Here is a 91,177-nt window from a genome sequence, read left to right on the forward strand (position 1 = left end):
GCGGCTTGCGCATCGTCGCGCTCGGCGGGTTGGGGGAGATCGGCAGGAACATGGCCGTCTTCGAATACGACGGTCGCCTGCTGGTGGTCGACTGCGGGGTGCTGTTCCCCGAGCCCGATCAGCCAGGCGTCGACCTCATCCTGCCCGACTTCGAATACATCAGGGACCGGCTCGACGACGTCGAAGCCGTGGTGTTGACGCACGCGCACGAAGACCACATCGGGGCGGTGCCGTACCTGCTGCGCGAGCGGCGCGATATCCCGCTCATCGGGTCCAAGCTCACGCTTGCGCTGATTGAGGCCAAGCTCACCGAGCACAGGATCCAGCCCACCAAACTCGAGGTCGTCGAGGGCGAACGGCACATCTTCGGGCCGTTTGACTGCGAGTTCCTCGCGGTCAACCACTCGATCCCCGACGCGCTGGCCGTCGCCATCAGGACGCCTGCGGGCATAGTCCTGCACACTGGCGACTTCCGCATGGACCAGCTGCCGAGCGACGGCCGTCTCACCGACCTGGGCGGCTTCGCCAGGCTCGGCACCGAGGGCGTCGACTTGCTCATGTCCGACTCGACCAACGCCGAGGTGCCAGGATTCGTCACCAGCGAGCGCGAGATCGGGCCGGTCATCGATGAAGTGATCCGCACCTCCGAGCAGCGGGTCATCGTCGCGAGCTTCGCCTCGCACGTGCACCGCATCCAGCAGGTGATGGACGCCGCCGCCAAGCACGGTCGCAAGGTCGCGCTGGTCGGCCGTTCGATGGTGCGCAACATGGGCGTGGCCCGCGACCTGGGGTATCTCAAGGTGCCGCCAGAGCTGATCGTCGACTCGCGCGACATCGAGGCGTGGCCACCGGAGGACGTGGTGCTGATCTGCACCGGCTCCCAGGGCGAGCCCATGGCGGCGCTGTCCAGGATGGCCAACCGCGATCATCCGATCCGCATCGCCGAAGGCGACACCGTGCTCCTGGCCTCGTCGCTGGTGCCAGGGAACGAGACCGCGGTCAACAAGGTGATCAACGGGCTGACCAGGTGGGGCGCCCGCGTCGTACACAAGGGCAACGCCAAGGTGCACGTCTCCGGCCACGCGGCCGCCGGCGAGCTCCTGTACGTGCTGAACCTGACACGCCCGTCGAACTTCATGCCCGTACACGGCGAATGGCGCCACCTGCGCGCACACGCCAAGCTGGCCGCGCTCACCGGCGTGCCCGGGGACCACATCGTGATCGCCGAGGACGGGGTCGTGGTGGACCTGGTCGACGGCCGGGCGAAGATCGTCGGTGCGGTTCACGCCGGGTACGTCTACGTCGACGGCTCGTCCGTCGGCGAGATCACCGACACCTCGTTGAAGGACCGCAGGATCCTCGGCGACGAGGGGTTCATCTCCGTGGTCGTCGTGGTTGACTCCAACACGGGCAAGCTGACCGCGGGCCCCGAGATCCATGCGCGTGGTTCCGGCATTGATCCCCTCCAGTTCGAGGAGTTCATCCCGCAGATCGAGCGTGCCCTCGAGGAGAAGGCCGCGGACGGGGTGGTCGACATGCAGGAGATCCGCCGGGTGGTCCGCCGCACGGTGGGGCGCTGGGTCAGCGACACCTACCGTCGCCGACCTATGATCATCCCCGTGGTGCTCGAGGTCTGAGTCTCCGGATGGTACGGCAGGACGACGTCTCGCCTGCCGTACCTCTGGGAGGCGCAGCCGTGCGCCGCCCACCCGACCGCGGCAGCTGTTTCTCCGGGCAGGTGCTGGCAGGGTGAGCGATTTGATGTCCTCGCCTGTGAGCGGGTGCTGGCAGGGCGAGTGACTTGGTGCCCTCGACCTGTGAGCGGGTGTTGACCAGTGGCTCACTTGTTGTCCTCGGCCCTGTGAGTGGGGGCTGGCGCGGGGGCAGTTGGTGTCGTCGGCCCGTTGGGCGGGCGTCAATGGGTCGGGGTGACATGGACGTCTCAGGCGTCCCTTCGGCGTACCAGACAGCCTGCGGCCGCCAGGGGAAGTGCCGCGTAGGCGACGAGGACCGCGATGGCCACTGCGGGCGGCAAGAGGTAGCCATATACCGACGTAGTGATGATGTCGCCGGTGATTTCGCGGGGAAGTGCGCCAATCATCAGCGAGCCGAGACGATCACTCCATGGCTCCGGGATGTTGCCGATGATCATGGGGATCACGTACACGAGACCGACCATGATGGCGGTGGCTGCGGCGGTGGAGCGCAAGAGCGCCCCCAGGCCCAGGCCGAGTAGTGCGAACGTGGGCACGGTGAGGCTGAGGGTGGTCAGGAGCGGCAGCCTGTCCAGGAAGGCACTGGAGTAGGCGCCGGAGAAGCGATCGCCGAGAATCCATCGGGTGACGAAGTAGGTGCCGAAAACCGTCACTGAGCCGACGAACAGGCCCAATGTGCCCACGACCGTGGATTTGGCGACCAGTATGGGCCACCGGCGGGGGACGATGGCCAAGCTCGTCCTGATCAAGCCGGTCACGTATTCGGAGGTGATGGCGAGCGTGCCCAGAATGCCCATGCACAGCTGAGGCACGATCACGACCACTTCCTCCAGGTCCGCGATCCGGGCGCTTGGCCGTTTGGCAGCTGGAGCGCTGTCGTACATGTGAGCGGCCATTACGGCGAGTGCGAGCCCCAGGAGGACCGCGCCGAGGCTGAGGCCGACGATCAGATACGTCGAGCGGACAGAGCGGACCTTAAGCCATTCCGAGGAGAGAACGCTCATGGTCGCGTCCGTTCGGAGCAGAGATCGCGAATATGGGTATTCGCTGCTGGGATGAGGGCGTTCATACGGGTGTCCGTTCGTGTAGCGGAACGATGCTCGAGGTTCCGCCCGTTCCCATGGGCTGGGCTGGCGTTGGTACGCCGCCGGGGCGCGCATTCGTTCCTTCGATGAGGGATGGGACTCTCGCGTGGATGTCCGTTCCAGTGACGTCAGGGTTGGTGACGTCAGGGTTGGTGACGTCAGGGTTGGTGACGTCAGGGTCGGTGACGTCAGGGTTGGTGGTGCCGGGGCCACTGGTGCTGGGGCCAGTGGCGTTAGGGTCCGTGGTGCCGTCGAATTCTGGCCATCAGTGGCAGGTGGCGAGGCTTGTGCGGGCGTATGTTCGGGTGACGAGGGTCTTCGATCTGGGCTTGCCTGTTCATTTCCTCAAGGCCCCTGAGGCCGTTCGCTATCGGGAGCTGGCGTGCTCGTGCGGGCTTTTCCTGCAGGTGGGAGGCTGGGCAGGGTTGACGTTGTAGCGCTCGTATAGGTGGGCGTTCTGGGAGTGAGCGCTCATGCGTCTCTTCGGCTGAGCCGGTAGTGGCCGATGGCTAGGGCGACGAGCGGGTAAGCGCTGAGTATGGCGACTGCGGCCCAGGGAGGCAGGAAGCCGTCACCCAGGTGCGAGGAGAGGCGCTGGCCCGCTATTTGGGGGACGAGGTTCGGCAGAAGTAGCGTGGCCACGCGGGTGTTCCAGGGCGGAGGCAGGTAATTGACCACGCCCGGGAGTATGAACAGCAGCGCCACGACCGAGACGATCGCTCCTGCCGTTGAGCGGAGGGCGGTGCCGAGGCCGAGACCCACCAGTGCCAGTGCGGTCACCGAAAGGCCGGAGGCGAGCAGCGTCACTAGATCGTCGGCGAACGAAGTGTCGTTGAAGCCCAGCTCGTGACCGTTTGCTATCAGGCGGCTCGTCGAATAGGTGACCAGAAGGATCGTGTTTGCGGCTATGAACGTGGTCAGGCCGACGATCCCGGCCTTCGCCAAGAGTAATGTGCTCCGTTTCGGGATGGCGGTCAGGCTGGTGCGGATCGACCCTGTGGCGTACTCCGAAGTGATCGCGAGCACTCCGAGCACCGCCAGGCTGATCTGAATGAGCGGGAGGAAGCCCTGCTCAGGGGCCGCAGCACGTAGTGACCCCCGCTCGTCGGCCAGGCCGCTCACATAGAGGGTCCACGCCACACCGAGAAGCACCGTCAGGGTCGCCGTTCCCAGCGTGTGATAGGTGGAGGTTACAGACCGTAGCTTCAGCCATTCGGAGGAGATGACTGCCTTCATCGAATCGCTCCGTACTGCACGCTGTCAGCGGTCATGGCCATGTAGGCGTCTTCCAGTGAGGGGTAGCGCGCGGTCAGCTCTCTGACGGTGGCTTCGGCGATCAGCTTGCCGCGGCCAACGATGACGATGCGCTCGGCCGTGAGGGCCATCTCGCTCATCAGGTGGCTCGAGAGCAGGACCGTCCGGCCTTCTGCGGCCAGCGAACGCATGAGGTCGCGGATCCAGCGCACGCCGTCGGGGTCCAGGCCGTTCACCGGCTCGTCGAACATCAACACGCCTGGATCGCCGAGCAGCGCCGATGCGATGCCCAGCCGCTGTTTCATGCCGAGCGAGAACCCGCCCACCCGCTTGCGCGCCACCCCTGCCAGCCCGACTTGCTCGAGCACCTCCGCCACCCGCATCGGGCCGATGTCGTTGGTGCGGGCCAGGGAGAGCAGGTGGTTGTAGGCGCTGCGGCCGCCGTGGACGGCGCTCGCGTCGAGGAGCGCGCCCACCTCGTGCATCGGCTTGCTGAGCGAGGTGTAGCGGCGGCCGTTGACCAGCGCTTGGCCAGAGGTCGGGGCATCGAGGCCGAGGATCAGACGCATGGTGGTGGATTTGCCGGCGCCGTTGGGGCCGAGGAAGCCGGTCACATGGCCCGGCTCGACCTTGAACGACAGGTCGTCCACAGCGAGCGTGTCGCCGTAGCGCTTCGTGAGGTGCTGGAGTTCGATCACGGCGTAAAGGATGCTGGACGGCGGGGCGCCGGCGCGTCGGACCACGGTTCGAATCTCAAGGTCAGACCCTGGGTTGACGTGCGGAGGCCGCTGAAGCGGCTACGGTTCGACGCGTGGACGACACCCATCCCTTCTTCGCCAGGCGGCTGAGCCGTCGCCAGCTCGTCATGCTCGATCTGGCGGCGGGGATGTGCTTCGCGTTCACATCATTCACGGCGTCGGTGAACGCCACCGCTCTGCCGCCCTGGATGAGGATCGCCATCCCTCTCGGGCTGGGGCTGCCACTGGCCCTGCGAAGGCTGTGGCCCCTGCCCGTCTTCTGCTTCACGCTGGTGCTCGCCGTCTTCGCGGCGCTGGTCGACGCCGTGGCGTTCGCCTACCTCGCGCCCGCGTACGCGCTCTATGTCGTCACCTTCTCGAACAGGCGCGGCGTCGCGGTCCCGACGTCGGCCATCGGCGCGTTGAGCCTGGTCACGGTCTTCGCCCTCGCTGTAGCAGGGGTGCCGAGGGGCAGCGCGCCAGGATGGATGTTGCATCTCGACGTGCCGCTCCTGGGCATCGCGGCGCTGGGCGGCGCATGGACAGTAGGCCGAGCGGTGCACGAGCGGAGGCTCTACGCGGCCCGTGACGCCGAGCGGCTTGCGGCGCAGGCGGTGGCGGAGGAGCGGTTACGGATCGCTCGCGAATTGCACGACGTGGTCACGCACAGCGTCGGTTTGATCGCGGTCAAAGCCGGGGTGGCCAATCACGTACTGGCGACCAAGCCAGACGAGGCGCATGACGCACTGCGCGTGATCGAGACAGCGAGCAGGAGCGCGCTGGTCGAAATGCGCCATCTGCTCGGTGTGCTGAGGTCCACGTCCGAGCCTGATCTCGTGCCCGCACCCGGTCTGGCGGGGATCGACGGGTTGGTTGAGCAGGCTCGGCTGGCGGGCATCGAGGTCGAGCTCGACGTGCGGATCGGAGCGGGCGGAGACGGCCGAGGGAGGGAGGCTGGGGAGCGAGGGCGGCTGCCTGAAGGTGTGGAGTTGTCGGTCTATCGCATCGTGCAGGAAGCGCTCACCAACGTTGCCAAACATGCCGCGCCTGCCCGTTGCCGGGTTTCCGTGGTCGTTGATGCCAAGAATGTACGGATCGAGGTGGTGGATGACGGGCCTGGAAGGCGTACGTTGCCGTCCGTGGGCACCGGGAACGGCCTGATCGGGATGCGCGAGCGGGCAGCGATGTACGGCGGGGTGTTCGAAGCCGGGAGGCTTCCTGGGCGAGGGTTTCGGGTGTTCGTCCGGCTGCCTTATGAGGAGGTCTCTTGATCCGCGTGGTTATCGCCGACGATCAGGCGCTGCTCAGGGGGAGTTTCAGAGTGCTGGTCGACTCGGAGCCTGATCTGACTGTGGTGGGGGAGGCGGCCACCGGTGTGGAGGCCGTTTCGGTGGCTTTGGAGGAGCGGGCGGATGTGGTGCTTATGGACGTAAGGATGCCGGAAATGGATGGGATTGAGGCTACTCGGAGGATTAAGGATGTTTCTCGGGTTCTTGTTGTGACGATGTTTGATCTTGATGCTTATGTTTATGATGCGCTTCGGGCTGGGGCTAGCGGATTTCTGCTGAAGGATACGCCGCCGGCGGATTTGCTTGCCGCTATTCGGGTGGTGGCAGGTGGGGAGGCTCTGCTGGCTCCTACGGTTACGCGCAGGTTGATTGAGGAGTTTACGCGCACGCCTGTCTTGCCTCGGGTGAAGGGTTTGGAGGGCGTCACGGAGCGGGAGCGAGAGGTGCTGATGCTGATCGCGCGAGGGCTGTCCAATGGAGAGATCGCAGAATATCTGCAGGTGAGCTTGGCCACGGTGAAGACTCATATCACCCGGTTGCTGGCCAAGTTGGAGGCTCGGGATCGGGCGCAGCTTGTTATCGCGGCTTATGAGAGTGGATTGGTTTCTGCTGCAGGCTGAGTCTGGTGCGAGACGGCTCTACTGATGGTTATTCGGCGGCTTGGTTGGCAGGGAATTGCTCTTCTGATGCAGCAGCGCCGCCGCCTGCGATTTAATGGTGTCGGTGTCGGTGTCGGTGTCGGTGTCGGTGTCGGTGTCGGTGTCGGTGTGGTCTGAGTCCTGGCATTGGGAAATGGGATTTGGGCTGGACGTCTGTTTTGGTGTACGGCTTTATTTGATTGGGCTGGCGGATTGTCTGGACGCTGGCGAGTGGCGGCTGTTGTGGATGTAATTTTGGCTGGTGTAGTGGTTCGTGAATTGCTTAATTGCTATTAGCTGAGCTGTTCAACTTGTCATTGCCAGCCACTCGAGGTGTGCGCCGCCGAAGGGTTCCTTCCTGTGGCCTACCGCGTCCATCAGCCAGTGGGCGGTGGCTTCCGCTTTGGTGATCAGTTCGGGTGGGTAGCCAAGGAGAGCCTGATGTTCGGCGAACTCGTCTTCGTCGTCGAGGATGAGGCGTCCGTCCCGCATTCTGATGACGTCGAGGTCGAGATCCAGCATCGTCACCTCGCCATCCCTCCACACCGGGACGGTGGTGACGTCGACATAGATTTCGCTCCGGTGCGGTGGCGAGTTGAAGGAAGCTGTCCACCAGGCGTCTCGGGGGAAGAGCATGATCGCGGTGGCCTCCCATGTGATGGGTGGGCCTTCGCCCTTGCGGGCGACCGTTCCGCCGGGTACGTCCACCCAAATGCCGTGCTCGTCCTCACCTAGCAGCCGGCCGGGGTGGTTCCAGTGCAATGCTCCGCCGTACTTTCGGTACACGATTCGCACATCGGTCACATGTGGAAACTTATCCGTGTTTGAGAGCCCGCACGCGAAGCGGGGGACGATGGCAGCTTGGCCGACGGCAGCTTGGCCGACTTGGCCGACGGCAGGCACCGCCTCCGTAAGCACAACTCCCCTCTCGCAGACAGCGCATCGGTTGACGGCTTCTGCGGAGCGATGACCCGCGCCGCCGACGTGATCGCGGTCGAGGACCTGCGCATCGCGAAGGCCCGTGCGGCACTGAGAAGGGCAGGCGAGACATTCAGCGGTCTCGGCATGCTCGGTTTCGCCCAGCAGGCGGGCCGGGAGCTTGGCCCAGTGGGCGGGCCGGGAGCTTCGCGCAGCCGGCGGGACCGACGCCCGTCGGCCCGGCAGTGGCCCGGAAGGCCTGACCCCGCATGAACTCCAGATCGCCTGTCTGGCCGGCGAAGGCCTGTCCAACCGCCAGATCGCCGTGTCGCCCTGGACCGTCGGATCGCATCTGTACCACGCATTCCCCAGGCTCCGCGTCACCGCTCGAGGAGATCTGAGCAGCGCCCTGGCATCACCTCAGGCTCATGGCCCGGCTTGATGGCGGTCGTATCGTCGCGCAGGAAATTCCGGTGAATCGGGCAGTTCGCCTTGTTAGGGTGCCCGCATGCGTTCTCAGCCGGCCTTGCTACCGCGCTCGACACCGGCGGCTTCGGGGGTCTCGTCCCGTTCGATCGCCGCGTTGCTGGACCGGCTCGAAGCACAATCCGTCGAGCTCCACTCCATCATGGTCGTACGCCACGGTCACGTCGTGGCCGAAGGCTGGTGGGCGCCGTACTCGGCCGGGCGCCCGCATCTGCTCTATTCGCTGACCAAGTCGTTCACCTCGGTCGCGGTGGGGCTCGCGATCGCCGACGGGCGGCTCTCGCTGGACGACCGGGTGGTGGACGTGTTGCCCGACCACGTTCCGGCCGACATCTCCGAGCAGGGACGCCGCATCACCGTCCACCACCTGCTGTCCATGACGGCCGGGCACAGCACGGACAGCCTCGCCGAGGCCTGGCAGCTGGAACCGGACGACCTGGTGAAGGGCTTCATGCGCGTACCGTTCTCCGAGCCTGAGGGAACCCGGCACACCTACGACAATGCGACCACTTTCGTCCTGGCCCGGATGGTGGAACGGGTCACCGGCCGCGGCCTGCCGGAGCTGCTCGACGAGCGCCTGTTCCAGCCGATGGGCGTCGACCACGCCGAATGGGATCGGGTGGCGAGCGGTGCCGCCTTCGGATTCCACGGGCTGCACCTCAGGACCGAGGCCGTCGCCGCTTTCGGCGAGTTACTGCTGCGTGGAGGCGTCTGGGGCGGCCGCCAGCTCGTCCCGCGCGAATGGGTGGAGCTCGCGACCAGACGGCACATCGAGACCCTGCCAGCCGAGGACGGCTCGTCTAACCCCGACTTTCATTGCGGGTACGGCTACCAGTTCTGGATGTCGCGTCACGGTTACCACGGCAACGGCGCCTTCGGCCAGCAATGCGTGGTCGTCCCGTCCCACGATCTCGTGGTCGTCGTGACCGCCGCCGTCGAGCAGACACACGCACTGCCCGGCCTCTTTTGGGACTGCCTGCTGCCCGGCCTGGATGACGCGGGAAGCGCCCGGGACGACGAGATCCTCGCCGATCGGCTGCGGCGGCTGTCACTTGCGCCGGTGCCGGGTTCGGCGGCCCGTTCCCGTTCCGGTGCGGCGAGGATCGACGCCTCCGCCGAGGATTCGGCCCTGCCCGACGCAACCGCGGTGGCCGTCGAGCCGGTGGACGGCGGATGGCACCTGCAACTCGGGTCGTCACTCAAGGTCGCCGTCGGCCACGGCGACTGGCGGGAAAGCTCGCCGCTCGGCCGCCCTGTCGTCGCCGCCGGCGCCTGGCAGGGCAACACGTTCGTCGCCGACCTCTACGTCATCACCACCCCGCACCGGGTCCGGCTGGTGCTCGACGCCGACGCGGGGACAGCGGTGGCGAAGTGGAGCACCGTGCCCCTCACCGGCCCCAGCCTGGAGTTGCATCTGCGGTCGCCGCTGATGACCCGGCCCGACGTCGCCTAGGTGGTGGTGACCGGGGCATCCCGTAATGCCCGGCGCCGGGCTGGCTGAGACCGCGCCTCATTCAGGGTCGTTGCTGGGCAGGAGGGTGAGGCGGGCGGCGCGGCGGTAGCAGATCAGAGCGCAGGCCAGGCGCAGGAATGCGAGGAAGTGGGAAGCCTTACGGTCCTGACGGCGGGCGAGGTGCCGAAACCGGCTCCTCACCCATTCCAGGCACCGCTCGATGATTTATCGGTGCCGGCCGAGGTGAGTGCCGGATTCGATGCCTTACGCGCGATCCGGGAGATCATGCCACGGCGTCTGACCAGCTCACGGCAGGCCCAGTAGTCGTAGCCCTGGTCAGCGTGCAGCTTGCCCGGCCACCGGCGGGGGCGTCCGAGCGGTCGCCGGATCGCACGCAGGCTGTCGAGCACGTCCTTGAGCATGGTGCTGTCGTTGACGTCTGCACGGCCCCGCGCTCGGCCAGCCACGCTTGGCAGCAGACACCACAACGGTCAGCGGCAGCCCGTTGCGGTCGCTGACCGCGTGGCTCTTGAGATGCGGTCCAAGCAGGTCAGGAACTTCCCCCCACAGCGACAGGCAAGGTGGATCACCAGATACTGGACCACCTCGCGGGCGATCCCGTGCACGGCCACGACACCTGACGAGATGCGGGAAGATCGGGAACATGCCGATATCCATGCCATCCGCGGACCGGTGCCCCTTCTGCGACTACCTCGCCGGGCTGCACCCCGCCACCATCCTGGAACAGGGGGAGCAGGTCGCCATCCTGGTCACCCGTTGGCAGCGTGGGCAGGGGCACGTGCTGGTGATACCGGTCGCTCACCGCCCGACGGTCATGGACGTGGCCTCGGCGGAGGAGCAGCAATTGATGAACGCCGTGCGGCGGGCGGCCCGGGCCATCGCAGCCGCCTACGACCCCGGGGGCATCGCCGTCTGGCAGAACAACGGAGTGCCCGCGCACCAGACCGTCCCCCATGTTCACTTCCATGTCGCCGGCACTCTGCCCGACGGCGGCACTCGAGCGGGCGAGGTCCCTCGTCTCGACCTCGATGAGACCGACGGGATCGCCAAGCGCCTCAGCCCTTATCTCTGAGCGGGCCCGCAAGGTGCTCCCGGTAAGCCCATGGCAGTGGAACTCCGAGCTTCCTGCGATCCATGGTCATTTCACCGGCGGCGACTTCACCTCCTGTACGAGTTTCCCCTTCAAGCACATTTCAAATGCGGCCCGGGCAGGGCTGCAGCGTGGCTTGCGGAGGATCTTCCAGCTCTGCCAAGACGACGCCGAGGTGCCGGGCTGTGGTTCGTGCCCGGCACCGGGCGGCTCCAGCGCGTATTGCGTTGGGGTCAGGCGTGGTGGCGGAGGGCCTCGGAGAGGGCTGACAGGCGCTGGGGCGAGGCAAGGCCCGCGTGGTACAGGTGGAACTCGGTCGCCCCTGCCTTGGCGTACGTGCTGAGCTGGTCGGCCAGGACCGCGGCGTCGGCGGGGCGAGGCGGCAGGGTGAGGACGTAGGCGCCTATTCGCTGGCCGGCGGTGGACAGGTCCTTGAGGTGGGTGAGGCGGGTGGCGTCTGTGGCCGGGTCGCCCCAGCAGCTGGCCACCAGGACGTCCGCTTCCGGTTCGCCCGTGGGGAGTGCGGCGAAGGCGCCTGCCGCCCAGGGGTCCGGGTTGGCGTGCAGGGTGATGGGGACGTTCGGGGCGGTTCTTCTGGCCACGGCGATCAGGCGCCGGCGTAGGGAGGCGGACAGTTCCACGCGGAGGGCTCGCACGTCGTCGGTCAGCTCGCCGAGGGCCTGATCGATGGTGACTGGGTGAGTGTCGGCCGTTGTGGTTTGGCCTGAGGGCTGGGCGCGGTCTATGGCGGCGCGGACTCTGTCTCTGGTGGCCGGTGGGTAGCGGTCGGCGCAGGACGAGCAGAAGCACAGTGAGAGCAGGTCGGCGTCGGCGGGCGTCCAGTCCGCGCCGGAGGTCTTCTCGTGCACGCTCTGGTGGCCGAAGCCCATCGGGCCGCAGGCTTCCAGGATGAGGCCGTCCGGCTCGCCTACCGTGAGGATCTCCTGGACCAGGCGCTCGCAGTAGTCGAGCACGTCCTCGTGAGCCGGGCAGAGCGCGTACGGGTACGGGTCGCCGAAGGCGTTGCGTACGACCAGGTCGGGGTTGGCCGTGCCCAGGTGGGAGTTGTGGGTGAGGACGGTCCAGGCGTGCACCTGGAGGCCTACCGCCTTCAGTGCGTCCCTGGCCTGGAGGTAGGCGTCCTCCGCGGTCCAGGTGGGGGCCGCAGGGACCAGGCGGGACCAGGACGACGGGCGGATCGGGAGGTAGAAGGCCGGATAGGGAACGTCCAGCACACGATGGGACGGGTGATAGGGCGTGGCGGCTCTCGTTGAGTGATAGCTCGCTGCCAGCGCCACCGCGTCCACGCCCAGGCCGGCCAGGCGGTCTGGGGCCGAAGGGTCGCCGACGATGTCCCAGGGGTAGACATAGGCCACGTTCACCAGCGTGGTCTCCTCGCGGAAAAGGTGGGCTCGAAACGTTGCAGGTAACTCGTGTCGTCGCGGGCGGAGATCCCGCACTTCTCGTACTGCTCGTTCATGACGGCCAGCGCGTCGCGGTCGAGTTCGACGCCGAGGCCGGGGCCGGTGGGCACGGGGACGGCGCCGTGCTCGAAGCGCAGGGCGCCGGGCGCGACCACGTCCTGACCGTCCTGCCAGGGGGTGTGCGTGTCGCAGGCGAACGTGAGGTTCGGGGTGGCGGCGGCGAGATGGGTCATGGCGGCCAGGCTGATCCCGAGGTGGGAGTTGGAGTGCATGGACAGCGCCAGGCCGAACGTGTCGCACAGGGTGGCGACGTGGGCGGAACGTACGAGTCCGCCCCAGTAGTGGTGGTCCAGGAGGAGCACGCCGATCGCGCGGGATGCGATGGCGGGAGGGAGATGTTCAGGGGTGACCACGCACATGTTCGTGGCGAGGGGCATGGGGACGGCGGCGGCCACCTCCGCCATGCCGGAAATGTCGGGTGTGGGGTCCTCCAGGTACTGGAGGGTTCCTTCGAGTTCCTGGCCCACGCGGATCGAGGTCTCGACCGTCCAGGCGGCGTTCGGGTCCAGGCGGAGCGGCACTCCGGGGAACGCCTCGTGGAGGGCGCGGATCGCGGCTATTTCCCGATCCGGGGGGAGGACGCCGCCTTTGAGCTTGATGGACTGGAAGCCGTATTCCTTGATGAGGAGGGCTGCTTGCTCGACAACGCCCGCTTCGTCCAGGGCCGCGCCGAACCGGTCGGGCTCCTCGCCGGGGTGACCCGCCCACTTGTAGAAGAGGTACGCGCTGTACGGCACCGCGTCCCTGACGCGACCGCCCAGGAGGTCCGATACCGGCACTCCGGCCGCCTTGCCGCGAATGTCGAGACAAGCCACCTCAAAGGGGGAGAAGACCCGGTCGATGCTCTTCTCCTTGGTGGCGGCGCCGGTCAATCCGTGCAGGTCGCCCACCGTTTCGCCGATTATCGCGCCGATCCGGGCGTACATCGTGTTCGTGGCGTGCACGTCGAGGCCGATCAGGGCCTGCGCGCACTCGCGTACCTTGCCCAGGTGATCGAGGTCCCCGTAGGTCTCGCCCAGCCCGGTCAGGCCCTCGTCCGTGACGACCTCGACAATGGTACGGAGGGCCCACGGCTCGTGGACTCCGGCGGCGTTCAGGAGGGGCGGATCCCGGAAGGCGACAGGAGTGACGTGGATCTGCCTGATGATCATTTAGCTCGCCGTCCAGATATGTGAACAATGGCCAGATTTGTGGACAAGTTGCCGCAACTGTAAGAATCAGGCTGAAGAAGTGTCAAGCTCGGAAGGGCCTTTCGATGATCTACGGACACGACCCCAGGACCGGCGAGACTGTTGGCGCCGCGCTGCCCGAAACCGACAGTGCCGGGGTCGACACGATCGTTTCCGCTGCGGCCGCCGCAGGCACGGCCTGGCGGGCGACCCCGGCCGCTGAGCGGGCGCTCGCGCTCGAGGCCGTGGCCGACGCGCTCGCCGCGCACGTGGACGAGCTGTGGCAGCTCGCCGACCAGGAGACCGCGCTCGGCGAGGTACGGCTGCGCGGCGAGGTCGCGCGTACGGCGGGGCAGTTCCGGCTCTTCGCCCAGGTCCTCAGGGACGGCGGTTATGTCGAGGCCATCATCGATCACGCGGATGCCTCGCTCACGCCGCCCCGGCCCGACGTGCGGCGGATGAAGCACCCGCTGCCGGGCGTGGTCGCCGTCTTCGCGGCCAGCAACTTCCCGTTCGCGTTCTCGGTGGCCGGTGGCGACACGGCGTCCGCGCTGGCGGCGGGGTGTCCGGTGGTGGTCAAGGCGCATCCAGGGCATCCGAACACCTCCGAGCAGGTGGCGAAGATCGTCCGTGCGGCGCTGCCGAACCCTGACCTGCTGGGCCTGGTGCAGGGCATGCAGGCCGGTGCCGACCTGGTGCAGCACCCCGGGGTGGTCGCGGCCGGGTTCACCGGGTCCGTGGCCGGGGGCAAGGCGATCCAGCGGCTGATCGACGAGCGCGAGGTGCCGATCCCGTTCTACGGTGAGCTGGGCAGCGTCAACCCCGTCGTCGTGCTGCCGTCCGCGCCGGCCAAGGAGGTGGCCGCGGGATTCGCCGGGTCGCTGACGCTGGGAGTCGGGCAGTTCTGCACGAACCCGGGGCTCATGTTCGTGCCCGAGAGCGACGAGCTGCGGGATGCTCTCGTCGATGCGGTCGAGGGCACCAGCGGCGGTCCCATGCTGGCCGAGCGGATCAGGGACGGGTACCTCGGCGGCGTCGAGCGGCTGGGCGAGCTGCGGCTGCTGGCCGAGGGCAAGCCGGGCGAGGGAAGCTATGCGGTCACGCCCAAGGTGTTCACCGCCGATCTCGACACGTTCGAGGAGAAGCTGCCGCGTATCGCCGAGGAGTGCTTCGGGCCGGCGTCGATCGTGGTGACGTATCGGGAAATTTCCGACCTGGGGCCCGTGCTTGAGCGGCTGGAGGGATCGCTGACCGCGACCGTCCACGGCGCCGATCCGGGTGAGGCCGGCGAGGTCGTCGAGGTGCTGGGGAGGAAGGCCGGTCGGCTCATCTGGAACGGGTGGCCGACTGGGGTGGCTGTGTGCTGGGCGATGCAGCACGGTGGTCCTTGGCCGGCCGCGACCACGACGTCCACGTCTGTCGGGGCCACGGCGATCGAACGGTGGCTGGCGCCCACGGCGTACCAGGACTGGCCGGAGGCGCTGCTGCCCGACGAGCTGAAGGACGGCAACCCGCTGTCCATTCCGCGGAGGGTCGACGGTCGTCTGGAGGCGTGAACGGGTTCGCCCTGGGCGCCGCCGGGCTTCCCAGGGCGGAACCGACGATGGTCTTGGAGTGCCGAGAAGTGAGGGTCAGGCGCCGGCGATCTCCAGGCCTTGCGCAATGATCCGTTCCAGCGACTCCAGGTGCTCGGGCGCCGGGTCCACCAGCGGCGCCCGCACACCACCCGCCTCCAACCCCCGTAACCGCACCCCCGCCTTGACCAGCGAGACCGCGTACCCGGGCACCAGATCCCGCAGGTCCACCAGCGGCAGGTAGAACCCGGTCAGCAGCCTTTGGGTCAGCACCTCGTCCCCGCCCGTGACCGCCTTGTAGAAGGCGAGCGCGATCTCGGGCGCGAACGCGAACACGGCGCTGGAGTACAGGCTCACCCCGAGCCCTCGGTAGGCGGGGACGGTCAGCTCGGCGGTGGGCAGGCCGTTGAAGAACGTGAAGTCCTGCCCGGTCGATCGCCGCACGGTCAGGATGATCCGCTGCAGCAGGTCGAAGTCCCCCAGCCCGTCCTTGAAGCCGATGACGTTGGGCAGCCCGGCCAGGTCGGCGACGGCAGCGGGGGAGAAGCGGGCGGTGCCGCGTTGGTAGATGACGACCGGCAGGTCGACGGTCGCGGCCACCTCGCGCACGTACCGTACCAAGCCGGTGGGAGGGCCGCTGACCAGGTAGGGAGGCATCAGCAACAGCCCGTCGGCGCCCTGCGCGGCGGCGGCGCGCGCGATGGCCTTGGCAGCCGGCAGCGGGCCGCCCGCGCCGGCGAAGACGGGGACGCGGCCCGCGGTGGCCGCGACTGAAATGGACACCACGCGGGTGTATTCGTCGAGATCGAGGGCGTTGAACTCACCGGTGCCGCACGCGGTGAACACTCCTCCCGCCCCCGCCGCGACCCCGTCGGCGACGTGCCGGGCCAGAGCGGGTTCGGCGAGGTCGCCATCGGCGTCGAAGGGAGTCACCGGAAAGAAGAGAACACCATCCAGCCGCATCGACAGTCCTTTCTAGCGGATGCCCTCCCTGCGGAGAGTGGCAGCCAGCTTGCGGGTGTGTTTGATCACTGCCTCGGTGATCTGCTCGACCTCGGCGGACCCGAGGCCCGCGGGCATCGCGCAGCTGATCGCGTCCGTGGCCGGGATGCGGTAGTCGACCGCCACGGCCACGCAGGCCAGGCCGGGCGTGCCCTGCTCGCGTTCGTACGCCCAGCCCCGGGTGCGGACCTGGTCGAGCTCGCCGGTCAGCTTGTTCAGATCGGTGATCGAGTGCTCGGTCAACCCCTCCAGCGGGTCGGGCAGCAGTGCCGCCACCTCGTCGTCCGTGAGCTGGGCGAGCAGCACCTGCCCGAGCGCCGTGACGTGGGCGGGCAGTCGCCGGCCCACCCTGGGGATCACGTGGTCGGCCTCGCGCGACTCGCGGGTGGCCAGGTAGAGGACGTGTGCGCCGTCCCGGCGGGCGAAGTGGGTCGTCTGCCCGATCTCTGCCCGCAGGTCCTCAAGGGTCTCCTGCGCGAACGGCAGCGCGGGATCCTTGTCGAGGTACGCGGTGCCGGTCAGCAGGGCGTGCGGCCCGATGCCGAACGCCGACCTCGCCGAGTCGGTCTCCACCCAGTTGAGCTCGACCAGCGTCCGCATCAGGGCGTGCAGGCTGCTCCGCGGGAACCCGGTGCGCTGCTGGAGCTCCGACAGCGTCAGGTTGTTGTGCGACTCGGCCAGGGCCTCCAGGATGCGTACCGTCCGCTCCGCGGACTTGACCAGTTGAGGCTCCATACTCATCCCATCTCGACTGCGGCTACGGAGATCCAGAATATTGGCTCTCGTCCAGGTACATGGACGCCTAACCCTTGACGGCCCCGCTTGTCAGACCGCGCATGAACTGCCGCTGGAAGGCCAGGAACGCGATGATCGACGGCAGCAGTGCCAGCAGCGAGGCCGCCAGCAGGACGCCGATCCCCACCTCCTCGTCGGAGCGGAGCGAACGCAGCGCGATGGGCAGCGTCCACATGCTCGACTCCGGCGCGACGATCAGGGGCAGCAGATACTGGTCCCAGATCATGGTGAAGCCGAAGACTCCGATCACGCCGAGCGCCGGACGGCACAGCGGCACGATGATGGTGGCGAAGATGCGCAGCTCGCTGGCGCCGTCGATGCGGGCCGCCTCCTCCAGCTCGACCGGCACTTCCTTCATGAACTCGGTCATGACGAGGATGGAGAAGCCCCAGGCGCCGACCGGCAGGATCATGCCCGCGTACGTGCCGATGAGGTTGACGTGCAGCAGCGGCATGTCGGCCAGGACGAGCGAGAGGGGGATCGCGATGATCTCCTCCGGCAGCATCATCGTGGTGAGCATGAGCAGCAGCACGACGGTCATCCCGCGGAACCTCTTGCGTGCCAGCGAGTACGCGGCGAAGACGCTCACGAGCATCTGCAGCAGCAGGCCGAAGCCCACGACGATGAAGGAGTTCAGGAGATAGAGATAGACGTTCTTCTCCTTGGCCTGGACGAAGTTCTCCAGGGTGAAGCCGTCCGGCCAGAGGGAGAAGGAGGTGGGGTCCAGGGTCTTGCTGAACGCGCTCATCAGCAGTCCAACCAGCGGCCCGGTGAAAACCACCACCATAAAGCCATAAATCAGGACCTTTCCGGCAACGGCCATGGGGCCCTTGCGCGACTCCAGCCCCAGCGCGCTGTCGAACCTCATCTCGCCTGCCTCCTGCGCAGCATCTGTGCGATCAGGGTGAGCGTCAGCGTGGCCAGGAACAGCACGATCCCGCCCGCCGAGGCCACGCCCAGATCGTTCTTCTGGAACCCGAGCTTGTAGATCAGCGTCATCAGCACCTCGGAGGAGCCGTTCGGACCGCCGTTCGTCAGGACGTACACCTCGACGAAGACCCGCAGCCCGCGGATGGCCGCCAGCGTGAACAGGATCCAGAACACCGGCCGCAGGGCGGGCAGCGTGATGTGCCGCAGCCGGTGCCAGATGGAGGCGCCGTCCACGGCCGCCGCCTCGTAGAGCGTGCGGTCGACGCCGACCAGTCCCGCCAGGAAGATCATCATGTCGTACGGCGTGCCGCGCCAGATGCTCATCAGCATGATCGACCAGAGCGAGGAGTGCTCGCTGGCCAGCCACGGCTGGGGATCGATGCCGGCCCAGCCGATGATCGTGTTGAGCATCCCGCTGTCGGCCGGGTGGAACATGATCCGCCACACCTCGGCCACGGCCGCCATCGTGGTGACGACCGGCAGGAAGGCGGCAGTCCGTACGAACCACAGATAGCGGGCAGGACCCTCGATGAGCAGCGCGAACCCGAGGCCCAGCACGACCGAGCCGATCGTGGTGCCCAGCGCCAGCACGATGCTGTGCCAGATGGCCGCGGCGAAGTCGGCGTTGCTGATGATCGTCTTGTAGTTCTCGAGGCCGAGCCACTCGTCCCCGAGGAACGTCTGGACCTTGAAGAAGCTCTTCCACAGGCCCACGAACATCGGGATGAACTTGAAGTACAGGAACAGCAGGAGAGCGGGTGCCAGGAACAGCCAGGCCATCAGCGGCCCCTGCCACCGCACCCGCTTGGTGCGGCGATGGGGGGTCGCTGTGCGGCCGGGAGCCCGCGTGAGTGTGGAGGTCATGACGCTTTCTGGCTCTGGAGTTCCTGCGTGAGCTTGGTGTTCAGCTGGTCCATCGCCGTCTTGACGTTCGCGGAGCAGTCGGCCCAGACCGCGTTGATGGAGTCGGCGGAGTCCTGGCGGATCGGCGCCCAGTTCGGGACGGGCGGGGCGTAGACGGCGTTGGCATAGGCGTCCTGGAACACCTTCCAGCGCGGGTCCTCCCGCTCGCCGGCCATGTCGACCTGGGTGTTGATGGGCAGGCGGACGATGGCGCCGTTGGCGTCCTTGTTCATGCCGACCTTCTGGCCATCAGGGGAGATCGCGAACTCGGCGAACTTCTTCTGCGCGTCCTGCTGGTCGGAGCCGGCCATCAGGTAGACGTTCTCGCCCTCGCCGAGCGTGCCGGGGCCGCCGGAGGGGCCCTTGGGCAGGGGCAGCACCTCGATCTTGTCGGTGCCGATGCTCTTGACGAACCTCGCGAGCACGTACGGGCCGACCATGTAGATGCCGCCCTGGCCCTTCTCGAAGACCTCGTGCGTGACGGTCGTGTCGTTGCTGACCGCGCCCGGATTGACGGTCTTGGCCTTGCAGAACTGGTCCTGCAGGTACTGGACGGCCTCGACCGTCCTCGGGTCGTTGACCGTGGACTGGAAGTGGCCGCCGCCGGTGTTCTTGATGAAGTCGCCGCCGTTGCCGTAGATGTAGGAGGAGGCGTACCAGGAGGCGTAGCCGCGCTTGGTGCCCGCGGGGATGACGAAGCCCGCCGTGTCGGCCTTGCCGTTGCCGTCGGGGTCCTTCTCGGTGAACGCCTGAGCCAGCTTGGTCAGGTCGTCCCAGCTCTTGGGCGGCTCCATGCCGACCTTCTCGCGCCAGTCCTTCCGTACGATGAGCGCGAACGCCTGGGCGGAGAACGGGGCGGCATAGAACTTGCCGTTCGCCCCCGTCGCGGCCTGCCAGGCACGGTCGGACAGCTTGTCGCCGCCGGCGAGCGAGGCTTTGTCGACCTCGCGGAGCCAGCCCTGCGACTGCATGTTGCCGAGCTGGGCGGTGTCGTTGATGACGATGTCGGGGAGCTTCTTCTGGGCGGCCTGCTGGTTCAGCTTGGTCTCGAAGTCGTCGAAGAGCGCGACGACTTTCGTCTTCACCCCGCTGGCCTTGGTGAATGCGTCAGCGAGTTTCGCCGCCGTCTTGGCGGAGTCGGAATCGGGCGCCTGCCTGATCCAGATCTCCAGAGCGTTGTCTGAACCTGACCCCCCGGAGCCGCAGCCTGTCAGCGTTACGGCCAGGGTCGCCGTGATCGCGACCCCCAGCAGACGACGTGACATAAGACCGCCTTCCGTTCACATACGTGGACTTGAGTCGTGGACTTGAACTGGTGCCTGAGAACGTAACTATCTGCACGGTTCGGGGTCAATATCCAAGTATGTGAATTTTGGTCAGGATCGCATGCATCATGGAGACATGCGCATTCTCATGACCGGAGCCGCGGGAAAAGTCGGCACGCTGCTCCGCCCACGGCTCGCCCGCGAGGGCCGCACGCTGCGGCTTTCCGACATCCACCCGGTCGAGCCCGGCCCCGGTGAGGAGTGGGTGACGGCCGACCTCGCCGACCCGGCCCAGGTGGCGGAGGCGATGAAGGGCGTGGACGCGGTGATCCACCTCGGCGGCGAGAGCCGGGAGGCTCCCTGGGCCGACATAGTGCAGGCCAACATCAATGGGATGCAAGTGCTGATGGAGGCTGCCCGCCAGGAGGGCGTCCGGCACCTGGTGCTCATGGGCAGCCACCACGCGGCCGGCTTCCACACCCGCCCCGCCGACGGCTCCGACCTGCCCGACTACGCCTTTCCCCGGCCCGACACCTTTTATGGAGTGAGCAAGGTCGTCATGGAGGCGCTCGGGAGCCTCTATCACGACCGGTTCGGCATGAACGTCACCGTGGTCCGCCTCGGCACCTGCAACGAGGCCTCCGGCGACACGCGTGGGCTGGCCACCTGGATCTCGCCTGACGACCTGACCGGCCTGATCGAGGCGGCGCTGACCGCGCCCGGCTACCACGTGGTCTGGGGCGTCTCGGACAACGCGCGGCGGTGGTGGTCGCTGGAGGAGGCCAGGTCCATCGGGTACGTCTCCCGCGACTCCTCCGAACCCCAGGCCGCGGCGCTCATCGCCGAGCAGGGGGAGCCGGATCTTTCCGAGCCGCTGCACAACCGCGCCGGAGGCGTGTTCACCCTGAACGAGCTGGGCGAGCGCTGGTAACGCCGCACCGCTGATCGCACTGCGGCCGCCCTTCGCAGGGACGGGGCGGGCGGTGCCTCAACGAGGCCGCTGAAGCAACCGGTTGCAGAAACCTTGACGGCGATAGGGGTAAAGGTCAAGGTTTAGTCTGGCAACCGTTTGCAAGGGAGGACGGCGATGGCGGCGACGATCAAGGACGTGGCGCGCGCCTGCGGCGTGCACGTGTCCACCGTGTCCCGCACTTTCTCCGCGCCGCATCTGGTCAATCCTGCCACCAGGAGCCGCGTGCTGGCCGCCGCCGACGGCCTCGGCTACCGTCCCAACCGCGCGGCCAGGGCGCTCACCACCGGGCGCACGTTCAACATGGGCCTGATCGTGGCGGACATCTCCAACCCGTTCTTCCCGCCGCTCATCAAGGCGGCCCAGGCGCAGGCCAGGGGCCGCGACTACCACGTGTTCGTGGCCGACACCGACGAGGACCCGCGGGTGGAGGAGGAGCTGATCAGGACGTTCACCAAGCAGGTGGACGGCGTCCTGCTGTGCAGCCCCCGCCTGTCGAACAAGATGATCGAGCGCCTGGCGGAGGACGTGCCGTTCGTGGTGATCAACCGGCGGATCAAGGGCATGCCCGCCGTGCTGATGAACGTCGCACAGGGCGCCAAGCTCGCGCTGGAGCACCTGGCCGGGCTCGGCCACCGCAGGATCGCGCTCGTGTCGGGTCCGATCGGCTCGTGGACCAGCAACGAGATGCAGGGCGCCGCCGCCGAGACCCCTGGGCTCGACCTCGTCTTCTTCGGACCCAACCAGCCCACGGAGGCGGGCGGCCTGGCCGTGGCCGCGGACGTGGCGGCCTGCGGGGCGACCGCGGTGCTCGCGTACAACGATCTCGTGGCGCTCGGCCTCATCGAGGGGCTGGCGGCGATGGAAATAGGGGTACCAGAGAAGATAAGCGTGATCGGGTTCGACGACATCCTCCCGGGGCGGCTCAACCGGCCCAAGCTGACCACTGTGGCCATGCCGGCCGTGGCTGCCGGGAGGATGGCCGTCGACCTGCTCCTCCAGTCGGGGGGTGAGGGCGCGACAGTGACCCTCGACACCGCCCTCATAGTCCGCGAGTCCACGGGAAGGGCCCAAACATGATCTTCGGAACGCTGCCGTCGGGGGAGAACGTCGAGCAGGTGGAGCTGTCGTCGGGACGGCTGCGCGCCGAGGTGCTCACGTACGGCGCTATCGTGCGCTCGCTGGAGGTGTCGGGCCGCAACGTCGTGCTCGGGCTTGAGACGCTGGAGGACTACCAGACCCGCAGCCGCTACTTCGGCGCGGTCGTCGGCCGGTACGGCAACCGCATCGCGAACGGCCGCTTCACCCTGGACGGTGCCGAGTACCGGCTTCCGCTCAACAACGGCGCCGCCAGCCTGCACGGCGGCATCGAGGGCTTCGACAAGAAGGTGTGGACCGTCGAGGAGCGCACCGGCGGCTCGCTGACGCTGAAGCTGATCAGCCCCGACGGCGACCAGGGCTACCCGGGCACCCTGACGGCCTGGGTCACGTACACGCTCGAGGACGACGCGCTCCGCATCGACTACGCGATGGAGACCGACGCCCCGACCGTGGTCAACCTGACCAACCACTCCTACTTCAACCTCAAGGGCGAAGGCGACGTACGGGACCACGTCGTGCAGCTGGACGCCGAGCACTACCTGCCGGTGGACGAGCACAAGATCCCCACGGGGGAGCTCGCGCCGGTCAAGGGCACGCCGTTCGACTTCACCGAGCCGCACGCCGTGGCGGAGCGGTACGACGGTCAATATGACCACTGCTTCGTGCTCAACGGCGAACACTGCAAGGTGACGGCAGGCGGTCTGACCATGGAGGTCACCACGACCGAGCCGGGCGTGCAGTTCTACACGGGGAGCATGCTGGACGGGGAGACGACGCCGTACGGACCCTTCGCCGGGCTGTGCCTGGAGACGCAGCACTTCCCCGACTCGCCCAACAAGCCGCACTTCCCCTCCACGGTGCTGCGGCCGGGCGAGCGCCGCACCTCGACGACGACCTACAAGTTCACGTCCTGAGGGCGGCGGCGGCCTTGATCACCATCAGGGCCACGTCGTCCTGCGAGGGCTCTTCGGCGAACGTGTCAACCGCGTGCCGCACGCGTTCCGCCACCGCGTGGGCGCTGAGCCCCACGCAGCCGGACAGCAGCGCCGCCAGCCCGTCGCCGTCGTCGAGCAGTCGGTCGCCGTCGCGCCGCTCGGTCACCCCGTCGGTGACGCACAGCAGCACCTCCTCCGGCGCCAGCTCGAACGTCTCGACGTAGAACCTGGCGCCGGCCTCGATGCCCAGCAGCAGCTGCGGGGTCGCCATCGCCTCGACCCTGCCGTCCGTCCGCAGCAGGAGAGGAGGGGGGTGGCCGGCCGAGGCGATCGTGCACAGCGCGCCGCCCTGGGGGAGCGGGGTCAGCTCGCCGCACAGCAGGCTGAGAAACCTGCCCTCCTCGCCCTCCTCAAGCAGCGCGTGGTTGAGCCGGTCGAAGATGTCGGCCACCGTGTAGTGCTCCTTGGCCAGCAGGCGTACGGCGTGGCGGGCCAGCCCGGTGACCGCGGCCGCCTCCGGGCCGCAGCCGCACACGTCGCCCAGCGCGAAGCACCAGTGGTCGGCCACCGTGAACAGGTCGTAGAAGTCGCCCCCGACGTCCGCGCCCTCCCCGGCGGGCTCGTAGACGACGGCGGACTCAAGGCCCGGCATGGGCGCCACGCGCATGGGCAGCAGGCTGCGCTGCAGCACCCGCGAGGTGGTGGCCTGCCTGGCGTACAGCATGGCGGTGTGCAGGTTGAGCGCCACCAGGCGGCACAGGTCCGCCAGCAGGTCGGCCACCTCCAGCGGCAGCGTCGGCTCGGCGCGGCCGATCACCAGCGCGCCGTACGACCTGCCCTGGGTGAGCAGCGGGAACGACAGCACGGTCTCGGGCCCCACCGGCCAGCTCAACTCGTCGAGCGCGGTGCGCGGGATGGCGGGCAGCGACTTGCGCAGGTCGGAGTTGTGGCGCTCCTCGCTGTGCCAGACGTGCGCGAGCCTGGTCATGCCGGCGAGGTCGGTCAGGTAGACGGCCGCCCAGGTGGCGATCTTGGGCACGACGAGCTGCGCGGTCAGCGCGGCGATCAGCTCCTCGTCGTGCACGCCCGCCAGCAGCTCGCCCGCCTCGGCCAGGAACGACAGCCGCCCCCGGTGCGCGCGGTCCTGCTCGGCCAGCCGCTCGCGCTGCACCGGGACGGCCACCTGGCCGGCGATGTGCTGGAGGCTGACCGTGAGCTCCTCGTCGAAGCGGTCCGGCTGCGCGGCCGTCACCACGATGTAGCCGGCCAGCTCGCCGTTCACGAGCAGTGGCGCGCACGCCAGCGACCGGGCATGCAGCTGCTGGGCCAGCTCGACGTCCACGGCGAGCAGGTCCTCGATCATCATGGGCGTCCTGCGCTCCGCGCCGAAGACGCCGGGGGCCAGCACTCCCACCAGCCCCGCCGTCGCGCCGGCGCCCGCCGCCACCCCGAACCTGTTGCCGCCGTCCGCGGCCAGCAGCACGTACGCCGCGTCACCGCCGCTGGACATCTGCACGATCTGGGCGATCGTGTCGAGCAGCTCCGCGAACGGCATGTCCTGGTCGAGCAGGTCCATGATGCGCCGGCCGGCCTCCCGGCGCAGCGGCGGCGTCAGCAGATAGCCGTGCTCGCGCGCCACCACCATCCAGATCGAGCATCGCTGTCCCCTGGTGCGCAGGTGGGAGACGTAGACAGGGAGCAGGCCGTCGTCCCTGTGCTGCATGCGCGCCTCGCCCCGCCAGCGGCCCAGGTTGAGCGTGTCGGCCAGCGACAGCGCGTACGGTCCGTGGCCCGGCCAGTCCACCAGCTTCTCCAGCGGCCGGCCGATCGCCTGGTCGGCCCGCCAGCCGAGCAGCTGCTCCGCCTCCGGGTTCCACGACTGCACCAGCCCGTCGCGGTCGGCGACGATGACGCCGACGTGCAGCGTCTCGACGGGGGCGGTGCTGGGCAGCGCCGGCGCGGACTCGCGCACGTCGTGGGGCTCGGCGAGCTCCATGCGCACCCAGACGCGCTTGGCGGTCCTGGTGTAGGTGACGCCCCAGGCGTCGGCCAGCATGCCCGCGAGCGCGAGGCCACGCCCCGAGGTGCGCGTCGCCTCGGGAGCGGGCTCGGCCGCCAGGATCGTCCGCGTCGGGTGGTGGTCGTCGACCTCGATCTCCAGCTTGGCGGGGTCGGCGTCCGCGTCCAGGCGGCAGGTCAGCTCGATGCCGGTGCCCGCGTGTACGACGGCGTTCGTGACGAGTTCGCTGGTCAGCAGCACGGCGTCCTCAGCCAGATGGCTCAGGTGCCATTCGCCGAGCACCTGGCGGACGAACCTGCGCGCGTGTGCCGGGGCATGCGGGGTCCCGTCGAAGGCCGTGCTCGACACCCTGGTCGTGTCCACTCTGCGTCCTAGAACATCACTCGTTGTGGCAGTACGGTCACTCTCAGAGTGGCAGACTGGTGCCGTCTTTACCGCCGGTTGGCAAAAGGCCCCAGGAGGGCGTGCCCGCGGGACTTCTTCGGGCCGGGCTGGCGGGATCCTCGGCGAGCCTACGCGCGTTCCGCGGTGTCTCCGACGTACCTTTGGCATCATGGCCACCCGTACGCCGAAAAGCGCATCGAAGGGGCCGGCGAAGCGGTCGACCTCGTCTCGCTCGACCCCCGCCAAGCGCGGGGCCTCGTCGACGGGGCGTCCAAGGGCGGGCTCCGGCCGTAAACCTTCGATGACTCACCAGGACCCGATCAGCTGGGTCTTCACGATGATCGGCAAGCTGATCGTCGGGCTGTGGATGCTGCTCGCCAACGGCATCGGCAGCACGGCTCGCGCGCTGGGCAAGAACGCCCGGGAGCTGGATCCCGCGCACAGGCGCGACGGGGTGGGCCTGACGGTGCTCGCGGGCGCGATCGTGCTGGCGGCCATGACATGGCGCAACGCCGACGGGGCGGTCTCCGGCGTGGTGAACGCGACCGTGCGCGGCGTGTTCGGCTCGCTGGCGTGGGCGCTGCCGCTGCTGCTGGGCCTGCTGGCCTGGCGCTATCTGCGCCACCCCGACCAGAACGCCGACACCGGGCGCATGGTGATCGGGTGGGCCGCGCTGCTGGTCGGCGTGCTGGGCGTCATCCACGTGACCAACGGCACCCCCTACCCGGCCGGCGAGGGCCAGGGCATGGACAAGATCTCGGCGGCCGGGGGCATGATCGGCTTCATCGTGTCGGCGCCGCCGATGAGCATCCTGCCGCCGTGGATCACGATCCCGCTGCTGCTGCTCCTGTCGGGGTTCGGCGTGCTGGTGATCACCGCCACCCCCGTGCATCGGATCCCGGAGCGGCTCGCCGAGCTCAAGCACATGCTGTTCGAGCGGCATGCCGAGCCTGAGCAGCGGGAGCCGGGCAAGAAGCGGGCCAGGGCCGCGAAGAAGTCCCCGGAGCAGGGGGCCGACTCGGTCAAGCCGTACGACACGCCGGTTCTGGCGGATAAGGCCGACAAGCAGTCCGACCACTCGCCCGAGATCGTGCCGGGGCTGACGGACGAGGAGGAGGCGCCCGCCCTCGAGGCCGACAGGAGGCCGGAGCCGCCGGAGCCGACGCCCGCGCCGCGCAAGGTGGAGCAGCTCGTGCTGTCGCCGCAGGCGGGGCCGTACAGCCTGCCCGACCTGCAGTTCCTCAAGCCGGGCACGGCGCCGAAGCCGCAGACCAAGGCCAACACCACCGTGGTCAACGCGCTGACCAGCGTGCTCGAGCAGTTCACCATCGACGCGCAGGTGATCGGGTTCACCCGGGGGCCGACCGTGACCCGGTACGAGATCGAGCTGGGGCCCGCGGTCAAGGTGGAGAAGGTCACGGCGCTCACCAAGAACATCGCGTACGCCGTCAAGTCCGCCGATGTCCGGATTTTGTCGCCTATCCCGGGAAAGTCGGCGATCGGGGTCGAGATCCCGAACGCCGACAAGGACCTGGTGGCCTTGGGCGACGTGCTGCGTGCCCAGGTGGCGCAGGCCGACCACCACCCGATGATCGTCGGCCTGGGCAAGGACGTCGAGGGCCGCACCATCGTCGCGAACCTCGCCAAGATGCCCCACCTGCTCATCGCCGGCGCCACCGGCGCCGGTAAGTCGGTCTGCGTGAACGGGCTGATCACCAGCATCCTGATGCGGGCCACGCCCGACGAGGTGCGGATGGTGCTGGTGGACCCCAAGCGGGTCGAGCTCAGCGTGTACGAGGGCATCCCCCACCTGATCACGCCGATCATCACCAACCCGAAGAAGGCCGCCGAGGCCCTCGAATGGGTCGTGGGCGAGATGGACCGGCGCTACGACGACCTGGCCGCGTCGGGGTTCAGGCACGTCGACGAGTTCAACAAGGCCGTGCGGGCGGGCAAGCTGCAGCCGCCGCCCGGCAGCGAGCGGGTCTACCAGCCGTACCCGTACCTGCTGGTGATCGTGGACGAGCTGGCCGATCTGATGATGGTGGCGCCGCGCGACGTCGAGGACTCGATCGTGCGCATCACGCAGCTCGCCCGGGCGGCGGGCATCCACCTCGTGATCGCCACCCAGCGGCCGTCGGTCGACGTGGTCACGGGCCTGATCAAGGCCAACGTGCCGTCCAGGCTCGCGTTCGCCGTGTCGAGCCTCACCGACTCCCGGGTCATCCTCGACCAGCCGGGCGCCGACAAGCTGGTCGGCCAGGGTGACGCGCTGTTCCTGCCGATGGGCGCGAGCAAGCCCATCCGCATCCAGAACGCGTTCGTCTCCGAGAAGGAGATCGCCGAGATCGTCACGCACTGCAAGGCGCAGATGCAGGTCGAATACCGCGAGGACGTCGCCGCCGCGCCGGTCAAGCGGGAGATCGACGAGGACATCGGCGACGACCTCGACCTGCTCATCCAGGCCGCGGAGCTGATCGTGACCACCCAGTTCGGCTCGACCTCGATGCTGCAGCGCAAGCTGCGAGTCGGGTTCGCCAAGGCGGGGCGGCTGATGGACCTGCTGGAGAGCCGGAACGTGGTCGGCCCGAGCGAGGGTTCGAAGGCGAGGGAGGTGCTGGTCAAACCGGACGATCTGCCTGGTTTGCTGGCCGACCTGCGTGGCGAATGACCCCAATGCATCCCTGCGGGGTAGTAACTGGTTGAATGTAAACCACTACGAAATGTGGTGGGTGCCGTGGGGGAGGCGTTCGCTGTGCAGGAGCAGAGCATCGGGGCCATGCTGGCGGCGGCCAGGCAGTCGGCAGGGCTGACGGTCGAGCAGGTCAGCGCGGCCACCAGGATTCGCGAAGCGATCATCCATGGCCTGGAGCAGGATGACGACAGCCAGTGCGGTGGCGACTTCTATACCAGGGGGCACGTCAAGGCCCTGGCCAGGGCCGTGGGTCTCGATCCTGAGGCCACGGTCCACCTTTACGACCAGCAGCACGGCGGTGCGCCCAGGCCGGTGGCGGCCTCGGCGGTGTTCCAGGCCGACCGCAAGATCAACCTGCCGGAGCGGCGGGGCCCCAACTGGACGATGGCCCTGGGGGTGGCGCTGGCGATCGTGGTGGTCTTCGGCTTGATGCGGGTGCTGGGCGGCGCGAGTGACCAGGTGCGTACGGCCGACGTGCAGGCGGCCTCGGCCCGGCCCAGCGTCCCGCCGAACATGCCGGTCGTCGAGAGGCCGAAGCCCGCGGCGGGCAAGGCGCACAAGGGCCTTGTGACGATCACGGTCAGGGCGAAGCGGGCGTCGTACGTCCAGGCTCATGACGCCAAGGGGCACAAGCTGTTCGCGGGGACGATGAAGGCCGGCGAGACTTCCACGTGGCAGGCCGAAGATCGGGTCAACCTGCTGCTGGCCGACGCGTCAGCCGTTTCCGTGCAGGTCAACGGCAAGAAGGTGGGCCGGCTGGGCGGCAGGGGAGAGATCGTGCGGCGCTCGTTCGGACCGGCCAAGCCACCGTCCCGGTAGGCGTATGGCGGGAGCCCGTGCATCGGGTGGTGGCCAACTCCCGATACCGTAGTGTTCACCATGTCATCCCGCCGAACCGCATCGCTGATCACCCTGGGCTGCGCGCGCAACGAGGTCGACTCCGAGGAGCTGGCCGCGCGACTTGAGGCTGCCGGCTGGCAGCTGGCCGACGACGACCCCGATGTCGTCGTCGTCAACACGTGTGGCTTCATCGACTCGGCCAAGAAGGACTCCATCGACACGCTGCTGGCCGCCGCCGACTCCGGCGCGAAGGTGGTCGCCGCGGGCTGCATGGCCGAGCGCTACGGCAACGAGCTGGCCGAGTCGCTGCCCGAGGCCAGTGCCGTCATCTCCTTCGACGACTACGCCGACATCGGCGGCCGCCTCGACGACGTGCTCGCCGGACGGCCGCTCAAGCCCCACACACCACGCGACCGCCGCACCTTGCTGCCCATCTCGCCGGTGGACCGTGCCAGCGCGCCCAAGGTCAACATTCCCGGCCATGGCGACCTGCCCGAGGGCCTGGCGCCCGCGAGCGGCCCCCGCGTGCTGCGCAAACGGCTCGACGAGAGCCCGGTGGCCTCGCTCAAGCTGGCCTCCGGCTGCGACCGGCGCTGCACGTTCTGCGCCATCCCGGCCTTCCGCGGCTCGTACGTCTCCCGCAGGCCCGACGAGCTGCTGGCGGAGGCCGACTGGCTGGCCCACAGGGGCGTGCGCGAGCTCGTCCTGGTCAGCGAGAACTCCACGTCCTACGGCAAGGACCTGGGCGACCTGCGGGCGCTGGAGAAGCTGCTGCCCGAGCTCGCCGCCGTCGAGGGCATCGACAGGGTGCGGGTCAGCTACCTGCAGCCCGCCGAGCTGCGCCCGGGGCTGATCGACGTGCTCACCGGCACCGAGGGCGTCGTCCCCTACTTCGACCTGTCCTTCCAGCACGCCAGCGGCGCCGTCCTGCGCCGGATGCGCCGCTTCGGCGATCCTGAGCGCTTCCTGGGGCTGCTGGAGACCATCCGCGAGCGCGCCCCAGAGGCCGGCGTGCGCTCCAACTTCATCGTGGGCTTCCCCGGAGAGACCGAGGAGGAGTTCGGCGAGCTGGTCGGCTTCCTGGAGGCGGCCAGGCTCGATGTGATCGGCGTGTTCGGCTATTCCGACGAGGACGGCACGGAGGCGGCCGGGCTGCCGGGCAAGCTGGACCAGGAGGTCATCGACGAGCGCGTGCGCGTGCTCAGCGAGCTGGCCGAGGAGCTGACCGCCCAGCGCGCGGAGGAGCGCATAGGCACCGAGGTCGACGTGCTGATCGACGACGACCTGGGCGACGGCGGCTACGAAGGCCGGGCCGCGCATCAGGGCCCGGAGGTCGACGGCTCCGTCACGGTGCAGGGCATCGGCCTGGTCAAGGGGCAGATCGTGCGTGCGGTCGTGGTCGACGCCGAGGGCGTCGATCTGATCGCGCGCATCAAGGCCAGTCCATGAAAAGGGACGAGCGCCGGGTGGTGAGCCCGTGGAACATCGCCAACGTCCTCACGGTCCTCCGGTTGGCGCTCGTCCCCTTCTTCGTCGTCTGTCTTTTCCTGCCGGGCACGGGCTGGCGGGTGACCGCGCTCGGAGTCTTCGTGGTGGCCTCGATCACCGACCACCTCGACGGCGAGCTGGCCAGACGGTACGGCCTCATCACCGACTTCGGCAAGATCGCCGACCCGATCGCCGACAAGGCGCTCACCGGGGCGGCGCTGGTGTGCCTGTCGATTCTCAACGAGCTGCCCTGGTGGGTGACGATCCCGATTCTCGGCAGGGAGATCGGCATCACCGCCCTCAGGTTCGTGCTGCTTCGGCACGCGGTCATCCCGGCCAGCTACGGCGGCAAGGTCAAGACCGTGCTGCAGATCGCCGCGATCGTGCTCTATCTCCTGCCGGGGGTGCCGGAGTCCGTCCGCTGGGTGGTGATGGGGGCGGCGCTGGCCGTCACCGTGGGCACGGGCGTCGACTATGTCATCAGGGCCGTCAGGCTGCGCAAGGTCGCGAAGCAGGCGCGCGGGGAGTGATCGATGGCGGATGTGGCCGAGGTGCTGAGCATGCTGGTGGGCCGGTCCGCCACGCTGGCCGTGGCCGAGTCGCTGACCGGAGGGCTCATCGGGGCCGCGATCACGTCGGTCTCGGGGTCGTCCAAGGCGTTCAGGGGCGGGGTGATCTCGTACGCCACCGATCTCAAGCACGAGCTGCTGGGCGTGCCGGGCGAGCTGCTGCGGCGTGAGGGGGCCGTGCATCCCGACGTGGCCGCGGCCATGGCGGCCGGGGTCGCGCGGCTGTGCGGGGCCACGTACGGGCTGGCCGTGACGGGGGTGGCCGGTCCGGAGCCGCAGGACGGCAAGCCGGTCGGCACCGTGTACGCGGCCGTCTGCGGGCCCGGCGCGACAATTTGGGGCCGGGAATTGCAACTTTCGGGATCACGCGAACGTATCAGGGTAAGGACGGTGGACGAGGCAGTAGATCTACTGTCAGGTGTGCTTAAGGCGAACATAGGGGAACATTCCGGGTGATTACCGTGTTACGTCCCGAGCGAACATGCGATACACGGTCTGACGCGGTGTCGGTGGATACGGGTACGGTGGAGCTGTGAGTGAGGTCCGTGAGCCAACTGCAAGCACCGAGCGCCCGGCAGGCGGGCCTGATGAGTCGCGACTGGCGGTCCAGGGTCGGCGACGCCCGATGATGACGGCGAGGAGTATGTACGAAGCTAAGAAGACCAATGTGCGGCACGATCCGATCGCGCGGGGCGTGGTGAAGTCCGCGCCGGGGAGGGAGCGACAGATGATTCTGCTGCGTCAGCTGCTCGGCGACGTGCTGAGGCGGTTGAGGGTGCGGCAGGGACGCACGCTACGCGAGGTGTCCACCCAGGCCCGTGTCTCGCTCGGCTACTTGTCCGAGGTGGAGCGCGGCCAGAAGGAGGCCTCGTCCGAGTTGCTGGCGTCCATTTGCGGCGCACTCGAGGTGCCCCTTTCGCAGGTGTTGCGTGAGGTTTCCGACCAGTTCGCGCTGGCGGAGCTCCAGGCTGCCCCTGTGCTTGCCGACGTGCCCGAGCACGAGCGGCTCGGCCTTACGGAGACGGTTCCCGGGTCGATTTCCGACTCCGTGTTCCCCGAAGCCAAGGCAATGGTGGCTGCCTAGCTCGGCTGGCAGCCCGCACACCACAGGATCAGCCGCTCCTGTGGCTGCGCTCCCATCTCCCCGCGGCTGATGCGGGTGCCGCATCGGCGACAGGGCCTCCCCGCCCTGCCGTAGACCCACGTCTGGTTCGCCGGGCGGCGATCACCTGTGGTCACCGTGCCCGCATAACTCTTGTTGGCGTCCAGCAGCCGCTGGGCCAGTGACACGAGCCCGTTGAGATCCTCGATCTCCCCGACCTTCTTCCACGGCCAGATGCCGCGCAGGAACAGGGTCTCGGCGCGATAGATCGTGCCGATCCCCGCCAGGTTGCGCTGATCGAGCAGCGCCTCGCCGATGGTCCTGCCGGGTGCCCCTCGCAGTCTTCGCACGGCCTCATCCGGGTCCCAGTCCGGGCCGAGCAGATCCGGCCCCAGATGGCCGACCAGCCGCTCCTCCTCGCCTGTCCTGACGAGATCCACCATGCCCAGCCTGACCCCCACCGCCTGCCACTGCTGGTTGGCCAGGATCAGCCTGATCTGGTCGCCCCGCGCGGTCCGGCGTCCCGCCTGCATGACCTGCCAGCTCCCGTCCATGCGCAGGTGGGTGTGCACGGTCAGGTCGCCTTCGACGCGGGTGAGCAGGTGCTTGCCCCGGGAGAGCGTGGTGATGACCGCGCGGCCCGCGAGGTCGGCGGTGGCGTGCCTGGGCACGCGGAAGTCCGACCTGGTGAGCACGCGCCCGTCCAGCGCGCCTCGCAGGCGGGTGGCCGTGCGGTAGACGGCGTCTCCTTCGGGCATCTCTCCAGTCTAGGAACGCGGTCGCGGGGCCGTCCCGTACGCGCCGACCCAGTCTAGGAACGCGGCCGCGGGGCCGTCCCGTACGCGGCGACCCAGCCGTCCACCAGCGCGCACAGCTGGTCCAGCGCCTCCTCCGGCCGCTCGCGCTCGCCGGTCGTGAGGAAGTCGATCTGCAACCCCGTGTACGCCGAGTTGACCAGCGTGGAGATCCGCAACGCGTCGGCCTCCGGGACGCCCCGATCGCGCAGCAGGCCTGCCACGAACTCCGACCGGTCCGCCAGCAGCCGGGGCACATGACCCTGGAGTCTGCTGCCGGCGGCCAGGCCCTCGATCTCGTGGATCAGGCGGGCGACCGGCAGGTTCTCCTCCTGCACCTGCCAGTCCCAGGTGCGGCGGACGATCGTGCCCACGCTGTCGGAGCCCGTCCAGCCGTTCCTGCGGGACCTGGCCGGGGGCCGGGCCGGCGGCGCTGGGGTGGGTGTTCGCGCTGGCCGGGCTCGCCGGCCTGGCGGGCGGGCAGCTCGGCGGGCGGGCCGCCGACCGGTGGGCGCGGATCGGGCGCTGATCACGGGCATCGCCGGGTTCACGGCGGTGATGGGCCTGTTCGCCGCCTGCTGGCTGCTGCGGCCGTTGCCGTTGCCCGCGCTGCTGCCGCTGCTGCTGGTGTGGGCGGCCGTGTCGTGGTGGATCCCGCCGACCGCGCAGACCCGGCTGCTCGCCCTGGCCGGGCCGGCGGGGCCGCAGGCACTGGCGCTCAACAGCAGTGCCGTCTACGTCGGAGTCTCGGGCGGTGGCGCGGTGGGCGGGCTGGTGCTGGAGAGTCACGGAAGCGGCTGGCTGCCCCCGGCGGCGGCCGTCGTGGAGCTGGCCGCCCTCGCGCTGTTCTGGGCGGCGAGCAGGCAGCGCCCTCCGTCCTGAAGGTCAGTCCCAGGCGGCGGGGTCGGCGGCGAGCTGGCGGACGCGCTCGGGCAGTGCCCCCGAGGCGACGTGGTCGAGCGTGACCTCCTCCAGAATGGCGCGCTCGGTGGCGCGCAGCGCGATCCACACCTGCTGCAACGACTCGGCGGGCCCCCGGTAGCCGACGTGCTCCGGGCGCTCGCCGCGCACGTTGGCCAGCGGGCCGTCCACGGCCCTGATCACATCGGCCAGCGAGATGTCGGCAGCGGGCCTGGCCAGCACGTAACCGCCCTCTGGCCCACGCTGCCCGCGCACGAGCCCGGCCCGGCGCATCTGCAGCAGGATGTTCTCCAGGTATTTGGGCGGCATGTCCTGTTCCTTGGCGAGCTCACCCACTGTAGTCGGGCCTGCACCGGCTGCGGCGAGTTCGGCGGCGGCACGGAGGGCGTAGTCGACACGAGCGGAAAGGCGCATGTTCTCGATTATCCCCCCTGGTCAACACTGGTTAGGCGCAAGCTCGTCAGAACGGGCAGCTGATCAGAATCCACGCCCAGGCAAGGGCGCTAAACTTCCAGCAACCTTTTCTCATTAGACGGTGGGATTCAGCGTGGAGCGACGCCCTGGTGTGCCCAGATTGCTCAGGGAGATCAATGACCGGGCCGCGCTGGAGCTGCTGCTGGCCACCGGCCCCATGACACGCGGTCAGATCGGCGATCTGACCGGTCTGTCCAAGGTGACGGCCTCGCAGACGCTGTCCAGGCTGGAGGAGCGCGGCCTGGTCGAGGTGGTCGGCACGCAGGCGGGCGGTCGCGGGCCCAACGCGGCCCTCTACTCGGTGATCCCCTCCAGCGCGTACGTGGCCGGCCTGGAGGTCGGGCCCGAGCTGATCTCCACCGCGGTCGCCGACATCAACGGCCACACGGTCGCCGAGGTCACGGTCGATCCGGGCGGCCACGACGACCCGGTCTCCGTGGTCCACGGCGCGATCGTCAAGGCCTGCCGCAGCGCCAAGATCAGCCTGTCCATGCTGCGCGGCGTCGTGATCGGCACGCCGGGCGTGGTCGATCCGCGCAGCGGCGACGTGCGCTTCTCGTTCGACCTGCCCGGCTGGCACGAGGGCATCCACGAGGCACTGGCCGGCGACCTGCGGCGCGAGGTGACCATCGAGAACGACGTCAACCTCGCCGCCATCGCCGAGCGCGCCGACGGGGCGGCCAAGGGGCTCGACGACTTCGTGCTGCTGTGGTCGAGCCGCGGCCTGGGCCTGGCGATCATGCTCGGCGGCAAGCTGCACCGGGGGCGGTCCGGCAGCGCGGGGGAGATCGGCTACCTGCCGGTGCCCGGCGTGCCGCTGCCCGAGGACATCCCTACCGAGCCCGGGCGGCTGCCGTCGCTGGCGGGCGGCCTGCAGTCGCTGGTCAGCGCCGAGGCGGTGGCCGAGCTGGCCCAGACGTACGGCTTCGCGGCCGGCAGCGCGGGCGAATGCGTCAAGGTCGCGATGGCCGCGGGCGCCGAGGGGGAGCCGCTGCTCGACGAGATCGCCAACCGGCTCGCCCTGGGCGTCGCCGCGGTGTGCGTGATCCTCGATCCCGGGCTGGTGGTGCTGGCCGGCGAGGTGGGCCACGCGGGCGGCCCCGCGCTCACGTCCCGGGTGGAGGAGGCCGTGGCGCGGATCTGCCCGGTGCGGCCCCAGGTCGTCACCACGAAGGTGACCGACGGCAACCCGGTGCTGCGCGGCGCCGTACTGGCCGCGCTCGACCAGGCCCGCGAGGAGCTGCTCGCCTCCTAGGCGCGCACTCGGCCCGTCACCACGGCCGGTCCGCGCTCCGCCACCAGCCGCCGACGCGGCGGCGGCGCGGCGCGAGTGTCCGGGCGCCCCGTGGACCGATGTGCAGCCCGACGGTCGTCCGGGAGTAACGGCGTCCGGCATGTGGGTGAGGCGTCAGGCGGTGAGGAGCTCGACGGCGGGCTGGGCATTGGCCCTGGCCGCCCCGTATGTGGCGATGTAGGCCGCGCTGCCGGGCCGCCACACCGGCAGCCCCATCTCGATCACTGTCGCGTCGGGGCGGGCCGCCACCAGCGCGGAGACCAGTTCCCGGCTCGCCTGGTGGCGGTGCGCGTCCTTGACCACGACGACCAGCGACCGGTTCACGGCCTTGGCCAGCAGGGCAGGGACGTCGGCGGCCGCGGGCTCGATCCGGACGATCTCGGCGTCCGGCAGCCACGGGCCGACGCCCCACGGCACGTCCCCCACGGCGATCGTCGGCGGCGTGTCCACCTCGATCACCAGGGGCTCGACCAGGGGCTCCGTCTCTCCGGTGAGCCGCACGGCGCGGCGCGCGGCGTGCAGGCCGACCCCGTTCTGCTCGGCGGTGCCGGGCGCGGGCGTCCCGCACCAGGCCCGCAGCGCCGCCACCCGCGCCGCCGCCTCCTCCAGGCGCTCCGGCGACAGGCGGCCCTCGCGGACCGAGGAGATGATCTCCGCGATGATGGCCTGGACGTCGTCGTATGTGGGCACCGGCCCCAGGCACAGCAGGTCGGCCCCGGCCGCCAGCGTCAGCACGGCGCCGCCGGCCAGCCCCACGCTCCTGACGATCGCGTGCATGTCCAGCGCGTCGGTGACGACCACGCCGTCGTAGCCGAGCTCGCCCCTGAGGAGCCCGGTCAGCGCGGCGCCGGATAGCGTGGCGGGCGTCTCGCCCGTCACCGCCGGCACCGCGACGTGCGCGGTCATCACCGACTTGGCCCCCGCGCCGATCGCCGCCCGGAAGGGGGCCAGCTCCCGCTCGCGAAGCACGTCGATGCTCACGTCCACGACCGGGATCGCCAGGTGCGAGTCCACCCGGGTCGCGCCGTGGCCGGGGAAGTGCTTGACGCAGGCGGCCACGTTCACCGACTGCAGGCCCTGCACGGCCGCCACCGTGTGCCTGGCGACCAGCTCCGCGTCGGCGCCGAACGAGCGGGTGCCGATCACCGGGTTGTCGGCCTCTGTGTTGACGTCGGCGCTGGGCGCCATGTCCAGGTTGATGCCGCAGGCGGCCAGTTCGGAGCCGATCGCGTGGTAGACGCGGCGGGTCAGCTCGACGTCGTCCACCGCGCCGAGCGCCGCGTTCCCCGGGTACGGGCTGCCGACGTGGTACGCCAGCCGCGTCACGTCGCCGCCCTCCTCGTCCAGCGAGATGACGGGCTCACCGGCTCCCCGCAGCGCGGTGGTCAGCTCGCGTACCTGGCCGGGGTCGGCCACGTTGAAGCCGAAGAGCGTGACGCCGCCCAGGCCGTGCTCCAGCTCGCGCAGCACCCATTCGGGCGCCGTGGTGCCCTGGAAGGCGACGAGCAGTGTGCCGGCCGCGAGACGGCGCAGCCCCCGATCACTCTGACTCATGGGCTCCTCATCGGAATTCAGGCATGGTCGAACAAGGCGTCCGACCGGTGGACGTCAGCCCTTCACGGCCCCGGCGACCAGGCCGGAGACCATGCGGCGTTGTACGAGAAGGAAGAAGATGACGACCGGGATGGTCATCATCGTGGAGCTGGCCATGATGGCGCCCCAGTCCGTGCCCTTCTGCCCGAAGAAGTACTGCAGGGCGACGGGCATGGTGTATTTCGTCGGGTCGCCGATCAGGTACAGCGCCATGATCAGCTCGTTCCACGCGGTGATGAACGAGAAGATGCTGGTCGCGACCAGCCCGGGGGCCACCAGCGGGAAGAGCACCTTCCAGAAGGTGGTGAACCGGCTCGCGCCGTCGATCCAGGCCGCCTCCTCCAGCGACTTGGGCACGGCGGCGACGAACGTGCGCAGCATCCAGATCCCGAACGGCAGCGTCAACGCGACCTGCGTCACGATCAGCCCGATCAGCTGGTCGTACAGGCCGAGCCGGCGGACCATCAGGTACAGCGGGATGAGCAGCGCCTCGCAGGGGATCATCTGCACCACGAGCAGCAGCGCCAGGAACGCCGTGCGCCCCTTGAACCGGAACCTGGCCACCGCGGTCGCCGACAGGAGCGCGAAGACCGCGCCGATCAGGACCGTGCCGAGCGCCACGATGGCGCTGTTGCGCAGGTAGAGCCAGATCGAGTGGCCGGCCACGCCGTCGCTGAGCACCCGGGTGACGTGGTCGAGGGTGAAGTGCGTGGGGAACGGGATGAAGTCGGTGGTGAAGATCTGGTCGTTCGCCTTGAAGGCGGTGGAGGCCATCCAGTAGACGGGGAAGGTCGCCACCAGGAAGACCAGCACGCCTGCCGCGTTGAGCGCGATCTTGCCCAGGCGCTTGCGGGCCAGCGGGTTCATCACACCTCCTCCTGCTTGAACATCTGGCGGATGTAGGCGGCGGTGACGATGAGCAGGATGACCGTCAGCACCATCGCGATGGCCGCTCCGGAGCCCATCTTCTGCGGGGCCTTGAACGCCTCGGTCACCGCGTACATCGACAGGTTGTAGGCCTCCCGGTTGGAGGTGCCGGAGAGCACGTACAGCTGGGCGAAGACCTTGAAGTCCCAGATGATCGAGAGCACGGTCAGCACCGCGAACACGGGCTTCAGCAGCGGGAAGGTGATCTTCCTGAACGTGCGCCACGGCCCGGAGCCGTCCACCTTGGCGGCTTCGTAGAGCTCGGCGGGGATGCCCTTGAGCCCGGCCAGCACCGAGACCGCGATGAACGGGAAACCCGCCCAGACCACGCAGATGACCAGCACCAGATAGATGGACCAGGCGTCGTTGAGCCACGGCTCGCCGGTCCAGTCGGCCCGGCCGGTCAGCCATTCAGGAAGCAGGTTGAGCGCCCAGTTGATGATGCCCGCCTCGGCGTCGAACAGCCAGCGCCAGATCACGCCCTGCGCCACCGGCGGCACGGCCCAGGCGAACATGATGCCGATGATCACGAACAGCGACATCTTCTTGCCGAGCCGGTGCAGCAGCACGCCCACCGCGGTGCCGGCGATCAGCGTGAGCGGCACCGCGACCGCGGCGAACACCACCGTGTTACGCAGCGAGGACCAGAAGATCTCGCTGTCGAGGATCCTGGTGAAGTTGTCCAGGCCGACCCAGTCGGCCGGTTTCCTGCCGGAGATCTGCGGGATGCCCACCTTCTGGAAGGCCGTGATCACCATCTGGATCATCGGGTACAGCAGCAGCGCGGCGATGACCAGCAGGCCGGGGACCAGCAGGAGGTAGGGGAGCGACCAGTCGGGGAGCCCGGACCGCCGTGGCGCCCGGTGTGCGCGGCGCGGTCCCGGGGTGGAGGCGGGGCCGCCGCCCCGGGAGAGCGTTGACGTGTTCGTCATGGGTGTCAGGAGGCGTTGAGGATGTCTTCGAGTTCCTTGCTGGCCGCGGCCAGCGCGTCATCCGCGCTCGCCTTGCCCTCGATGACCTTGCGGGCCGCGTTCTGCAGCACCGCCTTGGTCTCGTTGGCCTCCGTCCACTGCGGGTCGGCCGGGAATGCCTTGGCCTTGGCGAAGGCGGCGGCGAACGGCGCCTGGGCCGGGTCGCCGGACAGGGCGGCCAGAGCTTCGGGGTAGACGGGGAGCAGGCCGCCGTCGGTGGCGTACTTCACGCCCCACTGCTTGCCCGAGGCCAGCTTCACGAACTCCTTGGCCGCGTCCTTCTCCTTCGCGGTGCCCCACACGGCGATGTCGTTGCCGCCGAGGAAGGACTGCGCTTCGCCGCCGTCCTTCGACGGGAGCGGGAAGAAGGCCAGCTTGTCGCCCTTGAGCTTGCCCTTGCTCTCCTCCTCGATGGTGGCCAGGTCCCACGACGCGGTGAGGTACATGCCGACCTTGTTGTTGGAGAAGCGGGTGCGGATCTCGGTGGTGTTCTGGTTGAGCCGCGACTTGCTGGACAGGCCGTCGGTCACCAGTCCGGTGTACTGGGCGAAGCCGGCCTTGAAGCCCGGGTCGGCGAGCTTGCCGACCCACTTGTCGCCCTCCTTGACGGCGTACTCGCCGCCGGCGGTCCAGGCGAGGGCGCCCAGCAGGTGGTTGGCGTCGGAGCCGCCGTTGAAGGCGAAGCCGTCGACGTCCGAGCCCTTCTTGGCCTGGATCTTCTTGGCCGCGGCCACGAGCTCGTCCCAGGTCTTGGGGATCTCGATCTTGAGCTCCTTGAACCAGTCCGCGCGGTAGAGCACCGCCCGGCTGCCGCCGCCCCACGGCACGGCGTACGTCTCGCCGTCGATGGTCTCCAGGCCCATCAGGTTCTTGGGGATCTGGGCCTGGTCGCCGGCGGCCACGATGTCGGTGATCGGCTCGAGGGCCTCCTGGCTCTGCCACAGCGGGACCTGGTCGTTGCCGATCTCGGTCACGTCAGGTCCGGTGCCGCCGGCCGCCGCGGCCGTGAACTTGTCGTTGACCTGCGGCCACGGGATCCACTCCACGTTCACCTTGGCGCCGGTCTCCTTCTCGAACTCGGCGACCAGCTCGTCGGTGTACTTCTGGGCGGCGGGGTTGGTGTCGCCCAGGCGCCAGAACGTCAGCGTCTTGCCCGCGTACTTGGGGCCGCTGCTCGCGGGCGCGGCGGCACTGGGTGAGGACGAGGGCGCCTCGCTGGAGCCACAGGCGGCCAGGCCCAGGGCCAGCGCGGCCGTGGTGACCGTAGCGGCGGTGATCTTCGCGATCCTCACAGGGTCTCCCTTCCCGGGTGCCGGCCTACGGTCCGCACCAGGCTGATCGTCAAATGTCGAGCGACGTCTGCTAAACTAACAAGAAACTTTCTTAAAAGAAATCCTCGTTAGCCATTCGTGACGAGAGGGGTGCGGTAATGAGTCGAAGCCCGGGGGTCCCCCGGCTGCTGCGCAGGCTGAACGATCGCGCGGCGCTCGAACTGCTTCTCGTGGACGGCCCGCTCACCCGGGCCGAACTGGGGGAACGAACCGGGCTCTCCAAGGTAACCGCAGGTCAGCTGCTTGCCCGCCTGGAGGAGCGGGGGCTGGTGGAGGTCGCGGGCGAGCGCGCGGGCGGGAGGGGACCGCACGCGGCCGTGTACGCCGTCGTCCCCTCCAGCGCGTACGTCGCCGGCCTCGAGGTCCTGCCCGACAGTCTTAAGGTCGCTGTGGCGGACATCACAGGCAGGGTGGTCGTCGAGATCACGCTCAACCCCTCCGACAGCCGCGACCCGGTCAAGGCGGTCCACGAGGCCGTGCAGCGGGCCTGCGACACGGCGAACGTCAGCCTGTCGCGGTTGCGCGCGTTCGTCATCGGCACGCGGGGCGTGGTCGATCCGGCCACCGGCGACGTGCGCTGGTCGTACGACCTGCCAGACTGGCACTTCGGCGTGCTGGCCAGCCTGCGCCAGACGCTCGGCACCTCGGTCACGATCGAGAACGACGTCAACCTGGTCGCGCTCGCCGAACACAAGTACGGCGCGGCCGTCGGCCATGACGACTTCGTGGTGATCTGGGCCGGTGTCGGCCAGGGCCTCGGCGTGATGCTGGGCGGCAGGCTGCACCGGGGCATCAGCGGGGGAGCGGGCGAGATCGGCTGGCTGCCGGTCCCGGGCGAGCCGCTGCCGTCCGACGTCTCGGAGCCGCAGTCCGGCTCGTTCCAGCGCCTGGTGGGCCACGCCACGCTGCGCGGCCTGGCCGAGCGGCACGGCGTGACCGGCAACACCGTGCCCGACCTGGTACGCGGCGGCGACGAAGGCTATCTGGACGAGGTGGCGGGACGGCTGGCCGTGGGCGCGGCGGCGGTGACCGTCGTGCTCGATCCCGGCCTGATCGTGCTCAGCGGCGAGATCGGCAGGGCGGGCGGCGCGCGGCTGGCCGCCAAGGTGCAGGAGGCGGTGGCCCGCTTGTGCCCGAGCCGGCCCACCGTGGTCACGACCGGGGTCGCGGGAAACCCGGTGCTGCGCGGCGCTCTGGTGGCCGCCCTGGAGCAAGCCCGGGAGCAGGTCTTCTCCGACACTGTGTGAGAATTTCTGCTCATGTGGTCCCCCAATGATGTCGTGCTCATCTCCGATCCCCGGGTGACCGCGATCCCCGTGCGGGAGTGCGGTGAGCCGCTGGCCGACGTACGCGGGCGGCTGCGCGTGGACGAGCGCATGGCGGACGAGACAGGCGCATACGCCCACCTGCGCTCGGGCCTGCTCGACCGCTTGGAGCAGGCCGAGCGCCTGTTGCCCGACGGTTTCCACCTGGTGGTCGTCGAGGGCTACCGCCCCATCGAGACGCAGCGGCGGATCTTCGACGGATACCGGGCGGAGCTCCAGCGCAAGTTCCCTCAACTCTCCCCCGACGAGTCATATATCGCGGCAAGCCGGTACGTGTCCCCGGTCGAGGTCGCCCCCCACACCGCCGGCGCCGCCGTGGACCTGACGTTGTGCGACCCCGACGGCGTCGAGTACGACATGGGCACCCAGGTCGACGACACCCCGGAGCAGAGCTACGGCGCCTGCTACATGGACGCCCCCAACATCTCCGCCGACGCCCGTAACCACCGCAAGCTCCTCGCCGCCGTTCTGGAGCCGTCCGGCCTGGTCAACTACCCGACGGAGTGGTGGCACTGGTCGTACGGCGACCGCTACTGGGCCATGTCCACGGGTTTTCCCCACGCCCTTTACGGCCCCGTCTGACAACCGTTTGCCGGGCGGGTTTTCCACAGGCTGAGGGGCGGGCACAACCTCATTCCGGAGGGTTCTGGACTCCCCCAGCGAGGTGTGGGCATGGTTCCGTTGATCGGGATCGAAGAGGAATACCTCATCGTCGATCCCCGCACCCGCCACGTGGCTCCCCGAGCGGCCGACGTCCTGGCCGCGGCGACGGATGTGCTCGACGTGGTGCAAGAAATCACCAGATTTCAGGTGGAGGCACGTACGCCGCCCTCCGCCGACCTCAGCGAGCTGGGCTCGCAGCTGCGTACGGTGCGCAAGGAAGTGGCCGCCGCGGCCCGCTCATGCGGGCTCGCCGTGGTCGCCAGCGGCATCCCCGTGCTGGGGAACGTCATGTCGCCGCCGCTCACCGACGACGACCGCTACCTGCAGGGCAGGGTGCTCTACCGGGCGCTGCAGGACGAGATCTGCATCTGCGCCCTGCACGTGCACGTGGACGTGCCCGACCCGGAGCAGGCCGTCTACGTCGGCAACCACCTGCGTCCCTGGCTGCCCACGCTGATCGCGCTGGCCGCCAACTCGCCGTTCTTCGCGGGCCGCGACACCGGCTACGCGTCCTGGCGGGTGATCAGCTGGGGCCGCTGGCCGGTGTCCGGCGCACCGCCGTACTTCCCGTCGTTCGGCGACTACGAGCTGGCCCTGCGCGCGCTCACGGAGTCGGGCGCGCTGCTCGACCCCAAGACGGTCTACTGGGACACCCGGCCGTCGCCCAGGCTGCCCACGGTCGAGATCAGGGTGGCCGACGTGCCGCTCGACGTGAGCGACAGCCTCACCCTGATCGGGCTCATCCGCGCGCTGGTCGTGACCGCGCTGGCCGCGGTGAGGCGGGGTGACCGCGGGTTACCCGTCCCATCGGAGGTGCTGCGCGCCGCCTACTGGCGCGCCGCCCGCGACGGGCTGATGGGCGACAGCATGGACGTGCGGCACGGCACGCTCGTGCCCGCACCGGTGATGGCGCGCCGCCTCCTGGAGCACGTACGGCCGGCGCTGGCGGAGGCCGGCGACCTGACGTTCACCCAGGAGGGGCTGGACCGGCTGCTGGCGAAGGGCTCGGGAGCCATGCGCCAGCGCCGGGTGCACGCCAGGGGCAACGACCTGGCCGACGTGGTGGACGACCTCATCGAGGCCACCGTCGCCTGACGCGGGCGCTCCTTCTCGGCTGGCTCAGTGCAGGGCCAGCGCCACGGCCACGCCCAGGCCGAACGCGACGACGACGCCGCGCAGGACCTTGGCGGACATGAGCCTGGCCACCCGTGTGCCCAGGAACCCGCCCGCCAGGCTGGCCGGCGCGACCACCGCCACGGCCTGCCACTGGACGGGCCCGAACAGCGAGAACGCCACGACCGACACCGTGCTGATCACCAGCGACAGCGTGGCCCGCACGGCGTTGACACGATGCAGGTTGTCGTGCAGGAACATGCCGAGCACGGTCAGCAGCAGCACTCCCATGCCGCCGTTGAAGTAGGCGCCGTAGCAGCCGCCGAGGAAGACGCCCGCGTACACCAGCTTGCTGGGCGGCCCGCCGGCCTCGCCGCCGAAGCGCTTGCGCAACCACGGCTGGGCCAGCAGCGCCAGGCTGGCGAAGGCCACCAGCCACGGCACCAGCGACTCGAACAGCCGGCCCGGCGTGAGCAGGAGCAGCGCGCTGCCCGCGACCGCGCCCAGCACGGTCGTGATCGACAGCCCCGTCGCCTTGCGCCGCTGGCCGCGCAGCTCGGCGCGGTAGCCGAGCACGCCGCCCAGGTAGCCGGGCCACAGCGCCACCGCGTTGGTCACGGACGCGGTCAGGCTCGGGTAGCCGAGCGCCAGCAGCGCGGGGAACGAGATGAGCGTCCCGCCGCCCGCCAGCGCGTTCACCACACCGGCCAGCAGACCGGCGCCCAGCAGGAAGAGCAGGTCCGTCATCGGCCGGCTGCGTAGCCCTGGGCGCCGCGCGGGTTGGCGGCGGCCTTGAGGAACGCGCCCTCACGGGCGACCGCGCTGAGCCTGCCCAGCGTCCACGGGCCCTGCGCCTCGACCTCGTGCCCGCGCCGCCGCAGCTCCGCCAGCACGCCCGCGTCCAGGCGGTCCTCGACGTGCAGCACGCCGGGGCGGGAGCCGCGCGGGAAGAACGAGCTGGGGAAGTGCTCGGAGTGGAACATGGGCGCGTCGATGGCCTCCTGCAGGTTCAGGCGGCCGTGGACGACGGCGAGGAAGAAGTTCAGGCTCCACTGGTCCTGCTGGTCGCCGCCGGGTGTGCCGAACGCCAGCCACGGCCTGCCGTCCTTGAGCGCGAACGACGGTGACAGCGTGGTGCGCGGGCGCGTTCCCGGGCGCAGCGAGGCCGGAAGCCCGTCCTGCAGCCAGAACATCTGCGACCTGGTGCCCAGGCAGAAGCCCAGCTCCGGGATCGTCGGGGAGCTCTGCAGCCAGCCGCCGCTGGGGGTGGCGGAGACCATGTTGCCGTGCCGGTCCACGACGTCGAGGTGGCAGGTGTCGCCCTTCACCGTGCCGTCGCGGGCCACGGTCGGCTCGCCGACGCCCTGCGGGGAGCGGGTGCCCGAAATGCCGGGCGCGGCACTCGTCGTGCCGGGCGCGGGGAAGTCGGGCAGCCTGGGCGCGCGACCGCCGGGCGCGCCGGGCCGCAGCTCCAAGCTGGCCTCGGCGCCGACGAACGTGCGCCGTTCGGCGTTGTACGCCTCGCTGAGCAGGTCGGACACCGGCACGTCGGTGTTGTCGCCGTACCAGGCCTCGCGGTCGGCGAAGGCGAGCTTGGCGGCCTCCGTCACCGTGTGCACGTAGTCGGCGCTGAGGTGCCCCATCGCGTCCAGGTCGAAGCCCTGCAGCAGGGCGAGCTGCTGCAGGAACACCGGCCCCTGCCCCCACGGCCCCGTCTTGTAGACGGTGTGCCCGTGGTAGTCGAAGGCGAGGGGCTCTTCGACGGTGGCGGACCAGCGCGCCAGGTCGTCGCCGGTGAGCAGCCCGCCGTGCACGTCGCCGGAGCTGTCCAGCCAGGCCGTCTTGGCGCTGAACTCGGCGATCGCCTCGGCGACGAACCCCTCGTACCAGGCCCTCCTGGCGGCGGCGAGCCGGCCCTCGCGGGTGCTCGACGCGGACTCGGCCTCGGCGACCAGCCGCCGGTAGGTGGCGGCCAGCACCGGGTTGGCCAGCTTCGAACCGGCCGGGGGAACGTGCCCGCCGGGCAGCCAGGTCGCCGCCGACGTCGGCCAGTCATTGTTGAACAATCCTTGAACCGACTCGATCGTGGCCGCGATGCGCTCCAGCACCGGCACCCCGTGCTCGGCGTAGTGGATCGCCGGCGCCAGCACGTCGGCCAGCGACCAGGTGCCCCAGCGCTCCAGCATGAGCAGCCAGCCGCCGAACGCCCCCGGCACGGTGGCCGCGAGCAGCCCCGTGCCGGGCACGATGTCCAGGCCCAGCTCGGCGAAGCGCTCGATGGTGGCCGCGGCGGGCGCCACGCCCTGTCCGCACACCGCGGACACCTTCTGCTCGGCCTCGCTCCACAGCAGGATCGGGACCTCGCCGCCGGGGCCGTTCAGGTGCGGCTCGGCGACCTGGAGCACGAACCCGGCGGCCACCGCCGCGTCGAAGGCGTTCCCGCCGCGTTCCAGCACGCTCATGCCGGTGGCCGAGGCCAGCCAGTGCGTGCTGGCGACCATGCCGAAGTCACCCGACAGCTCGGGCCTGGTGGTGAACAAGATCTCTCCTTCTACAGATTCGCGGTCGCGTCGGGGACGCGGTCCGTTGTAACAAGATGGCACGCGGCCGGATGGCCGTTCCCGCGAGGATCCTGAAGCAGCGGCTCCTCGGTACGGCAGGCGTCGTACGCCAGCGGGCACCGCGTGTGGAACCGGCACCCGGCAGGCGGGTCGACCGGGCTGGGCACGTCGCCGCCGAGCACGATCCTGCGCCGCTCCCGCTGCCTGACCGGGTCGGCCACCGGAGCCGCCGACAGCAGGGCCTGCGTGTACGGGTGCCGCGGCCCGGCGAAGATCTCGGCCGTCGGACCCGACTCCACGATCTTGCCCAGGTACATGACGGCGACCCGGTCGGCCAGGAACTCCACCACCGACAGGTCATGTGTGATGAACAGGCACGAGAATCCCATGTCCCGCTGCAGATCGGTGATCAGATTGAGCACCGACGCCTGCACCGACACGTCCAGCGCCGACACCGGCTCGTCGGCCACGACCAGCTTGGGCTCCAGGATCAGCGCCCTGGCCAGCCCCACCCGCTGCCGCTGCCCGCCGGACAGCTCGTGCGGGTACCTGGACCGCATCTCCTGCCGCAGCTCCACCTTCTCCAGCATGGCCGACACGCGCCCGGACACCTCACGCCGGCCGGCCACCTTGTGCCTGAGCAGCGGCTCGGCGACGATCTGGCCGATCGTGAAGCGCGGGTTGAGCGAGGAGAAGGGGTCCTGGAAGACCATGTGCACGTCCCTGCGCAGCGGGCGCATGGCCTTGCGCGACAGGTGGGTGATGTCGCGGCCGTCCAGCTCGATCATGCCCGAGGTCGGCTCGGTCAGGCGCAGCACACACTTGCCGACCGTGGACTTGCCGCTGCCCGACTCGCCGACCAGGCCGAGCACCTCGCCCTGGCCGATCTCGAGCGACAGCCCGTCCACGGCGCGTACCTGGCCGTAGTGCTTGACCAGGTTGTCGATGCGCAGGATCATCGCTTGCCTCCCGGGTGGAAACAGGCCGCCAGATGGCCGTCCGCGTGCCGTTCGAGCGAGGGTCTGGCCGCCCGGCAGTCGTCCTGGACGCGCGGGCAGCGGTCCTGGAACGCGCACTCGTCGGGGTCCGTCAGCGGCGAGGGCACCATGCCGGGGATCTCGGCCAGCCGGCCGTTGACGGCCGCGGACGGGAGCGCGTTCATCAGGCCCAGCGTGTACGGGTGGCGCGGGTTCGCGAACAGCTCGGTCACCGGGGCCTGCTCGACGGCGCGGCCCGCGTACATGACCACGGCCCGGTCGGCGATGTCGGCCACCACCCCCAGATCATGTGTGATGAGGATGATCGCCGTGCCGAGCCGGTCGCGCAGGTCGCGGAACACGTCCAGCACGCCCGCCTGGATCGTCACGTCGAGCGCCGTGGTGGGCTCGTCGGCGATCAGCACCCGGGGCGAGCAGGCCACCGCGATCGCGATCATCACGCGCTGGCGCATGCCGCCGGAGAGCTGGTGCGGGTACTCCTTCATGCGGCGCCGGGGCGCCGGGATGCCGACCAGCTCCAGCAGCTCGACGGCCCGGCCGGCCGCAGCCTGGCGGGAGAGGCGCTCGTGCCTGCGCAGCACCTCGGTGATCTGGTATCCGACGGTGAACGACGGGTTCAGTGAGGTCATCGGCTCCTGGAAGACGACCGAGACGTCCTTGCCGCGTACCTGCCGCATGTCCCGCTCGGGAAGCGTGGTGAGCTCGCGCCCGTCCAGCTTGACCGAGCCGGACAGCCTGGTCGTGTCGGGCGGCAGCAGCCTGGGCACCGACATCGCGGTGACCGACTTGCCACAGCCCGACTCGCCGCACAGCGCCAGGATCTCGCCCTCGTCCAGCGTGAGTGAGATGTCCCTGACCGCCTGCACCAGGCCGTCCTCGGTGTCGAAGCCGACGGTGAGGTTCGTGATCTCCAGCAGGCTCATCGGGCGCTCCTCGGGTCCAGGACGTCACGCAGCCCGTCGCCGAGCAGGTTGAAGCCGAGCGTGGCCAGCGCGATCATCACCCCGGGCCAGATGGCCAGCCAGGGCGCGTCGCTCAGGTACTGCTGCGCGGTCGTCAGCATCACGCCCCACGAGGGGGTGGGCGGCTGCACGCCGAGCCCCAGGAACGACAGCGTGGCCTCGCCGATGATCGCTCCCGGGATCGCCACGGTGGCCTGCACGATGAGCGGGTTGAGGCAGTTCGGGAGCACGTAACGGAAGATGAGGTGCCCGTCGCCCGCGCCGTCGGCGATGGCGGCGTCCACGTAGTCCATCTCCCTGACCGCCAGCACCTCGCCGCGGGTGATCCTGATGACGGCGGGGAGCTGGGAGAAGCCCAGGGCCAGCACCACGCCCTTCAGCGAGGGGCCGATGATCGCCGCCAGTCCCACGGCGAAGACCAGGAACGGGAACGCCAGCGTCACGTCCACCAGCCGCATCACCACGGGGTCGAGCCAGCGCCGGTAGAAACCGGCCACCAGTCCGATCGGGATGCCCACGACCATCGCCAGCAGCGTGGAGAGCACGCCGGCCTGCAGGGACACCTGCGCGCCGTGGGCGATCCTGGCGAACGCGTCGCGGCCCAGGTCGTCGGTGCCCATCGGGTGCGCGCCCGACGGGGGCGCGAGCGTGGCCAGGTAGTCCTGCGCGGCCGGGTCGCCGGTCACCAGCGGCCCGATCAGGGCCAGCAGCACGAACGCGACCACCAGCACCAGCCCGGCCATCGGCATCGGCCGCCTGCTGAAGCGGCGCCACAGCTTAGTCACGGGTGCCCCCTGACAGCCTGATCCGGGGGTTGAGGAAGGCGTAGGCGATGTCGACCAGCAGGTTGACCAGCACGTATCCGATGACCGTGATCAACACGACGGCCTGGATGACCGGGTAGTTCCTGGTCAGCACCGCGTCCACGGTCAGCTTGCCGAACCCGGGGATCACGAAGATCTGCTCGGTGACCACGGCGCCGCTGATCAGCGCGCCGAGCTGGAGGCCCAGCACGGTGACGACGGTCGTCAGGCTGTTGCGCAGCGCGTGCGCGCCCACGACCTTGGCCTCGGACAGGCCCTTCGACCTGGCGGTCCTGACGTAGTCGGCGGACAGCGCGCCCAGCATGGCCGAGCGGGTCTGCCGCATGAGGATGGCGGCGAAGCCGGTGCCGAGCACGAGGGCGGGCAGGATCATGCGCTGGAGGTTCTGCGCGGGGTCCTGGGTGAAGGGGACGTATCCGGAGGCGGGCAGGATCCGCCAGGTGACCGCGAAGAGCAGGATGCCGAGCAGGCCCAGCCAGAAGTGCGGCACCGACAGGCCGGCCAGGCCGAACCCGGTGGCCACGTAGTCGGCGAGCCGGCCGCGCCGGACCGCGGCCGCGATGCCGGCCCCGACACCGACGACGATGGCGACCAGCATGGCCAGCAGCGACAGCTCCAGCGTCACCGGCAGCCGCTCGGCGATGATGTCGATCACCGGGAGCTGGTCCTGCGTCGAACGGCCGAAGTTGCCGGTCAGGGTCTGGCCGACGTAGTCGAGGTACTGGGCGGGCAGCGGCTTGTCCAGGCCGAACTCGTGCCGGATGGCCTCGACCACGGCGGGCGAGGCCTCCTCGCCCGCCATGACCGTGGCCGGGTCGCCGGGCAGCACCCTGATCCCCAGGAAGATCAGGACGCTGGCCAGGAACAGCACGATCACCGCTGACCCGCAGCGCCGGAGGATGAACCAGAGCATTACGCGGCGAATCCGGCGGTGACGAAGCGCGGCAGGCCGTCCTCGAAGTACTGGACTCCCGCGACGTTCTTGCTCATGCCCAGGTAGTACTTGTTGTGGTAGAGGTACAGGACCCCGCGCACCTCGGCGGCCTTCTTCATCGCGGCGGCGTAGAGCTCGGCCCGCTTGGCCGGGTCCGACTCGGCGGCGGCCTGCTTGATCGGGTCGTCGATGCCCGGGTCGGACATGCCGCTGTAGTTGTTGCTGCCGCGGCTGGTGACGAGGTTCGTGAGGTTGCCGTCCGGGTCCACGCGGCCCGACCAGCCGTTCAGCAGGACGTCGAACTTGCCGGACTTGCCCTGTTCGAGGGTGCTGACGAACTCGGCGGTCTGCACGCTCACGTTGAAGCCCGCCTCCTTGGCCATCTGCTGGATGACCTGCGCCAGGCGGGAGTTCGTGGCGTCGTTCGGGCTGGTGAGCGTGACCGGGATCGGCGTCGGCACGCCGGACGCCTGCACGAGCTGCTTGGCCTTGGCGAGGTCACGCTTCGGGCACTGCAGGTCCTTGGCCCGGTAGGGGCTGTTCAGCGGCACGGGGAAGCAGTCCACCTCGTGCAGGCCGTTGTAGACGGTCTTGTTGATCAGGTCGCGGTCGAGCGCCAGCTCGAACGCCTCGCGCAGTTGCGGGCTCTTGGCCAGCGCTGTGTTGACCGTCCCGGGCTTCTCGGTGGAGCCGTTGGCGTTGCCGGTGTTGATCGTGATGCCGTAGTAGCCGAGGCCGCCGCCGGAGACGACCTTGAGGTTGGGGTCGCTCTGGACGCCCTTGACCGTGGTGGTGGCGAGGTTGTCGCCCACCTGCACGTCGCCGGACTTCAGGTTCGCGGCCCGCACGTTCGGGTCCACGATGATTTTGTATACGAGCTTGTCGAGCTTGACCTTGGCCGCGTCGTAATAGTCGGGCGCCTTCTCCAGCACGATCTGGCTGCCGGAGGTGCGGCTCGCGAACTTGAACGGGCCGACGCAGACCGGGCCGGCGCCGAAGTTGTCGTTCCCCGCGTCCAGCGCCTTGGGCGACATGATCATGCCGGCGCGGTCGGCGAGCTGCGCGGTCAGCGGCGTGAACGCGCGCGACAGCGTGAGCTTGACCGTCGTGGGATCGGCCACCGTGACCTTGGACACCGCGGCCAGGTCGGCCTGGCGCGCGGACTTCTCCCAGGTGCGGTGCCGGTCCAGCGACTTCTTGACCGCCTCGGCGTCGAGCGCCGTGCCGTCGTTGAACTTCACGCCCTCGCGCAGCTTGATCGTCACTTCCTTGCCGTCGTCGGATACCTCGGGCAAGGCGGTGGCCAGCTGCGGGACCAGGTTCGCCTGCGCGTCGATGTCGTAGAGCTTCTCGCACATGTTCGCGAACACCTCGCGGCCCACCAACGTGGTCGAGATGCTCGGGTCGAGCGCGTCAGGGTCGGCGCTGAGCGCCACGTTGAGCGTGCCGCCGCTCTTGACTGGCCGGTTGTCGGCAGAGGCGTCGGCTATGGAGGGCGGGGCTGCGGGCGAGCTGCCGGACCCGCCTCCACCGCAAGCCGCCAGGGCAAGGGGGAGAACGGCGAGCGCCGCGACCAGCCTGGGGGACGGTCTCATGTGGGGCCTCCGTTGAAACGTTTAGGAGACTGTATACAAGACCTGACATTTCACTGGTGTTTCATGACCTGACGTTGTTATCTGACCGTTTGCTAATCGTTCGGGTGGTTTGCCATGCGCACGGCCGCGAGGAACGACCGCCTGGCGGCGGCCACGTGCGCGACGGCCCTGGCCTGCGCCTCGTCCTCGTCGCCCGCCGCGATGGCCTCGCACAGGCTCAGGTGCTCCGACCAGGAGTGCGGCCCGCGTACGGCGGCGGTCTGGCTGAAGACCCACTGCGCGCGCAGGAGCATGGGCTTCATCATCAGGCTGAGGTACGAGTTGCCCGCCGCCTCGCCCACGGCCAGGTGGAAGGCGGTGTTGAGATCGGCCACCTCCGCCAGCCGGCCGCTGTCCACCGCCTCCTTGGCCTGGTCGAGCACCCGCCGCAGCCGCTCGGCAGACCCGGGCGACCGCTTGCGCGCGGCCAGCCGCGCCGCCAGTCCTTCGACCGCCATGCGCACGTCGAAGAGCTCCTCGCCCTCCGCTGCGGACAGTCGCGCGACGGTGGCGCCGAGCCTGGGCGCGACCTCGACGAACCCCTCGGTGGCCAGCACCCGGATGGACTCGCGAACGGGGTTGCGGGACACGCCGAGCGAGGCGGCCAGCCGGTCCTCGACCAGCCGCTCGCCCTGCGCCAGCTCGCCGGAGAGAATGCGGCGCCGCAGCTCCTTGGTGACCTCGTCGCGCAAGGTCCGGTGAGTCGCGCCCAGCGTCAAATCAGTCATATGGCGACTAATCGTATACAGCGGGGTCAGTTCTCGCGCTCGGGGTGCCGGCCGGCCTCGCTTCAGCGGGCCCATCCACCGGCTTTGCCCGCTTCTTGGCCCGGTAGGGGATCCACAGGCCCACCCCGTACATGGTCAGGCCGATGAGGATCATGAGCGCGGCCGTCGGCCAGCGCAGGCCGGGCGGCATGTACGTGGCCAGGAACCACGACATCCGCACCCGGCCGTTCGCCAGGAAGGCGGCGGCCACGATGCCCTGGGGGAACAGCGGGATCGCGCCGAGCGACAGGCACGTCATCACGATCGTTCGCTGTGGCTTCGGCAGGTCGGGCAGCTTGACCGACCTGCCGCCACCCTCCGGCCGCCGCCCGGTGCGCATCATGTGCAGCAGTTCGGGCCCTTGTGCCGCCAGCCGCCGCTCAGCCAGCAGGCCCAGGCCCCAGTAGCACAGGGCGCCCGTCGCCAGTCCGGCCGCGACGCCCCACCAGCCGTACAGCAGGGCCGCCACGACGGCGGGCGCGCCCGACAGGGCCACGAGCAGCATCGTCAGGTACGCCAGGCCCGTCAGGGCTCCGTCGTCCTCGCTCGTGCGCAGCGGGTTGCCGCCGCGCCGCTGCGGATCGGTGCCGGGCACCAGCGCGTACACCGAGATGAGCGGCACCAGCCCGGCCGCGCCGCCCAGCAGCGCGGCCACGCTCGCCAGGATCAGCGGCCACGGACCGTCCGCGACCAGGGTGAACGCCACCGCCAGCAGCACCGCTACCGGGCCCACGGTCACCAGCCAGGCCCGCTGCCTGCCGCGCATGTCCGACGCGCCGGGCGTCATGAGCGTGAGCCAGAGCGCGGTGCCGTCGATGCCGTAGAGGTTGGCGGTCATCGCCGCGGCCATCACGATGAAGACCGGCGCGGCCCACGGCAGCATGCCCGTCCAGCCGAGCGCGAGCGGCGCACCCGCGAAGAACACCCCGTAGGCCAGCGCGAACGTGAGCTGGTGGGTGCGTACCAGGTCGCGCGACCACGTACGCAACTCCTTGGCCACCACCGCCTCCTGCGCGGTGGCGGCCCGCATCGGACGACGGCCCCGCGTCGAGGGGCGGCTCGCGCCCGTCCGCCCGGCCAGCAGCGCCGCCCACGCCGCGAGCAGCAGCACGATCAGCACCGCCATCGCCAGCAGCGCCAGATAGTCACCCTGTACGGCGAGCAGCCCCCACCCCGACGGCAGGTAACGCACAAACGACGGGATCCGGCCGCCCTGGCCGAAGGCCACCGCGAACACCCACGCCTGGCCCAGGAACGCCAGCACCGCGCCGTTGACCAGCCCAGCGCCGACCGCCCCGACCCGGGACCGCAGCGCGATGCCCAGCAGCCCCACGGCCACCTTCGACAGCAGCACGAAGATCGCCAGCTGCAGCACCATCGCGGGCACCGCCACCAGCACGTTCCCCGGTGCGGCCGCGAAGACCAGGCCCGCCAGGGCGACCAGGCTGATCACCGGCGCCACGCCGACGAACGCCGACACCAGCAGCCCCGCCGCCAGCCGCCGCGCGGGCAGCCCCAGCAGCGCGAAGAACTCCGGCCGCAGCGTCTCGTCGCCGCCGCCGGAGAAGACGGGACCGATGATCCAGCCGAGCATCCACCCGGCGTAGGCGGCGGCCAGCCAGTCGCCCTCCTGGAAGGCGAGGTAGATCGTGCCGGCCGCGAGCAGGAGCCCGAGAACGCCGCCTGAGGCCATCATGCCGCCGCGCTGGCCCGTGGTGGAGTGACGCAGGATCGCGATCTTCATCCGGACCAGGGTGACCGCTACAGCCATGACAGCCCCTTGGCGCCGGTGGAGTCCGCGCCGACCAGCTCCACGAACCGGTCCTCGAGCGTGGCCGCGCCGCGTACCTCGTCGAGCGGGCCCGCCGCCGCCACCCGGCCCTTGTCGATCACACCCACGTGGTCGCAGAGCTGCTCAACCAGCGCCATCACGTGGCTGGACAGCACGATCGAGCCGCCGCGCGCCACGAAGCCGCGCAGGATCATCTTGATCGTCGCCGCCGACACCGGGTCCACCGCCTCGAACGGCTCGTCCAGGACCAGCAGCCTGGGCGCGTGCAGCAGCGCCGTGGCCAGGCCGATCTTCTTGCGCATGCCGGTGGAGTACTCGATCACGAGGGTCTTCTCGGCGTCCCTCAGCTCCAGCACCGACAGCAGCTCCTCGGCCCGCTCGGCCACCACCTCCTTGCTCAGGCCCCTGAGCAGGCCGAGGTACGTGAGCACCTCGCGTCCGGTGAGCCGCTCGGGCATGGCCAGCCCGTCGGGCAGCACGCCCACCAGCTGCTTGGCCCGCGCCGGGTCCGACCACACGTCGGCGCCGAAGATCCGCGCCGCGCCGCCGTCCGGCCTGAGCAGGCCGACCGCCATGGACAGCGTGGTCGTCTTGCCCGCGCCGTTCTGGCCGACCAGGCCGTAGAAGGAGCCCTGGGGGACGGTGAGGTCCACGTGGTCGACGGCGACCTTGTCGCCGAACGTCTTGGCTAACCCGCTGATCTCCAAGGCCGCTGCTGTCATGGCTGTCTCCTGGTGGCGAGCGTGAAGGTGGTGACGAGCTCGCGGGCGAGCAGGTCGAGGTCGAGGTCGGGCTCATGGACGATGCGTGACGGCACGGCGTCGACGGCGGCCCGGATGGTGATGGCCATGCTGCGCTTGTCGAAATCGCGGAACTCGCCGGACTGCTGGCCCCAGCCGAGGACCTTCTCCAGGTCGGCCACGGCGACCTCGGCCTGCGCCGCGTACGGTCCCGGGCCGCCCTCCTCGCCGGGCATGTGGGTGATGATCTCCATCAGGGCCAGGAGCGGCTTGCGGTGCTCACGCATGAAGTCGAGGTTGCTCTCGAGGTAGGCGCGCAGGGCCTCGGTCGCGGTGGGCTGCGCGAGGATCCGGGGGACCATCAGGTCCGTGGCCAGCCTGGCGACCTCGGCGACGACCGCCTCGATGAGCTGCTGCTTGCCGCCGAAGTGGTACGAGATCACTCCAGTGCTGATCTTCGCCTGCTTGGCGATCCTGGCCAGGGTGGTGTGCGCGTACCCCTGCTCGGCGAGCACCTCGATGGCGCACGCGATGATCTGGGCCCTGCGGGCCTCCTCGATGAACGTGCGGCCATCTGACGTCACGTTCAAAACTTTAAACAGCCATTCAAATTTTTGGAAGCATCTTCAACAGCACCTGTCCACGTGGGTGTCAGGCGCGCAGGCGGAGCCCGCGGGGCGTGGGGTGGAACCCGGCCGCTTCCAGGGCCGCCGCCAGCGGTGAGTCGATGATGGAGGCGCCGTCGGCCCGCTCCACGGTCAGTTTCCCGAGCGCGCCGTCGCGCACGGAGAGCGCGAGCGCGTCGACGGCGGGCTGCAGCCGCTCGTCGTCGGCGAACGACAGCAGCGTCTTGCCGCCTCGCTCGACGTAGAGCACCAGGTGGCCGTCCACGAGCACCACGAGCGAGCCGGCCTTCCTGCCCGGCTTGTGCCCGAGGTCGCCCGGGTGCTGCGGCCAGGGCAGCGCGGCGCCGTACGGGCTGGCGGGGTCGGCGGCGGCCAGCACCACGGCCCGGGGCCCGGCGTTTTCCTGGTGCGGAGCCGGGGCGATGGCCGGGGCCATGGCACGCATCCGGTCGACCGCTCCCGGCAGCGCGAACTGCGCGCCTCCCAGGCCCTCGACGAAGTAACCCCGGCGGCACCGCCCGCTCTCCTCGTACGCCCGCAGGACCTGGTAGACGGGCGTGAACCCGCCGGGCAGCCGTTCGGACGTCACCGCGCCCCTGGTCACCACGCCGTGCCGCTCCAGCAGCACCTCGGCCTGCGCGTGGGCCCGCTGGGTCGCGTCGGCGGCGGGCGCGGGCAGCAACCACCATCGGCCGCCCACGGTGGGAGGGCCGCTCCTGCTCGGCAGCACGGCCCGGCGCCTGCGCGTGGTGGCGGGCCGGTGCGCGGGACGGCCGGTGCCGAGCGTGGCCCGCAGCGGGGCCAGCGTGTCACCGGAGATCCGCCCCGCCCACACCAGGTCCCACAGCGCCGCGGCCAGCGCCGCGTCGTCCAGCGAGCCGAGCTGGTCGGAGATGCCGCGGAAGAACAGCGCGCCGCCACCGCCCAGCAGCTCGAGCACGCCGTCGTGCAGGGGCGTCATCGTGATCTCCGCGGGCTCGGGCAGCAGCAGCGGCGCGGTGTCGGCGTAGTAGAGCGACACCCAGCCGTCGCCGCCGGGCAGCGACCCCTGACCTGCCCACATCACCTCGCCCGAGGAGGTCAGCTCGTCGAGCAGCGCCGGGTGGTAGCCGGGCACCCGAGCGGGCAGCACCAGCGTCTCCAGCGCGGACGCGGGCACGGCGGCCCCCTGGAGCTGCTCGATCGAGCGAACCAGCGCGTCCATGGCCCGTGCCGCCTCGCTGCCCGCCCGGCCGGCGGCGCTCGAGCTGGTGATGCCGTGCCAGGCGGGCAGGAACCGGGCCAGGGTCTCCGGCGCGACCGGCTCGACCTCCTTGCGCAGCCTCGCCAGCGACCTGCGGCGCAACATCCGCAGCACCCCGGCGTCGCACCACTCCTCGCCCCGCCCGCCGGGCCGGAACTCCCCGTTGACGACCCGCCCGGACGAGGCCAGCCGCCGCAACGCGTCCGTCACCACGGCCACGCCGAGCCCGAACCGGGCGGCGGCCGTGCCCGCGTGGAACGGCCCGCGCGTGCGGGCGTGCCGGGCCAGCAGGTCGGCCAGCGGATCGGCGACGGGCTCCAGGAACGCGTGGGGCAGCCCGACAGGCAGCGGCGCGCCCAGCGCGTCACGCATGCGGGCCGCGTCCTCGATCGCCGCCCAGTGCTCCTCGCCCGCGATGCGCACCCTGATCGCGCGCCGCGAGCGTTCGAGCTCCTCCAGCCAGGACGGGTCGCCGCCGCGCACGCTCACGTCGGGCGCGAGCAGCGGCCCGTGCGAACGCAGCAGGTCGGCGAGGTCCTCCAGGTCGCGCAGCGGGCGGTCGAGCCTGGCCAGCTCCCGCTCGGTGTCGGAGATCACGTCGGGATCGAGCAGCTCGCGCAGGTCGGCCTGGCCGAGCAGCTCGGCCAGCAGCGTGGTGTCCAGCGCCAGTGCCTGGGCCCGCCGCTCGGCCAGGGGCGCGTCGCCTTCGTACATGAACGCGCCCACGTAGTGGAACAGCAGTGAGGTGGCGAACGGCGAGGCCTGCGACGTCTCCACCTCGACCAGCCGCACGCGGCGCGCGGCGATGTCGCGCATGAGCTGGACGAGCCCCGGCACGTCGAAGACGTCCTGCAGGCACTCGCGCATCGTCTCCAGCACGATCGGGAACGAGGCGTACTGCGAGGCCACGCCCAGCAGATGGGCGGCGCGCTGGCGCTGCTGCCACAGCGGACTGCGCTTGCCCGGTGTGCGGCGCGGCAGCAGCAGCGCCCGCCCCGCGCACTCCCTGAACCGGGAGGCGAACATGGCCGACCCGCCCAGCTCCTCGGTGACGATCTGCTCGATCTCCTCGGCGTCGAACGCGGCCACGTCGGTGGGCGGCTCGGAGAGCGTGTCGGGGATGCGCAGCACGATGCCGTCGTCGGAGTGGACGGCCTGCACGTCGATGCCGTAGCGCTCGCGCAGCCGCCGGTTGATCGCCAGCGCCCACGGGGCGTGCACCCGCGCGCCGTAGGGGGAGTGGATGACCACGCGCCAGTCGCCGAGCTCGTCGTGGAAGCGTTCGACCAGGAGGGTGCGGTCGTCGGGGACGTAGCCGGTGGCCTCGCGCTGCTCGTGGAGGTAGGCCAGCAGATTGCCCGCGGCGTACTCGTCGAGCCCGGCCTCCCGCATGCGCTCGGTCGAGCCGTTCTTGGCCTGCTCGCGCAGGAACTGCCCGATCGCCCTGCCCAGCTCGGCCGGGCGCCCCGGCGCGTCGCCGTGCCAGAACGGCAGCTTGCCCGGCTGGCCCGGTGCGGGCGAGACGAGCACCCGGTCGGCCGTGATGTCCTCGATCCGCCAGGACGTCGCGCCCAGCACGAACACGTCGCCCACACGCGACTCGTAGACCATCTCCTCGTCCAGCTCGCCCACCCTGGAGGCCTTCTCGCCCACCAGGAACACGCCGAACAGGCCGCGGTCGGGGATCGTGCCGCCGTTGGTGACCGCCAGCCGCTGCGCGCCCGGACGCCCCTGCAGGGTGCCGGTGACGCGGTCCCACACGATGCGCGGGCGCAGCTCGGCGAACTCCTCGCTCGGATAGCGCCCGGCGAGCATGTCGAGCGTGGCCTCCAGCGCGCTCCTGGGCAGCGTGGCGTAGGGGGCGGCCCGCTTGACCACCGACTCCAGCTCGTCGACGGTCCACTCGTCCATCGCGGTCATGGCCACGATCTGCTGCGCCAGCACGTCGAGCGGATTGCGCGGATAACGCAGCTCCTCGATCTGGCCGCTCTTCATCCGCTCGGCCACCACGGTGGTCTGCACCAGGTCGCCCCGGTATTTCGGGAAGATCACGCCCTTGGACACCGCGCCGACCTGGTGGCCCGCCCGGCCGATGCGCTGCAGCCCGCTGGCCACGCTCGGCGGCGCCTCCACGCACGCGACCAGGTCGACCGCGCCCATGTCGATGCCCAGCTCCAGGCTGGAGGTGGCGACCACGGCAGGCAGCCGGCCCGACTTGAGCGCCTCCTCGATCTGGGCCCGCTCCTCCTTCGAGACCGAGCCGTGGTGAGCGCGCACGATCTCCGTCACGACGCCCTTGCTCGCCCCGGCCTGCGCCATCATGTCGGCGGGCATCCGCTTGGGGGTCTCCCAGGCCGGGCCGGCGGACGGCCCCGTCTCCCAGATGGAGAGGTCGACGGCCTCGGCGTCGCCGCGCTCCCGCTCGTACGCCAGCTCGTTGAGCCGGGTGCACAGGCGCTCGGCCAGCCGGCGCGAGTTGGCGAAGACGATCGTCGAGCTGTGCGCCCCGATCAGGTCGAACAGCCGGTCCTCCACATGGGGCCAGATCGACCTGTTGCCCGGCTCCGGGGCGAAGTCCTCCGCATTTCCCTCCGGCTGCGGGCGGCCCTCCATCTCGGTCATGTCCTCGACGGGGACGACGACCTCGATCTCGAGCCGCTTCTCCGACGGCGGCTGCACGACGGTGGCCGGTCGCGTGCCGCCGAGGAAGGCCGCCACCTCGCTCACCGGCCGCACGGTCGCCGACAGCCCGATCCGCTGCGCGGGCCTGTCGAGCAGCGCGTCGAGCCGCTCCAGGCTGAGCGCCAGATGCGCGCCGCGCTTGGTGGCGGCGACCGCGTGGACCTCGTCCACGATCACCGTCTCCACGCCGCGCAACGCCTCTCGCGCCTGGCTGGTGAGCAGCAGGAACAGCGACTCGGGCGTCGTGATGAGGATGTCGGACGGCTTGGCCGCGTACCGCCTGCGGTCCTCCGAGGGGGTGTCGCCCGAGCGGATCGCCACCGAGATCTCCGGCACCGGCAGGCCCAGCCGGCGCGCCGTCTGCCTGAGCCCGGCCAGCGGGGCACGCAGGTTGCGCTCCACGTCGACGGCCAGCGCCTTGAGCGGCGACACGTAGAGCACCCGCGTCCCCTTGCGGGGCTCCGACTTGCCGAGGGACTTGTGGGCGGGACCGGCGGACTCCGGCTTGTGGGCGGGGTCGGCGTGCTGCGGCTCGGCGGGGCCGGCGTGCTGGGACGCCAGCCTGTCGAGTGACCACAGGAACGCCGCCAGCGTCTTGCCCGAGCCGGTGGGTGCGACGACCAGGGTGTTGTCGCCGCGCGAGATCGACTCCCACGCCCCCTCCTGGGCGGCCGTGGGTGCTTGGAAGGCTCCGGCGAACCATTGCCTGGTCACCTGGCTGAACTGGTCAAGGGAGCTCACCAGCACATATTGCCTCGCGCCACCGACAGAAACCGCATTGGCGCCGCGACGGGCGGTTGAGCGGGGGCCTTGGCGGACATACAGCGACCGTGACCATCGACTATGCGGCCATCGAAGCCCGCCGTGCGGAGCTCAGGCGGCGTTACGTCTTACCGCACCGGCCATCGAGCAGCGCGCGCGGCCTGCACCACATGGCCCTGCTCTCGTCGGACGTGGAACGAACCATCAAGTTCTACCAGGAGCTTCTGGAGTTTCCGCTCACCGAGATCATCGAGAACCGCGACTACAAGGGCTCGAACCACTTCTTCTTCGACATCGGCAACGGCAACCTGCTCGCGTTCTTCGACTTCCCCGGGCTCGACCTGGGGCCGTACCAGGAGGTGCTGGGCGGGCTGCACCACGTCGCGATCTCCGTCGACCCCGCCACGTGGGAACGTCTGCGCGGAAAGCTGGAGATGGCCGGCGTGCCGCACCAGATAGAGAGCGGCGCCTCCATTTACTTCAAGGACCCCGACGGCGCCCGGCTGGAGCTGCTCGCCGACCATCTCGGTGAGATGTACGGCTCACGTGTGCTGTGACCGCGGTTCGACGATGGTTCGACGCTCGTTGACGCCCTAGCGTCGCGACGGCCGGCGCGTGCGGGGCTTGCCCGCACGGGGCGCCTGCCTGATGCCGGCATGCCTTTCCGATCGCTCCGCCTTCTCCTTCTGTACGGCGAGGCGCAGCACGAGCAGCAGCCGGCGGCGTTTGGCCCTGTTGGCCTTCGTCTTGGCTGTCTTCGGGGGTGAAGACTTGGGGGTCTTTGGCATGGGGATGTCTTACCCACGCCCCGGGCGATTCCATACTTGGATTCATGCGCCTGACGGAGTTCTGGAGACGGATGAACGCTCATTTCGGGGAGACGTACGCCGAATCGTGGGCGCGCGACTACGTGCTCGCGCCGCTCGGCGGGCGGACCGTCATGCAGGCGCTGGCCGACGGTGAGAGCGCCAAGACCGTCTGGCGCGCGGTCTGCCAGGTGGAGAACGTCTCGCCCAAGCTGCGCTAAGTCTGCGCCATGTCGAGGGTCTGCCGCAGCGTGGCGGCCGTGAGCTCCAACTCGTCCGCGCTGCCCTGCCCGCCGGGCGACCACAGGAACAACCATCCGCGGTGCGACGGGGTGGCGAAGATGATCGTCTGGCGGCCGGTGCGCGGGTGCCAGACCCACAACACCGGATCCTCGGTGCCTACCATGCGGCTGACCAGGCCATGATGGGGGAGCAACTCGGCGAGCGCCTCAAGACGGGTGCGTCGTTCCCTGGTGTAGCCGCTCGCCACTCGCCACCTCCGACCCCTCGCCCCTGCAGTGAGTCTCCCCAGCTCACCGCGCGTGCAACACGTTGGAGACCAACATCGGCCGGGCGTGTTCGTGAGGATACGGAGGGGGCTCGCAGGCGACCGATGGCACACCGCCCCGGCACACCGCCCGAGCGCACAAGCCCGGCACAGCGCCCCGGCACGGCACCGGTGCACCGCCCCGAGCGCACCACCCCCAGTGCACAGGCCCGGCACACTGCCCGGCACGGCACCGGTGCACCGCCCCGAGTGCACCACCCCCAGTGCACAGGCCCGGCACACTGCCCCGGCGAGGAAGAAGGACGACTCACCTCCCCGAACACGGGAGCTTGACGGCGACCTGCGTGTTCCTGCTGTGATCGAACAGCCGTTCGGCTACGATTGACTCCGCCGGGCCACGTCTTCCCCGGCAGTCGCAGAAAATGTCGGTGGCAGGCCGTAGCTTTCACTCGACTGATCGGACCACGACCCTCCAGGGGGAGTTCCCATGGCTATCAACGACCGCGAGAAGGCCCTCGAGACCGCCCTCGCTCAGATCGAGCGACAGTTCGGCAAGGGCTCAGTGATGCGCCTGGGCGACGACGCCCGAGCTCCCATCGAGGTGATCCCCACGGGGTCGATCTCCCTTGACGTGGCCCTCGGCATCGGCGGCCTGCCGCGCGGCCGCATCGTCGAGATCTACGGCCCCGAGTCTTCGGGTAAGACCACGATCGCCCTGCACGCGGTGGCCAATGCCCAGCGGGCCGGCGGCATCGCGGCGTTCATCGACGCCGAGCACGCCCTCGACCCCGAATACGCCAAGAAGCTGGGGGTCGACACCGACGCCCTGCTGGTCTCCCAGCCCGACACCGGCGAGCAGGCGCTGGAGATCGCCGACATGCTGATCAGGTCCGGCGCCGTCGACATCATCGTCATCGACTCGGTGGCCGCGCTGGTGCCCAAGGCCGAGATCGAGGGCGAGATGGGTGACAGCCACGTCGGCCTCCAGGCCCGCCTCATGTCCCAGGCCCTGCGCAAGGTCGCCGGCGCGCTCAACAGCACGGGCACCACCGCCATCTTCATCAACCAGCTCCGCGAGAAGATCGGCGTCATGTTCGGCAGCCCCGAGACGACGACCGGCGGTAAGGCGCTCAAGTTCTACGCCTCGGTCCGGATGGACATCCGCCGCATCGAGACCCTCAAGGACGGCACGGAGGCGGTCGGCAACCGCACCCGGGTCAAGGTCGTGAAGAACAAGATGGCCCCGCCCTTCCGCGTCGCCGACTTCGACATCCTCTACGGCGTGGGCATCTCCCGCGAGGGCGGCCTCATCGACATGGGCGTGGAGCACGGCTTCGTCCGCAAGTCCGGCGCCTGGTACACGTACGAGGGCGACCAGCTCGGCCAGGGCAAGGAAAACGCCCGCAACTTCCTGAAGAACCACCCCGACATGGCCAACGAGATCGAGAAGAAGATCAAGGACAAGCTGGGCGTGGGCCCCCGCCTCGACGCCCCCGCCGAAGCCGCAGCCCCCGCCCCGGCCGCCGCTCCTTCCGGCCGCGGCTCGAAGTCCACCCCGAAGCCGGGTGACGTCTGATCGCCCACCCCATGAGTGACCCCGTCCACCCCATGAGTGACCCAGACCGGCCACAGGCGCCCCAATCCCGGGGCGCCCGGCCCGGCCCCCCTCCGCCGTCCCCGTCCTGGGGCCGCGACCTGGCCCGCTCGTCCACGGACGGCTGGCCATCGGTCGACGAGTGGCGCGATCACCGCGCCCGCCAACGCGCCTCCACCCCACCCCCCGACCCCCAGCCCGCCACAGTCGACCCTCAGGCCGGCACGGCCGGTTCCCAGCCTCGCACGGACGATTCGCAGGCTGGCACTGGAGACTCTCAGCTCGGGGTGGCCAACTCCCTGCCCGATAGTGCGGACTCCCATCCCGGGGCGGATGGTTCCCTGATTGGGACGGCTGGTTCCCAGCCTGGGATGGCTGGTGCCCAGCCTGGGGCGGATGGCTCCCAAGCAGGTACGGCCGACTCTCCGGCATTGGTGCGCGGCCGGTTCAGCGACAACGGCGAGGCCACGGCCGACGAGCCTCGGACGAGCCGGATCACAAGCGACCACCAGACGGCGGCGTCCAGTGGTCAGGCGGTGGCGTACGGGCGTGCTGGTGATGACACCGTGCTCTCTGGTGAGGAGGGCGCTGGGTGGCATTCCGAGGTGTTGGCGGGGAGCAGTTGGTTTGCGGAGGAGCAGCCGGGCAGCGGAAAGGCTGGTCAGAAGCGGGCGGGCCGAGGGCGGCGAACGGGCCGATCCAGCCGGCGGTCTGGGAAGGGCGCACGAGAGCGAGACTGGCCATCCGAAGGGCTGGGCACCGGGGCCGGGCCGCATGCCGAGGGCGCTGCCGGGTTCGCGCCGGATGGTGAGAGCTTTGCCGGATCCAGGTGGGACAGCGAGAGCCTTGGCGGATTTGGGCGAGGCGATGCGGGTGGCGCTTGGTCTGGGCGGGATGGCGAGAGTGCCGGTCGGTCTGGGCGGGGCGGTGAGAGTGGCGCTTGGTCTGGGCGGGATGGCGAGAGTGCCGGTCGGTCTGGGCGGGGTGGTGAAAGCGGTTCCGGAGGTGGGCGCGACGCGGATCCGGAGTCGGTGGCTCGGGCCATCTGCCTCCGCCTTCTCACCATGGCGCCCAAGACGCGCGCCCAACTCGCCGAAGCCCTGCGCAAACGTAACGTGCCGGACGAGGCCGCCGAAGCAGTCCTGAGCCGCTTCTCCGAGCTCGGCCTGATCAACGACGAGGCGTTCGCCGCGGCCTGGGTCGACTCACGGCACCACGGCCGGGGCCTGGCCAAGCGCGCCCTCGCCGCTGAACTGCGACATCGGGGTGTGGACACCGACACGGTCAAGGAAGCAGTGGAGCGGCTGGATCCCGACCAGGAGGCGGAGACGGCGCGGCGGCTGGTGGAGCGCAAGCTCGCCTCCACCCGATCGCTCGACCCGCAGGCCCGTACGCGGCGGCTGGCGGGCATGTTGGCGCGCAAGGGCTACTCCGCGGGCCTGGCCTTCCGCGTGATCCGCGAGGCGCTCGAAGCGGAGGGCATCGACGTGGAGGAAGACTTCCCGTAACCTCCCCGCGGCTCCCGGCTCCCGGCTCCCGGCTCCCGGCTCCCGGCTCCCGGCTCCCGGCTCCCGGCTCCCGGCTCCCGGCTCCCGGCTCCCCATCGACGAGAGCACTGTCCACCCCACCGTGGAACAGCTCACCGGTCGTCCACCCCGCACCTTCGGTCATTGGGCCACCACCCGCGCCTGGCGATTGCCAGCAGGTCGACGGCGGCGGCTGGGGGGACCGCGGTGAGCGTGCCGTCGACCAGGCCGAGAGCGACGAGTTCGGCGAGCACGGCGTGGGCTTCCGGCATGTGCACATCGGCGGCTGCGCGGTCCAGGTCGGCGCGCAGCTGGCGGAGCAGGTAGCGGTAGAGGCGTTCCTGCCCGGCGGTCAGCCCGAGGCTGGCCAGGGTCATGGTCACCTCCCAGAAGGCTGCGGGTTCGGATTCGGTGGGGCACGTGCTCCTACCGGTTTCCTCACTGCCGAGTGGGGCGAGGCCGTCACCAGCGTGCAGGTCCAGCGGATGGGCAAGGTCGGGCCCGAGCCGCTCCGCCCGTCCAGGTGTCCTCGGTCACGCGGCGCGGCCGGACCGGTTGACAGGGGCGAAAGTGGTCGGCCATCCGAACTCGCGTCCCATGCTGGATCGACACCGTGCCCGGCCTCGGAAGTGAGTGCCGAATGTCGGAGCTGGTGCGGCGTCCAGCCGCTCTGGCGGCCCGGTCGAAATGGCGATCGGCTCGGGTATGGAGGATTCGGGGGATTTCGATATGTGCGCGATCCCGCCCGGTGATCGAATCATCGGGCGGGATCCCCCGGTGGAAGCAGTACGGGCTCAGGTGAGGTTCCTGCGCTTCAGGACGGTGAGGCCGGCGGCGGTGAGAACTGCGGTGAGGCCGGTCATGATCGCGGTGGGTGTGGCGGTGAAGGGTTCGCCGGAGACGACCATGGGCAGGTTGGGGTACGGCACGAAGTACTTGGCGATCCAGTAGTCGATGCCGAAGATCGGTCCTAGCACTTCGCCGAAGAGGTTGACGAACAGGAACGCCGCCCACGAGATCGCCGCCGCCCCTTTGGGGAGCAGGCCGAAGGCCAGGATGCCGACCCCGGCCATGACCCACGTGGCGGGGATCTGGACGAGAGCGCCCGCGAGCACCTTGCCGGGCGAGCCGGCGATCAGGCCCATGGTCAGCCCCGCGACCAGCAGGATCAGTGCGCTGCCTGCCAGCGCGAACAGCAGGTGGCCGGCGGCCCAGCGCAGGCGGTGGACGGGGGTGGACAGCAGGAGCTCGGCTCGGCCGGAGGTCTCCTCGGTGCGTAGCCGCAGCAGTGTCAGCAGCGGGTAGAGGGCCGAGACGTAGCCGAGGCTGAGCACGATCAGCCACAGGTAGGCGTCGGTCATGGTGGCCTCGGGCGAGGCGGTGTAGCGGCGGAAGAACTCCTGCACCGCGGCCCCCTGGCGGGCGACCTCCTCGATGGAGGCGGCCAGGGCGCCGAAGACCAGGCCGGCGACCGCGTACCCGATGGTCCAGCCGCCGAGCAGGCCCCGCTGCAGGCGCCAGGCCAGGCTCAGCGAGCTGTGCAGCCGTACCGATCCGGCCGGACCCGGGCGCTCCGGGATCAGGCCGTGGCCGAGGTCGCGCCGTAGGCGCAGCCGGCAGGCCAGGGCGATCGCGGCGGCGGAGCAGGCCAGGCTCAGCAGCAGCACGGCCAGGTCGTTGGCGCCGTACGGCTTGACCAGGTGCGACCAGCCCTGCGGGGACAGCCACTTGAGCACGGTGAAGCCACTGCCGTCGGAGACGAAGCGCAGCGTGTAGCTGAGGCCCAGGCCCAGCCCGGCGACCCCGATCGCGGTGCGCGCGGTCTGGGTGAGCTGGGCGGCCAGGGCGCCGATCGCGGCGAAGACCATGCCGGCCGCCGCGATGGCGGCGCCGAAGGCGAGGGAGCCGGCGGCGTCGGCGCCCACCTTGACCATGGCGGCGGCCGTGATCAGACCGGCCAGTACGGCGGAGCCGCAGGCGACGGCGAGCGCGGCGGTCAGCGGGGCGAGGCGGCCGACGGCGCCTGCGCCGACCAGTTCGCCGCGGCCGGATTCCTCATCGCCCCGGGTGTGCCGGATGACGGTGAGGATCATGATCAGTCCGAGGATGGTGTAGATGGCGTCGGCGTTCTTCCAGACCGCCATGCCGGCGAGTGTGGGCGAGAAGACCTCGCCGGCGAAGGCGGTCAGCGCCCTGTTGGCCGCCATTTCCTGCGCAAAAGACGAAATATCGGGAATTTCGGCGTATCGGGTTACCTGTCCGGCGGCCAGCGTGGCCACAAGCAGCAGCCAGGCCGGGGCGATGAAGCGCTCGCGGCGCAGAATGAGCTTGGTCAGGATCCAGGTGCCGTTCATTTACTTCACTGCCTCGGACTCGTAGTGACGAAGGAACAGGTCTTCCAGCGAGGGCGGCTGGCAGGTCAGGTTGCGCACGCCGACCCGGACCAACTCGGCGAGCGCCGCGTCGAGCCGCGTCTGGTCGACCTCGAACTCGATCCGGTTGCCGGCCACCCGCACGTTGTGGAGGTCGGGCATGCGCGCCAGGCCGTTCGGCTCGTGGGCCAGGTCGGCGGTGACCCGGGTGCGCACCAGGCCGCGCAGTTGCGCGAGGGTCCCGGACTCCACCGTCCGTCCCCGGCGGATGATCGTCACCTGGTCGCACAGTGCCTCGACCTCGGACAGGATGTGGCTGGACAGCAGGACGGTACGGCCGCGCTGCTTCTCCTCGGCCACGCAGTGCTGGAAGATCGCCTCCATCAGCGGATCCAGCCCGGAGGTCGGCTCGTCGAGGATGAGCAGCTCGGCGTCGGAGGCGAAGGCGGCGATCAGGGCGACCTTCTGCCGGTTGCCCTTGGAGTAGGTCCTGGCCCGCTTGCGCGGGTCCAGCTCGAAGCGCTCCAGCAGCTCGGCCCGGCGGCTCGCGTTCAGGCCGCCGCGCAGCTTGCCGAGCAGGTCGATCACCTCGCCGCCGGTCAGCGACGGCCACAGGCTCACGTCGCCCGGCACGTAGGCCAGCCGCCGGTGCAGCTGCGTCGCCTCGCGCCAGGGATCGCCGCCCAGCAGTGTGGCCGTGCCGGAGTCCGCCTGCAGCAGGCCCAGCAGGGTCCTGATCGTGGTCGACTTGCCGGCTCCGTTCGGCCCCAGGAAGCCGTGCACCTCCCCGGCTCGCACGGTCAGGTCCAGCCCGTCCAGCGCCCGGGCCCGGCCGAAGGACTTGACCAGTCCCGCCACCTCGATGGCCAGCTCCATCGCTGCCACACTCCTCGTCTTGCGTTGTTGTCGCAGGACAAGACGGTAGAAGTGCGGATCTTGCCGGGGTATCGGGCATGTGCCCTAATTGGCGTCCCTACCGGGGCAGCCGGGCGAGCTCCGTCCGGGTCGAGATGCCCAGCTTCGGGAATGCGCGGTAGAGGTGGTGCCCGACCGTCTTGGGGCTGAGGAACAGCTGCGCGGCGATCTCCTTGTTCGTCGCGCCGGTCGCGGCCAGCCGTACGACCTGCAGCTCTTGAGGTGTGAGCTGAGCGAGCAGGTCAGGCGTGGCCGGCGCGGAGCTCTCGCCGGCCGCCAGCCGCCGACGCTGGAGGAGCTGTTCCTGCGGCACTATGAGGGAGCCGCCAGATGACTGGCACCTGGGTGCTGATCCGGCTCATTCTGCGCAGGGACCGCGTGCTGCTGCCGGTGTGGATAGCGATCAGCGCGCTGCTGCCGGCGAGCATCGCCTCCTCCACCACGGCCCTGTATGCCGACCAGGCCGGCCGTGAGGCCTTCGCGGCGGCCACGATGAGCAACCCCGCGCAGCTGGCCACGCGCGGCCCCATCTACGACGCGAGCGTCGGCGGGCTGACCGCCTGGACGCTCGGTTCGTCCGCGGCGCTGATCGGCGGGCTGATCAGCATCCTGCTGGTGACCAGGCACACCCGGGTCGGGGAAGAGGCCGGCCGACGGGAGCTGCTGTCGTCGGGTGTCATCGGCCGCCACGCTGGCCGCCGCGCTCGCGGTCGTGCTGGCCGCCAACCTGCTGCTGGGCCTGCTGTCGGTGCCCGCCCTGGTCGGCAATGGCCTGCCTGCGGGTTCCTCGGCGTTGTTCGGGCTGTCCAGCGCCGCGGGCGGCTGGGCGTTCGCGGCCGTGGCCGCGGTCACCGCGCAGCTCACCGCGTCGTCCGGTACGGCGCGCGGCCTGGCGATCGCCATCGGCGGCCTGCTGTTCGCGCTGCGCTCGCTGGCCGACACCGGCGGCATCGGCTGGCTCGCGTGGCTGACGCCGTTCGGCTGGGTCCGGCTGAGCAAGCCCTACGCCGGCGACCAGTGGTGGGTGCTGGGGCTGGTCGCGGTGGCCGTCACCCTGGCCACGGAGGGGTTGGCGTTCCTGCGCCGCCGCGATCTGGCACCCTCGTCCTGAGACCCCGCGACCTCCAGCGCAGAGCGATCCGATCGCCTGGCCTGGCAGCGGCTGCTAGTATCACCGACGGCGTAAGAGACGCCTGATGGCTACGTGACGAGGGAGGTTGATGAATATGGCTGCCAGCAGCTGTTATCAGCATGCCCTTGTCCGGTCCGCGCGAGACTAGCGCGCGGCCCGGGTCGTTCCATCGACCAGGAGTCTCACATGTCTTCTCTCTTTCCGGTGACCGATGCCGATCTGACCACCGACCGCCTCATCCTGCGGTCATGGCCCGCGGCCGAAGTCAGCGTCGTTCTGGACGGTGCCCGGTTGGCGCACTGGGCCGAGGACTTCCCCGCCGAGGGGGACCAGGTCATCGTCGGCCTGTTCGCCGAGCACCCCACGTGGCTGGACGAGTACGGCCACCGCCAGATCATCGAACGCGACAGCGGTCTGGTGGTCGGCTCGATCGGCCTGTTCTGGCCGCCCAGCGACGGCACCCTGGAGATCGGGTACGGCATCGTGGCCTCTCGCCGGGGGCGCGGTTACGCCCCCGAGGCCACGCGTGCCCTGACCGAGTTCGCCTTCACCGCACCGGGGGTCCACACGGTCCACGCCAACGTGGAACTGTCGAACCCCGCCTCGATCCGGGTGCTGGAAAAGGCCGGCTTCCAGCGATCGCACACCGACGCTGAGCAGAACACGGCCCGATACGTCGCCACACCGCCGCTCCAGCGGTAACCACCCTCAGGGGATCGGCGGCATGCCCCGCCGATCCCCTGAATCGCCAGCCGGACGGTCGCGGCCCAGATGGAGGAGCTCATGGCAGGCCATAGGCGTGACCTGGGCGTTCGCCTCGCCGAGCGCGGGTTCACGCGTGTCGAGCCGCTCGGGCGTGGCCTGGAGTTCTCGGTCTTCCTCGCCGAGCCGGGCAACGGCGGGGATCCGGTCGCCATCCGCGTCGCCGAGCGTCGCTTCGACTCCACGGTCAACGATCCCCGGGTCGACACTCGAGCCCTGCTGCGGCAGGAATACCGGCTGGCCCGCCTGCTGCGTGACCACGGGCTCCCCGTCGCTGAGCCCGTCACCCTGATCCTCGGCGAGACCTTCGACGAGCCGGACATCCTGGTCAGCCGCTACGTGGAGGACGACGGATCGGAGCTGGACTCCTTCCTGCTCGGCGGTCTCCTGGCCAGGCTCCACGCGCTCCCGCTGCCCGAACTGTTGCCCGGACTGCGTCTTGTCGCCGCCGGACGGTCGACGGCGCCCCGGCTGCTGGTCGGCAGGATCCTGCGCCGCTGGAACGAGATCGGCCGCCTCACGGACGACTGGCCGCCGGCGCCCTCCGCCGACCGGCTGCTCCCGATCGCCGCGCCGCTGGGTCACGGCTGCCTGCTCCACCTCGACGTGCGCAGGGCCAATGTGCGCTGTCACAAGGGCGAGGTCCGCGCGCTGCTCGACTGGTCCAACGCCGTCCTGGCCCATCCCGCTCTGGAGTTCGGACGCCTGGGGGAGTTCGCCAGACTCCCGGAGAATCAGGTCGACCTCGTGGCGCTACGCACCGGCTACGAGCTCCACGCCGAGCCCCCGCCCGAGACCGGGCCGCTGGAGCTGCTGTGCCGCCTCGACGCCGCCGTGATGCTCGCCCTCGTCTTCCTCGCCGAATCCCCCGACCCCGTCCGGGCGAACGCCGCCGTGGAGCGCGTCCTGGAACTGTGCGAGCACCTGGAACGGTGAAGCCCGGCTCTCTCCAAGAAGCCCCACTCACTCCAAGCTCGCAGGCCCCAAGAGGGGCAATTCGGGCAGTAATGGGGGATATGGGGCAGAGTGTGGAGATGCAAGCCCGTAAGACACGCTTGATGACGCGTTTGCTTGCTCGTGACCTGTTCGACGCATAACCTCGACGGCAGTGAGGAGTTACTCCGCGCAGCGCGGATTGCCATACCGGTGAAAGTCGGACGAACGAGGTTGATTGATCGAGGCGGGCGAGGTGTCGGCTTTACGAGTCGACGCCCGGTCAGTCTTGGCTGGATATCGATCCTGACGCCCGCCGGGCTGTTCGTGGCGCGCTTGTGACCCCTCCCGTTTGTGGCCGCGTTAATGAGGTGTTGACGACGCGAGGAGGGCGGGGCGCACATGGGGCCGCTGGTCGTGGTGCTGATGGTGGCGGTGCTCGTGCTCGCGTTCGGGATGATCGTCGCGCTCCTCGTCGTCATACGGCGCACCTCAGGCGACTCGCCACGCGTGGGCAAGCCCAGCCCCAGCCCCGAGCAGGTGCAGGCCGTACACGAAGAGCTCGAGCAGGCGCGTGAGGAGGCGCGGGAGATCCGCCAAAAGGCGGAGACCGACGCCGAGGAGATCCTGCGCAGGTCGGAGGCCGCCGCCGAGAGCGCCGCGCAGATGCGGCGGGAGGTGGAAGAGGAGAGCCGGATACTCAAGTCCGAGCTCAAGGAGCTACGTGCCGACCTCGAGCGGCGGGAGGCCAGGCTGGCCGAGCGGGAGCAGCGGCTGGACGAGGAGGCCAGGCGGCAGTCCGAGCGCGACAGGAAGCTGGGCGAGACCGAGGTCGAGCTGGCGGACCGGCGCGAGGAGCTGCTGCAGGTCGAGCAGGAGCGGCGGGTCATCCTGGAACGGGTCGCCGGCCTGACCGGTGAGCAGGCCAAGGCCGAGCTGGTCAAGGAGATCGAGAACCAGGCCAAGCGCGAGGCCGCGCTGATCGTCAGGGAGATCGAGGGCGACGCCCGCAAGGAAGGTGAGAAGCGCGCCACCAAGATCGTGACGCTGGCCGTGCAGCGGGTGGCGGCGGAGCAGACGGCGGAGTCGGTCGTCAGCGTGCTGCACCTGCCCGGAGACGAGATGAAGGGCAGGATCATCGGGCGCGAAGGGCGGAACATCCGGGCCTTCGAATCCACGACCGGCGTAAATCTGATCATCGATGACACTCCGGAGGCCGTGCTGCTGTCGTGTTTCGATCCCGTGCGGAGGGAGACGGCCCGGCTGACGCTGGAGAAGCTCGTGCTGGACGGGCGCATCCACCCTCAGCGCATCGAGGAGGCGCACGACCGCAGCCGCCAGGAGGTGCAGGACCTGTGCGCGCGGGCCGGCGAGGACGCCCTGGTCGAGCTGGGGATCACCGACATGCATCCGGAGCTGACGCTCCTGCTCGGGCAGCTCAGGTACCGGACGTCGTACGGGCAGAACGTCCTCAAGCACCTGATCGAGTCCGCGCACATCGCCGGGATCATGGCCGCCGAGCTGAAGATGAACCAGGCGTTGATGAAGCGCTGTGCCCTGCTCCACGACATCGGCAAGGCGCTCACGCACGAGGTCGAGGGCAGCCACGCGCTGATCGGGGCGGAGATCGCCCGCAGGTACGGCGAGGAGGAGGACGTGGTGCACGCCATCGAGGCGCACCACAACGAGGTCGAGGTCCGCACCGTCGAGGCGGTGCTCACCCAGGCCGCCGACGCGATCAGCGGCAGCCGGCCCGGCGCCCGCCGCGAGTCCCTGGAGGCGTACGTCAAGCGCCTGGAGCGACTGGAGGAGATCGCGCAGTCGTACGAGGGCGTCGAGAAGGTCTTCGCCATGCAGGCCGGGCGGGAGATCCGGGTCATGGTCAAGCCGGACGCGATCGACGACATCCAGGCGCAGGTGATCGCCCGCGACGTGGCCAAGCAGGTGGAGGAGGAGCTGACCTACCCCGGCCAGATCCGCATCACCGTGGTGCGGGAGTCCAGGGCCACCGAGTTCGCCAGGTAGGCGCTGTGCCGGCGCAACCGATGAGCCCCGGTAATCAGGCGAAAAGCTGCTGGTAGAAGGCCAGCTCGGCGGCCAGCGCGGCCGCCCGCGTCTCCGTGCGGCGGAAGCCGTGCGACTCGCCCTCGAACGCCAGATAGGTGCACGGCACGCCCCGCTCGAGCAGCGCGTCCGCGAAGGCCGACGACTGCTCCGGCGGCACCACGGGGTCGTCGAGCCCCTGCAGGAGCAGCATGGGACAGGTCACGCCGTCCACCAGGGCGAGCGGCTCCCTGGCGGCGTACACCTGCGGGCCCTCCGGTCCGACCAGCCATTCCACGTAACGCGACTCGAAGTCGTGGGTGTGCGCGACGAGCGGCGCGAGCGCGCTGACGCCGAAGTACGACACCCCGCCGGCGAACACGTCGGATCGGCAGCAGGCCGCCATCACGGTCCACCCGCCCGCGCTGCCACCGCGCACCGCGATCCTGCGGGGATCGGCCAACCCCTCCGCGGCCAGCCATTGGGCGGCGGCGACCGTGTCCGCCACGTCGACCAGCCCCCACTGGCCCTTCAGCCGGTCGCGGTACGCCCGGCCGTAGCCCGTCGAGCCGCCGTAGTTGACGTCGAGCACGCCGATGCCGCGCGAGGTCAGGAACGCCTTCTCCAGGTCGAGTGCGGTGTCGGCGTGCGCGGTCGGCCCGCCGTGCACGAAGATCACGAACGGTGGCACGCCGTCGGTCGCCGGGCCGTACGGCGGGTAGAGAAAGGCGGGCACCGGCGACTCGACGGCCCTCGGCACGGGCAGGTAGGCCGGGTCGGGCAGGCGTGCCCTGTCGCTCCTGAGCGAGCGGGACTCACCGGAGGCCGCGTCCACGCTGACGACCGACCGGGGAGTCGTGGGGGCGTACCCGATGCCGACCACGGACATGCCCTCGGCGGCCAGCGCCGCGTCCCACCCGTCGTAGGGCACGTCGAGGTCGGTGAGCGTGCCTGAGACCGGGTCGAGCACGCCCAGCCGCAGGTCGCCACGCCCGTGCAGGACCGCGAGCCGCCCGTCGCCGAGCATGGTGTAGGGCGGCCCGCCCAGCCGCCACGGCGGCAGCGTGAACTCCTCCTCCGCGGCGTGGACCGCGCGCAGGCCGTCGCCGTGGAGGCCGATCTCGTAGAGGTTCCACCAGCCGGAGCAGTCGGAGAGCAGGTAGAGGCCAGCGTCGTCCTTCCAGGCCGGGGCCAGTACGGACTCCTCTGGGCCGCCCTTCACCGTCCACGAGCCGCCGCCCGACAGCCGGGTGACGCGTAGCTCGGTGCCGTCCCAGGGCATGCGCGGGTGGTTCCAGCAGACATAGGCCAGATGCCGCCCGTCGGGGGAGACGGCGGGGGAGGCGTAGAAGTCGCAGCCGGTGGCCCATTCGCTGGTCTCGCCGCCGTCCAGCGGGATCGACACGACCGACCTGGTGACCTTGCCGTCGCCGTCGTGGTGCTCGCGTACGCACCAGACCTGGCCGTCGCGCACCGACAGGTCGGCGTAGCGGCAGCCCTCCTCCGTGAGGGGTTTTGGTTCGCCGTATTCGCGCAGAATGTACAGGCGTTGATCCTTGAGGTGGGCGAAGACCACCTCGCCCTCAGGGGTCACGGCGTACGGCTTGCCGCCGTACTCGTGAACCCTGGTGCGCGCGCTCCAGGGAGCCCTCAGCAGCTCACGTTCGGTGCCGTCGGCCGCGCGGCACACGATCGTGGTGCGCCCGCCCTCGTCGGGACGGTCCTCGGTCCACCAGACCCGGCCGTCCTGGGCCGTGGGCCAGCCAGGGCGCACGCCGGAGCCGGCCACGTCTCTGGTCGAAATGGGGGAGGGCCAGAAAGGCATACCCGCATCCTGCCGGAAGATCGGCGGCGGTGTGCGGCGGTCCCCACAGTTCAGGGGCACCCCTCCGGCTTCGGCAGATACCACGGCAGCTTGAGCCCCGTCTTGCCGAACCACTTGTGCAGCAGCCGCGTGGCCGTGCCGTCATGCCACATCGCGGCGATCGCCTGGTTGACGGCCTCGCAGGTGGCGGCGTCGCCCTTCTTGATCCCGACGGCCCACCTCTCGTCGATTATCGGGTCGTTCAGCAGCCGGAAGCGGCCGGGCTCCTGCTGGGCGAACCCGGCCAGGATCAGGTTCTGGGTGCTCACCGCGTCGAGCCGGTGGTCGGTGAGCTTGCGTACGCAGTCGGAGTAGTTGGCCGCGTTCACCAGCACCGCGGGCAGGTCCAGCTTGCCGTCGGGCGGCGGATCGACGACCCGCCGGTACGAGTTCGAGCCCTCCGCCAGGCAGAGCCGCTTGCCGCGCAGGTCGGACACCTTCTTGATGCTGGTGTCGGTCGCGCGGACCATCGTGTCCTGCTGGACGATCACGTACGGGCCGGCGAACGTCACCTTGGGCCTGCGCGCCTCGGTGATGGTGTAGGTGGCGACGATGAGGTCCACGCTGCCGTTCTGGAGCAGCGCCTCCCGGGCGGACGAGGGCGACTCCCGCCACGTGATGTCCACGTGGCGGCCGTGCGCGAGATAGTTGACGATGTATCTGGCGACGTCCACGTCGAACCCCTGCGGGTCGCCCGGCCCGACCACCAGTCCCAGGCTCGGCTGGTCCCACTTGGTGCCGACGACGACGTGCCCGGTGTTCCTGATCTTGCCTACGACAGTGCTGTACGAGCCTCCGCCACCGCATGCGGCCAGGCCCATGACGGTGGCGGCTGCCAACGCCACATATGCCCGCCGCATGGACACCCCCGGTCTCTTGCTACAGGAGTGTGCTCGCCCGGCATCCAGTACGGGAACGGGACATTGGCGGTATTTAACCGAGTTGTGGCACCTTCTTGGGGCTTTGCTGCCGCAAGGGGAACGCGGACGGCGGCGGCACGCAGGTTCGCGCGCCGCCGCCGTCCGTTCTTCAGGTAAAGGGCCGTCATTCCAGCGTGGCGACGGCCCCCCGTCCAGAGCCGCCGGTGGGACCCGTGCCGATCGCCGAAGGCGGCGCGATCGGTCCTCCCGCCGCCGACTTGCGGCTGCGGCGGCTGCGGCGCTCGAGCCAGTGCGCGAGGTAGCTGAGAGCCAGGTTGATCAGCACGTAGAACAGCGCCAGCACGATGGCGCTCGGGATGAGGTTGCCGTAGTTGACCGCGAACTGCTTCAGCCCGGCGTTCAGCAGGTCCTCGTAAGCGATGATCCAGCCGAGCGCGGTGTCTTTCAGCAGCACGACCATCTGGCTGACGATCGCCGGCATCATCGCCGTGGTCGCCTGCGGGACCAGCACCAGGCGCATCACCTCGGACTTGCGCAGCCCGATGGAGTAGGCGGCCTCGGACTGGCCCCTCGGCACGGCCAGGATGCCCGCGCGGACGATCTCGGCGAGCACCGACCCGTTGTACAGCGTCAGGCCGATGACGACGGCCCAGAACGCCGGCACGCTGACCGTGTAGCCGCTCAGCGTGGCCGGGCCGGCCTGCACGAAGTAGATGAGGATCAGCAGCGGGATGGCGCGGAAGAACTCCACGACGCCGCCGCAGAACAGGCGGATCGCCCGGTGGTCGGAGAGCCTGCCGAGGCCGAACACCACGCCGAAGAGCATCGCGAGCACGGCCCCGACCACCGCCGCCTGCAGGGTGCCGATCACGCCGGGGATGATGAAGCCCGTCCACGTGTCGCCGCGCAGGAACGGCTCCCACTTGGCGGCGTCGAGCTGGCCCTTGTCGCCCAGCGTCGAGATCACGACGTACGCGATGAGCAGCAGGACCGCGACGGACAGCAGCGTCAGCACGTTGTTGCGCAGCCGCGCGCGCGGCCCGGGGGCGTCGAACAGAACGCTGGTCATCGGGCCACCGCCAGTCGCTTGGCCAGCCAGCCGAAGAAGAAGCCGGTGGGGAGGGTCAGCACCATGTAGCCGAAGGCGAAGCCGAGGAAGATGGGTATCGTGCCGCCGAAGTCGTCGAACATCTGCTTCATCTGGGCCGCCGCGTCGAGATAGCTCGCCACGGTGACGATCGTGGTGTTCTTGGTGAGGGCGATCAGGATGCTGCCCAGCGGGGCGATGACCGACCGGAACGCCTGCGGCAGCACGATCAGCCGTAGCGACTGGACGAACGTCAGCCCGATGGCCCTGGCCGCCTCCGCCTGCCCGACGGAGACGGTGTTGATGCCGGAACGCAGCGCCTCGCACACGAACGCCGCGGTGTACGCCGACAGGCCGGCCACCGCCCACCAGAAGTAGTTGGTGGAGGGCTGGTCGGAGAAGGTGAGCTGCATCGTGTCGCTGAGCCCGAGCGCGCAGAGGATCAGCACCAGGGTCAGCGGGGTGTTGCGGACGACGTTGACGTAAAAGGTCCCGGCCCAGCGCAGCACCGGGGTGGGAGCCACGCGCATGGAGACCAGGACGGTGCCGAGGATGAGCGCGAAGAGCCCGCTCATGAGCGTCAGCCGGATCGTCGCCCAGAAGCCCAGGAGGATCTTGTCGAACTCCTGTACCAGCGGGGAGAAGTCAAACAGGGTAGAGGTGTCCATGACATTCCTCGTCGACAGTGCTCGGCGGCGAGCCTGAGCGGCTCAGGCTCGCCGCCGTGCGATCGGACCCGGACGGGAGATCAGGAGCAGCCCTCAGCGGGCGGCGCCGAGGTCTCGAACTTCAGCCCGGTGCCGGCGAAGTGCTTCTCCAGCAGCTTGGCCGCGGTGCCGTCGGACCACATCTGGGCCACGATCTTGTTGATCTCGTTGCAGCTCTCGACGTCGCCCTTCTTCAGGCCGATGCCGTACTTCTCGTCCGTGAACGGCGCGCCCGCCACCTTCACGCCGGTGCCCTCGCGCTTGGCGAAGCCGGCGAGGATCGTGTCGTCGGTGGTCACGACGTCGACCGCCTTGGTCTTGAGCTTCTGGATGCACTCGTCGTAACCGCCGGCGGGCACCAGGGTCGCCTCGACCTTGAGGTTCTGCTTGTTGGTGCCCTCGGTGATGTTCTTCCACGAGTTGGAGCCGCTGACCTGGCAGACCTTCTTGCCCTTGAGGGTGTCGAGGCTCGTGATCGTGTTGTCGTCGGCCCGGATGAGCGAGTCCTGGTGCGCCAGGTAGTAGGGCCCGGCGAAGGTCACCTGCGGCTTACGCGCGTCGGTGATCGAGTAGGTCGCGATCACCAGGTCGACCTGGCCCTGCTTCAGGAAGCTCTCCCGGTTGGCGGAGCGGGCCTCCTTGAACTCGACCCCGCTCTCCGGCACGCCCAGCTTGCCGGCGATGTATTTGGCGACATCCACGTCGAAGCCCTCGACCGTGCCGTCGGGCTTCTTCAGGCCCAGACCCGGCTGGTCGTACTTCACGCCGACTACGAGCTTCTTCTCGTCCTTGGCCTTCTGCACCACGGTGGTCGCCCCACCGCCGCCGCAGGCGGCGAGACCGGCGATCATGGCCCCGGCGGCAACGAGGGCAGCGCTCACGCGACGGATATGCATCGTCCTACCTCGGCTCTCTCAATGCGTCAGAATCTTAGAAAGGAAATCCTTGGCCCTGTCGGTCTGGGGAGACCCGAAGAAGGCGTCCGGGTTGTTCTCCTCCACGATCTGGCCGTCGGCCATGAACACGACCCTGTTGGCGGCCCTGCGGGCGAAGCCCATCTCGTGGGTGACGACCATCATGGTCATCCCGTCGCGGGCCAGCCCGATCATGACGTCCAGGACCTCCTGCACCATCTCGGGGTCAAGGGCCGACGTCGGCTCGTCGAAGAGGATCATCTTCGGGTCCATCGCCAGCGCCCTGGCGATCGCGACCCGCTGCTGCTGACCGCCCGACAGCTGGGCGGGATATTTGTCCGCCTGCGCCGCGATGCCGACGCGCTCGAGCAGCTCCATGGCCCGCTTGTCGGCGGCGTCGCGCGCCTGGCCGCGGACCTTGATCGGGCCGAGCGTCACATTCTCCCGAATGGTCTTGTGCGCGAAAAGATTGAACGACTGGAACACCATGCCGACATCGGCACGAAGTTTTGCCAGAGCTTTACCTTCCTGAGGCAGCGGCTGGCCGTCGAAAATGATTCTCCCGCCGTCGATGGTCTCCAGCCGGTTGACGGCCCGGCAGAGCGTGGACTTGCCTCCGCCCGAAGGACCGATGACGACCAGTACCTCGCCCCGGGAGACGGTCAGATTTATGTCCTTCAGGACATGCAGCGCCCCAAAGTGTTTGTTGACGTTCTCCAGCCGTACGAGTGGAGCGCCGTTGCCGTTCTCCGTCATGCGTCAAACCGTAGACGGTCCGCAGAGTGCTGGTCACTAACTAAGCGGTACCGATCCGATCACATCATGCCACCAAGCTGGCCTTTTGGATCGGTACGGGCCTTGCCAAGCCGGACAGCGACTACCCTTGAACGTGCGATGACTGTGACCCAGGACGGCGCCCGCACATACGAAGTGCGCACATACGGGTGCCAGATGAACGTGCACGACTCCGAGCGCCTGTCCGGTCTGCTGGAGGACGCCGGCTACGTGCCCGCCTCCGACGGTGAGACCGCCGACGTGGTCGTGTTCAACACGTGCGCCGTGCGGGAAAACGCGGACAACCGCCTCTATGGCAACCTCGGCCACCTCAGGCCCGCCAAGACGCGCAACCCGCGCATGCAGATCGCGGTGGGCGGCTGCCTGGCGCAGAAGGACCAGGGCGAGATCGTCCGCAAGGCGCCCTGGGTCGACGTGGTGTTCGGCACCCACAACATCGGCTCGCTGCCGGTGCTGCTCGAGCGGGCCCGCATCGAGGGCGAGGCGCAGGTCGAGCTGAAGGAGTCGCTCGAGGTCTTCCCCTCGACGCTGCCCACCAAGCGCGAGTCGGCCTACGCCGCCTGGGTGGCCATCTCGGTCGGCTGCAACAACACCTGCACGTTCTGCATCGTGCCGTCGCTGCGCGGCAAGGAGAAGGACCGCCGCCCCGGCGACATCCTCGCCGAGGTCCAGACCCTGGTCGGCCAGGGTGTGCTGGAGGTGACGCTCCTCGGCCAGAACGTCAACACCTACGGCGTGGAGTTCGGCGACCGCCTGGCCTTCGGCAAGCTGCTGCGCTCGTGCGGCACGATCGACGGCCTGGAGCGGGTCCGCTTCACCTCGCCCCACCCCGCCGCCTTCACCGACGACGTGATCGCCGCCATGGCCGAGACGCCCAACGTCATGCACCAGCTCCACATGCCCCTGCAGTCGGGCTCCTCGCGGGTGCTGCGCGCGATGCGCCGCTCCTACCGTGCGGAGCGCTACCTCGGCATCATCGAGCGGGTGCGCGCCGCCATGCCGGACGCGGCCATCTCGACCGACATCATCGTCGGCTTCCCTGGGGAGACAGAGGAGGACTTCCAGGCCACCCTCGACGTGGTCCGCGAGAGCCGCTTCGCCAACGCCTTCACCTTCCAGTACTCCATCCGCCCGGGCACCCCGGCGGCCACCATGCCCGACCAGATCCCCAAGGAGGTCGTGCAGGAGCGCTACGAGCGGCTGGTGGCGCTGCAGGAGGAGATCTCATGGGAGGAGAACAAGAAGCAGGTGGGGCGCACGCTCGAGGTCCTGGTGGCCGAGGGTGAGGGCCGCAAGGACGACGCCACCCACCGCCTGTCGGGCCGGGCGCCCGACAACCGCCTGGTGCACTTCAGCGCCGGCGCCGAGACCCCCAGGCCGGGCGACATGGTGACGGTCGAGGTGACGTACGCGGCCCCGCACCACCTGGTGGCGGACGGGCCGGTCAAGGGCCTCAGGCGCACGAGGGCAGGCGACGCCTGGGAGTCGCGCCAGTCCGGCTCTGCCCAGTCCTCGGGCGTCCTGCTGGGCATGCCCACCATCGGCCGCCCCGCCCCCGCCCCTGCCGCTCCTTCAGGAGCCTGCTCGGCGCACTGAGGCCCACCTGCGGCGGTCAGCGGGTGAGGCGGTTCAGGTAGGCGTAGCAGGGTTCGCGGCGGAAGTCGTGGAACGTGGCGCAGGGATCCGCGGCAACCCTGCCCGAAATCGACGCAGCCGGGTCGGCGCGCCGGTCTGGCTCCTCCTCGGCGGGCGTCCGGGGAGCGGGCAGTACCTTCGGCTGAGCGGGCAGGACCTTCGGCTGAGGAGCGGCTGAGCCGGAGGCGGGAGGCGGCTGGGGAGCCGCCGATCGCTGCGGCTGCGTCCATGTCGTGGCGGGCGGCGGTGGCACGGCGCTGGACGCGGGAGGTCCCGTCGTGGACCCCGGGGGGTCCGTAAGAACCAAGGGTCCCATGACGGTCGCCGGAGGCGGCTCCGCGGTGCTGGACGGGGTGTCGGAGATCGTCGATTCCGGCGGCGGGACGGAGTGAACCCAGGAGAGCGGCAGGAGCTCGGAAGTGCCGTCCTGGAACGATCCATCCGGTGATTGCGAGACAGGCGGAACCGGAGTCCCGGTAACGTACGAGAAATTCGCCCGTGGGGAAAGCGTGCTTTCCCGATCGAATTCCGATGACCTTTCCGGTGACGCCTCCTGCGCGTTGGTGAATGCCAGGAATATGCCGGTGATCGCGGTGACGAGCACTCCGGCGGCTCCGGCCACGGGTGCGAGGCGGGCACGACGACCTGGGCAAATTGATCTAGAGGGGGACAAGTCGTGATTCCTTTGTGATTGGTGTGCGAGCATTCGGTCGTTGCGGCTAGTGTGGTCCATCACCCCTAGAAGCCGGTTAGCTTTCCCCCGATACGACCGCAGGGAGCCGCACCACCATGCAAGATCCGATCGAGCCGGATCGTCTCGAGATCCTGTCCGGGCCCGGAGACGCCCGCCCGGCGGCCAGGGCTACGACCCCGGCCGGCAAACCCCCGAAGAACACCAGGAAGACCGTCGTCATCGCCGCTTCGGCGCTCGTCGCCGTGCTGGCGGCGGGCGGTGCCGGCTATCTGCTGGCCGGCGGCCAGGGCGAGACGGCGCAACCGGGCGTCGGCCGTCCAGCGCCCTCGCAGAGCGTCGGAGGGAACGAGGACCTCGGGGGCGACGACGCCACCACGGGCGACGCCACCACCGACGCCCCTGACGACGACCTCTCCACGGACGCCCCCGACGACGGCTCCATGGGAGACGCGGTGACGGACGTGGGCTCGGGCGGCGACCCCGCCACCGACACAGGCACGAACCCGTCCCGTGGCACGGCCGGGACCGGCGACGGCAAGACGCCCGCCACGACGTCCCCCACCAAGGCGCCGCAGCCATCCGAGGCCGACAACCCCGCGGACGGCCCGGCGGGCGAGCTGAGCGGCCAGTGCGCGAAGAGCGGCTGCTGAGCGCGGGCGAGCGCCCCGTCAAGTGGCTCGGCGAATATCGGTGGCACTGGACCTACGGCAGGAGCCACCGCACTCCGTAGGGTCGGCGCATGACGACTGACAAAGCCGAGGTCCTACGGGCGCTGCATGTGCCGGGAAGGCCCGTGATCCTGCCCAACGTCTGGGATGCCGCCTCCGCCCGTGCCGTGCAGGAAGCCGGGTTCCCGGCCGTGGCCACCGGCAGCGCCGCCGTGGCCCAGGTGCTGGGCTACGAGGACGGCGAGGGTACGCCGGTCGGCGAGATGATGGCGGCGATCGCCCGCATCGTCAGGGTCGTGGACGTGCCGGTCACCGCCGACATCGAGCGGGGCTACGGCCTCAAGCCGGCCGAGCTGGTCGAACGCCTGGCCGCGACCGGAGCCGTGGGCTGCAACATCGAGGACTCCACCGCCGGCGCGCTGGTGGACCCCGGCGAGCAGGCGGACTTCCTCGCGGAGCTGCGGGCCGCGGCCGGCCAGGGGCTGGTGGTCAACGCGCGGGTCGACACCTACCTCCTCGGCCGGACCGCCCGCGAGGAGGCGGTGGAGCGCGGGCGGCGGTATCTGGCGGCGGGGGCCGACTGCGTCTACCCGATCGGGCTGGGGGACGAGGACGAGATCAAGGCGCTGGTGAGCGAGCTGGGCGGGCCCGTCAACATACTCTTCAGGCCCGGGCTCCCGGCATTCGAGCGGCTGGCCGAGCTGGGGGTGGCCAGGATCAGCTTCGGCGGCGGGCTGCACCGGGCCGCGCACGTCCACGCCCAGAGCCTGATCGCGAAGGTCAAGGAAGGGCGCAGCCCGTACTGACCTGCACGCCGCGTACGCTTGCCCCCGTGCTTGTCGCCGCGGCCGTCTGCCCGCCCACCCCGCTCATCGCGCTCCAGCTGGACGACCTCCGCTCCGCCTGCCACGCCGCGATCGCCGCGCTCCGCGACGCCCGTCCCGACGTGCTGCTCGTGGTGGGCGGGGCCGAGAGCACGAGCACATACGGCGGCCAGGCGGCGGGCACCCTGCGCCCATGGGGGCTGGACGTCACGGCCGGCCGCGACGAGCCCCCCGTGCTCCCGCTGTCCTTGACCGTCGGCCGCTGGCTCCTGGGCGATCGGGCCCCGGACAGCTTCCAGTCCGTCGCGCACGATGCGACAAGCAAGGAATGCCGGCTGCTTGGCGAAAAACTAGGAAAGGTCGCGGACCGGGTGGCGCTGCTGGTCATGGCCGACGGCTCCGCCTGCCTGAGCCCCCGGGCCCCGGGCAAGTACGACGACGCCGCGAAACCGTACAACGACCTGATCGCGAACGCCATCGCCCACGCCGACCCCGGCGCCCTCGCCACCCTCGACCCCGCGCAGGCGGAGAGACTGTGGGTGAGCGGGCGGGCCGCACTCCAGGTGCTGGCCGGCGCGGCGGGCGCCCGCGGGTACGAGGGCCGGCTGCTGATGGAGGCGGCCCCCTACGGCGTGGGCTACTTCGCCGGTCTGTGGACCTGACGCTTCGGCACCGGGATCTTCATCAGGTCGCGGGCGAGCACGACCTCGCCGTCGAAGTGCCGTCGCACCTCCGCCACGAAGGCGGGCTCGGCGTCGAACCCGTACCGCTCGGAGAAATGCGTCAGCACCAGCCTGCGCACTCCAGCGTCGGCCGCCACCAGCCCCGCCTCGAACGCCGTCAGATGCCCGTACTCCTTGGCCAGCGCGCTCTCCGACGACAGGAACGTGGACTCGATCACCAGCAGGTCCACCCCCGAGGCCAGCTCGAACACGGTGTCGCAGAGCCGCGTGTCCATGACGAACGCCACGCTCTGCCCCGGCTTGGGCACGCTGCACTGGTCGATCGTGATCCCACGCACCGAGCCGGTGCGCTGGAGCTCGCCGATCTCGGGGCCGCGGATGCCGTAGGCGGCCAGCTTGTCGGGCAGCATGCGGCGGCCGTTCGGCTCCTGGACGCGGTAGCCGTACGACTCCACGGGATGGGACAGGCGGCGTGCGGTCAGCGGGCCGACGGTGGCGAGGTCGCCGGAGAGAGCGTGCTCGGAGATCACAGAGGTGTCGGCGAACGCGGCGGCGTGGCGGAGCCTGCGCCAGTACGTCTCGCCGGAGGCAGGGAAGAGCGCGCGCACCGGGTGCCTGACCTTGTCGCGGGCGATGCGCTGCACGACCCCGGGCACGCCCAGGCAGTGGTCGCCGTGGAAGTGTGTCAGGCAGATCCAGTGCACGTCGTGGGCGTTCACGCCGGCGAGCAGCATCTGCCGCTGAGTGCCCTCGCCGGGGTCGAAAAGGTAGCCTTGTCCGTCCCAGCGCAGAAGGTAGCCATTGTGATTACGGTGTCGGGTGGGGACCGCGCTGGAGGTGCCCAGCACCACCAACTCACGTGAGGACATGATGACCACAGTCGCGTTCGCCGAGGTGCCGACGCCGGTCGGGCCGTTCGTGCTGGCCGTCACCGAGGTCGGCATCGTCGCGTCGGGCTGGGGCTCCCGTCCGCGGCCGACCGACCGCCTCGGTCTGGCTGAAGTCCATGATTCGGATCGTACGGCCTTCGCGGTCGCCGAACTGAATGCTTATTTCGCGGGCGATCTGAAGACCTTCGAGACACCGGTGGACTGGCGGCTGATGTCCGGCTCCCGGCTGCGGGTGCTGCAGGCCCTGCACCAGGTCCCGTACGGCACCGCCGTCACCTACGGCGAGTTGGCCGCGCGCAGCGGCTCCAGCGTGCCCGCCCGCGGCATCGGCTCGATCATGGGCTCCAACCCCATCCCGATCATCGTGCCCTGCCACCGCGTGATCGCGGGCAACGGCCTCGGCGGGTTCAGCGGCGGCGAGGGCGTGGAGACCAAGCGCTGGCTGCTGACCCACGAGGGCTACCTGCAACCGACCCTGCTGGATTTTTAGGCCTCGATCTCTAGCAGACTTGTCGGTGTGAGCCAGAAGCCAGTCATCGCCGTCGTGGGTCCCACCGCGGCCGGGAAGTCCGATCTCGCCGTGGACATCGCGCTGCGGCTGGGCGGCGAGTGCGTCAACGCCGACTCCATGCAGCTCTACCGGGGCATGGACATCGGCACGGCCAAGCTCACCATGGCCGAGCGGCGCGGGGTCCCGCACCACCTGCTCGACGTCTGGGACGTCACGGTCACGGCCAGCGTGGCCGAGTACCAGAAGCTGGCCAGGGCGGTCATCGACATCGTCGAGGTGCCCGTGCTGGTCGGCGGCAGCGGCCTGTACGTACGCGCGGCCATCGACGAGCTGGAGTTCCCCGGCACCGACCCCGAGATCAGGGCCAGGCTGGAGGGCGAGCTGGCCGAGCGCGGCTCCGCCCCGCTCTACGAGCGCCTGTGCGAGCAGGACCCGGCGGCCGCGGCGGCCATCCTGCCGAGCAACGGCCGCCGCATCGTCCGCGCGCTGGAGGTGATCGAGCACACGGGCCGCCCGTTCTCGGCCACCATGCCCGGCTACGACGCCGTCTACCCGAGCGTGCAGATCGGCCTCGACGTGCCCAGGCCGGAGCTGGACGAGCGGATCGCGGTCAGGGTCGGGCGCATGTGGCAGGGGGGCCTGGTCGACGAGGTGCGGAGCCTGCTCGGGCAGGGCCTGGCGCTGGGCCGCACGGCCAGCCGCGCCCTCGGGTACGCCCAGGTCATCCGCTTCCTTGAGGGGGAGTGGAGCGAGGAGCAGGCGATCGAGGAGACCGTCAGGGCCACCAGGCGCTTCGCCCGCCGGCAGGAGTCGTGGTTCCGCCGCGATCCCAGGGTGTGCTGGCTGCCGTACGACGCACCGGACCTGCTTGAGCGGTCCCTCGCCCTAATCTCCGCACACCCTTTCGCATAAACTTAAAAAATGCGGTTTTTCAAGGGGCACGGCACCGAGAACGATTTCGTCATCCTTCCCGACCCCGGCGGAGAGGCAGCTGTGACAGCCTCGCTCGTCGCCAAGATCTGCGACAGGAGAGCCGGCATAGGGGCTGACGGCGTGCTCGTGGTGACGCGCACCAAGGAGAGCCATGAGGTGAGCGAGCATGCCGTCGCGGCCGAGTGGTTCATGGACTACCGCAACGCCGACGGCAGCGTGGCCGAGATGTGCGGAAACGGCATGCGCGTGTTCGCCCGCTACCTGATCGACGCGGGGCTGGAGCACTCCACCGAGTTCGCGGTGGCCACCAGGGGCGGCGTACGCAAGGTCCGCGCCGAGCCGAACGGCGACATCACCGTCGACATGGGCAAGCCCGTCGTGCTCGGCGAGAGCGTGGCGACGGTCGGCGGCCACGAGTACACCGGGCTGCACATCAGCCTGGGCAACCCCCACCTCGCCTGCGCCATCGGCGACCCCGTCGTCCAGCTCGACCTCACCCACCAGCCCGGCTTCGACCCCGGCGTCTTCCCCAGCGGGGTCAACATCGAGCTGTTCAACCCCGTCGGCACCAGCCGCGCGGTCATGCGCGTCTACGAGCGCGGCTGCGGCGAGACGCGCTCCTGCGGCACCGGCACAGTGGCCACGGCCGTCGCCGCCGCGGCCCTGTCGGGCGACACCACCGGCACCTGGACGATCGAAGTGCCCGGCGGCACGGTGACCGTCACCCTCGAAGAGGACACGAGCTACCTTTCCGGCCCCGCGGTCATCGTGGCCAGCGGAGAGCTGATGCTTGCAGAATGATGTTCTCCTGAGAGATGCTGGGTCCACTTCGCGAACTGAGGGGTGGACCATGGCGGACCCGCGCACCACGGCGGCACAGGTCAAGGCGCCGATCGGCCAGCTCGGCGGCGGATGGATGATCTCCAGGGAGGCCAAGGCCGTCTGCGAGGAGTACGGCCTCGGCCCCCGCGAGCTCTACTTCAGAGGCCGCTGCGGCGTGCTCGGCGAGTGCGACGCCGACGTCGTCACCTCGGTCGCCGTCTTCTTCCCGCCCCAGCACGTCGAGGAGAGCTGGAACGGCGGGCGCAAACTCGCCGCCGAGCAGGCGGTCGAGCTGTACGCCGAGGTGTGCAGGGCCTGGGGCCGGCGCAAACTCGGCGGCTACGACGGCTGCGCCAGGATCGCCGAGCTGCTCCAGCCGGTCGTCGAGCAGGCATCGCCCGTCGGCGCCCCGCTGTTCGCCGGGTGGCGGGCCGTGCCGCTGGCCGACGATCCGCCCGCCCGGGCCACGCAGCTCATGCACGTCGTACGCGAGCTGCGCGGCGGCCTGCACGCCAACGCGGTGGTCGCGGCGGGCCTGGACCCGCTGGCGGCCACGCTCGCGACCAGCCACGACGCGACGCCGTTCGGACAGGCCGCGGGGGAGATGATCGCAAAGTTCTTCCAATGGCCGGAGCCGTACGCCACGCCCGGCCCCGACGTCCTCGCGCGGCGCGCGGCGGTGGAGGAGACGACAGACGACCTGATGGCGCCGGTGTTCTCGGTCCTCGACGACAACGAATCGGACGAGCTGATCGGGCTTCTGCGTTTTGGGCACGCTCGTTGACCTGGCAGACTGGCTGCCCATGGACGTGGACATCTGGGCCTGGGTGGGCGACACCCAGCAGCAGCTTTCTGAGGCGGGCAACGTTGGCCTTGCCATGGCGCTGGGAGACCTTCCCGCACAGGCCTACGAGGGCAGATATCCGCAGCTCGACGTCATGGCGCCGGCCATCGCGCAGCAGGCGGAGGCCCTTGAGCTGCCCTGGCTCGAGTTCTACGCCCGCTACTGGCACCTGATCGGCCGCATCGGCGACCGGGCGCAGGGCGCGGTCGCCGTGGACGACGCGCAGCAGTTGCTGGCGTTCGCCCAGCGCGAGGACGTTCGCGAGTGCCCGGCCGTCCCGGCGGCCGTCGAGGCGCTGGCCGTCACGTGGGCCAACGCCGACGGCCCCGGCTACGCGAGCGACCGCCTCGAGACGCTGGGGACGTGGATCGAGGGCCTGAGCCCGGAGAAGCCCGCCTTCACGGGGCTCGTCACGCAGTACGTCGCCGCGCTCATCGACGCGGGCACGCCGGGCGAGGCGGTGACCTACGCCGAGTCCGCCGTCGAGCGGCTGCGGGTCGCGGGCCGCGAGGCGAGCTGGGAGCTCGCCGCCGAGAGCGCCAGGGCGCTGTTCGCGGCGGGCCGCACGGAGGACGCGCTCAACGCGCTGCAGGCCGCGGCCGAGTTCAAGGCGGACGACCCGGTGGCCAAGGAGCACCGCGACGGCGTGCGGCGGGCCCTGATCCTCGCCACGCTGGGCCGCACCGCCGAGGCCGTGGACGCGCTGCCCGACCTCGACGTGGTGGGTGAGCACCCGCGCGTGTTCGTCGAGTGGTCGCAGGCGGTCGCCAAGCTGGCCGGCTCCGCGCAGATCGCCAACACCTGGCAGCTCGGCCGCGTGCTGCGCCAGTGGATGGACTACTTCGGCATGATGGGCGGCTACCGCGCCCGCGTCGAGCTCGCGCTGGTCGCGGGCGACCTGGCCGTCGCCAGGCAGGGCGTGTGGCAGGCCAGGCTCCTCGCCGACCTGGCCGAGTCCGGCGCCGCCGAGCTGCGCCAGAGCGAGGGCATCGGCGAGCGGATGGCCGCGCTGCGGGCCGCCGCCGACGCCGCTGCCGAGCCCGAGGCCCCGGGACCGCTGAGCGAACTGGTCGGGCTCTTCGACGCCGCCGACGGCTTCAACGCCGACCCGGAGAGGTGGGTGGGCTGGCTCGCGCCGCTGTCCGGCGAGGACCTGGAGGCCACCCGCCGCCACACGACCACGCTGGGCTTCCTCGGCTTCCCCGCCACCGGCGCCGACATCTACTGGAAGCTGCTGGTCGACACCGGCGACATCGCCACCGCCGACTCCGACGACGTGGCCTACCTCACCACGCTGCTCGTCGAGGCCCGCCAGGACGAGCGGCTCGAGCAGATGGCCGCGCTGCTGCCGCACGCCGCCCAACAGCTCGCGCTGGCCAGGCTGCACAGCGCGCGCGAGCGCTGGCAGGAGACCCTCGACGCGGCCGAGCACGCCGTCGCCGCCGGGGCCGGGCTCGACGCCCGCCGCCTGCTGTCCGGCGCGGCCCAGCAGCTCGACGAGAACGCCAGGGCCGCCCAGGTGCTGCTGGAGGTGCTGGACGAGCTCACCGATGAGGACGTCTGGCGCATGATCGTCATGGCCACCTCGACGGAGGACTGGGACACCGTACGCAAGGGCGCCGCCAAGATCGGCATGCCGATCAAGTCCAAGGAGGGCCCGATCGAGGAGGAGATGGGCCTCATCAGGGTCATCCTCCCCGCGCCGGACGGCGGCCAGCGCCAGGTGCTGTCGATCCGCACCGGCCCCGCCACCGCCAGGCTGGCCCTGCCGCAGCCGCGCGGCATGGACTACAACGCCGGCGACCTGGTGGTCTTCGACCCGCAGCTGCTGGAGCCGGTCCCCGACGACCCCCAGGAGCAGCAGAACTTCGTGCCGCCGTTCGCCGCGGTGCGCATCCTGCGGCCCGGCGGCTACACCAGCTACTTCTTCGACGGCGCCGCGCCGAGCGAGGAGGACTGGGCGGAGTTCACCGAGGTCATGGCCGAGCGCGGCTGGCCCATGTGGGTCTACAGCGACGAAAACTACACCGTCACCCACCCGACGTCCGGCGAGTCCCTGCCCGGCGTCTTCGGCTGGGTCGCGGTGCCGCCGGACGTGTCGCCGGCGGAGGTCGACGCGCTGCTCGACGACGCCACCGAGCGGTGGGTGCACCCGCTGGCCTGGCTCGACCTGGCCCGCGAGATCGACGTCGAGGTGGAGCGGCACGAGCGGATCGTCAAGGAATACGGCCTCTGACGGTGGCCGCGCCGCGTCCCGTGTCCCAGGGTGCGTCGCCTACGCGCGACGCCTGCTCGGCACGGGATGCGCCACGCGGCCGTTGCCACGCCGTGTCCCGTGCATGGGACACGTGCGCCGCGGGCGGTGCTCGTGAGTGAGCTGGAAGGCGGGATGTGACGTGCTGGAGCGGTTCGCTCTCGATGGCAAGGTGGCCATCGTCACCGGCGCGTCCGCGGGATTGGGCGTCGCGTTCGCCCGCGGCCTGGCCGAGGCGGGTGCCGATGTCGTGATCGGCGCCCGGCGCGCCGACCGGCTCGAGGAGACGCGGCGGCTGGTCGAGGAGACCGGCCGCCGATGCCTGGCCGTGCAGACCGACGTGTCGCGGCCCGGAGACTGCGACGCGCTGGTGGCCGCCGCGGTCGAGGCCATGGGCGCGGTCGACGTGCTGATCAACAACGCCGGCATCGGCACCGCCGTGCCCGCGCTGCGCGAGACGCCCGAGGAGTTCCGTCAGGTCATCGACGTCAACCTGCTCGGCACGTACTGGATGGCCCAGGCATGCGCGCGGGTCATGCGCCCCGGCTCATCCATCGTCAACATCGGCAGCATCCTCGGCGAGACCACGGCCGGGCTGCCGCAGGCCGCCTACAGCGCGTCCAAGGCGGCGGTCATCGGGCTCACGCGGGACCTCGCGCAGCAGTGGACCGGCCGGCGCGGCATCAGGGTCAACTGCCTGGAGCCGGGGTTCTTTCTCTCGGAGATGACCGAGCAGTACAAACCCGGCTACGTGGAAAGCATGGTGGAGTCGAGGGTGGTGATGAAGCGGCCCGGCGACCCAGCCGAGCTGGTGGCCGCGGCGGTCTTCCTGGCCAGCGACGCGGCCTCGTACATCACCGGGGTGACGATGCCGGTGGATGGCGGGGTGCTGCTCACCTAGCGACCAAGGATCGCTAGGAGCCCGTGCGGGTCACCGGCTGGCCGGACGAGCAGGTGATCTTGAGCTCGACCTCCTCGCCCTCGTCCGGCTCGAACTCCACCTTGGCCTCGCGCGCCGGACCCGGCTCTACCGTGTCCACCGAGTGGTTCTGGGCCGGGCTCCACGAACGCAGCGTGACCAGGTCGCCCTCGCAGGAAGCGATCACGGTGCCACCCGGACTGCGGATCAGCTTGCCCGGCGACGGCGTGGCGGTGCTCGGGGTGAGGGCGGTGGCCGGGCCGGGGGCGCGCTGGGTCGCGGTGCTCAGGGCCGCGCGGACCTCCGCCTGGCTGAGCACGTGGCCGGAGTCGCCGGTGAGGCCGGTGCCGAGCAGGGCGAGCACCCCCACGGCCGCGCCGGTGGCGGCGACGGCGGTGGCGGCCCAGGCCAGCACGAGTCTCTTCATCGCCCTCACCTTCCCCCATGTACGGCTAAGGCCAGGTTAAGGCGACGCTAAGGCTGCCCAAGGCATGCTCATCGAGCGTTTACCGAAGGTCCGCAGAAAGCCTCGGCGTTCAGGCCGGGGATGAATACGGTCCCCTGCAGGGGATGACCCGGCGGAGCCGGGACAGACCGGAGCGCGTAGCGCGGACCCAGGGCGTCATGCCGGTCGGCGCTGCTGTTCGATGTACTGCCTGATGATCGAGAGTGGGGCTCCGCCACAAGAGGCGGCGAAGTAGCTGGGTGACCACAAGAGGCCCTGCATGATGGCGCGGGTGACGCGGCCGGTGAATTCCTTGCACAGGTAGTGGGAGGAGACGCCCTTGAGAGAGTTGACGAGTTTGCTGATGGCGACC

The 91,177-nt window shown here is 70.0% G+C and carries 86 protein-coding genes and 1 pseudogene (1 of these 87 only partly in view); 39 read left to right on the forward strand and 48 right to left on the reverse strand.

The genetic code is table 11. The annotated features are described in order from the left end of the window. Positions 1 to 1,637 carry the 3' portion of a ribonuclease J gene (locus tag ABN273_RS17930; RefSeq protein ID WP_349450024.1) on the forward strand. It extends 49 nt beyond the left edge of the window, so 1,637 of the gene's 1,686 nt are visible here — the last part of the coding sequence; its start codon lies off the left edge, out of view; its stop codon occupies positions 1,635 to 1,637. A gap of 305 nt (positions 1,638 to 1,942) precedes the next feature. Here the strand turns inward: ABN273_RS17930 and ABN273_RS17935 are convergent, their stop codons facing one another. From ABN273_RS17935 to ABN273_RS17945, 3 genes and pseudogenes are all read right to left on the reverse strand, one after another. Then, a complete protein-coding gene (locus ABN273_RS17935; RefSeq protein WP_349450025.1) occupies positions 1,943 to 2,719 on the reverse strand; it encodes an ABC transporter permease subunit in 777 nt (258 codons plus the stop codon). Positions 2,720 to 3,271: 552 nt separating this feature from the next. Next, positions 3,272 to 4,036 carry an ABC transporter permease subunit gene (locus ABN273_RS17940; RefSeq protein WP_349450026.1) on the reverse strand — a complete coding sequence of 255 codons (765 nt, stop codon included), beginning with the start codon at positions 4,034 to 4,036 and terminating at the stop codon, positions 3,272 to 3,274. 62 nt (positions 4,037 to 4,098) lie between these two features. Then, positions 4,099 to 4,752: pseudogene (locus tag ABN273_RS17945) on the reverse strand (ABC transporter ATP-binding protein); the annotation flags it as partial. 113 nt (positions 4,753 to 4,865) lie between these two features. Here ABN273_RS17945 and ABN273_RS17950 point away from each other — a divergent pair. Together ABN273_RS17950 and ABN273_RS17955 are read left to right on the forward strand one after the other, a co-directional pair. Then, the gene (locus ABN273_RS17950; RefSeq protein ID WP_349450028.1) at positions 4,866 to 6,062 is read left to right on the forward strand and encodes a sensor histidine kinase; all 1,197 of its coding nucleotides are present in this window, start codon (positions 4,866 to 4,868) and stop codon (positions 6,060 to 6,062) included. Then, a complete protein-coding gene (locus ABN273_RS17955) occupies positions 6,059 to 6,700 on the forward strand; it encodes a response regulator (RefSeq protein WP_349450029.1) in 642 nt (213 codons plus the stop codon). The genes ABN273_RS17950 and ABN273_RS17955 overlap by 4 nt, the downstream gene beginning before the upstream one ends. 324 nt (positions 6,701 to 7,024) lie before the next feature. Here ABN273_RS17955 and ABN273_RS17960 read toward each other — a convergent pair whose 3' ends face one another. After that, complete coding sequence (locus tag ABN273_RS17960; protein WP_349450030.1) at positions 7,025 to 7,522, reverse strand: DUF402 domain-containing protein; 498 nt, start codon at positions 7,520 to 7,522, stop codon at positions 7,025 to 7,027. Between the two features lie 622 nt (positions 7,523 to 8,144). Here ABN273_RS17960 and ABN273_RS17965 point away from each other — a divergent pair. After that, the gene (locus ABN273_RS17965; protein ID WP_349450031.1) at positions 8,145 to 9,575 is read left to right on the forward strand and encodes a serine hydrolase domain-containing protein; all 1,431 of its coding nucleotides are present in this window, start codon (positions 8,145 to 8,147) and stop codon (positions 9,573 to 9,575) included. A gap of 197 nt (positions 9,576 to 9,772) precedes the next feature. Here ABN273_RS17965 and ABN273_RS17970 read toward each other — a convergent pair whose 3' ends face one another. Then, positions 9,773 to 9,997: a hypothetical protein gene (locus ABN273_RS17970; RefSeq protein ID WP_349450032.1), complete on the reverse strand. Its 225-nt coding sequence runs from the start codon at positions 9,995 to 9,997 to the stop codon at positions 9,773 to 9,775. 254 nt (positions 9,998 to 10,251) lie between these two features. Between ABN273_RS17970 and ABN273_RS17975 the strand changes: the two genes are divergently transcribed. After that, entirely contained in the window at positions 10,252 to 10,668 is a 417-nt protein-coding gene (locus tag ABN273_RS17975) for an HIT family protein (protein WP_349450033.1), read from the forward strand. Between the two features lie 251 nt (positions 10,669 to 10,919). Here ABN273_RS17975 and ABN273_RS17980 read toward each other — a convergent pair whose 3' ends face one another. Beyond that, positions 10,920 to 12,068 (reverse strand): hypothetical protein, encoded by a 1,149-nt coding sequence (locus tag ABN273_RS17980; protein WP_349450034.1) that lies wholly within the window; start codon positions 12,066 to 12,068, stop codon positions 10,920 to 10,922. Beyond that, the gene (locus ABN273_RS17985; RefSeq protein WP_349450035.1) at positions 12,065 to 13,321 is read right to left on the reverse strand and encodes a glucarate dehydratase family protein; all 1,257 of its coding nucleotides are present in this window, start codon (positions 13,319 to 13,321) and stop codon (positions 12,065 to 12,067) included. The genes ABN273_RS17980 and ABN273_RS17985 overlap by 4 nt, the downstream gene beginning before the upstream one ends. 104 nt (positions 13,322 to 13,425) lie before the next feature. On the opposite strand from ABN273_RS17985, the gene ABN273_RS17990 reads away from it, so the two are divergent. Then, positions 13,426 to 14,895: an aldehyde dehydrogenase (NADP(+)) gene (locus ABN273_RS17990; protein WP_349450036.1), complete on the forward strand. Its 1,470-nt coding sequence runs from the start codon at positions 13,426 to 13,428 to the stop codon at positions 14,893 to 14,895. Between the two features lie 75 nt (positions 14,896 to 14,970). On the opposite strand, the gene ABN273_RS17995 is transcribed toward ABN273_RS17990, so the two are convergent. The 5 genes from ABN273_RS17995 to ABN273_RS18015 all read right to left on the reverse strand — a co-directional run bounded on the left by ABN273_RS17995 (position 14,971) and on the right by ABN273_RS18015 (position 19,808). Further along, complete coding sequence (locus ABN273_RS17995) at positions 14,971 to 15,876, reverse strand: 5-dehydro-4-deoxyglucarate dehydratase (RefSeq protein WP_349450037.1); 906 nt, start codon at positions 15,874 to 15,876, stop codon at positions 14,971 to 14,973. A gap of 12 nt (positions 15,877 to 15,888) precedes the next feature. After that, the gene (locus tag ABN273_RS18000; RefSeq protein WP_349450038.1) at positions 15,889 to 16,650 is read right to left on the reverse strand and encodes an IclR family transcriptional regulator; all 762 of its coding nucleotides are present in this window, start codon (positions 16,648 to 16,650) and stop codon (positions 15,889 to 15,891) included. 67 nt (positions 16,651 to 16,717) lie between these two features. Next, on the reverse strand, positions 16,718 to 17,578 hold the full coding sequence (locus ABN273_RS18005) for a carbohydrate ABC transporter permease (protein ID WP_349450039.1): 861 nt from the start codon (positions 17,576 to 17,578) through the stop codon (positions 16,718 to 16,720). After that, positions 17,575 to 18,504: a carbohydrate ABC transporter permease gene (locus ABN273_RS18010; RefSeq protein WP_349450040.1), complete on the reverse strand. Its 930-nt coding sequence runs from the start codon at positions 18,502 to 18,504 to the stop codon at positions 17,575 to 17,577. The genes ABN273_RS18005 and ABN273_RS18010 overlap by 4 nt, the downstream gene beginning before the upstream one ends. Next, the gene (locus ABN273_RS18015) at positions 18,501 to 19,808 is read right to left on the reverse strand and encodes a sugar ABC transporter substrate-binding protein (RefSeq protein WP_349450041.1); all 1,308 of its coding nucleotides are present in this window, start codon (positions 19,806 to 19,808) and stop codon (positions 18,501 to 18,503) included. Before ABN273_RS18015 ends, ABN273_RS18010 begins: the two co-directional genes overlap by 4 nt. A gap of 136 nt (positions 19,809 to 19,944) precedes the next feature. Here ABN273_RS18015 and ABN273_RS18020 point away from each other — a divergent pair, with 136 nt between their 5' ends. From ABN273_RS18020 to ABN273_RS18030, 3 genes are all read left to right on the forward strand, one after another. After that, positions 19,945 to 20,739 (forward strand): NAD-dependent epimerase/dehydratase family protein, encoded by a 795-nt coding sequence (locus tag ABN273_RS18020; RefSeq protein ID WP_349450042.1) that lies wholly within the window; start codon positions 19,945 to 19,947, stop codon positions 20,737 to 20,739. Positions 20,740 to 20,895: 156 nt separating this feature from the next. Then, positions 20,896 to 21,858 (forward strand): LacI family DNA-binding transcriptional regulator, encoded by a 963-nt coding sequence (locus ABN273_RS18025; RefSeq protein WP_349450043.1) that lies wholly within the window; start codon positions 20,896 to 20,898, stop codon positions 21,856 to 21,858. Next, the gene (locus ABN273_RS18030; protein WP_349450044.1) at positions 21,855 to 22,793 is read left to right on the forward strand and encodes an aldose epimerase family protein; all 939 of its coding nucleotides are present in this window, start codon (positions 21,855 to 21,857) and stop codon (positions 22,791 to 22,793) included. The genes ABN273_RS18025 and ABN273_RS18030 overlap by 4 nt, the downstream gene beginning before the upstream one ends. Here the strand turns inward: ABN273_RS18030 and ABN273_RS18035 are convergent. Beyond that, positions 22,783 to 25,197 (reverse strand): SpoIIE family protein phosphatase, encoded by a 2,415-nt coding sequence (locus tag ABN273_RS18035; protein ID WP_349450045.1) that lies wholly within the window; start codon positions 25,195 to 25,197, stop codon positions 22,783 to 22,785. The two genes, ABN273_RS18030 and ABN273_RS18035, sit on opposite strands and share 11 nt — an antisense overlap. Positions 25,198 to 25,519: 322 nt before the next feature. Here ABN273_RS18035 and ABN273_RS18040 point away from each other — a divergent pair, with 322 nt between their 5' ends. From ABN273_RS18040 to ABN273_RS18065, 6 genes are all read left to right on the forward strand, one after another. Then, the gene (locus ABN273_RS18040; protein ID WP_502911053.1) at positions 25,520 to 27,889 is read left to right on the forward strand and encodes a DNA translocase FtsK; all 2,370 of its coding nucleotides are present in this window, start codon (positions 25,520 to 25,522) and stop codon (positions 27,887 to 27,889) included. A 66-nt stretch (positions 27,890 to 27,955) separates the two neighbouring features. Continuing rightward, a complete protein-coding gene (locus ABN273_RS18045; protein ID WP_349450047.1) occupies positions 27,956 to 28,732 on the forward strand; it encodes a helix-turn-helix domain-containing protein in 777 nt (258 codons plus the stop codon). Positions 28,733 to 28,792: 60 nt separating this feature from the next. Next, positions 28,793 to 30,202: a 30S ribosomal protein S12 methylthiotransferase RimO gene (rimO, locus tag ABN273_RS18050; RefSeq protein WP_349450048.1), complete on the forward strand. Its 1,410-nt coding sequence runs from the start codon at positions 28,793 to 28,795 to the stop codon at positions 30,200 to 30,202. Continuing rightward, complete coding sequence (gene pgsA, locus ABN273_RS18055; protein ID WP_349450049.1) at positions 30,199 to 30,771, forward strand: CDP-diacylglycerol--glycerol-3-phosphate 3-phosphatidyltransferase; 573 nt, start codon at positions 30,199 to 30,201, stop codon at positions 30,769 to 30,771. Before rimO ends, pgsA begins: the two co-directional genes overlap by 4 nt. 3 nt (positions 30,772 to 30,774) lie before the next feature. Next, entirely contained in the window at positions 30,775 to 31,266 is a 492-nt protein-coding gene (locus tag ABN273_RS18060) for a CinA family protein (protein ID WP_349450050.1), read from the forward strand. A gap of 271 nt (positions 31,267 to 31,537) precedes the next feature. Further along, the gene (locus tag ABN273_RS18065; RefSeq protein ID WP_349450118.1) at positions 31,538 to 31,894 is read left to right on the forward strand and encodes a helix-turn-helix domain-containing protein; all 357 of its coding nucleotides are present in this window, start codon (positions 31,538 to 31,540) and stop codon (positions 31,892 to 31,894) included. Here the strand turns inward: ABN273_RS18065 and ABN273_RS18070 are convergent. Together ABN273_RS18070 and ABN273_RS18075 are read right to left on the reverse strand one after the other, a co-directional pair. Further along, a complete protein-coding gene (locus ABN273_RS18070; RefSeq protein ID WP_349450051.1) occupies positions 31,891 to 32,670 on the reverse strand; it encodes a DNA-formamidopyrimidine glycosylase family protein in 780 nt (259 codons plus the stop codon). The two genes, ABN273_RS18065 and ABN273_RS18070, sit on opposite strands and share 4 nt — an antisense overlap. Positions 32,671 to 32,723: 53 nt before the next feature. Beyond that, positions 32,724 to 33,080 carry a hypothetical protein gene (locus tag ABN273_RS18075; protein ID WP_349450052.1) on the reverse strand — a complete coding sequence of 119 codons (357 nt, stop codon included), beginning with the start codon at positions 33,078 to 33,080 and terminating at the stop codon, positions 32,724 to 32,726. On the opposite strand from ABN273_RS18075, the gene ABN273_RS18080 reads away from it, so the two are divergent. Next, on the forward strand, positions 33,073 to 33,588 hold the full coding sequence (locus ABN273_RS18080) for a hypothetical protein (RefSeq protein ID WP_349450053.1): 516 nt from the start codon (positions 33,073 to 33,075) through the stop codon (positions 33,586 to 33,588). The genes ABN273_RS18075 and ABN273_RS18080 overlap by 8 nt on opposite strands. 3 nt (positions 33,589 to 33,591) lie before the next feature. On the opposite strand, the gene ABN273_RS18085 is transcribed toward ABN273_RS18080, so the two are convergent. Further along, a complete protein-coding gene (locus ABN273_RS18085) occupies positions 33,592 to 34,041 on the reverse strand; it encodes an RrF2 family transcriptional regulator (protein ID WP_349450054.1) in 450 nt (149 codons plus the stop codon). Positions 34,042 to 34,174: 133 nt separating this feature from the next. Here ABN273_RS18085 and ABN273_RS18090 point away from each other — a divergent pair, with 133 nt between their 5' ends. Beyond that, complete coding sequence (locus ABN273_RS18090; RefSeq protein ID WP_349450055.1) at positions 34,175 to 35,356, forward strand: ROK family transcriptional regulator; 1,182 nt, start codon at positions 34,175 to 34,177, stop codon at positions 35,354 to 35,356. Between the two features lie 153 nt (positions 35,357 to 35,509). Here ABN273_RS18090 and ABN273_RS18095 read toward each other — a convergent pair whose 3' ends face one another. The 4 genes from ABN273_RS18095 to ABN273_RS18110 are packed head-to-tail and all read right to left on the reverse strand — an operon-like array spanning position 35,510 to position 40,178. After that, positions 35,510 to 36,949 (reverse strand): glycoside hydrolase family 3 protein, encoded by a 1,440-nt coding sequence (locus ABN273_RS18095; RefSeq protein WP_349450056.1) that lies wholly within the window; start codon positions 36,947 to 36,949, stop codon positions 35,510 to 35,512. 54 nt (positions 36,950 to 37,003) lie between these two features. Further along, positions 37,004 to 37,855, reverse strand: a complete 852-nt coding sequence (locus ABN273_RS18100; RefSeq protein WP_349450057.1) for a carbohydrate ABC transporter permease — start codon at positions 37,853 to 37,855, stop codon at positions 37,004 to 37,006. After that, positions 37,855 to 38,847: a carbohydrate ABC transporter permease gene (locus ABN273_RS18105; protein ID WP_349450058.1), complete on the reverse strand. Its 993-nt coding sequence runs from the start codon at positions 38,845 to 38,847 to the stop codon at positions 37,855 to 37,857. The genes ABN273_RS18100 and ABN273_RS18105 overlap by 1 nt, the downstream gene beginning before the upstream one ends. 5 nt (positions 38,848 to 38,852) lie before the next feature. After that, positions 38,853 to 40,178, reverse strand: a complete 1,326-nt coding sequence (locus ABN273_RS18110; protein ID WP_349450059.1) for an extracellular solute-binding protein — start codon at positions 40,176 to 40,178, stop codon at positions 38,853 to 38,855. A 137-nt stretch (positions 40,179 to 40,315) separates the two neighbouring features. Here ABN273_RS18110 and ABN273_RS18115 point away from each other — a divergent pair, with 137 nt between their 5' ends. The 3 genes from ABN273_RS18115 (at position 40,316) to ABN273_RS18125 (ending at position 43,300) form a co-directional block, all read left to right on the forward strand. Next, on the forward strand, positions 40,316 to 41,464 hold the full coding sequence (locus ABN273_RS18115; RefSeq protein WP_349450060.1) for an ROK family transcriptional regulator: 1,149 nt from the start codon (positions 40,316 to 40,318) through the stop codon (positions 41,462 to 41,464). Between the two features lie 12 nt (positions 41,465 to 41,476). Further along, the gene (locus ABN273_RS18120; RefSeq protein ID WP_349450061.1) at positions 41,477 to 42,124 is read left to right on the forward strand and encodes a M15 family metallopeptidase; all 648 of its coding nucleotides are present in this window, start codon (positions 41,477 to 41,479) and stop codon (positions 42,122 to 42,124) included. Positions 42,125 to 42,214: 90 nt separating this feature from the next. Next, on the forward strand, positions 42,215 to 43,300 hold the full coding sequence (locus ABN273_RS18125) for a carboxylate-amine ligase (RefSeq protein ID WP_349450062.1): 1,086 nt from the start codon (positions 42,215 to 42,217) through the stop codon (positions 43,298 to 43,300). Positions 43,301 to 43,324: 24 nt separating this feature from the next. Here the strand turns inward: ABN273_RS18125 and ABN273_RS18130 are convergent, their stop codons facing one another. The 12 genes from ABN273_RS18130 to ABN273_RS18185 form a co-directional block, all read right to left on the reverse strand. Further along, entirely contained in the window at positions 43,325 to 44,065 is a 741-nt protein-coding gene (locus ABN273_RS18130) for a sulfite exporter TauE/SafE family protein (protein WP_349450063.1), read from the reverse strand. Then, a complete protein-coding gene (locus ABN273_RS18135) occupies positions 44,062 to 45,819 on the reverse strand; it encodes a gamma-glutamyltransferase family protein (RefSeq protein ID WP_502911056.1) in 1,758 nt (585 codons plus the stop codon). The genes ABN273_RS18130 and ABN273_RS18135 overlap by 4 nt, the downstream gene beginning before the upstream one ends. Positions 45,820 to 45,869: 50 nt before the next feature. Beyond that, positions 45,870 to 46,838, reverse strand: a complete 969-nt coding sequence (locus ABN273_RS18140) for an ABC transporter ATP-binding protein (protein WP_349450065.1) — start codon at positions 46,836 to 46,838, stop codon at positions 45,870 to 45,872. Beyond that, positions 46,835 to 47,800, reverse strand: coding sequence for an ABC transporter ATP-binding protein (locus ABN273_RS18145; protein WP_349450066.1), 966 nt, complete (start codon positions 47,798 to 47,800; stop codon positions 46,835 to 46,837). Before ABN273_RS18145 ends, ABN273_RS18140 begins: the two co-directional genes overlap by 4 nt. Then, positions 47,797 to 48,624 carry an ABC transporter permease gene (locus tag ABN273_RS18150; protein WP_349450067.1) on the reverse strand — a complete coding sequence of 276 codons (828 nt, stop codon included), beginning with the start codon at positions 48,622 to 48,624 and terminating at the stop codon, positions 47,797 to 47,799. The genes ABN273_RS18145 and ABN273_RS18150 overlap by 4 nt, the downstream gene beginning before the upstream one ends. Next, entirely contained in the window at positions 48,617 to 49,576 is a 960-nt protein-coding gene (locus tag ABN273_RS18155; protein WP_349450068.1) for an ABC transporter permease, read from the reverse strand. Before ABN273_RS18155 ends, ABN273_RS18150 begins: the two co-directional genes overlap by 8 nt. After that, entirely contained in the window at positions 49,576 to 51,192 is a 1,617-nt protein-coding gene (locus ABN273_RS18160; RefSeq protein WP_349450069.1) for an ABC transporter substrate-binding protein, read from the reverse strand. Before ABN273_RS18160 ends, ABN273_RS18155 begins: the two co-directional genes overlap by 1 nt. Before the next feature lie 92 nt (positions 51,193 to 51,284). Then, entirely contained in the window at positions 51,285 to 51,959 is a 675-nt protein-coding gene (locus ABN273_RS18165) for a GntR family transcriptional regulator (RefSeq protein WP_349450070.1), read from the reverse strand. A 7-nt stretch (positions 51,960 to 51,966) separates the two neighbouring features. Beyond that, positions 51,967 to 53,769 carry a hypothetical protein gene (locus ABN273_RS18170; protein ID WP_349450071.1) on the reverse strand — a complete coding sequence of 601 codons (1,803 nt, stop codon included), beginning with the start codon at positions 53,767 to 53,769 and terminating at the stop codon, positions 51,967 to 51,969. Then, positions 53,760 to 54,512 carry an ABC transporter ATP-binding protein gene (locus ABN273_RS18175; protein ID WP_349450072.1) on the reverse strand — a complete coding sequence of 251 codons (753 nt, stop codon included), beginning with the start codon at positions 54,510 to 54,512 and terminating at the stop codon, positions 53,760 to 53,762. The genes ABN273_RS18170 and ABN273_RS18175 overlap by 10 nt, the downstream gene beginning before the upstream one ends. Continuing rightward, positions 54,509 to 55,114 (reverse strand): TetR/AcrR family transcriptional regulator, encoded by a 606-nt coding sequence (locus ABN273_RS18180; RefSeq protein WP_349450073.1) that lies wholly within the window; start codon positions 55,112 to 55,114, stop codon positions 54,509 to 54,511. Before ABN273_RS18180 ends, ABN273_RS18175 begins: the two co-directional genes overlap by 4 nt. Before the next feature lie 67 nt (positions 55,115 to 55,181). Continuing rightward, positions 55,182 to 59,825, reverse strand: a complete 4,644-nt coding sequence (locus tag ABN273_RS18185) for an ATP-dependent helicase (RefSeq protein WP_502911057.1) — start codon at positions 59,823 to 59,825, stop codon at positions 55,182 to 55,184. Positions 59,826 to 59,911: 86 nt separating this feature from the next. On the opposite strand from ABN273_RS18185, the gene ABN273_RS18190 reads away from it, so the two are divergent. After that, on the forward strand, positions 59,912 to 60,400 hold the full coding sequence (locus tag ABN273_RS18190; protein ID WP_349450075.1) for a VOC family protein: 489 nt from the start codon (positions 59,912 to 59,914) through the stop codon (positions 60,398 to 60,400). A 36-nt stretch (positions 60,401 to 60,436) separates the two neighbouring features. Here ABN273_RS18190 and ABN273_RS18195 read toward each other — a convergent pair whose 3' ends face one another. Continuing rightward, entirely contained in the window at positions 60,437 to 60,631 is a 195-nt protein-coding gene (locus tag ABN273_RS18195) for a hypothetical protein (RefSeq protein WP_349450076.1), read from the reverse strand. A gap of 44 nt (positions 60,632 to 60,675) precedes the next feature. Between ABN273_RS18195 and ABN273_RS18200 the strand changes: the two genes are divergently transcribed. Further along, on the forward strand, positions 60,676 to 60,870 hold the full coding sequence (locus tag ABN273_RS18200; protein ID WP_349450077.1) for a DUF3046 domain-containing protein: 195 nt from the start codon (positions 60,676 to 60,678) through the stop codon (positions 60,868 to 60,870). On the opposite strand, the gene ABN273_RS18205 is transcribed toward ABN273_RS18200, so the two are convergent. Next, the gene (locus tag ABN273_RS18205) at positions 60,867 to 61,139 is read right to left on the reverse strand and encodes a hypothetical protein (RefSeq protein WP_349450078.1); all 273 of its coding nucleotides are present in this window, start codon (positions 61,137 to 61,139) and stop codon (positions 60,867 to 60,869) included. The genes ABN273_RS18200 and ABN273_RS18205 overlap by 4 nt on opposite strands. A gap of 505 nt (positions 61,140 to 61,644) precedes the next feature. Here ABN273_RS18205 and recA point away from each other — a divergent pair. After that, entirely contained in the window at positions 61,645 to 62,733 is a 1,089-nt protein-coding gene (gene recA, locus ABN273_RS18210) for a recombinase RecA (RefSeq protein WP_349450079.1), read from the forward strand. A 1,082-nt stretch (positions 62,734 to 63,815) separates the two neighbouring features. Further along, positions 63,816 to 64,259 (forward strand): regulatory protein RecX, encoded by a 444-nt coding sequence (locus ABN273_RS18215; protein WP_349450080.1) that lies wholly within the window; start codon positions 63,816 to 63,818, stop codon positions 64,257 to 64,259. Between the two features lie 131 nt (positions 64,260 to 64,390). On the opposite strand, the gene ABN273_RS18220 is transcribed toward ABN273_RS18215, so the two are convergent. From ABN273_RS18220 to ABN273_RS18240, 5 genes are all read right to left on the reverse strand, one after another. Continuing rightward, the gene (locus ABN273_RS18220) at positions 64,391 to 64,654 is read right to left on the reverse strand and encodes a hypothetical protein (RefSeq protein WP_349450081.1); all 264 of its coding nucleotides are present in this window, start codon (positions 64,652 to 64,654) and stop codon (positions 64,391 to 64,393) included. 417 nt (positions 64,655 to 65,071) lie between these two features. Further along, entirely contained in the window at positions 65,072 to 66,631 is a 1,560-nt protein-coding gene (locus ABN273_RS18225) for an ABC transporter permease (RefSeq protein WP_349450082.1), read from the reverse strand. Then, positions 66,632 to 67,525 carry an ABC transporter ATP-binding protein gene (locus ABN273_RS18230; protein WP_349450083.1) on the reverse strand — a complete coding sequence of 298 codons (894 nt, stop codon included), beginning with the start codon at positions 67,523 to 67,525 and terminating at the stop codon, positions 66,632 to 66,634. Between the two features lie 97 nt (positions 67,526 to 67,622). Then, positions 67,623 to 67,877, reverse strand: a complete 255-nt coding sequence (locus tag ABN273_RS18235; protein WP_349450084.1) for a response regulator transcription factor — start codon at positions 67,875 to 67,877, stop codon at positions 67,623 to 67,625. 217 nt (positions 67,878 to 68,094) lie between these two features. After that, positions 68,095 to 68,244 (reverse strand): hypothetical protein, encoded by a 150-nt coding sequence (locus ABN273_RS18240; protein ID WP_349450085.1) that lies wholly within the window; start codon positions 68,242 to 68,244, stop codon positions 68,095 to 68,097. Here ABN273_RS18240 and ABN273_RS18245 point away from each other — a divergent pair. From ABN273_RS18245 to rny, 4 genes are all read left to right on the forward strand, one after another. Continuing rightward, positions 68,238 to 68,675, forward strand: coding sequence for a hypothetical protein (locus tag ABN273_RS18245; protein ID WP_349450086.1), 438 nt, complete (start codon positions 68,238 to 68,240; stop codon positions 68,673 to 68,675). The two genes, ABN273_RS18240 and ABN273_RS18245, sit on opposite strands and share 7 nt — an antisense overlap. A 207-nt stretch (positions 68,676 to 68,882) precedes the next feature. Then, positions 68,883 to 69,398, forward strand: a complete 516-nt coding sequence (locus ABN273_RS18250) for a GNAT family N-acetyltransferase (protein WP_349450087.1) — start codon at positions 68,883 to 68,885, stop codon at positions 69,396 to 69,398. A gap of 81 nt (positions 69,399 to 69,479) precedes the next feature. Further along, positions 69,480 to 70,394, forward strand: coding sequence for a phosphotransferase family protein (locus ABN273_RS18255; protein WP_349450088.1), 915 nt, complete (start codon positions 69,480 to 69,482; stop codon positions 70,392 to 70,394). 399 nt (positions 70,395 to 70,793) lie between these two features. After that, positions 70,794 to 72,416 (forward strand): ribonuclease Y, encoded by a 1,623-nt coding sequence (gene rny / locus ABN273_RS18260; RefSeq protein WP_349450089.1) that lies wholly within the window; start codon positions 70,794 to 70,796, stop codon positions 72,414 to 72,416. 34 nt (positions 72,417 to 72,450) lie between these two features. On the opposite strand, the gene ABN273_RS18265 is transcribed toward rny, so the two are convergent. The 6 genes from ABN273_RS18265 to ABN273_RS18290 form a co-directional block, all read right to left on the reverse strand. Continuing rightward, complete coding sequence (locus tag ABN273_RS18265) at positions 72,451 to 74,259, reverse strand: S9 family peptidase (RefSeq protein ID WP_349450090.1); 1,809 nt, start codon at positions 74,257 to 74,259, stop codon at positions 72,451 to 72,453. A 50-nt stretch (positions 74,260 to 74,309) separates the two neighbouring features. Beyond that, positions 74,310 to 75,158 carry a glutamate ABC transporter substrate-binding protein gene (locus ABN273_RS18270; RefSeq protein WP_349450091.1) on the reverse strand — a complete coding sequence of 283 codons (849 nt, stop codon included), beginning with the start codon at positions 75,156 to 75,158 and terminating at the stop codon, positions 74,310 to 74,312. A gap of 184 nt (positions 75,159 to 75,342) precedes the next feature. Then, positions 75,343 to 76,248 carry an amino acid ABC transporter permease gene (locus ABN273_RS18275; protein WP_349450092.1) on the reverse strand — a complete coding sequence of 302 codons (906 nt, stop codon included), beginning with the start codon at positions 76,246 to 76,248 and terminating at the stop codon, positions 75,343 to 75,345. Beyond that, positions 76,245 to 76,934 (reverse strand): amino acid ABC transporter permease, encoded by a 690-nt coding sequence (locus ABN273_RS18280; RefSeq protein ID WP_349450093.1) that lies wholly within the window; start codon positions 76,932 to 76,934, stop codon positions 76,245 to 76,247. The genes ABN273_RS18275 and ABN273_RS18280 overlap by 4 nt, the downstream gene beginning before the upstream one ends. 80 nt (positions 76,935 to 77,014) lie before the next feature. Further along, the gene (locus tag ABN273_RS18285; protein ID WP_502911055.1) at positions 77,015 to 77,869 is read right to left on the reverse strand and encodes a glutamate ABC transporter substrate-binding protein; all 855 of its coding nucleotides are present in this window, start codon (positions 77,867 to 77,869) and stop codon (positions 77,015 to 77,017) included. Positions 77,870 to 77,887: 18 nt separating this feature from the next. Then, positions 77,888 to 78,643, reverse strand: a complete 756-nt coding sequence (locus tag ABN273_RS18290; RefSeq protein WP_349450095.1) for an amino acid ABC transporter ATP-binding protein — start codon at positions 78,641 to 78,643, stop codon at positions 77,888 to 77,890. 138 nt (positions 78,644 to 78,781) lie between these two features. Between ABN273_RS18290 and miaB the strand changes: the two genes are divergently transcribed. From miaB to ABN273_RS18315, 5 genes are all read left to right on the forward strand, one after another. Then, positions 78,782 to 80,278: a tRNA (N6-isopentenyl adenosine(37)-C2)-methylthiotransferase MiaB gene (miaB, locus tag ABN273_RS18295; RefSeq protein ID WP_349450096.1), complete on the forward strand. Its 1,497-nt coding sequence runs from the start codon at positions 78,782 to 78,784 to the stop codon at positions 80,276 to 80,278. A gap of 272 nt (positions 80,279 to 80,550) precedes the next feature. Further along, a complete protein-coding gene (locus ABN273_RS18300) occupies positions 80,551 to 80,709 on the forward strand; it encodes a hypothetical protein (protein WP_349450097.1) in 159 nt (52 codons plus the stop codon). 397 nt (positions 80,710 to 81,106) lie between these two features. After that, positions 81,107 to 81,661, forward strand: coding sequence for a hypothetical protein (locus ABN273_RS18305; RefSeq protein ID WP_349450098.1), 555 nt, complete (start codon positions 81,107 to 81,109; stop codon positions 81,659 to 81,661). Positions 81,662 to 81,750: 89 nt separating this feature from the next. Next, complete coding sequence (locus ABN273_RS18310) at positions 81,751 to 82,485, forward strand: isocitrate lyase/PEP mutase family protein (protein ID WP_349450099.1); 735 nt, start codon at positions 81,751 to 81,753, stop codon at positions 82,483 to 82,485. Between the two features lie 26 nt (positions 82,486 to 82,511). Then, positions 82,512 to 83,165 (forward strand): class III extradiol ring-cleavage dioxygenase family protein, encoded by a 654-nt coding sequence (locus ABN273_RS18315; protein WP_349450100.1) that lies wholly within the window; start codon positions 82,512 to 82,514, stop codon positions 83,163 to 83,165. Here the strand turns inward: ABN273_RS18315 and ABN273_RS18320 are convergent. Continuing rightward, positions 83,141 to 84,055, reverse strand: coding sequence for a ribonuclease Z (locus tag ABN273_RS18320; protein ID WP_349450101.1), 915 nt, complete (start codon positions 84,053 to 84,055; stop codon positions 83,141 to 83,143). The two genes, ABN273_RS18315 and ABN273_RS18320, sit on opposite strands and share 25 nt — an antisense overlap. Here ABN273_RS18320 and ABN273_RS18325 point away from each other — a divergent pair. The 6 genes from ABN273_RS18325 (at position 84,054) to ABN273_RS18350 (ending at position 90,341) form a co-directional block, all read left to right on the forward strand. After that, complete coding sequence (locus ABN273_RS18325) at positions 84,054 to 84,566, forward strand: methylated-DNA--[protein]-cysteine S-methyltransferase (protein WP_349450102.1); 513 nt, start codon at positions 84,054 to 84,056, stop codon at positions 84,564 to 84,566. The genes ABN273_RS18320 and ABN273_RS18325 overlap by 2 nt on opposite strands. A 27-nt stretch (positions 84,567 to 84,593) precedes the next feature. Then, positions 84,594 to 85,499 carry a tRNA (adenosine(37)-N6)-dimethylallyltransferase MiaA gene (miaA, locus tag ABN273_RS18330; RefSeq protein WP_349450103.1) on the forward strand — a complete coding sequence of 302 codons (906 nt, stop codon included), beginning with the start codon at positions 84,594 to 84,596 and terminating at the stop codon, positions 85,497 to 85,499. A gap of 9 nt (positions 85,500 to 85,508) precedes the next feature. Then, positions 85,509 to 86,321: a diaminopimelate epimerase gene (gene dapF / locus ABN273_RS18335; protein WP_349450104.1), complete on the forward strand. Its 813-nt coding sequence runs from the start codon at positions 85,509 to 85,511 to the stop codon at positions 86,319 to 86,321. A gap of 49 nt (positions 86,322 to 86,370) precedes the next feature. Beyond that, positions 86,371 to 87,126, forward strand: a complete 756-nt coding sequence (locus tag ABN273_RS18340) for an SCO6745 family protein (protein WP_349450105.1) — start codon at positions 86,371 to 86,373, stop codon at positions 87,124 to 87,126. Positions 87,127 to 87,145: 19 nt separating this feature from the next. Further along, the gene (locus ABN273_RS18345; RefSeq protein ID WP_349450106.1) at positions 87,146 to 89,422 is read left to right on the forward strand and encodes a tetratricopeptide repeat protein; all 2,277 of its coding nucleotides are present in this window, start codon (positions 87,146 to 87,148) and stop codon (positions 89,420 to 89,422) included. A gap of 136 nt (positions 89,423 to 89,558) precedes the next feature. Then, a complete protein-coding gene (locus ABN273_RS18350; RefSeq protein WP_349450107.1) occupies positions 89,559 to 90,341 on the forward strand; it encodes an SDR family NAD(P)-dependent oxidoreductase in 783 nt (260 codons plus the stop codon). Positions 90,342 to 90,354: 13 nt separating this feature from the next. Here ABN273_RS18350 and ABN273_RS18355 read toward each other — a convergent pair whose 3' ends face one another. Both ABN273_RS18355 and ABN273_RS18360 read right to left on the reverse strand, forming a co-directional pair. Further along, positions 90,355 to 90,786, reverse strand: a complete 432-nt coding sequence (locus ABN273_RS18355) for a hypothetical protein (protein WP_349450108.1) — start codon at positions 90,784 to 90,786, stop codon at positions 90,355 to 90,357. A gap of 195 nt (positions 90,787 to 90,981) precedes the next feature. After that, positions 90,982 to 91,177, reverse strand: a 196-nt coding sequence (locus ABN273_RS18360) for a transposase (RefSeq protein WP_349450109.1), incomplete at its 5' end; no start/stop codon positions are given.

It is taken from the genome of Nonomuraea sp. B19D2 (assembly GCF_040137845.1).
Lineage (GTDB): Bacteria > Actinomycetota > Actinomycetes > Streptosporangiales > Streptosporangiaceae > Nonomuraea.

Coding starts and splice junctions, on each gene's coding strand:
- ABN273_RS18285 (WP_502911055.1), bottom strand. CDS start 77,869: ATGCATATCCGTCGCGTGAGCGCTGCCCTCGTTGCCGCCGGGGCCATG.
- ABN273_RS18155 (WP_349450068.1), bottom strand. CDS start 49,576: ATGCTCTGGTTCATCCTCCGGCGCTGCGGGTCAGCGGTGATCGTGCTG.
- ABN273_RS18340 (WP_349450105.1), top strand. CDS start 86,371: ATGGCGGACCCGCGCACCACGGCGGCACAGGTCAAGGCGCCGATCGGC.
- ABN273_RS18225 (WP_349450082.1), bottom strand. CDS start 66,631: ATGAACGGCACCTGGATCCTGACCAAGCTCATTCTGCGCCGCGAGCGC.
- ABN273_RS18310 (WP_349450099.1), top strand. CDS start 81,751: ATGACGACTGACAAAGCCGAGGTCCTACGGGCGCTGCATGTGCCGGGA.
- ABN273_RS18135 (WP_502911056.1), bottom strand. CDS start 45,819: ATGGTCGCCAGCACGCACTGGCTGGCCTCGGCCACCGGCATGAGCGTG.
- ABN273_RS17995 (WP_349450037.1), bottom strand. CDS start 15,876: ATGCGGCTGGATGGTGTTCTCTTCTTTCCGGTGACTCCCTTCGACGCC.
- ABN273_RS18025 (WP_349450043.1), top strand. CDS start 20,896: ATGGCGGCGACGATCAAGGACGTGGCGCGCGCCTGCGGCGTGCACGTG.
- ABN273_RS18145 (WP_349450066.1), bottom strand. CDS start 47,800: ATGAGCCTGCTGGAGATCACGAACCTCACCGTCGGCTTCGACACCGAG.
- ABN273_RS18020 (WP_349450042.1), top strand. CDS start 19,945: ATGCGCATTCTCATGACCGGAGCCGCGGGAAAAGTCGGCACGCTGCTC.
- ABN273_RS18175 (WP_349450072.1), bottom strand. CDS start 54,512: ATGACAGCAGCGGCCTTGGAGATCAGCGGGTTAGCCAAGACGTTCGGC.
- ABN273_RS18275 (WP_349450092.1), bottom strand. CDS start 76,248: ATGACCAGCGTTCTGTTCGACGCCCCCGGGCCGCGCGCGCGGCTGCGC.
- ABN273_RS17940 (WP_349450026.1), bottom strand. CDS start 4,036: ATGAAGGCAGTCATCTCCTCCGAATGGCTGAAGCTACGGTCTGTAACC.
- ABN273_RS18230 (WP_349450083.1), bottom strand. CDS start 67,525: ATGGAGCTGGCCATCGAGGTGGCGGGACTGGTCAAGTCCTTCGGCCGG.
- dapF (WP_349450104.1), top strand. CDS start 85,509: ATGCGGTTTTTCAAGGGGCACGGCACCGAGAACGATTTCGTCATCCTT.
- ABN273_RS18160 (WP_349450069.1), bottom strand. CDS start 51,192: ATGAGACCGTCCCCCAGGCTGGTCGCGGCGCTCGCCGTTCTCCCCCTT.
- ABN273_RS18270 (WP_349450091.1), bottom strand. CDS start 75,158: ATGCGGCGGGCATATGTGGCGTTGGCAGCCGCCACCGTCATGGGCCTG.
- rimO (WP_349450048.1), top strand. CDS start 28,793: ATGTCATCCCGCCGAACCGCATCGCTGATCACCCTGGGCTGCGCGCGC.
- ABN273_RS18325 (WP_349450102.1), top strand. CDS start 84,054: ATGATGACCACAGTCGCGTTCGCCGAGGTGCCGACGCCGGTCGGGCCG.
- ABN273_RS18255 (WP_349450088.1), top strand. CDS start 69,480: ATGGCAGGCCATAGGCGTGACCTGGGCGTTCGCCTCGCCGAGCGCGGG.
- ABN273_RS18085 (WP_349450054.1), bottom strand. CDS start 34,041: ATGCGCCTTTCCGCTCGTGTCGACTACGCCCTCCGTGCCGCCGCCGAA.
- ABN273_RS18195 (WP_349450076.1), bottom strand. CDS start 60,631: ATGCCAAAGACCCCCAAGTCTTCACCCCCGAAGACAGCCAAGACGAAG.
- ABN273_RS18215 (WP_349450080.1), top strand. CDS start 63,816: ATGGCGCCCAAGACGCGCGCCCAACTCGCCGAAGCCCTGCGCAAACGT.
- ABN273_RS17970 (WP_349450032.1), bottom strand. CDS start 9,997: ATGCTCAAGGACGTGCTCGACAGCCTGCGTGCGATCCGGCGACCGCTC.
- ABN273_RS18220 (WP_349450081.1), bottom strand. CDS start 64,654: ATGACCCTGGCCAGCCTCGGGCTGACCGCCGGGCAGGAACGCCTCTAC.
- ABN273_RS18105 (WP_349450058.1), bottom strand. CDS start 38,847: ATGACGAACACGTCAACGCTCTCCCGGGGCGGCGGCCCCGCCTCCACC.
- ABN273_RS18030 (WP_349450044.1), top strand. CDS start 21,855: ATGATCTTCGGAACGCTGCCGTCGGGGGAGAACGTCGAGCAGGTGGAG.
- ABN273_RS18170 (WP_349450071.1), bottom strand. CDS start 53,769: ATGGCTGTAGCGGTCACCCTGGTCCGGATGAAGATCGCGATCCTGCGT.
- ABN273_RS18305 (WP_349450098.1), top strand. CDS start 81,107: ATGCAAGATCCGATCGAGCCGGATCGTCTCGAGATCCTGTCCGGGCCC.
- ABN273_RS18070 (WP_349450051.1), bottom strand. CDS start 32,670: ATGCCCGAAGGAGACGCCGTCTACCGCACGGCCACCCGCCTGCGAGGC.
- ABN273_RS18040 (WP_502911053.1), top strand. CDS start 25,520: ATGACTCACCAGGACCCGATCAGCTGGGTCTTCACGATGATCGGCAAG.
- miaB (WP_349450096.1), top strand. CDS start 78,782: ATGACTGTGACCCAGGACGGCGCCCGCACATACGAAGTGCGCACATAC.
- rny (WP_349450089.1), top strand. CDS start 70,794: ATGGGGCCGCTGGTCGTGGTGCTGATGGTGGCGGTGCTCGTGCTCGCG.
- ABN273_RS18130 (WP_349450063.1), bottom strand. CDS start 44,065: ATGACGGACCTGCTCTTCCTGCTGGGCGCCGGTCTGCTGGCCGGTGTG.
- ABN273_RS18250 (WP_349450087.1), top strand. CDS start 68,883: ATGTCTTCTCTCTTTCCGGTGACCGATGCCGATCTGACCACCGACCGC.
- ABN273_RS18165 (WP_349450070.1), bottom strand. CDS start 51,959: ATGACTGATTTGACGCTGGGCGCGACTCACCGGACCTTGCGCGACGAG.
- ABN273_RS18115 (WP_349450060.1), top strand. CDS start 40,316: ATGAGTCGAAGCCCGGGGGTCCCCCGGCTGCTGCGCAGGCTGAACGAT.
- ABN273_RS18200 (WP_349450077.1), top strand. CDS start 60,676: ATGCGCCTGACGGAGTTCTGGAGACGGATGAACGCTCATTTCGGGGAG.
- recA (WP_349450079.1), top strand. CDS start 61,645: ATGGCTATCAACGACCGCGAGAAGGCCCTCGAGACCGCCCTCGCTCAG.
- ABN273_RS18100 (WP_349450057.1), bottom strand. CDS start 37,855: ATGAACCCGCTGGCCCGCAAGCGCCTGGGCAAGATCGCGCTCAACGCG.
- ABN273_RS18265 (WP_349450090.1), bottom strand. CDS start 74,259: ATGCCTTTCTGGCCCTCCCCCATTTCGACCAGAGACGTGGCCGGCTCC.
- ABN273_RS17990 (WP_349450036.1), top strand. CDS start 13,426: ATGATCTACGGACACGACCCCAGGACCGGCGAGACTGTTGGCGCCGCG.
- pgsA (WP_349450049.1), top strand. CDS start 30,199: ATGAAAAGGGACGAGCGCCGGGTGGTGAGCCCGTGGAACATCGCCAAC.
- ABN273_RS17935 (WP_349450025.1), bottom strand. CDS start 2,719: ATGAGCGTTCTCTCCTCGGAATGGCTTAAGGTCCGCTCTGTCCGCTCG.
- ABN273_RS17965 (WP_349450031.1), top strand. CDS start 8,145: ATGCGTTCTCAGCCGGCCTTGCTACCGCGCTCGACACCGGCGGCTTCG.
- ABN273_RS18120 (WP_349450061.1), top strand. CDS start 41,477: ATGTGGTCCCCCAATGATGTCGTGCTCATCTCCGATCCCCGGGTGACC.
- ABN273_RS18095 (WP_349450056.1), bottom strand. CDS start 36,949: ATGAGTCAGAGTGATCGGGGGCTGCGCCGTCTCGCGGCCGGCACACTG.
- ABN273_RS18345 (WP_349450106.1), top strand. CDS start 87,146: ATGGACGTGGACATCTGGGCCTGGGTGGGCGACACCCAGCAGCAGCTT.
- ABN273_RS18065 (WP_349450118.1), top strand. CDS start 31,538: ATGATTCTGCTGCGTCAGCTGCTCGGCGACGTGCTGAGGCGGTTGAGG.
- ABN273_RS18010 (WP_349450040.1), bottom strand. CDS start 18,504: ATGACCTCCACACTCACGCGGGCTCCCGGCCGCACAGCGACCCCCCAT.
- ABN273_RS18320 (WP_349450101.1), bottom strand. CDS start 84,055: ATGTCCTCACGTGAGTTGGTGGTGCTGGGCACCTCCAGCGCGGTCCCC.
- ABN273_RS18280 (WP_349450093.1), bottom strand. CDS start 76,934: ATGGACACCTCTACCCTGTTTGACTTCTCCCCGCTGGTACAGGAGTTC.
- ABN273_RS17985 (WP_349450035.1), bottom strand. CDS start 13,321: ATGATCATCAGGCAGATCCACGTCACTCCTGTCGCCTTCCGGGATCCG.
- ABN273_RS18000 (WP_349450038.1), bottom strand. CDS start 16,650: ATGGAGCCTCAACTGGTCAAGTCCGCGGAGCGGACGGTACGCATCCTG.
- ABN273_RS18015 (WP_349450041.1), bottom strand. CDS start 19,808: ATGTCACGTCGTCTGCTGGGGGTCGCGATCACGGCGACCCTGGCCGTA.
- ABN273_RS18005 (WP_349450039.1), bottom strand. CDS start 17,578: ATGAGGTTCGACAGCGCGCTGGGGCTGGAGTCGCGCAAGGGCCCCATG.
- ABN273_RS18290 (WP_349450095.1), bottom strand. CDS start 78,643: ATGACGGAGAACGGCAACGGCGCTCCACTCGTACGGCTGGAGAACGTC.
- ABN273_RS17975 (WP_349450033.1), top strand. CDS start 10,252: ATGCCATCCGCGGACCGGTGCCCCTTCTGCGACTACCTCGCCGGGCTG.
- ABN273_RS18060 (WP_349450050.1), top strand. CDS start 30,775: ATGGCGGATGTGGCCGAGGTGCTGAGCATGCTGGTGGGCCGGTCCGCC.
- ABN273_RS18125 (WP_349450062.1), top strand. CDS start 42,215: ATGGTTCCGTTGATCGGGATCGAAGAGGAATACCTCATCGTCGATCCC.
- ABN273_RS18140 (WP_349450065.1), bottom strand. CDS start 46,838: ATGATCCTGCGCATCGACAACCTGGTCAAGCACTACGGCCAGGTACGC.
- ABN273_RS18355 (WP_349450108.1), bottom strand. CDS start 90,786: ATGAAGAGACTCGTGCTGGCCTGGGCCGCCACCGCCGTCGCCGCCACC.
- ABN273_RS18240 (WP_349450085.1), bottom strand. CDS start 68,244: ATGACACCCGACGACAGCAGCTCCCGTCGGCCGGCCTCTTCCCCGACC.